Source organism: Streptomyces sp. NPDC093795, assembly GCF_044764665.1.
GTDB lineage: Bacteria > Actinomycetota > Actinomycetes > Streptomycetales > Streptomycetaceae > Streptomyces.
Genome location: NZ_JBIWIO010000013.1, coordinates 64829 through 180171, shown reverse-complemented (window position 1 = coordinate 180171; position 115343 = coordinate 64829). Strand labels below are relative to the sequence as shown.

Genomic DNA, 115343 nt, shown 5'->3' with positions numbered 1-115343 from the left:
TAGGCGGCTGCCTGTCCGTCGACGGTGGCCCTTCCCCCGCCGTGCCAGGTGACGTCACCGACGTGGCCGGCGTCGGGGTCGTCGGTGTCGTCGTCGTCATCGCGTCCGGTCCCGGGGCTCGGCACGGGGGTGACCCCGGGGACGCCGGTGCCGCTGATCTCCTCCAGGTCCTCGCTCACCGCGAGGACCTGGCCGTCGCGGTTCACGACCTGGACGGGGTGGTCCTCGGCGTCGGGCAGCTCCAGGTTCGCGTACGGAGTGCCCGCCGCGATCTGCGTGGCGACCCGGCGCGCGGCGGTGTCGGCCTCCGCGTCGGCCTGGCCGCCGAGGTTGCTGCGCAGGGCGAACAGCACGGCGACGCCCGCCGCGACGAGCGCGACCGCCACGACCAGCGTGGCGCCGACGGTCGCCCGCGCCCGGACGGAACTGAAGGGTCGGCGGCCGTTCACGGCGCGTCCAGGCGGTAACCGGCGCCGCGTACCGTGTCGATCAGTCCGGCGCCCAGTTTGCGGCGCAGGGAACTGACTTACACCTCCACGATGTTGGGGTCGCCGTCATAGGCGAAGTCCCACACGTGGGCGAGGATCTCACTCTTGGAGACGACCTCGCCGACGCGCAGGACCAGTTGTTCCAGTACGGCGAACTCCTTCGCCGCGAGGGCCACCTCGGCCCCGTCGAGGAACACCTTGCGGGCCGCGATCTCGACGCGTACGGGCCCGAGGTCCACGGCCTGCGAGGCCGCGGGGCCCGTGCTGCGGCGCAGCAGCGCCCGGATCCGGGCGACGAGGACGACGTACGAGAACGGTTTGGTGAGGTAGTCGTCCGCTCCGGTGTCGAGGCCCTCGGCCTCGTCGTACTCGCCGTCCTTGGCGGTGAGCATCAGGATCGGCACGTCGTTGCCCGCGGCGCGCAGGGCGGAGCAGACGCGGTAGCCGTTCATGCCCGGGAGCATGAGGTCGAGCACCACCAGGTCGTACGGCTCCGTGGCCGCCCGGTGCAGCCCTTCCAGGCCGTCGTGGACGACGTCCACGGCGAAGCCCTCGGCCCGTAGGCCCCTGGCGAGTGACACGGCGAGGCGTTTCTCGTCCTCCACGATCAGCAGGCGCATGCCCATAGGTTCGCAAACGGAACCTGAAGTCGCCCTTCAGGTGGCTTCAGCGTCGCTTCAGGTTGTCTCCGGCACTGTGGATCCGTCGCATCGAGCCGTTGGAAGGACTCCCTCATGAAGCGCAAGCTCGTCATCGCCACCGCCACCGCCACCGTGGCCGCCCTGGCGTGTGGTGGCACCGCTGTCGCCCTGTCGGCCGGGAGCAGTACGAGCAGCGGGGCGCGTGATGCGCGGATCACCGCCGTGCAGGCCATCGACGCGGCCGTCAAGGCACGTCCCGGGACCGTGATCTCCGCCGAGCTCGACGACGACCGGGACTCGGACGAGGCCACTGACGCCGAGGCCCCCGACGCCGAGGACCGGGGCTGGGAGGTCGTGGTCGTCAGCGGTTCCCGCTCCTACACCGTCCATGTCGACCAGAACACCGGGCGTGCCCTTGGCACGGACGCCGCCGACGACGACTCGGACGACGTCCGCAGCGAGACGGCCCTCCTGAAGAACGCGAAGGTCAGCGCGCGTCAGGCCGCCACGGCCCTCTCCTCGAAGGGTTTCGTGACCTCGATCGACCTCGGTGACGAGGACGCCGACGACCGCGACCGCGGTTGGGACGCCACCGTCCGGGACGCGCGTGGCGCGGACCACGACTGGGACGTCGATCTGCGGACGGGCGGCATCAGCCAGGACGGGGACGACGACGTTCACGGTGACCTGAAGGACGGGGACGGCGACGACACCGACGCCGACGGTGGTGACGACGACTGAGTCGGGCGGGCTCCGGGGCGTACGTCACCGTCGTGTCCTCGCGGAGCTCGCCGGAGCGGGACACCGCCTCAGGCGGCGGGCGGCGGGTCGGTCGGTTCCGCTGCCCGGCGGTATTCGGCGTTGATGCGCTGGGCTTCTTCGAGCTGGTCTTCGAGGACGATGATGCGGCAGGCGGCTTCGATGGGTGTGCCTTGGTCGACGAGTTCGCGGGCGCGTGCGGCGATGCGCAGTTGGTAGCGGGAGTAGCGTCGGTGGCCGCCGGCCGAGCGGAGCGGGTTGATGAGGCGGGCTTCTCCGATGGCGCGGAGGAAGCCCTGGGTGGTGCCGAGCATCTCGGCGGCCCGCCCCATGGTGTAGGCCGGGTAGTCGTCGTCGTCGAGACGGCCGTACGAGTCGTCAGCTGTCATTTGCACCTCTCCGGGAAACGCGTACAGGGGGCCCTGGTGCCGTACGGCACCAGGGCCCCGAAGGAACTGCTACACCACCTGCCGGGCTTGGTACTGCGCCGGCTTTCTGTTTCCGCTGACCCGACCGAGATGCTGTCGGGGGTACGGGGATCGCGGTTGCTTGACCGGAGACCACCTCACTATCGATGTCCTGCGGTACCCGGGTTCCAGACGTCCGCCCGGGCGATCCTGATGGCGCTCGGCTCCTCCGTTCCTTCCTTGGTGATCAACTGCTTTGCACACGGGGTACTGCGGTACTGCTGGTACTGCATGTACTGCTGCCGGCAGTTCATCTCTGCCAGGCAGGGGTACTGCGGTACTGCTGGTACTGCATGTACTGCTGCCGGCAGTTCATCTCTGCCAGGCCCTGTCTGTCTCTCTGGGCTACGAGAGAAACTGTAGCCAGACCATCGCCTCATGTCTACTCCGGCCGACATAGATTTTCGCGTGTCCGGTGGTGAGGTAATCGGTCGCGCTCGGCATGGTGGGCGGGGGCGGGCGTCGGCATCGGCAGAGCGGGTAGCCGCCGGGTGGAGGTGCGGCGACCGGGTGGCCGTGTACGGGCTGGAGAACGCCGCCGGGACTCCCGTGTACGTGCATGCCAAGGTGTGTGTGATCGACGACGTGTGGGCGTCGGTCGGCTCCGACAACATCAACCTCCGTTCCTGGACCCATGCTTCGGAGTTCAACCGCGTGGTCCTGGACGACGGTGCGGACGGGCGGCCACCGCGCGACCCTGGCGGGCTCGGGGACGACGCCCGCCGTTTCGCGAGGGACCTGCGGCTCGAGCTCTCCTGTGAGCACGTGGGGGGTGGCGGCGGGCCGTACCCGTCCTCCGCGACGGACGACCTGTGCGATCCGGCGCGCGCCTTCGACGCCTGGCACGAGGGCGGCCGGGGCCGGAGGCCGCCCGGTCGGCTGCGCGCCTACCGCCCGCCCGACATGTCCCGCCTGACGCGCAACCTGGCCATGCCTCCGTACCACCTCGTGGTGGACCCGGACGGGCGCCCGGCCCGGCTTCGGCGGCGTAACGCGTACTGAACGCGTACTGAACGCGTACTGACGGAAGCGGCGCGGCGTACGTCGTCCGGGTGCGTGGCCCGGACGTACGGTCATCGGGTGCCGGCCGCCTGAGGAGCGGTGGTCGCGGTGGCTTTGCGTGCGTTGCCGACGACGTGTGACGGAAGCACGCGCTCGGCGCACAGCAGGATCGCGGCGCCGGTCAGGACGAGCAGGGCCAGAACTGTCCACAGGTGCCACTCACCGGCGTCGAGCAGGAATCCGAGCAGCGCGGGCGCGATGGTGCGGCAGACCGACCAGGACAGCTGGTAGACCGACAGATACCGTCCCCTGAGGTGGTCGGGAGCGGCGTGGATCGACAGGCCCTGCGACGGTGCGGAGTGGACGAGTTCCCCGGCGGTGTACAGGATCGCGACCGCCAGGACTGCGACGACGGCGCCGGCGCCGCTGGTCAGTCGGGGCAGGGCCGCGAAGGCGGCGAAGGAGAGCGCGAAGACGGCTGCGCCGAACGCGGCCGTACGGGTGCGCCTGCCGCGCAGGGTCAGGCGGGCGGCCGGGACGCCGAGCGCGGCGACCAGGACGGTGTTGAGCGCGAACACGGCTCCGGCCAGGGCGTCGGGGATGCCGACGTCGCGGGTGAGGAAGATCGGCAGGGCGATGGCCTGGGTGGTGTAGCCGAAGGCGATCAGGAAGTTGGCGGTGGTGATGAGCAGGTAGGGGCGGTCGGCGAGCACCTGCCGGTACCCGCCGCCGGGACGCTCCGGCGACGCCGTTGCCCTGCCCTGGCCGGGCGGGATCCGGGACACCAGCACGGCCGCGACGGCGAACACCGCGGCCAGAGCCACTGCCGCGCCGATGAAGCCGGCGCTGCCGTTCCACGCCAGCATGCCCGCGGCCACCAGGCTGCCGAATCCCATGCCGGCGTTGCGCAGGCTGCGGTCCCAGGCGAGGAGTCGGTCACGTTCGGCGCCTTGGCTGATCTCGCCGATGAGAGCGTGCTGGCTGGGCGACGAGGCCCACATCCCCACCGCCACCACCAGGGCGATCGCCAGGAACGCGGGGTAGGAGTCGGCGAACGGGTAGGCGGCGAAACCGGCCGCTCGCAGCGCGAGGACGCCGATGAGGACCTGTCTGCCGCTGAAACGGTCGATGAGGATGCCGGCGACCGGCATGAACAACAGGGCGCAGAGGCCTGCGACGGTCAGGCCGACGCCGATCGACGTCAGCGACAGGCCGGTGAGCGAATGGACGAACAGCATCGTCAGCGGCACGTATATGCCGTCACCGATCGAGCTCACGAGGCTCGCGGTGATGAGGCGGCGGCGCGTGCGGAGCTCGCACGATATATCTTCCATGGAAGATAATTTATCATCCGTGGAAGATACAGTGAAGGCATGCAGCCCGACGCCATCGCCGCCATCGTCGAACAGTGGAAACGCGAGCGCCCCGATCTGGACGCGGCACCGATGCTCGTCATCGGCAGGCTCTTCCGGCTCACCGGCACGTTGGACCAGGGGCTGCGGCCGCCCTTCCAGGCCGCGGGCCTCGGCAACGGTGACTTCGACGTGCTGGCGGCGCTACGGCGCTCGGGGGAGCCGTACGCGCTGTCAGCGGGCGAGCTCAGCCGCACCGTCCTGGTCACCACCGGCGCGATCAGCAAGCGGGTCGACCGGCTCGAAGCCCGCGGCCTGGTCAGCAGGTCCGTGGCCGAGAGCGATTCGCGCGGACGCCTCATCACCCTCACCGCCGGGGGCGTCGAACTGACCGACGAGCTCATCGCCGTCCACCTGGACAACCAGCGTCGGCTTCTCTCCGGCCTCAGCGAGGACGAGCAGACACAGCTCGCAGGCCTGCTCGAACGACTCGCCTCCACGTTGGACCCGGATGCGTGGTGAGACGCTGCCGCCGGTCAGGTGCGGGCGAGGGTGGCGGCTCCGAAGGAGACGTCGAAGCGGTCGCACCAGATGCTGACGCTCGGGTACTTCGACCAGTCGACGCCCGTGGGCAGGGGGTAGTTCTGGTCGCCCTTGTTGCCCTTGAGCTTGGCGAGGTCGAGGTACGTCCCGTCGTCGAAGACGTACCAGCCCGCCTTGCCCTCCTTGACCGGTGCGTCGCTCAGCCAGACGCGCAGTTCGGGGCCGTTGCTCGTGTCGAGCCCTTCGAGGCGCAGGGTGTGGGTGCCGTCGGCGAGACGGATGACCTTCGCGGTGCCGGTGGTCGCGTGTTCGTGGCTGATGAACGTGCCCTGTGCGACGGTGGCGGGGCCGGCGGGTTCGGCGGGCGCCTGCGGGGACGGCCTCGTACCCGTCGTCGGTGACGCGGAGGGCAGCGCCTCACGGACGGTCTCGTCGACCCACAGGGCCCAGGGCTTGAACCACACCAGCCCTGCCGCCATGGCCACCACGGCGGCAGCGCCGAGGCCTCGCCACAGCTTCTTCTTCCGGCGCCGTTCCACGGCAGCCCCTTTCGCTCGTCGTCGCGATCGCTGTGAGGTCAGACGCGTTCGAGGTGGCGGTGCAGGATGGTCTGGACGCGGGTGCCGGCCTCCGGCGGGAGGCCTCTTCTGGGGAGTACGTCGACGGCCAGGATGTTCGGGTCCCGGCTCAGGAGGACCCAGTGGTCCGGGGTCGCCCGGTAGCCGCGGAACATCGACCAGCGCAGGGTCAGCGCGCAGTGGTCGGTGGTGGCGGAGATGCCGTCGTCGGCCACCGTGGCCCGGTACTCGCCCTGCCATGCGACGAGACGCAGCACGTGGCGGGCCTGGAGGTGGGGGATCGACCAGGTCAGGAGCACGACGAGCCCCTGGAGTACGACCGAGCCGAGTGGCGCTCCCTTGACCACGAGCAGCACCCCGAGCCCTGCGAAGAGGCTGCCCACCACCCCCCGCACCACTGACAGCCCCCTGATCCGGTCGCGTATCCGGATGCCCGCGCGTATGTCGGCGCGGGTCGGCCGGTAGGACCACTCGACCGGTTCCGTGCGCGGTGCTGTGTCCTGCCCTTGATCGACCATGGCCGCACCCTAGCGGCCTGACGGATCGGCGCCGCACCTACCCCGCTCTCACGTTCTCTCCGTTCGTCGGGAGGCCGGCGGCGTGGGGACGGCGGCTCCGTCGGCAGGTTCGGCGGTCCCGGGGAAACCCGTGGCTCCCGCGCATGAAGTGCCCTGGAAGGGGTCAGACGCCGGGGCATGAGAAGGCGTGGCTCGGAGCGGGCTCATGGCCCGGTCGTCGTGGTCACCGGCGCTTCGAGTGGGATCGGGCGCGCGGTGGCCCTCGCGTTCGCGCGGCGCGGTGCCCGGGTCGTGCTCGCCGCGCGCAGTGCCGCCGTCCTCGAGGACGTGGCCGGGCAGTGCGCGGGCGCTCACCGTTCGGCCGAGGCGCTGGCCGTTCCCACCGACGTCGCCGACGCCCGGGCCGTGGAGGCTCTGGCGGCCGCGGCGCTCGCGCGGCACGGCCGGATCGACGTCTGGGTGAGCGCGGCGGGCGTCGGCGTGCTCGGCGGGGCCGACCGGACGCCGCCCGAGGACGTGCGCAGGCTGTTCGACGTGAACGTGATGGGGGTGGTCCACGGGGCCGGGGCCGCCGTTCCCGTCATGCGGCGTCAGGGAAGCGGCGTACTCGTCGATGTCTCCTCCGTCCTCGGCGGGGTCGTCCGGGCGCCGTACATGTCGGCGTACGCCATGTCCAAGGCCGCCCTTGTCACCTTCGACGACGTCCTCCGGCAGGAGCTGGCGCTCGCCGGGGAACGCCGCGTGCACGTCTGCAGCGTCCTGCCGGCGGGGGTGGACACCCCCTTCTTCCGGCACGCCGCCAACCACAGCGGACGCCGGGTGCGGGCCCTGCCCCCGCTCGTACGCCCCGAACGCGTGGCACGGGCCGTCGTCCGCGCGTCACGACACCACCGGAGGAAGACCACCGTCGGGGCGTTCGGCCGCGTCCTCACCTGGGGATACGCCGTGGCCCCCGGCCTCGTCCGCGCCGCCATCGGCCGCCACACCGCGTACCGGTATCTGTCGCCACCCGGCGAGACCCCCGACACGACCGGCATCCTCTACGCCCCGTCCGGCGCCACGGCGGCGCCGCGCGGTGGTCGCGGCGGGTGACCGGGCACCGTCCACGAGCCACCAGGAGGCCTCTCATGGCCGTGCGTCACCAGCTCATCCGCAAGCCCCCGGCCGAGGTCTGGTCGGTCCTGCGCGACGGCGACCTCTACACCCGCTGGGTGATCGGCACCGATGACTCATGGAACCGGGACGGGCGGTGGCCCGCCGAGGGATCGGAGATCGGGTACGCGGTGCGACTCGGTCCGTTCGAGTACCAGGGCCGTACCGTCTCGCGCGTCTTCGAGCCCGGTCAGCGCCTCGAACTCGAGGCCATGAACGGCACGTCGAGCAGCGTCCGCATCGCCATCACGGTCCAGCGCTGGGGAGAGGACACCCTCGTCGTCGTCGACGAACACCCGCTGAGCGGGCTGATGGCACGCTGGCACAACACGTTCCTCGACGCCGCCATCCAACTGCGGCACCGGGCCATGCTGTCCCGGCTCGCCCGGCTCGTGGAGTCGGGGCCCGAGGTGGACGCGGACTCCGACGCGGACACGGAGGCGGGGCCGGGGCAGGGCGGGCCTCGTGTCGACGCCTGACGCGGTGGTCGTCGGCGCCGGTCCCAACGGTCTGGTGGCGGCCAACGTCCTCGCGGACGCCGGGTGGCGGGTCGTCGTCCTGGAGGCCCAGGACGAGCCGGGCGGTGCGGTGCGCAGCGACCGCGGAGTCCATCCCGACTACGTGCACGACCTGTTCAGCGCGTTCTACCCGCTGGCCGCCGCCTCCCCCGTGATCCGGGCCATGCGCCTGGAGGACGACGGGCTGCGCTGGACGCACGCCCCGACCGTCCTCGCCCACCCGCTCCCCGACGGCCGGTGTCCGGTGCTCTCCCGGGACCTGGAGAGCACCATCGCGTCGCTGGCGGGGTTCGCGGCGCCCGACGGGGCCGCCTGGGAGCGTCTCTACCGGATCTGGCGGCGCGTCGGCGACGATCTGATGGGGTGCCTCTTCACCCCCTTCCCGCCGATCCTTTCGGGGCTGCGGCTCGCCGCGCGCACCGGCCCGTACGACGGCCTCCGGCTGGCCCGGACCATGCTGCTGCCGGCCCGACGGTTCGGCGAGGAGTACTTCGCCGGCGAAGGCGGCAGGCTGCTGATCGCGGGCAACGCGCTCCATGCCGACCTGGGGCCCGAGTCCGCTCTCGGCGGCGGCTTCGGCTGGCTCATGTCGATGCTCGGCCAGGCGTACGGGTTCCCGGTGCCGACCGGCGGGGCGGGGAGCCTCACGCGCGCGCTCGTCCGGCGGCTCCAGGCCCGCGGCGGGGTCCTCCACTGCCGTCGGACGGTGACGCGCGTCGTCGTCCGAGGTGGCCGCGCCGTCGCCGTCCGTACCGAGGACGGCGGCGAGATACCCGCGCGCCGGGCCGTCCTCGCCGACGTACCCGCCCCGCTGCTGTACGGGCGCCTTGTGGCGGCGGAGGACGTGCCGACGCGGCTGCGCGCTGATCTGCGCCGCTTCCAGTGGGACTTCTCCACGGTGAAGGTCGACTGGGCCCTCGCGCGGCCGATCCCCTGGACGGCCGAGGGCGCGCACGGCGCCGGGACCGTCCATGTCGCCGACGGCGTCGACGACCTCACCCGCTTCGGCGCCCAGCTCGCCATGGGGCGCGTACCCGACGTGCCGTTCACCGTCCTCGGCCAGATGACCACCGCCGACGCGACCCGCTCCCCCGCCGGCACGGAGTCGGCCTGGGGTTATACGCATGTGCCGCAGGAGATCAGGGGCGATGCCGGGGACGACGGTCTGCGCGGGCAGTGGGACGAGCGGGAGAAGGACGTCGTCGCGGCTCGCGTGGAGGCGGGCATCGAGCGTCTCGCGCCGGGGTTCCGCGCGTCGATCCTCGCTCGGCGGGTCCTGGCGCCGCCCGACCTGGAACGGCTCAACGCCTCCCTTGTCGGAGGCGCCGTCAACCAGGGCACCACCAACCTGCACCAGCAGCTGGTCTTCCGCCCCGTGCCCGGCACCGGCCGCCCCGGGACCCCGATCCGGGGGCTCTACCTCGCGTCGGCCACCGCCCACCCGGGCGGCGGTGTGCACGGCGCACCCGGCGCCAACGCCGCCCGGGCCGCCCTGCGCTCGCACCGCCCAGTCCTGGCGCCCCGTCGGCTCCGGCCTCGCTCGTACCGCTGAGCCGGCCGCGTCGGCCGTACCGCTGAGTCGGCCGTAACGCTGAGTCAGCCGTACCGCCGAGGCGCCGTACCGCTGAGTCGCCCGTATCTGTGCAATCTCGTATGTTCAGGTCATTCGCGACAGGGCAAACGTGGGTGAGCCACACACCCACCGAACAGGAGCGTCTCCATGACAGCGAACCCGAACCCGGACCCGTCGTCCCCCGAGTCCGGCGTCCCCGGGCGGCCCGGAGCCAAGCCCTCGTCCCTCGAGGAGCCCACGCAGCCCCGCGGCCCGCTGCCGCCCAAGCCGGACCAGAGCGGCCCCGAGACCGTCAGCCCCACGGGTCAGGCCACCGGGGAGGACCCCGCCCGTTCGGCCCAGAGCGGCGCGTACCTCACCAACGCGCAAGGAGCCCGGCTTTACGAGACCGACCACTCGCTCAAGGCCGGCAGCCGCGGACCCGTCCTGCTCCAGGACCACCACCTGCGCGAGAAGATCACCCATTTCGACCACGAGCGCATTCCCGAGCGCGTGGTCCACGCTCGCGGAGCGGCGGCCCACGGCGTGTTCCGGAGCTATGGGACGGCGAGTCGGCTGACGAAGGCCGCGTTCCTCGCCGACGACGTCGAGACGCCCGTGTTCGTACGCTTCTCCACGGTCCTCGGCTCGCGCGGCTCGGCCGACACCGTCCGCGACACGCGTGGCTTCGCGACGAAGTTCTACACCGAGGAGGGGACGTTCGACCTCGTCGGGAACAACATCCCGGTCTTCTTCATCCAGGACGCCATCAAGTTCCCGGACATCATCCACGCCGGCAAGCCGCATCCCGACCGGGAGATCCCGCAGGCGCAGAGCGCCCACGACACCTTCTGGGACTTCGTGTCGCTGCACACCGAGGCCACCCACCACACGCTGTGGAACATGTCCGACCGGGGCATCCCCCGCTCCTTCCGGATGATGGAGGGCTTCGGCGTCCACACCTTCCGCCTCGTCGACCACGAAGGCGGGACGACCCTGGTCAAGTTCCACTGGAAGCCCAAGCTCGGCGTGCACTCACTCGTCTGGGAGGAGGCGCAGCTCATCGGGGGCATGGATCCCGACTTCCACCGGCGGGACCTGTTCGACGCGATCGAGGCGGGCGCCTTCCCTCAGTGGGAGCTCGGCGTCCAGACCTTCCCCGACACCCCGGAGCAGACCTTCGAGGGCATCGACCTGCTCGACCCGACGAAGATCGTGCCGGAGGAACTCGCCCCCGTGCAGCCGGTCGGTCTGCTCACCCTCAACGCGAACACGAAGAACTTCTTCGCGGAGACGGAGCAGGTCGCCTTCCACCCGGGCCACCTCGTGCCCGGCGTCGACGTGACCGACGACCCCCTGCTCGCCGGTCGGCTCTTCTCCTACCTGGACACGCAGATCAGCAGGCTCGGCGGACCCAACTTCGCCCAGATCCCCATCAACCGTCCGCACGCCCCGGTCAACGACATGCTGCGCGACGGCATGCACCAGACGGCCGTCCACACCGGCGTCGCGCCCTACCACCCCAACTCCCTGGACGGCGGCTGCCCGTTCCTGGCCGGGGCGGACACCGGCGCGTACATCGAGGCGCCCGTGCCGGTCCCGGAGTCGACGAAGGGGCGTGAGGCGCCGCAGTCGTTCTCCGACCACTTCGGGCAGGCCAGGCTCTTCTGGCTGAGCATGACGCCGACGGAACGCGAGCACATCATCGCGGCCTACACCTTCGAGCTGAGCAAGTGCTTCGAACAGGCCGTGAAGGAGCGGGTCCTGACCGTCCTCGCCAACATCGACCCCGTCCTCTGCGAGGGCGTCGCCACGGGCCTCGGTCTGTCCGTGCCGCCGGCGACGGTGCCGTTCGCCGAGGTCCGGCCGAGCCCCGCGCTGTCCCAGCTCGGCGAGACGTGGCCGGTCGACGGGCGCGTCATCGGCATCGTCGCCGACGAGGCCGACGCCGGGGGCATGGAGGCCGTACGAGCGTTCCGCGAGGCCGCCCTGAGCGCGGGCATGGTGCCGCTGGTGATCGCCGCGACCGGTGGCACCCTCGACGCCGACGGGGAGGCGGTCGCGGTGCAGCGCACGTTCGCCGCGGCGCGGTCCACCGAGTTCGACGCGCTGTACGTCGCCGCCTGCCCCGCTCCGGGCCTTGACGCGCAGGGCGTACGGGACGCGAAGGCCGGTCTCCTCGCGACCGACGCCCCGCTCCTCGACCCGCGTGTGGCGCTGCTGCTCACGGAGGCGTACCGGCACGGCAAGGCCGTCTGCGCGACAGGCGAGGGGGCGACCGCTCTGGAGGCGGCCCGGCTGCCCATGGACGCGCCGGGGGTCGTCGTCGGCGACGCCGCCGGGCAGGTGCTGTCCGAGCTGACGGGGCTGCTCGGCGGTCACCGGGTGTGGCAGCGGTTCCCCGCGTCCGTCTGACGCACAGGGAGGACGAGGGAGGACGTCGGTCCGACTACAGGAGGGTGAGGGCAGGGTATGGATACGCGGCACACAGAGGAGACGGACGCCGGCCGGGAGTCGGGCCCCACGGAGGCGGGCGTCGAAGCGTCCGCCGTGCCCGGTGACCTCACCTTCCGGCCCCGCACCGCCCTGGTCACCGGCGCGGACTCGGGCATCGGGCGAGCCGTCGCCGTCCGGCTGGCCGAGCAGGGCCTGGACGTCGGCATCACCTGGCACAGCGACGCGGAGGGCGCCCACGCCACCGCCGACGAGGTGCGGCGGCACGGCCGTCGAGCCGTGGTGGAGCACCTGGACCTCACCCGGCTCCCCGAGGCGGCGGACGTCGTCGACCGGCTCGCCGACGCGCTCGGCAGGATCGACGTCCTCGTCAACAACGCCGGGACCGGCACCGCCACTCCGGTCCTCGACCTGGACCTGGCGACCGTCCGTCAGGTCCTGGACGTGGACCTGGTCGGACCGCTGCTCTGCTCCCAGCGGGCGGCCCGGCGCATGATCGCCCAGGGCGGCGGTGGCCGGATCGTGAACGTGACGTCCGTCCACGAGCACCAGCCGCGGGTGGGCGCGGGTCCGTACTGCGCGGCCAAGGGCGGGCTCGGGCTCCTGACCCAGGTCATGGCCCTGGAGCTGGCCGAGTACGGCATCACGGTCAACGCCGTGGCCCCCGGTGAGATCGCCACGCCGATGACCGGTCAGGAGGACACCGACGTACGGCGGGAGTCCCGGCCCGGTGTTCCGCTGGGACGACCCGGGGACGCCCGGGAGGTCGCCGCCGTCATCGCCTTCCTGGCCGGCCCCGACGCCTCGTACGTCACGGGCGCGTCCTGGGCCGTGGACGGCGGCATGCTGCGCATGGGCCCGATGGCGGGGTCCCATCTGCGGGAGAACGACTGGCGGCGGCCCTGAGGGGTGGCTGGCCGGGGGCGCGCTCGCGGGAGGGCTGGGGGCGCTCACGGGGAGGGGCGAGGGAGGCGCTCGCGGGGAGCGCCGGGGGTGGCGCAGAATGGGCGGCTCGGATCGGAACGTGCTGGACATGGGGGCCGCGTAGTGCGCGTGTTGTTGTCGACGTATGGGTCGCGCGGGAGCGTCGAACCGATGGTGGGACTCGCGGTGCGGCTGCGGGAGTTCGGCGCGGACGTGCGGGTGTGCGCACCGCCGGACGAGGAGTTCAAGGCGTTGCTGGCGGGGTCCGGGGTGCCGATGGTGCCGGTGGGGCAGCCGGTGCGTCCGTTGGTGGCGTCGGTGAGGCCCGGGTCGGCGGCCGGACTCGCGCGGCGTGCGGCCGATCTGATCGCCGCTCAGTTCGGGACGGTCGCCGCGGCGGCCGAGGGGTGTGACGCGCTCGTGGCGACCGGCCCGTTGCCCGTCACGGCCGGCGCGCGGTCGGTGGCCGAGAAGCTGGGCGTCCGTTACGTGCACGCCAGCCACCAGCCGGTCGTCCTGCCGTCGCCGCACCAGCCGCCGCCGGCGCGGCGGGGCCGGCCGCTTCCCCCGGGGGTGGCCGACAACCGGGCGCTGTGGGACGTGGACGCACAGAACGCGAACGACATGTTCGGTGCGGAGATCAACGCGCACCGGGCGGCGATCGGCCTGGCCCCGGTGGACAACGTCCGCGACTACGCGTTCACCGGTACCCCGTGGCTCGCCACCGACCCGATCCTGAGCCCGTGGCGGCCGACGGAACTCGACGTGGTGCAGACCGGCGCCTGGATCCGGCCGGACGGACGTCCGCTCCCGCCGGACCTCGCGGCGTTCCTGGACGCCGGGGAACCTCCGGTGTACGTGGGGTTCGGGAGCATGCCCCCGGGCGCCCTGCAGGACGTCGCCCGGGTGGCCGTCGAGGCGATCCGGGCACAGGGCCGGCGCGCGATCGTCTCCCGTGGCTGGGCCGGTCTGGCCCTCGTCGACGACGGGGACGACTGCCTCGCCGTCGGCGAGGTGAGCCATCAGGAGCTGTTCGCCCGGGTGGCCGCCGTCGTGCACCACGGCAGCTCGGGCACCACCACGACGGCCGCCGTGGCCGGGGTGCCGCAGGTCGTGGTGGCGCAGGGCGCGGACCAGCCGTACTGGGCCGACAGGGTGGCGGCGTCCGGCATCGGCGTGGCGCACGACGGCCCGATGCCGACGGTGGAGTCCTTGTCGGCCGCGCTCGACACGGCCCTGGCCCCCTCCACGCGGGCGCGTGCGGCGGCCATGGCCGGTACGGTCCGCACCGACGGGGCGGCGGTGGCCGCGCGCCTGCTCCTCGACTCGGCCGGCTGAGGTCGGCCGAGTACGGAGGCGTGCTACTGCTCCGCGCGGCCTGCCCGGCGGGCCCAGAGGATCAGGGGGACCTGGAGGGGAAGTCGTGCGTACGCGAGGGCCCTTGCGGGCGTCGATCGGTTCCGCCAGTCGTAGGCCATCTTGACGTTGGCCGGGAAGACCCCCGCGAAGAACAGGGCCGTGGCGTGGGCGCTCACACGTCGGGTCGCCGGGAGCGCGAGCCCCGCGGCCAGGGCGAGTTCCACCGCGCCGCTGGCAGCGGTCCAGGTGCGCGGGCTGCCCGGCAGAGCGCGCGGCACGGTGGCGTCGAACTGCTTGGGGGCGACGAAGTGGGCGACGCCCGCCGAGGCGAGCAGACCGGCGAGCAGGAAGGCGGAGCGTGCGGGCGAGGGCATCGGATTCCTTCGGACGGGAGGGCCGGGCTCAGGCGGGCGAACGTTAGTTACTGAGGGGTAAGTATGCCGGAGTCGGCGGCGTCCTGTCCTGCCCTCCACGCCTCGGAATCGGAGCCGTCCTCGTCGTGTCGCGTCGGCATACGGGGGCCGTCGGCGGGGCGTTCCAGGTGGTCGAGCAGGCGGCGGAGCGCGGTGTGGGCCTGCGGGGCGGTGTCCGGGCCGGCGATCAGGTGCGTCAGGGCGCGGTGGGCGCGGTGCCGTGCGCGGCCGGTGCGTCCGGCGCTGCGGTCGGCGAAGGCGCGTGCGTAGTGGGCGAGGGCCGTGGCCCAGGTGTCGTCGCGGTTACGGAGCTGGGCGAGGGCGCGGCGGGCGGTCCGGGCGGCGGTCTCGGGCGAGGTGGGGGCCTGGACGACGGCCAGGGCCGCGAGGCTGACGGCGGGCGGGGGGCCGCCGGGGGCCGCCTCCGGGATGGTGTCGGCCGCCAGGCGGTAGTACCGGGCGGCCGCCTCCGTGTCCTGCCGTCGCCAGGCCAGAGTGCCGTGCACGTGGGCGATGCGGCCGACGAGGGCGTCGTCGCCGGCCATGACGGCGGCGGGCCAGGCGAGGTCGAGGAGGCGGTGGGCGCTTCGCGGGTCGTGGTCGGCGATCAGCCAGGCCGCCAGCCATCTGCCGCGTGCCACGAGCGGGCTTGCCGGCGGAAGGTGGGGCAGCAGGCCGAGGAGGAGCCGGGCGCCCTCGCCGGCGCGGTCATGAACCGCCCACCAGAACCAGAGACGCAGCACGATCTCCAGGGCCGTCTCGGTGTGCTCGCCGGGGGGAGAAGGAGGATCGGCAGAGCGGTCGGGCGCGGGGGCGGGGGCGGGCGCCCCCTCGGGTACGCGGTCGGGCGCGGGGTGGGGCGCTCGCTCGGGTACGCCGTCGGGCGCGGGGTCGGTCGCGTGGTCGGGCGCACCCTCGGGCACGCAGGCGGGCGCGGGGTCGGGTGCCCCCTCGGGTACGCGGTCGGGCGCGGGGTGGGGCGCTCGTTCGGGTACGCGGTCGGGCTCGGCGTCCGTCGTGCGGCCGGGCTCGCGCTCGGCGCGGGCCAGCGCCCGGGGGACGAGTGCCATGAGGTCGTCGTACTCGTCCAGGACGATCCGCAGGGCCTGCTGCTGGAGTCCCATGTGCCACAGCGTCTCGGCCACCGCCGCCACACCGCGGTAGTGGATCGCGTGCCGGGCGAGCACGGCGGGGAACTCACCCGCCCCGCGGAGCCGTTCCGTGCCGAAGTCCCGTGCGGCGCGCGCCATGCGGTAGCGGGGCCGGCGTACCGCACCCGGCTCTCCGTGCACCCGAAGTACCCCCGCCGCGCTCAACATGGCGAGGCTGGAGGGGACCTGGTCCGGTTCGACCTCGGCTCCCGAGCACAGGAGGGCGGCCGTCGCCTCGGTGAACGAGCCCTCGAAGACACTCGCGCGGTGCCACACCCTCCGTACGACCGGATCGCACAGCGCGTGGACCGCGCCCATGGACGCGGCCAGGGACCGGTGCCGTCGGAGCCCATGGCCCGGCCCTGTCAGCCAGCACTGGTCCGACTCCAGGCGGGCGCCGAGTTCGCGGAGCGTCCCGTCGCCCAGCTGACCGGCGGCGAGCTCGATCGCGAGGGGTACCCCTTCGAGAAGTCGGCACACCCTCCTGACGTCCGGCAGGTCGGAGTCCTCCACCGGCCGGGCGCCGGGCGTGGGGGACGGCGTGCGGGCCAGGAAGAGCTCGACGGCGGGGGACGGTTCCGGCCCGTCCGCCGGGGAGTCGACCTCCAGGGGTGCGACACGCACCACGCGTTCGTCACCGAGGCCGAGCGCGCGGCGGGCGGTCACGAGGATCCGCAGCCCGGGCACGGCCATCAGGAGGCGCTGGACGAGGCCCGCGCACTCGGTGTGTACGGGGTCGACGTCGTCCAGGACCAGCAGGAGGGGCTCGGCCGGTACGGCGCGCACCGCCGTGACGACGCCCATGTCGTCGTGGGCGGTGGCCGGCGCCCGGCGGACGCTCGCGGTGTCCGGGCCCCGCGGTGGCACGGTGGCGGTGTCCGGGCCCAGTGGTGCCACCGCGGCGTCCTGGCCCCGCGCTGTCACGGTCGCGGCGCCCCGGCCCCGCGTTGGCACGGTCGCAGCATCCGGGCCCTGCGGTGCCACCGTCGCGGCGGTGAGGGCGCGGACGAGCCGTGCCGTGAGGGCGCGCGGCCCCACGGGCACACCGTCGTGCCAGCGCACCCGGACCACGGCCCGCCATGCCCCGTCGCCCGGGGAGTCGGCGACGGTCAGGGCGAGCCGGCTCTTGCCGACCCCGGCCGCCCCCGTCACGGTCACGAGCCGGTTCCGGGCCAGGGCCGCCCGGAGTTCGGCCAGCTCCGCGTCGCGGCCCACGAGGCCGCCCGTGCCCCTCGGCCGGGCGCCGGGCGCCCGCCCGGGGTCGTCGCCACACGTCCACACCTTCGGGTGCTCCACCACCTGGTCGCCTCGCTTCGATCGGGGACGCCGTGCTCCCGCGGCCTCGTTTCGGCACGGAACCCGCAGGCCCCGCGTGCAGAACCGTCACTGCAAACGGCGTCACGGCAACCCCAACGCGGGAGCGGCCGCCGGGTGGCGCCGCCGGGCGCCGGACCACCCTCCATGACGAACGGCCGAACGCGTGACGCAGACGAGCGCTCGCTGCGGTCATGTACTCCCCCGAACCGGGTAGTCGCCCGTGTGCCCAGCCTTTGGGCGTCGTGGGCCTCCGTCGGCGGCGTCCGGCATCGCGGAAGGAAGGACGATCTCCGATGCGGTTCCACGATCATCGACAGGCCGGTAGGGAACTCGCCGCCCGACTCGTCGCGCGGGCGGCCGGCGGAGGTCTCGCGGATCCCGTCGTACTCGCACTCCCACGTGGCGGCGTACCCGTCGCGGCCGAGGTGGCCCGCGCTCTCGGAACCCCGATGGACGTGCTGGTGGCACGCAAGATCGGTATGCCCGACCGGCCCGAGGTCGGCGTCGGCGCCCTCGTGGGTGAGGACGCGCCCGTCTTCGACGAGGCGAGCCTGGCGATGCTCGGAATGAGCGAGGACGAGTTCGCCTCCGAGGTCGCCCGCCAGCGCTCCGAGCTGCACCGCCGCGAGGATCTGTACCGGCAGGGCAGGCCGGCGCCCGCCACGGCCGGCCGGACCGTCGTCCTCGTCGACGACGGGCTCGCCACGGGCGTGACCGCGCGCGCCGCCCTGCGCCATCTGCGCGGCACGCGCCCGGAGCGGCTGATCCTCGCCGTACCGGTGTGCTCGCGGGAGGCCCACGACGCCATGCGCCGCGAGGCGGACGAGGTGATCTGTCTGCACCGGCCGGAGTCCTTCCGGTCGGTCGGCGAGTGGTACGAGGAGTTCCCCCAGGTCACCGACAACGAGGTGATCTCGACCCTGCGCACCCCCAGGCTCACCCCCACGACGATGCTCGGCCCCGGTAGCGACCTCGATCAGGTCTTCGAGCTCGCGCAGCAGCTTCGGGTGGACTCCGTCCGGGCCAGTACGGCCGCGGGGTCCGGGCACCCCACCTCCAGCCTGTCCGCCGCCGACCTCATGGCGGTCCTGCTGACCCGCCACCTGCGGTACGACTGGGAGGCGCCCGGCGACCCGGCGGCCGATCACCTCGTCTTCTCCAAGGGGCACGCCTCGCCGCTGCTCTACGCGATGTTCAAGGCGGCCGGCGCGATCGGCGACGACGAGCTGGTGACGACGTACCGCCGCTTCGGCCACCGGCTGCAGGGCCACCCCACGCCCGTGCTGCCGTGGGTGGACCTGGCCACGGGCTCGCTCGGCCAGGGCGTCGCGTACGGCGTGGGGATGGCGCTCGCGGGCCGTGACCTGGAGAAACGTGACTTCCGCGTGTGGGTGCTGTGCGGCGACAGCGAGATGACCGAGGGTTCGGTGTGGGAGGCCCTCGACAGGGCGGGGCACCACCGGCTGGCCAACTTCACCGCCCTCGTCGACGTGAACCGTCTCGGTCAGTGCGGTCCCACCGAGCTGGAGTGGGACACCGACGCCTACGCCCGCCGCGTGGAGGCGTTCGGGTGCCGGGCGATCGTGATCGACGGCCACGACGTCGAAGCGATCGACCGGGCCCTGACCACCGCCGCCGACGGACAGGCACCCACCGTCGTCGTCGCCAGGACCGTCAAGGGGCGCGGCGTGGCGGAGGTCGCCGACAAGAACGGCTGGCACGGCAAGCCACTGCCGCAGGACATGGCGGACCGGGCCGTCGCCGAACTCGGCGGCGTACGCGACCTGCGGGTGCGCGGCCCCCTGCCGCCTGCCGCACCGTCCACGTCCCCGCCCCGCTCCGCCGTTACGGAGACTCGGGACGTCGAGCTCCCCGCGCTCCCCCGCTTCGACGTCGGCGACGAGGTCGCCACCCGCGTCGCCTTCGGGGCCGCTCTCGCCGCACTCGGCGCCCGTCCCGACGTCGTCGCCCTGGACGCCGAGGTCGGCAACTCCACCCACGCCGAGGACTTCCGCAAGGACCACCCCGAGCGGTACTTCCAGAGCTACATCGCCGAGCAGCAGATGATCGCCGAGGCCGTCGGCATGGCCGTACGCGGGTTCCGTCCGTACGCCACCACCTTCGCCGCCTTCCTCACGCGCGCGCACGACTTCATCCGCATGGCCGCCGTCTCACAGATCAGCATGGCCCTGTGCGGGACGCACTGCGGCGTCGAGATCGGCGCGGACGGCCCCTCGCAGATGGGGCTCGAAGACCTCGCCATGATGCGCGCCGTCCGCGGCTCCACCGTTCTCTACCCGAGCGACGCCACCTCGGCGGCGGCCCTGACCGTGGCCATGGCCGATCTCGACGGCATCTCGTACCTGCGCACCACCCGTGGGGCGTACCCCGTGCTCTACCCCGACGGCGAGACCTTCCCCGTGGGCGGTGCCAAGGTCCTCCGCAGGAGCGCGCACGACCGGGTCACGCTCGTGGGCGCCGGCGTCACCCTCCACGAGTGCCTCGCCGCCGCCGAGCGTCTTGCCGACGACGGCATTCCCGCGCGCGTCGTCGACCTGTACTCCGTCAAGCCGATCGACACCGACGTCCTCACCGCCGCGGCCCGGGAGACCGGTGCACTCGTCGTGGTCGAGGACCATCGTCCGCAGGGCGGGATCGGCGAAGCCGTCCTGTCCGCCCTCGCCCCGACCGGCCACCACCCTGCCTTCGCCCATCTCGCCGTCACCGGCCTTCCGAGCTCGGGCACCACGGATGAGCTTCTTGAGGCGGCCGGGATCTCGCGCGCCCATATCGCCGGGGCCGCGCGCCGGCTCGTCGAGCGGTAGAGGAGCGGTGGACGAGCAGGGCCGGGCGGTGGTGGCTCCGCCCGCGCGCCGCTGCCCGGTTGGAGGGGAAGCGTCCGGGCAGCGGCACCCGGCGGCTGCCCGGACGCGGCGCGCCCATGCGCGATCGGTTCACCGGGAATGCGCGTGTCCGGGGAGTAGTGCCGCTCGTCACGGGTAACCGCCGGACCGGGCTTCGGGCGGGCGTATCGGGGCACTGCGGCCCGGCCCGGGAAGAGACGGGAAGGTGGCAGAGCGATGAAGGCCGTCACATGGCAGGGCCGGCGGCGGGTCTCGGTGGAGACGGTGCCGGACCCGACGATCCAGGAACCCACCGACGTGATCGTACGGATCACCTCGACCGGGCTGTGCGGTTCCGACCTCCATCTGTACGAGGTGCTGGGGCCGTTCCTCGATCCGGGGGACGTACTCGGGCACGAGCCGATGGGTGTCGTGGAGGAGGTGGGCCCCGACGTGCGGCGGCTCCGGCCCGGCAGCCGTGTGGTGGTGCCGTTCAACGTCTCGTGCGGCACCTGCGCGATGTGCGCGCGGGGGTTGCAGTCCCAGTGCGAGACGACGCAGGTGCACGCCTACGGCACGGGCGCGAGCCTGTTCGGGTACACCAAGCTGTACGGGCAGGTGCCGGGCGGGCAGGCCGAGTACCTTCGGGTGCCGTTCGGGGACAGCCTTCCTGTCCCCGTCCCCGAGGGGCCGCCGGACGACCGCTTCGTGTACCTCTCGGACGTCCTGCCCACGGCGTGGCAGGCCGTGCAGTACGCGGAGGTGCCGCCCGACGGCTCGGTCGCGGTGCTCGGCCTCGGTCCGATCGGGGACATGGCCTGCCGGATCGCGCTCCTGCGGGGAGCCGGTGTCGTCGTCGGCATCGACCCGGTGCGGGAGCGGCGCGACCGCGCCGCGGCCCGTGGCGTGCACGTGGTGGATCCGTCCGGGGCCGACGGTGAACTCGTCGACGTGGTGAAGGACCTGACGGAAGGCCGGGGTCCGGACGCCGTCATCGACGCCGTCGGCATGGAGGCCCACGGGGCGCCGCTCGCCCAGGGGCTGCAGACGCTGGTCGCCCATCTGCCCGACGCCCTGGCCGGGCGCCTGATGCGCCGCTATGGCGTCGACCGGCTCTCCGCGCTGCATCTGGCGGTCGAGCTGGTACGCCGCGGGGGCACGGTGTCACTGGCAGGGGTGTACGGGGGCGCGGCCGACCCGATGCCGCTCTTCGCGATGTTCGACAAGCAGCTCCGGCTCCACATGGGCCAGGCGAACGTCCTGCGCTGGGTAGACGACCTGCTGCCGCTGCTCGCCGACGACGATCCGCTGGGTGTGGACGACTTCGCCACCCACCGCCTCCCTCTCTCCGCGGCGCCGGACGCCTACGAGATGTTCCAGACGAAGCGGGACGGAGCGGTGAAGATTCTCTTCACACCGTGAGCAGTCCTGTCCGCTCTGTGACCGGTCCCGCTCCCACCGTGGGTGATCCCTTCGCGCTGTGGGTGAGGGCCGCCCGTCCGGGCGAGTGTCGGCCTCGGCAGCGGGTACCCGCCGCCGCGAGACGTCCGCGCACGGGACGTGCGTACCGAGGAGGTGGTGCGAGATGCCCCCCAGCACCGTACGAAGGGACGTGGGCCGCAGGCGCCGGACGGTGCCGGCCGCCCTGCTGGCCGCGAGCGCGGCAGCCGTGCTCGTCCTGGCCGGATGCTCCGACGACGGCTCCGACGGCGCCGCCGAGGAGCGCGCGGACGCCACCACGGCCGTCTGCGAGGAACTGGCCGGCCTCCAGGACCACAGCAGCGAGATGCGGAACATCGACTCGTCCGAGACCGTCCAGGGCATCCAGGACATCCGGGCCGACATGGTCGACGACATGGGCAGCATCGAAAAGGCCGCCGAGGACGCCGGCGTGAGCATCGACGCGCTCCAGGCCGCCTTCCAGAAGCTGGACGTCGCCATGGACCACCTGGACAGGAACATGAACGCCCCGGCCGCCCTCAGTCAGGTCACCCCGCACCTGGACACGCTGGACAAGGAGATCAAGAACACGGAGGACCTCGCCGGCTGTGTCCGTGCATGAGGCCGATGTGACGAGCGGTGGGCGCTGTCAGCCCTCCACCCCGGTGGCCGTGTGGGCGGCGCCCACCGGTTTGGACTCCGGGGAGCCGCGCTGCGGGCGGGCCTCGGCGTGCAGCCGGCCGCCGTGACCTTCCAGCCGTCGGGGAAGGAGGCGAGATAGACGCTGGCGCGCGCGAACACCACCCGGGCCTGCCCGCCGTAGACGTCGGTGACGACCGGTTCGCCTGCGGCGGCGGTGGCGGGATCGAGTCCGGCCAGGACGGTGGGGCAGGGACCGTCCTGCTCCACCTGTTCGCGGGTACCGGGCGCCAGGGCCGCGCAGGCGCCATCCGGGTCGGACGCGCGCAGAGACGCCCCGAAGTCCAGGGCCGCCCAGCACGCGGCGGAGGCTCTCTGCTCGTCGTCACCGCATCCGGCGAGCCCCAGTGACAGGGCGTGACAGGGCGCTCATCAGGAGAAGGGCGGTGGCCGGACGCATGGGACGAGGATGGTCCGCCGTACGGCGACGGCCCCGATCGGGTGGCCTGACACGCGGAGGGTTGACCCGTGCGGCGTACCGGCCGCCGCAGGGCGTTTGTGGGCACGTGGGGTGGTCAGGGGCGGGGCCGCGGGCGAGGACGGCGGGTCCGGGGGCGCGGCGGTGCCGGGGGCAGGGATGCGTCCGCCGCCGAGGGCGGCGGACGCGGGTGATCAGGGTGCCGCCGCCGGGGCGGGCGGCGGCCCCGGGGTCCAGCGCAGTACGGCGCCGAGACCGCCGGCCGGGCCCCGCATGTCCTCGGGGACCACGAGCACCTCGGAGTCGGCGGCCACGCAGGCGCGTAGCAGGGCGTCGTCGGCGCGGGCCTCTTCGGGTCCGCCGTACCCCCAGCCCCTGGCCTCGGTACGACCGAGGGCGATGTCGTACGCGCCGGAGCCGACCCACACCGGCCGCCCGGCGTCGGAGCCCCCGTGACCGAGCAGCAGGGTGGCGACCTGGTGCTCCCTCACGGCCTCCACCACCGCCGGTACGCCTTCGGCAGCCGACCCGGGACCGGTGTCGAAGGCCGACTCGCGGTGTTCTCCGGGCCGCCCCCGGCCCGCGTGGAAGGCGTCGAGTGTGCGGCGTACCCGTTCGCGGGCGAACCGCGCACGGGCCTCCTCGACCTCACGGCCGAGCTCTTCGGTGGACGCGCCGGACGCCCGGCGGCCGTGCTCCACCTCGACGGCGAGGCTCCGCAACCGCTGCGGGAGCCGGTCCCGAACGGCCTTGCGCTCGCGTGCGTCCCCGGCCAGGACGAGGAGGGTGCTGCCGTCCTGTGGGCAGCGCCGGGCGAGTTCGGTGGCGATGGTGTCGGCGGTCTCCTCCCAGGCGCCCTCGATCTTGTTGCTGTAGTGCCACGCGTACCGGTCCTGGGGCATGCTGCGGTGGCCACGGCCCTGCCACTCCTCCCCCTCGACCTGGCCCACGGCCTCCCTGCCCTCGGTGCCCCACACCTCCAGGTCGGCGCCCATCCGGTCGATCAGGGCCACCTGGCACCGCGGTTCGTCGCCCCGCAGGAACATCAGGGGCGTGATGTGCGGAAGGCCCGTCCAGGTCACTTCCGCCGCGGGCGGGGCCGCCCCGAGGGGCAGGTCGAGCACGACCTCACCGGCCGTCGCGAAGAGGGCCCGGCCCGGCGGAGCGCCGGAGGTCGGCTCGGCCGCGAGCCGTCCGGCGATCGCTCTGAGAGTGGCCGGATCGGCGCCGTCGTCGACGAGCTGTCCGAGCACGGCACGGTCACGCAGTTTCTGGATCTTCGCCCCGCCCTCGGTCGCCCGGCTCGTCTCGATGAAGACGGAGGCCCAGGGGCCGGGGTGCTCCAGGAGAGGCTTCAGGAAGTCGAGGTCCATGGTGTCTCCAGGTGCTTCGGAACGGACAGAAGGGTGTCCCCGGGATGCTTCGGAAGGGGCAGGTTCTCCGGATGCTCCGACAGGTGCAGGTTCTTCGGACGCTCCGGAAAGGCGGGGCGATTCCCGGATGCTCCGGAACAGGCGCCGGCGCCGGAGCCTCGCTCCGGTCGGTGGCGGGCTCGTCTCCTCTCACATGCCGCGGCGCTTCTGCCTCTCCTGCTCCTCGTCCTCCTCCTTCCCCCGCTCGCCCTCCGCCTGGGAGGGGGTGGTCTGCCGCATCACGTCGTCGCCGTCCGACGCGTGCTTGCTCGGCTCGGTCCCGGGGTCGTTCCCGCGGTCCTTCCCGCGCTCGCTCATACGCTTGTCCATGCGCGCGTTCATAGGGTCCTCCGCTTCGTCAGGTGGCTTCCGAGGAGCGTGTGTCCTCGGAGTCGTCCACCGCGGTGTCCACATGCATCGCGGCCTCCTCCGCGGGCGCGGCGCCGTCGTCCAGGCCCACGTCCCGGGCGACCGCGCGGTCGATCCGGCCCGGAGACGCGTCGACCGGCGCCAGGCGTCCGGCGCGGGTGGCGCCCGCCTCCTCGTCGACGGGTTCCCCGTCGCCTTCCGGGAGGTCGCCGATGCCGTCGCCCTCAAGAGGCGGTTCCTCGGGGATCTCCTGGGCGAGCCTGTGGTCGAGCGTGTCGCCCTCCCGCTGTTCCCGTGGCGTGGTGCCGTACCGGTTGACGCCCCGGGGGCGGTCGGGCGGGGAGTAGCCGGGGACGGCCATGTCGTCGATCGGGTCCGTCACCAGCGCGTTGTCGGGGTCGAGAGCGCCGGAGGGGCGGTTGGACGCGTCGGAGTGGGTGGGCTGGTACACGTCGTCGCCGCGGGCCTCGTCCGGGCCGGGCTGGTCGGCATGGGTGTCCGGGTCGGACTCGTTGTGGGTCATGGCCGGTGCCTTTCGTCTCGGTCTCGGTGGGGGCGGGGTGGGGGCCGGTCCGCCGGTCGCAGGTCGGTCGGTGGCCAGGGTCACCGGTCAGTCGGTGGCGAGGATGATCGCGTACACGAGGAAGAACAGGGCGCACACGACGACGAGCACCCACAGGAGCACCAGGGGGCCCTTGCCCCAGCCCCGGCGGAGCGGCCGGTACGGCCCCGTCCCGGTGCTCGTGCCCGATTCCGCCGGCGGGGTCTCGCCCGGCCGGGTGGTTCCGCCGTCGGGGAGGTCCCGGGGGTCGGGGTCGGGGTTGCTCGGTCTGGTCATGACGTTCATCTCCCTGCGTAATGCGAGGTGTGAGGCCGGACGACCGAACAGTCGTACGACCGACCGCGACGACCCGACGAGTCCCCGGGTCCTACATGGCACGGAGCGCGGGCAGGAGCTTCGTCTCCGCCCAGCGGAGGAAGGGCAGCTGGTGTGCGCCGCCGACCTGGACGAGGGCGAGGTCGGTGAACCCGGCCTCGGCGAAGGGGCGGACCGCTTCCACGACGGCGTCGACGTCGTCCCCGCAGGGGATGCTCTCCGCCACGTCCTCCGGGCGGGTGTGCTCGGTCGCCTGGGCGAAGCTCGCCGGCAGGGGAAGCTCGGCGTTGAGGCGCCAGCCGCCGAGCGACCAGCGGAACTGCTCGTGGGCTCGGGCCACCGCCGCCTCCCGGTCGGTGTCGTAGCAGATGGGGAGCTGTCCGATGCGGGGCTTGCCCGCGCCGCCCTGCGCGTCGAAGGCGTCCACCAGTTCACGCTTCGGCTCCGTGGCGATCAGCAGGTCGCCGTGGCGCCCGGCGAGCGCGCAGGAGCGGGGGCCCGAGGCGGCGATGCCGACGGGTGGCGGTGTGTCGGGGACGTCCCACAGTCTGGCGTCGTCGACCTGGTAGTGCCGCCCGTGACGTGTCACGTACTCCCCCTTGAAGAGGGCGTGGATGATCTCGGCGGCCTCGTCGAGCATGTCCAGGCGGACGCGTGCCGAGGGCCAGCCCTCGCCGACGACGTGCTCGTTGAGGTTCTCGCCGGAGCCGAGACCGAGCCGGAACCGGCCTTCGGAGAGCAGTTGCAGGGTCGCCGCCTTCTGCGCGACGACCACGGGGTGGTAGCGGAACGTCGGGCAGGTCACGAAGGTCATCAGCGGAATGCGGGAGGTCGCCTGGGCGGCCGCGCCGAGGACGCTCCAGGCGTACGGAGCGTGTCCCTGCTCCTCCAGCCAGGGGAAGGAGTGATCGGAGATCACGGAGAAGTCGAAGCCGATCTGCTCCGCCTCGACCACGTGCCCGACGAGCTCACGGGGCCCTGCCTGCTCGGTCATCATCGTGTATCCGATACGCATCATGCCCCGCGACTTGCCACGGCGGGCATGCCTGAAACGGGCCATTTGCCGGAGACTCGTCCGGACGGACGGCGTGGCCGGAGAAGGTTCCGGCGTGCCCTGCGCACGGTCCCGGCGACCTCGCGTCCCTCGGGAGGCCCGGGGCCCCCGTACCGCTGGAGTTCTCGGATGGCGTGTCACGGGCGGGCCGGTAGCGTGGACGCCCTGGGGGACGAACCGGGCCGTACCGACACGGCCGGCCGGACAACCGGGAGTCGGCCTTGGCGAAGTACGCGCTCGTGGTCATCGACATGCTCAACACCTACCGGCATCAGGACGCGGACCAGCTCGTCCCGTCGGTGAAGAGCACCCTTCCCGGCATCGTCGATCTGCTGCGGCGCGCCAGGGCGGCGGGGATTCCGGTCGTCTACGCGAACGACAACTTCGGCCGCTGGCGCTCCCACCACGGCCAGATCCTCGACATGGCCCTCTCCGGCCGCCACCCCGAGCTCGTCGAACCGGTCAGGCCCGACGACGACTCCCTGTTCGTCGTCAAGGCCCGCCACTCCGTCTTCTACGAGACGCCTCTCGAGTATCTGCTGCGCAGCCTGGACGTCGACGCGCTCGTCCTCACGGGGCAGGTCACCGAGCAGTGTGTGCTCTACTCCGCCCTGGACGCGCACATCCGGCACTTCGGCGTCACCATCCCCCGGGACGCGGTCGCCCACATCCACGAGGACCTCGCGGACGCGGCGCTGCGGATGGTGGAGCGGAACATGGGCGGTCGCATCGTCGACGCCGCCGACATTCCGTGGTGAACCCGGTGACTGTGGCTGTGCCGGTGGCTGTGGCTTTACGTGCTAGTCGTCGGCGCTGGGTACGTCGAGCGGGTCGCCCGGCGCCTCCTTCCGGGCCGCCTCCATGCGGTCGCCCAGTTCGAGCAGCCGGTTGCGCCCCATGGCCTTGCGGACGTCGGGGAACCACTCCTGCTCCTCCTCCTCGACGTGGTGGCGCACGTTCTCCATGAGGACGGTCATCTTGGCGTCGAACCGTTCGTCCTTCGAGTCGAGCCCGCGGAGCTCCGAGAGCATCCACAGCACGACGTGGTGCTCCTCGACGCTTTCGAGGACGTGATCGGTGGTGTCCGGGGCGGCGTCCCGGGCGGCGGGGTAGAAGACCTTCTCCTCGATCCACGTATGGGTGGTGAGTTCCCGGATCACCTCGTCCGCGATCTCACGCTTCCGCGCGTACGCGTCGTCACCCGCCCGCTCGAACTCCTTGAACAGCTTCTCCACGGTCTTGTGGTCTTCCCGGAGCAGTACGATCCCGTCCATCACGAGCCCCTTCCTTGCTTGAGTGGCCACCCGGCCGGTGATTCGAGGCGGACCGCCCCACTGTCAGGATTCCTCGGAGACCGTCTCGACGAGGTCCCCGACCTGCCGCTCGGGCAGGGCCCGGGCGACGTCGGCCTGGGCGATGATGCCGACGAGGACGTGGCTGTCGATGACGGGAACCCGGCGGATCTTGTGCTCGCTCATGACGCTCAGCACCCGCTCGACGCTGTCGTCCGCCTGGACGGTGACGATCTCGTCCTGGGCGCACTCGCCGGCCGTGCACTTCCCGGGGTCCTTGCCCTTCGCGACGGCCTTCACGACGATGTCGCGGTCGGTGAGCATCCCCTTCAGCTTCTCGTCGGGGCCGCAGATGGGCAGCGCGCCCACGTTCAGCTCGACCATCTTCCGAGCGGCCTCGACGAGGGTCTCGGAGGAGCGGACACAGGTCGCGTCGGGGGTCATGATGTCGCGTGCGGTGGTCATGTCTATCGCCTGCACTCACGGTCGTGGTGGCGGTGTCTCACGGGCACCTGCCCCGTCCCGGGCCCCTCACTCATCGCCCGGTGACCGGCGGTGGGCGACCTGACCGGACCAAGGGCGGGCGTCGCGACCGGCTCACCGGCGGACGTCATGAACCGTCCCACGGGCGCGCGTGGCCGGTCACGAGCCGTCGAGCGCCTCGACGATCGCCGTCGAGAAGGCGTCGAGGTCGTCGGGCTTGCGGGAGGTGATCAGGGGGTGGGTCCCTGAGGTGTCGACGACGACCTCCTGGTCCACCCATTCGCCCCCGGCGTTCTCGAGGTCGGGGCGGAGCGACGGGTAGGACGTCAGCTTGCGGTCCCGGGCCAGCCCGCTGTCCACGAGGAGCCAGGGGCCGTGGCAGATGGCGGCCACCGGCTTGCCGGCCTCGGCGAAGGCCGAGACGATGCGCCGTGCCTCGTCGTCGACGCGCAACTGGTCGGCGTTGAGGGTGCCGCCCGGCACGACGACCGCGTCGAACCCGTCGGCGGTGGCGTTCTTCAGCGTCGTGTCGGGCTGGAGGATGGAGCCCGGCTCGCGGTCCGAGACGAGGGTCTGGACGCCCTCGTCCTTCTGCGCGGCCAGCGTGACGCCGGCGCCGGCCGCGCGCAGGACGTCCATCGGCTTCTTCAGTTCGTCCTGCTCCGTCCCGTAGTTCGTGGTGAGGACGAGGACGTTCTTGCCCTCAAGGACGTTCTTGCCTTGGAGGGCGTTCTTTCCGGCGAGCGACACGGCGTGTTCCTCTCTTGCGATCGAACCCCCCGTCGTCCGTGCGGCTGACCGCGTGGGCTGCCCTCAAACCTGCCGGAGAGGAGAGGAGTTCCGCGGCGCACATGATCTGGTGCAGATGGGGGCAACCGCTCGGGGGACCGAGGGCTTCGCGCCGAGGACCGGCCGGCCCCTGAGGCAATGGAGGTGCCGCCATGGTTCCCCTTCTTCTCGTCCTCCTCGTGATCCTGATCCTCTTCGGCGCGGGCTTCGCGCTCGACGTGCTCTGGTGGATTGCCATCGTCGTGCTCGTGCTGTGGCTGCTGGGCTTCCTCATGCGGAGCGGTGGCGGTCGCTGGTACCGGTGGTGAGGCGGGGATCCCTCGACAACGGAAGACACCGTGCCCCGGACATCGTCCGGGGCACGGGCACGTCCGGGGCACGGGCACGTCCGGGGCACGGCGGAGCCAGGGCGCGGCGGAGCCAGGGCGCGGATGCAGTAGCGGTGCCGACACACCACTACGAATTGCGGCAGAATCGTGTCAAACAGCACCACAACGGGCATCCTTCCTTCAGGACGCTCGACTGACGGGACCCCCGCCGGCCCGCCCCGGGCCGGTGACGCGGGCCCTCCGCCACCGTCGAAGGAGCTTTCATGGCCACCGTCGGAGACCGCTCGGTCACCTCGCACCACGCGCCGGAAGCCGCTGGGTCGCCAGGAGCCGTGACGCGCCGGACAGCGCTCGACGGCCTCCCGGAGCCGACCCGTCCCACCGCCGTCTCCACGGACGACGCCCGGACACTCTCCGTCGCGCTCTTCGAACGGCTGCGGGTCCTGGAAGAGGGGACCCCGGAGCACGCCTACGTCCGCAACACCCTCGTGGAGCTCAACCTCAGCCTGGTCAAGTTCGCCTCCCGCAGGTTCAGGAACCGTGCCGAACCCGTGGAGGACATCATCCAGGTCGGCACGATCGGGCTGATCAAGGCGATCGACCGCTTCGACCCCGAGCGCGCCGTCGACTTCTCCGCCTTCGCGCTGCCCACGATCGTCGGCGAGATGAAACGTTTCTTCCGTGACACCAGCTGGGCGGTACGGGTGCCTCGGCGCCTCCAGGAGATGCGGATCGACCTGGCCAAGGCGGCGGACACCCTGGAACAGGGCCTCGGCCGGCGCCCCAGCCGCGCCGAGCTGGCCGCGCAGCTGCACCTCACGGAGGACGACGTCACCGAGGGCCAGCTCGCGGCGCACGGCTACGCGGCCCGCTCCCTCGACGTCCCCGCGGGCGACGAGGACTCGGCGCCGGGCGCGAGCCCGCGGCACCTGGCCACCTGCGAGCCCTCGTACGAGCTGATCGAGTCCCTCACGTCGCTGCGGCCACTGCTCGACCGGCTGCCCGAGCGTGACCGGACCATCCTCGAACTGCGCTTCGGCGAGGAACTCACCCAGGCGGAGATCGGCCGCCGGATCGGCCTCTCCCAGATGCATGTCTCGCGCCTGCTCACCCGGATCCTCGGGGAGCTCAGGGCGGGTCTCCTCCAGGAGGAGGACTTCACGACGGAGGGGACGGACGGCTGATCTCCAGCCACACCACCTTGCCCGCCACTCCCTGCCCCCGGTCCTCGCTGCCCCAGTCGCCGGCCAGCCGGTCGAGCACCATCAGCCCGTGACCACCGGGCAGCGCGGGCGACCGTGCCCCCTGTACGCGGGGGTGCTCGGGGCTGGCATCGGCCACCTCCACCCGCAGCCCGCTCCGTCCGTGCCGCAGGACCAGCTCCTCCGGGCCGCCGGCGTGCAGGCACGCGTTGGTGACGACCTCCGACACGAGGAGCAGCACGTCCTCGATCCGCTCTTCGGCCTCTTCGGTCTTCGGGGGGATCCAGCCCCAGTCCGTCAGCGCCTCGGCGGTGAAGTCCCGGCAGCGCGAGACCACGCCCCTGGTCCCGTACAGCGCGAGTCGGCGCACCTGCTCGGGGGAACCGTCAACGCTCTGGGACATGTTGCCCGCCGCCTTCGTGGCCGGGCCCGGAGAGTGCCTCGTCCGTGCTCTCGTACACCTGGAAGACACCCCGGGCGCCGGTGATGTCGAACATCCGGTCCACCGGCGGGCGCAGTCCGGCGAGGTCCAGCCTCCCGCCCGCCTCCAGCACCCGCATACGGGCTCTGAGCAGCACGTTGAGCCCGGAGGAGTCGCAGAATCCGAGGCCGGAGCAGTCGACGATGATCCGCCCGCTGCCGTCCCCCTGTTCCAGGGCCTCGCGCAGCGGCTCGACGCCGTCGCGGTCGAGTTCTCCCACCAGCACCAGGACGACGGCGTCCCCGCTCGGCACGGGCCGGACGTCCACGCCGAACCGGCCGGAGAGGTCCTCCTCCTCTTCCCCCGCCCGCTCTTCGTCCACCATGCGCTTCACCAGCCTTCTCGTTACCTTTTGCCCTTTCTACACCTCTTCCACGCCCCCGCCGCGCCCACGTTGCCCGGTGTCGACGGCGGCGCGTGGTGCGGGGTGCCGTGGCACGCAGACGGCGCCCGTACGAGGTGCGGGCGCCGTGGAAGCGGGATGCGCGGGCCAGGGTCAGCCGCGGACGATGTTCTCCGCCTGCGGGCCCTTCTGGCCCTGCGTGATGTCGAACGTCACGGTCTCGCCCTCGTTGAGCTCGCGATAGCCGTTGCCCGAGATGTTGGAGTAGTGAGCGAAGACGTCCGGTCCTCCTCCGTCCTGGGCGATGAAGCCGAAGCCCTTCTCGGAGTTGAACCACTTCACGGTGCCGCTGGCCATGCTCGTCCTTCTGGTCAATCCGGCAGCGGCCCCGGTGTCGGGCCGCTGCGGAGCCCTCTTGCGGGCGTCCACTCCAGTCCTCCCCCGCCCCGCCGGTCCCTACACACACCATTCCGATCTTCTTACAGCGTTCTTGCGCGCCCGCGCGCGAGCGGTCACTCCACCGACTCCCACCACGCCCCGCCCCGGGTGTCCCCGGCCCGTGGCGGCTCGATCACGCCCTCGCGGAGGGCGAGCCGGGAGACGATGCGGTAGCGGTCGCCCCGGTAGAGCGAGCGGACGTACTCGACCGGCCTGCCCGTGGTGTCGGAGGTGGTCCGGTCGAAGAGCAGGGCGGGCGAGAGGACCGGGACGTCGAGGAGGGCCGCCTCCTCCTCGCTCAGTACGGTCGGCTCGATGGACTGGACGGCGTGGGCCGTCCGGATGCCGCGCTTCTCGCGCAGGTGGGCGTAGAAGCCGCCCTCCATGTCGGCGGCGGTGAGTCCGGGCACGAGTTCGGCCGGAAGGTACAGGTGTTCCAGGGCGATCGGGGCGCCGTCGACCTGGCGGAGGCGAGTGACGTGCACCAGCTGCGCCGCCGGGGAGAGCGTCAGCTTCCGGCCGATCCGCGCGCCTGCCCGTACGGTACGGAGTTCGAGGACCGTGCTCGTCCAGGCACCCCTGCCCCGGGGCGCGCCGGCCGTGTGGTGCTCGGCGACGAGTTCCTGGGTGATCTTGGCGGGTGCCACGAACATGCCCCGCCCGTGCTCCCGTACGAGCAGGCCCGTGGCGACGAGTTCGTCGACGGCGGCGCGCAGGGTGGGCCGGGAGACCCCGAGGGTGGCGCAGAGGGTGCGCTCGGAGGGGATGGCGTCGCCGGGGCGGCGGCCGTCGATCACGGTCAGCAGATACTGCCGTACCCGCTCGCGCTTGAGCTCCATCGTGTCCCCTCCCGGTGTGCCGCCGGCCCGGGGGCCTCCTCCCCGGTGCGCCTCCGGCCGGAGGGCCCCCTCCCCGGTGCGCCGTCGGCTGGGGGTCAGTATGCATCTCCCTCGGTGGAGGAGGTCACGAGGCCGTCGCGGGTGAAGTCGAGCCGGGAGACGATGCGGTAGCGGTCGCCGCGGTAGACCGAGTGGACGTACTCGACGGGGCGGCGGGCGGTGTCGAGGGTGAGGCGTTCGATGAGGAGCGCGGGCGAGAGGACGGGGACGTCCAGGAGCGCGGCCTCGTCCTCGCTGACGACGGTGGGCTCGATCGACTGGGTGGCCTCCTGGACGTGGACCCGGTGGTGCTCCCGCAGGTGGTCGTAGAGGTCGCCCGCTTCGAGTTCCTCCGGGGTGAGTGCCGCGCCCACCAGATCCGCCGGGATGTGCAGGTGCTCGATGGCCATGGGCGCGCCGTCGACCAGGCGGAGCCGTGCGACGTAGAGGAGTTCGGCGGCGGGTGAGAGGCGCAGGCGGCGTCCGATGCGGGCGCCGGCCCGGACGGTGGCGGACTCCAGGACGGTGCTCGACCAGCTGCCGGAGGCGCGGGGGACGGTGAAGGCCGCGTCGTCCGGGGCGAGTCGCTGGGTGATCTTGGCGGGTGCGACGAACATGCCGCGGCCGTGCTCCCGTACCAGCGCGCCGGTGGCGACGAGTTCGTCGACGGCGGCGCGCAGGGTGGGGCGGGAGACCCCGAGGGTGGCGCAGAGGGTGCGCTCGGAGGGGATCGGGTCGCCGGGGCCGCCTCCTTCGATCAGGCCCAGCAGGTGCTCCCGAACCCGCTCCCTCTTCAGCACTCCGCTGGAGGAGCCGTCCTTCATGCCACTTCTCCCTGACTGGTCAACTGGTAAGTCCGATAGTAGCGGGCCCGGTTGACCTGACGATGGGTGAACAGCTCATGTTTTTCAAGGGATTGACGGCTCCTTCGGTCCATGCCACCTTCTGGTCACACACCTGACCACTTGACCAATTGGTCAACCATGCATCGAGGTGCCCGTGAAGACTCGTCCCCTCGCCGGCCCCGTCGCCCTGGCGGCGGCCGTCGCGCTCGCCGCCACGGCCTGTGGCGGATCCGGCGACCCGGTGACCTCCGGCGGACCGGAGAAGGTCACCGTTTGGATCATGAAGGACAGCGTCACCGACGCCTTCCTCGCCCGCTTCCGCTCCGGCTTCGAGGCGGAGCACCAGGACATCGACCTCGACATCCAGATCCAGGAGTGGGACGGCATCGGCGAGCGGGTGACGGCCGCCCTGGCCAGCAAGGACGCCCCCGATGTCATCGAGGTCGGCAACACCCAGGTCGCGCAGTACGCGGCGAGCGGCGGCGTGCGCGACCTCAGCGAGAAGACCACCGAGCTGAACGGCGCCGACTGGCTGCCCGGGCTCGCCGAGCCCGGGAAGGTGGACGGCAGGCAGTACGGCATCCCGTGGTACGCGGCCAACCGCGTCGTGATCTACCACAAGGACCTCTTCGCCGAGGCCGGCGTCACCGCGCCGCCGAAGACGCAGGCCGAGTGGCTCGCCGCCACCGCGAAGCTCGACCGGGGCGCCACGCAGGGCATCTACCTGCCCGGCCAGAACTGGTACACCCTGTCCGGCTTCGTCTGGGAGGAGGGCGGCGACCTCGCCGTCCAGGACGGGACGAGGTGGAAGGGGGCGCTGGACACCCCGCAGGCCCTCGCCGGCATGGACTTCTACCGGAAGCTCCAGGCCCTGGGGAAGGGTCCGAAGGACTCCGACGAGGCGAAGCCTCCGCAGGCCGAGGTCTTCGCCAAGGGCGACGTCGCCCAGATCATCGCCGTGCCCGGCGGCGCGAAGATCGTCGAGGAGATCAACCCCGCGCTCAAGGGGAAGCTCGGTTTCTTCCCCGTCCCCGGCAAGTCCGCGGAGAAGCCCGGCGCGGTCTTCACCGGCGGCTCCGACCTCATCGTCCCGGAGGCCTCGACCCACCCCGAGGCCGCCTACGAGGTGGTCAGGGCGCTGGCGGGCGAGAAGTGGCAGACGGACATGGCGAAGACGATGAGCTACGTCCCCAACCGCACCTCCCTCGCTCGTGTCATCCAGGACGACGAGGGCACGGCCGCCATGGCCGCCGGCGCGGCGCAGGGCCGGGCGACGCCGAACTCCCCCCAGTGGGCGGCCGTCGAGGCCACCAACCCGATCAAGCAGTACATGACCGCCGTACTCACCGGCACCGATCCCGCACGGGCGGCCGCGACCGCCTCGCAGAGCATCACCAAGACCCTCGGCTCGTGAGACGGCCGAACGGGCCGGCGCTCTGGCCCTACCTCCTGGTGGCCCCGACCGTCCTCGGCGGCGTGCTCCTCCTCGGATACCCCCTCGTCCGCAATCTGCTGATCTCCTTCCAGGAGTACGGCATGGGCGAACTCATCCGTGGCGGCGCCGGGTTCGTGGGGCTGCGCAACTACCGGACCGTCCTCACCGACCCCGAGTTCTGGGAGGTCGTCCGGCGCACCTTCTGGTGGACCCTGGTCAACGTCACGCTGATCATGGTGATCGGCACCCTGGTCGCCCTGATGACGCAGCGGCTCAGCCGGCGGATGCGCGTCCTGGTGACGACGGGGCTGGTCCTCGCCTGGGCGAGCCCGGTCATCGCCACCACGACCGTCTTCCAGTGGCTCTTCGCCTCCCGCCTCGGGGTGGTCAACTGGGTGCTGGTCCAGCTGGGGTTCGCGTCCTTCGAGGGCTACTCCTGGCTGGCCGACGGCCCGGCCGCGTTCACCGTCCTGGTCCTGCTCGTGGTCTGGCAGTCGGTCCCCTTCGCCGCCATCACGCTGCACTCGGCGCTCCTCACCGTCCCCGCCGAGCTGTACGAGTCGGCCCGGCTCGACGGGGCGGGAGCCTGGCGGATCTTCCGCTCGGTGACGCTGCCGCTCCTGCGGCCGATCTTCGGTCTCGTCCTCTGTCTCGAGGTCATCTGGGTCTTCCGCTGCTTCGCCCAGATCTGGGCCGTGACCAAGGGAGGGCCGGGCGAGGCGACGACCACCCTGCCCGTGTACGCCTACCAGGTGGCCAGGTCCCTGCACCGGTACGACCTCGGGGCGACCGTCTCCACCCTCACCGTCCTGCTCCTCGTGGCCGTGCTCCTCGCCTACTTCCGCCAGATGCTCCGACAGGAGGCCGACCGGTGACACCGCGCGCCCTGCGCCGACTTCCCCTGAACACCGCCGCGGCGCTCGTCTTCGTCCTGGCCGTCTTCCCGGTGTACTGGATGGTCCTCACCGCCTTCCGGCCCACCCGCGACATCCAGTCCGAGACCCCGCGGTTCCTGCCCGGCTCCGTCACCCTGGAGCACTTCCGGAACGCGGTGGCGGCCGACGGCTTCTGGATCTTCTGGCGCAACAGTCTGCTCGTCACCGCCGGATGCGTCCTGCTCGCACTGGTGGTGGCGCTCGCCGCCGCGTTCGCCGTGGCCCGGATGCACTGGCGCGGCCGGCGGGGCTTCATCCTCATGGTCTTCATCGCCCAGGTGGCGCCCTGGGAGGCGCTGTTGATCCCGATGTACGTCATCGCCAGGGACGCCGACCTGCTCGACCGGCTCGCGACCCTCAGCCTGGTCTACTTCATGATCACCCTGCCCTTCACCATCGTCACCCTCCGCTCCTTCCTTGCCGCCGTCCCGGCCGAACTCGAAGAGGCCGCGCAGGTCGACGGCTGCACCCGCGCCGCCGCCTTCCGCCGGGTCACCCTCCCGCTGCTCGCCCCCGGTCTCCTCGCGACCTCGCTCTTCGGGTTCATCACCGCCTGGAACGAGTTCGCCTTCGCCAACATGCTGATCATCAAGAACCAGGACGACCGGACCCTGCCCGTGTGGCTCTCGTCCTTCTCCAACGTCTTCGGCACCGACTGGGGCGCCACCATGGCCGCCTCCACCCTCTTCGCCCTGCCCGTCCTCGTCCTCTTCCTGGTCCTGCAAGGCCGGGTCGCCGCCGGAATGACCGGCGGAGCCGTGAAGGGATAACGCCCCGCGATGCCCCTGCCCCGACTCGTTCCCGAACCCGCCCCCCTGTCGCTCCAGCCCCGTCTGGTCCCCGAGCCCACCCGGCTCTCGGTCCTGCCCGGCTCGTTCACCTTCGACGCCACGACCGCGCTCAAGGTCTCGCCCGGCGCGGAGGCCGCCGCCGACCTGCTCCGTGCCCTCCTCCGCCCGGCCACGGGGCTGCCGCTGCCCGCGCGCTCCGACGGCGCCGTCGTCCTCGCCGTCGACCCGGCGCTCACCGGCCTCGGCGGGGAGGGGTACGGCCTCACCGTCGGCGCCGAGGGGGTGCTGCTGCGGGCCGCCCGACCGCAGGGGCTCCTCGCCGGCGTCCAGACCTTGCGCCAGCTCCTGCCCGTCGAAGCCCTCCACGACGCGGCCGTGCCCGGCGTCGCCTGGTCCGTCCCCTGTGTACAGATCACCGACGTCCCCCGCTTCCCGTGGCGCGGCTCCATGCTCGACGTGGCCCGCCGCTTCCGCCCGGTCTCCTACCTCAGGCGTTACGTCGACCTCCTCGCCCTCCACAAGCTGAACGTGCTCCACCTCCACCTCACCGACGACCAGGGCTGGCGCATGCCGGTCGCCGCCCTCCCCCGGCTCACCGAGGTCGGCGGGGTGCCGCACGGGGGCGCCTACACCCGGGCCGAACTCACCGGCCTCGTCACGTACGCGACGGAGCGCGGGGTCACCGTCGTCCCCGAGATCGAGATGCCCGGCCATGTCCGGGCCGCCCTCGCCGCCTACCCCGACCTCGGCAACCACCCGGGCCGCACCTATGACGTCTGGGACAAGTGGGGCGTCTGCGACACCATTCTCGGCGTCCACGACGAGGCCCTCGACTTCTGCCGGACCGTCCTCGACGAGGTGATGGACGTCTTCCCCTCCTCGTACGTCCACATCGGAGGCGAGGAGTGCCCCACCACCGAGTGGCACACCTCCCCCGCGGCTCTCCGTCGCGCCGCCGAGGAAGGGCTGCCGGGCCCGGACGCCCTGCACGGCTGGTTCATGGAGCGGGTCGGCCGCCACCTCCTGGACGCCGGCCGGGTGCCGCTCTCCTGGACCGAGAACGGCGCCGACCTCCCGCCGTACTTCACGGTCATGCCCTGGCGGGACGCCGACCACGGCCGCACCGCCGTCCGGCGCGGCCACGAGGTCGTCATGGCACCCCACCGCACCACCTACCTCGACTACCCCCAGTCCTCCAGCCCGGCGGAGCCGCCCGGCCAGGCCGGTGAGGTCGTCGACCTGCGCGCCGTCCACGGCAACGACCCGGCGCCCGCCCACTGGACGCCCGAGGAGTCCGCCCGGGTCCTCGGCGCCCAGGCCCAGCTGTGGACCGAGTACGTGCCCACCGACGCCCACGCCGAGTACCTCACGTTCCCCCGGCTCTGCGCCCTGGCCGAGGTCGTCTGGACGGGCCGTCACGACTGGCCCGGTTTCCAGGATCGCCTCGGCCACCACAGGACCCGGCTCGACGCCCTCGGGGTGCCGCGCCGTCTCTCCCCCACGTCCCCGTGACCACCCCCGTACCCCCGCTCCATCCCTTCCAAGGAGAGGAATCCCCATGAGCGACCCGACGAGGACCAGGAAGCTGCGGCTCCGCGCCGCGCTCGCCGTCGCCGCGGTGACCGGGCTCGGCGCCACCGCCCTCACCGCGCTCCCGGCCGCGGCGGCCGGCGAGGCCGTCACCGTCCAGTACCGGCAGAGCGCCACCGGGAGCGACCAGGTCGAACCCTGGCTCAAGGTGGTCAACACCGGTACGTCGAGCGTCCCGCTGAGCCAGGTCAAGGTGCGGTACTACTTCAAGGCCGACGCGGGAGCCTCGTACAGCTACGCCTGCTCCTGGGCCGTGAAGGGCTGCGCGAACCTCACCGGGACCTTCGGCACCCTCGCCCACCCCACCGCGACCGCCGACCGCTATCTGGAGGTCGGCTTCACCGCCGGCGCCGGTTCGCTCGCCCCGGGCGCGGACACCGGCGACATGCAGCTGCGCTTCCACCGCTCCAACTGGCAGCCGCTGAACCAGAACGACGACTACTCCTTCGGGCCGACGCAGACCGCGTACGCCAACTGGTCTAAGGTCACCGCGACCGTGGGCGGCGTCCCGGTCTGGGGCACCGCCCCCGCGGGCAACGAACCCACCCCGACGCCGACGAACCCGACCACACCGCCGCCCACGGGAGGAGCGGCGCTCTTCGACGACTTCGACTACACCGGCCACACGGACCCGGCGATCAACGCCCACGGCTGGAGCGTGCGCGCCAACTCCGGCGGCCCCGGCGTGCCCGGCGCCACCTGGGCCCCCGAGAACGTGACCTTCGCCAAGGAGGGCACGAACTCGATCATGAACCTGCGGTCCTCGACCGCCGGGACCGGCGAGTCCACCCGGCACACCGAGATCCTCACCCGGGCGACCAAGTTCAAGAACGGGACGTACGCGGCGCGGGTCCGCTTCTCCGACGCGCCACTGTCCGGCCCGGACGGCGACCGCGTCGTCCAGACCTTCTTCACCATCAACGACCTCAAGGCCCCCATGGCCGACGACTACGCCGAGTACGACTTCGAGTACCTCCCCAACGGCGGCTGGGGCGAGCCCGCCAACATCCTCTACACCACGTCGTGGGAGACGTACCGGCCCGACCCGTGGGAGGCCGTCAACGCGCACTCCGAGGTACGGGCGAGCTACGCCGGCTGGCACGACCTCGTCCTGACCGTCGACGACCACGCGATCGTCTACTACGTCGACGGCCAGGAGTTCGGCCGGCACGACGCCCGCTACCTGCCCGAGCGCCCGATGTCGATCAACTTCAACCAGTGGCTGATCGACCTGGCCGGCCAGACGTCGACGACCCCGCGCGCCTACGACCAGAAGGTCGACTACGTCCTGCACGTGAAGGACCAGGTCCTGACGCCGGCCCAGGTCGCCGCGAAGCTCGGCGCGTACCGCTCGGCGGGCACCACCTTCGAGGACACGGTGCCGGCCGCGCAGTAGCGGGACCGGTTACACACGCAGGGGGCCGGGCCACGGGACGACCGTGGTCCGGCCCCTCCCGCGCGTACGGGCACGAGGCCGGGGCATCCGTACGTCCGAGCGAAACGATCACTCGTTGGTGAGTTGGGCCGCCGTCCCACCCGCGGCACCGCGACGCTGGCGCAGGGGGCGCTCGACCGGCGCCGCCCTGGCGCTGTGGGTGGGGAGATGTCATGACGCGGGAAGCGGGACGCCGTGCGGGTCCGGGCGAGCAGGCGGTGCTCCTGGCCGCGGGGCTCGCGGACGTGGCGGTGAGCACGCTGGGCTCGGCCCTGGGTGCCGTACGGTCCCTGGCGCGACGCTCGGACACGGCGGAGCTGGTCGCGGAGGCCGAGCAGGATCTGACGGCACGGGGACGCCTCGTCCTGGACCGCTACGCGACCGTGCCCCCGGCGCATCTGGAGGTTCTCGCCCAGCACGTCCTGGCCCGGCGGGCGGCCGACGGTGGCTGAGCGATGGGAACAGGCCGCGTTCAAGGCGCGGGTCGACGAGGTGCTCCATCGGTTCGTCGCCGACGAAGCGGATCTCCTGGCGGCCGTCGACCCGGCTCTGGCGCCGGTGGCCGAACAGGTGGAGGCGGCGGTGGCGGTCGGGAAGCGGCTGCGGTCGGCGTTCTGCTACTGGGGCTGGCGCGCGGCCCGGCAGCCCGAGAGCGAGGCGCTGCTGCGGGCGGCTGCGTCCATGGAGCTGGTGCACGCGGCCGCCGTCGTGCACGACGACCTCATCGACGACAGTCCGCTGCGGCACGGTCTGCCGACCGCGCATGTGGCCCTCGGTGGTGCCGTACGGCATCATCCGCGCGCGGCGGACGCCGCTCGGTCCCTGGCGATGCTCGTCGGGGACCTGCTCATGTCCCTCGCCGGGCAGTTGTTCGCGACCAGCGGCCTGCCCGCCGCCTATCTCGGCCGGGCCCGCCCGCTGTGGGCGGCGCTGGCCCGGGAGCTGATCGCGGGTGAGTGCCTGGAGATCCTCCACACCGGGGCCGCTCCGGACACGGCGGCGTCGCTGAAGGTGATCCGCTACAAGACCGCCAAGTACACCGTCGAGCAGCCCCTGTTGATCGGCGGCGCTCTGGCGGGGGCCGGTACGGGGTTGCGGGACGGGTACAGCGCGTACGGGCTGCCGCTGGGCGAGGCGTTCCAGCTGCGGGACGATCTGCTGGGCCTGTTCGGGGATCCGCGGCGCACCGGGAAGGCCGAATCCGACGACGTACGCGGTCATCGGCCGACCGCGCTCCTCGCGGAGACGTGGCGCGTCGCGGGGGCCGAGGAGCGCGAGCGGTTGCGAGGCCTGCTGGGCCGGCCCGACCTGGACGAGGAGGGCCTGGAGGCCGTACGCGAGGTGATGCGTCGCCTCGGGACACCCGACCGTGTCGAGAACATGATCGCCGCCCGGGTCGAGGAGGCGCTCGGCGCCCTCCACGAGCTGGACGTGCCCGCCCCCGCCACCGCCGCCCTGACCGCCCTGGCGCACTCGGCGGCGATCCGCCTGTCCTGACCCGTATCGCGACGGGCCGGACCGGCTCGACCCGGTCGGGACCACCTCGGGATCACATCGCGGTCCCATCGGACCACACCGGGACCACACCGGGACCACACACGAGGAGCTTTCCCATGTCCTACACCGACACATCGATGGACGCCCTCAGGCAGTCCGGTGACGAACTCGCCGACGCCACCGTCGCCGCCCTCTTCGAGCGCGGCGAGATGGGCTCGTTCAACACCCTGATGCGCTTCTTCTCCACCGCCGGCGCCCCGGTGCCGGAGGGCCTGCCCGATGTCGCCAGGGAGTACCTGCGGGCCACGAGCGCCCCGCCGGCCTGGGTGGACTGGGAGGAGATGGAGAGGGCCCGGCTGTTCTTCATCGACAACAACGTGCACATCGCCACCGCCCTTTCGTTCGCCTCCATGCCCGCCTGCTACCTCGTCCCGCACGTGGCGAAGCTGCTCTCGACGACCCACGGTCTGGACTATCCGTCCACGCGGATGGCGGCGACCGGCCAGTTCACCGTCTATCTGATGCGGCCCGACGCGTTCGAGGCCGGCAGCCGGTTCCTGCCCGCCGCGCAGAAGGTCCGCCTGCTCCACGCCTCCATCCGTCATCACCTCAGGCGCGAGGGCCGCTGGGACGTGGAGGCGTCGGGGGTGCCGATCTGTCAGGAGGACATGATCGGCGGGCAGATGTTCTTCTCGATGCTCGTCCTGGACAGCCTGCACCGCCTCGGCATCCACATGTCGCACGAGGGGGCGGAAGCGTACTACTACGCCTGGCGTGTGGTCGGCGCCATGCTCGGCGTCGACCAGGACGCCGTCCCCGAGAACCTCGACGACGCCCGCCGGTTCCTCGACCGGTACATGATCCGGCACATGGGGCCGTCCCCGGAAGGCGTCCAGCTGACCCGGCAGCTCATCGAACTCTACGAGGACGTCGTGCCCGGGACCCTGCTCGATCCGGTCGTCCCCGCTCTCGTCCGCTATCTCGTCGGGGACACCTGCGCCGACTGGCTCGACGTCCCCGGCTCGCCCGCCTGGGACACCGCCGTCAAGGCCGTACCCCATCTCCTGGGCGTCCTGGAGACCATCGAGGACCGCTCCCCGCTCGGCGCCTGGGCCCTGGACCGGCTCGGCCATCTCACCACGATGTTCGAGCTGTCCTCGCTCACCCGTGGGCGGGTCATGCACTACGCCGTACCCGAACACCTCAGGAAGGAGTACGGGGTCCCCGACGCGCCGTCCCGCACCCGCCGCTGGACACCGCCCGCCGCGACGCTCGCGCCGTGAGCCGGGACGGACACGGCCACGGTCACCGGGGCGATGGTTCTCGACCGCGTCAGCGGGTCCATTCCTTCAAGACGGCCGCGACCCCACGGACGTCGATACGGCTCTCGGCGACCCGCTCGACGAGGTCGATGGCCTCCTCCGCCGACACGGCGACCGGGAACCCGGACGCGTGGAGGTAGGCGGCGGCGACGACCACGCCGTACAACTCGTTGGAGTGCTCGAGGGCGGGGACGCGCACGAACTGCTCCAGGAGCGCGGCGGCCCGGTGGTGCGGCTGGTCGTAGACCGGGATGTCCATCACGCGGAAGACATGCCGGGCACGGGCCGCCTCGAACGAGCCCCAGTCGGCGATCTCCGGGTCGCCGGGGATCTCCGACTGGGCGACGTCGAGCAGCCAGGACAGATCTATCCGCAGCAAGGTTCCGGGCCCGGCTCAGGCGGCGTCGGCGCCGGCGCCGGTCTGCGTGGGGCGGCCGAAGCGTTCCGCGAAGGCCTTGCCGTGCTGGTCGACGAAGGAACGCGCCCCCTCGACGAACCGGGTACGCGTCAGGTCTGCGTCCAGCACCCGACCCGCGTAGTCCTCGGCGGGTACGCGCCTCTCGGCCGCGGCCCGCTCCAGCGCCTCGTACGCCTCGTCGCTGATCTCGATCCTGATTTCGCGTGCCATGCGCCCACGGTAGCGGTCCGCCGCCGGGCGCGGCAGGGGGCGGGGCGTGGCAGAGAGCGGGGACGGCAGGGGGCGGGCGACGTGCTGTGATCGGATAGGGCCATGGATTCTCGGACCCTCTACCTGTTCAGCAGCGCGGCCCCGCCGGTCTTCGATGTCGCCCGGGTCATCGAGGAGGCGCAGGCCGACGGCTGGGACGTCTGCCTCGGTCTCACGCCGACGGCGGCCCGCTGGCTCGCCCATTCCCTCGACGGCCTCGCCGTGCTCACCGGCCACCCCGTCCGCTGGGACTACGGATTCCCCGGCGAGCCGGAGATATGGCCGCGGGCGGACGCGATCGTCGTCGCGCCGGCCACGTTCAACACGGTGAACCAGTGGGCGCTCGGGATCACGGACAAGTGGCTCGTCGGGGTGGTCGCGGAGGGCATCGGGAAGGGGATCCCGATGGCGCTGATGCCGTGCGTGAACTCGGCCTACACCGCGCACCCCCAGTTCGAGCGGTCGGTCGAGACGCTCCGGGGCGCCGGGGTGAGGGTCTTGTACGGCGAAGGCGGATTCGTGCCCCACGGGCCGGGCCAGGGGGATCCGACGACGTTTCCGTGGCGCGTCGCACTGGACGCGGTGGTGGACGTCCTCGACGACTCCGCCTGACGGTCGCGGCCCTCCTGTCGGCGCGGGCCACTCCCCCGGCGTTCCCGGGATGAAGATCGGTCATCATTACGGGCGGAACAGACCGGACCGGGGGCGGTCGCTCTCGCGCGGACGGTGGGAGGGCCCGCCGCCCGGTGGATGCACGGGGGCGTTGAGGTTGATGCGGGGAAACGGCGAGACGGTGCTGCTGGACGTGCTGGCCGGTGCGGCCGGGACCGCGCCCGGCCAGGTGATCGTCCATGTGCGCGGGGACGGCGGCGAACTGGCCGTCACATATGACGCGCTGCTCGCCGACGCCCTGTGCGTCGCCGGAGGGTTCCTGGACGCGGGGCTCGCGCCGGGGAGCCATGTGGTGCTGCCGGCCGAACGGAGCGAGGAGTTCCTGCCGCTGTTCTGGGGCGCCGTCGCCGCCGGTCTCGTACCGGTTCCGCTCGCCCCGGACGTACGACGGGTCCTGCCCGTCTGGGAGTTCCTCGGCCGGCCGCCGGTGGCCGTCGGTGAGTCCACCGCGCCTCTGCTCGACGCGCTGCCCGCTCCCGTACGCCCTCTCGTGCTCGACGCGCTGCGGGAGCACGCCGCTCCGCCACGGCTGCCGGAACGCGCACCCGAGGACGTGGCGTTCCTCCAGTTCTCGTCGGGCAGCACGGGAACGCCCAAGGGGGTCGAGCTGACGCACGCGGCCGTCCTCGCCAACCTGGCGCAGATCCGCGCCGCGGCGGGCATCACCTCCGGGGACGTGATCGCCACGTGGATGCCGTACTTCCACGACATGGGGCTCATCGGCACCCATCTCGTCCCGCTGTCGGCGCGGATCAAGCAGGTGCGGCTCGAACCCCTCACGTTCGCCAAGCGGCCCGCGCGGTGGCTCGAGGCTGCGGAACGGCACCGGGCGACGCTGCTGTCGGCCGCCAACTTCGCCCTGGCCCTCGTCGAACGGCGCGTCCCCGAGGACGTACTCGCGCGCCTCGACCTGACACATGTACGGATGATCCTGGTCGGCGCCGAGCCGATCTCGCCGGCCGTGTGGCGGTCCTTCGTGCGGCGGATGCGGGTGACGGGGCTCGCGGCGGGCGCACCGCAGCCCGTGTACGGCCTCGCGGAGGCCACGCTCGCCGTCACCTTTCCGCCGCCCGGGGAGGTGGCACGGCCGCTGGCCCTGGACCGGGCCGCGCTCGGTGCCGGGTGGGCGGTGGACACCGCGCCCGGTCCGGACGCGGTGGAGCTGATGGACGTGGGCAGCCCCGTGCCCGGGTGCGCGGTGCGGATCACCGACGGCGCGGGCGAGCCCGTCGACGACCGCCGGGTCGGCCACATCGAGGTCCGGGGGCCGCAGGTGGCCCGTGGCTACCACCGTGCTCCGGAGGCGACGGCGGGCGCGTTCGTCGACGGATGGCTGCGCACCGGTGATCTCGGTTTCCTGCGCGGGGGACGGCTCTGCGTGACGGGTCGGTCGAAGGACGTCGTCTTCGTCGACGGGCGTACGTTCCACGCGGCCGACCTGGAGGAGGTGGCCGCCGGCACGCCGGGGCTCGGTCGGGGCCCGGTCGCCGTGGTGGGCTCCACCGATCCGGCGGGCGGGGGCGAACGGGTGGTGGTCTTCCTCGCGCCCGCGGCGGTGCCACAGGGGCTCTTGCGGGAGGTCGGGAGCCGGGTCCGCGAGGCGCTCGGTCACGACGACGTACGGGTCCTGGCGCTGCCGGCCCGGGCGTTTCCGCGCACGACGAGCGGAAAGCTGCGGCGGGGGGTGCTGCGCGATCGCTTCGAGCGCGGGGAGTTTCCGCAGATCGGGGGGCGGGGGGCTACCGGGTCGGTGGGTTCGGGGGCGGTGGGTCTGGGGGCGATGGGGCCCGGGGCGGTGGGCCTGGGGGCGGCGCGGGAGGTCGGGGTGGTGCCGGAGACCGAGGCCGGGCCCGCGCCGGGGGCCGGGACGACACCGAGGCCCGGGGCCGAGCCGGAGGCCGGGGCCACGCCGGAGCTTTTTTGCGCCACGCCGGAGCCTGGGACGACCCCGGAGCCCGGGGCCGCGCCGGAGGCCGGTCAGCGGGGCGGGTTGGCCGCGCAGGCCGTGTCCCGGTCTCTGTCCGAGGTCGAAGGCGTCGTCCTCGGCGTGTGGGCCCGGGCCCTGGGGTTGTCGGCCGAAGAGATCGGACCGCACGACGACTTCCGGGCGCTCGGGGGATCGTCGCTCAAGGCCATGGAAGTCCTCGCCGCCCTGGAGGACGAGTTCGGCGTACCGCTGCGCCCGTCCGACATACGCGACCACGCCACGGTGGCTTCGCTCGCTGGAATGCTCTTGACGGTGGGGCCGCCCGGCGGGGTGAGCGACGGCTCGTCCGGCGGTCCGGCCGGGGGCTCGATCGACGGCCCGGCCAGGGACTCGGCCGACGGCTCGTCCGGCGGGTCGTCCGGCGGGTCGTCCGGCGGGTCGTCCGGCGGGTCGTTCTCGGGCGGCTCGCGTCCGTGCCCGGAGTCGGCCGCCGCGGGCGCCGAGACCGTGGTCGCCGTGTCCGCCCTGGCCTGTCGTTTTCCCGGTGCCGACACGCCGGAGGCGTTCTGGGACCGGCTCGCCGAGGGCTACGACGCCGTCACCGCCGTTCCCCCAGGGCGCTGGGCGGGCCCTTCGGACGGCGACGGCCGGTGGGGCGCCTTCCTCGACGACCCGGCCGGATTCGACGCGGAGTTCTTCGGCATCGGGGACGAGGAGGCCCGGACGACCGACCCCCAGGCCCGGATCCTCCTGGAGCTCGCCCACGAGGCCCTGGAGCGGGCCGGGTACGCGGGTCCGCGCCGGCGGGGGCGGCGAGTGGGTGTCTTCGTCGCCGCCGGTGACAGCGGCTACCGACGGGTCCTTGAACAGGCTTACGGTGAGCGGGAATGGCCCGCCTCCGCGCTGACCGGGAACCTCCCCAACATGCTCGCCGCCCGCGTCGCGCACTGTCTCGACCTGACCGGCCCCGCGCTCGCCGTCGACACCGCCTGCTCCTCGGCGCTGGTCGCCCTGCATCTGGCGCGCCGCAGCCTCCAGGCCGGCGAGTGCGACCTCGCGGTCGTCGGCGGCGTCCACCTCAATCTGACGCCCAGCGGGTACGCACTCCTGGAGAAGGCGCAGGCGCTCTCCCCCACCGGGCGGTGTCACGCGTTCGGTGCGGCTGCCGACGGCTTCGTCCCCGGAGAGGGCGGCGCGGCGCTCGTCCTCACGCGTCTCGACGAGGCGGAGGAGGCCGGTGATCCGGTCCTGGCGATCCTCCGCGGCACCGCCGTGAACAACGACGGCCGCTCGCTGAGCCTGATGGCCCCCAACCCCCTGACACAGCGTGAGGTCATCACGCGGGCGTACCGCGAGGCCGGCGTCGACCCCGGCAGCGTCTCCTACGTCGAGGCGCACGGCACCGGTACGCCGGTCGGTGACCCCGTCGAGGTGCGCTCGCTCGCGCACGCCTTCCCTCCGCGCGCCGACGGGCGGCCCCGGTCGCTCGGCTCGGTCAAGGCCAACGTCGGGCACCTGCTCAACGCCGCCGGCATGCCGAGCCTCGTGAAGGTGGTGCTCGCCCTCGGCCGGCGCCGACTGCCGCCGTCCCCGCACCCCGTGGACCCTGCGCCCGCGCTCGACCTCGCGGGTTCCGGTTTCGCGCTGCTGGACGAGGAACGGGCCTGGGAGGAGGCCGGTCCGCTCGTCGCGGGAGTCAACGCGTTCGGCTTCGGCGGCACCAACGCCCATGCCGTACTGGAGGAGGCACCCGCCCGGCCCCCGCGAGGCGCTGTCGCGGCAGCGTCGGGCGGCCCTCGTCTGCTCACCCTGTCGGCGCACGGAGCGGACGCGCTGCGTGCCGCCGCGGCCGGGCTCGCGGAACACCTGCGGGACCACCCGCATCTCGACGAGGGCGATGTCTGCGCCACTGTCGCCGCGGCCCGGGACGAGGGACCGGACCGTCTCGCCGTCGTCGCCGACGACGGCGGCGACCTCGCCGGCCGGATCGATGCCGCCCTTCTCGACGCCGGCCTGCTCGACGCCGGCTGGTCTGACGCCCGGTCGGCCGACACCGACCGGCTCGGCATCGGCCGGTCCGACGGCTCCCCGCCCGACGCCCACCGGCCCGAATCCCGCCCGCCCCGCGCCGAAGGCCGTCCCGGCGGCTCCCGGTCCCTTCTCGTGCCCGTTCGGTCGCGGGCGCGGATGGTGCTGCTTCTTCCCGGGCAGGGGGTGCGGACGCTCGGTCGGGTCCGTGCCCTGTACGCGGATGCCCCCGCGTTCCGGGAGGCGCTCGACGAGGCGTCCGGGCAGGTCGGGCTGATCGGTGGGCGCAGTCTCGCCGCCTGGTGTCTCGACGCCGACGTCCCGTCCGGCGCGCTCGCCGGGACCGAGGTCGCGCAGCCGCTGCTGGTCGCCTACGGCGTCGCGCTCGCCCGCCAGCTCCGGGCCTGGGGTATCACCCCGGACGCGGTCGCCGGGCACAGTGTCGGTGAGATCACCGCCGCGTGCGTCGCAGGGACGCTGCCGCTCGGAGACGCCGCACGGTTCGCCGCCGAGCGCGGCCGTCTGATGGCGGAGCTCTGCGCGCCCGGCGCCATGGCGGCGGTGCGCTGCGGCGAGGACGCGGTCGCCCATCTGGTGGCCGACGCCGGGGGCGCGCTGAGCGTGGCCGCGGTCAACGGTCCCGACCAGGTGGTCCTGGCCGGGACGGAGGCGGCCGTGGACGGCGCTCTCACCGAACTCGCCGCCCGGGGGATCGCCGCACGCCGTCTCGGCGTGTCCCGGGCCTTCCACTCCGCCCTGATGGAACCTGCCCTCGGCCCACTCGCCGTCGCCGCCCGCGCCCTCACGCTCCGGCCGTCGGCGACGCCTCTGCTCAGCACGGTGACAGCCGACTGGCAACCGGCCCTCGACCCGGCGTACCTCCAGGACCACGCACGGCGCCCGGTGCGCTTCGGCGCGGCCGTGGACCGGCTGCTCAGCGAGGGGTACGACACGTTCGTCGAGCTCGGCTCCTCCTCCCTCGGCGGTCCCGTGCGCGCCGTCGCGGCGGCGCATCCGCGCGGGGCTCGGGTGCTCGCGCTCACGGCGGGGAACCGGGACGGCGCGCGGGGCCTGCTCGAGGACGTCGGCCGGCTCTGGCAGCGGGGCGTGCCTCTGGACCGTACGGCGATGGATGCCGGCCGGGCCCGGGTCACCGTACCGACGTATCCCTTCCAGCGGCGGCGCCACTGGCCCGCCACCGCCCCCGCGCCCCGGCCCTTGCTGCACCGGTTCGGGTGGGACGACTCCCCGCTGACGCCGGGCCCCGGGCCACGCACCGTCCTCCTGGCCGGCCCTGACTCACCGTTCGCCCGCGCCTTCGCGGAGCGGCTCGCCGGGCGGGGTGTCATCGTCCGAAGGGCCGTGGACCCCGTGCCCGGCGGTTCGCCGGCGCCCGAGGCCGCCGTGCTGCTCGCAGGTCCGGCCGTGGAGCCGGACTCGGCGGCGGCGCTGGACGCGGCCCACCGTGGCATGGTGACCGCGCTTAAGGACCTGCTGCCGCAGCTCGCGCTCCACCGCCCCCGCGTGCTCGTCGTCACGGAGGACGTCCATGTCACCGGTACCGGCCCTGAGCGCCCCCGCCCCGCGCAGGCGGTGCTGACGGGGCTGACCCTGGCGCTGCCCGAGGAGTTGCCCGGGGTCGAGGCCCACAGTGTCGACCTGTGCTCCCTCGACGACGTCGCCGTACGGCTTGACGCGCTCGACCTCGAACTGTCGGCGCGGGTCGAGCCGCCGGGTGAGGAAGGGGGCGGTGACGGGGGCGTGTTCCGGCCGGCACCCGCTGTCGCCTGGCGGGCGGGGCGCCGGCTGGGGCGCACCACCGAGCCGGTCGCCGCACCGGTCGTCGACGGGTCCGGGGCGCGGGAGGCGCTGCCGGCCGACGGTGTGTACCTGATCACCGGAGGAGCCGGAGGGGTCGGTGGCGCACTCGCCCGCGATCTCGCCCGGCGGGGCCGGCCGATGCTGGTCCTCACCGGACGCTCGGCGGCGGCGCCGGCCGGGCTGCTCTCCGAACTCCGTGCGCTCGGCGCCACCGCGGAGTACCGCGCCGCCGACGTGTCCCGCGAGGCCGACGTCGACGCGCTCCTGGCCGGTCTGCCGCGCCTCGATGCGCTACTCCACGCGGCCGGTACGGTGCGCCCCGGCACGCTGCGGGCCAAGTCGCCCGACGACGTCGCCGAGGTCCTGGCCGCCAAGACGCGGGGCACCGCCCTGCTCGCGCGCGGACTCCTCGCCCATGGGCTGCATCCCACCGTGTGCGTGGCGTTCTCGTCGGTCGCCTCGGTGCTGCCGGGCCTCGCCGGGGCGATCGGTGACTACGCCGCCGCCAACGCGTACCTCGACGCCTTCGCCGCCGCCGAGCGCGCGGCGGGCCGCCCGTGGCTGGCCGTGAACTTCGCCGCCTTCGCAGGGACGGGTCTGCTCGCCGCGAGCGGTGCGTCCGGCCTCGGCGCCGGTGTTGGTGCTGGTGCCGGCCTCGGCGCCGATGTCGGTGCCGGTGCCGGTGCTGGTGCCGGTGCCGGTGCTGGTGCCGGTGCTGGTGCTGGTGCCGGTGCTGGTGCTGGTGCCGGTATCGGGGCCGGTGCCGGAGCCGCGCGAGGGCCCCTGCCGCTGGACACCGGGGCCGCGCTCGACGCCCTGCGGGCCGCCTGTGGCAGCGGCGTCGGCCAGCTGATGGTCGCCGACCTGACGTCGGGCGGCACTCGTCGCCGTACTCCCGCCGCCGTCGCCGTACGCCCGTCCCCGGGAGCGGCAGCCCGGCCCGCCACCGCGCCCGCGCCGCAGGAGGCGGGCCTCGACCATCGCGCGCGCCGCGCCGAAGAGGCGGACAGTGTGCCGGCCATCCTGCGGAAGCTGCTGTCCGAGGCGCTCCACGTGTCCCCGGACGACCTCGGGGACGACGTACCGCTGCTCGGCCTGGGGCTCGACTCGCTCATGGCCGTCGATCTCGTCAAGCGGCTGGAGACGGAGCTGGACCGCTCGCTGCCGATCACGCTGTTCTTCGAGCACCGGACGCTCGGGGAGCTCGCCCGCCAGCTCGGATCGGAGGAAGCCCCCTCCACCACCCCAAGCCCGGCCGCGCAGTCGCCCGGCGCGGCCGACGACGGCGTTTCCTTCCCCCTGACGCCCGTCCAGCTCGCCTTCCACACCCTGGGTGAGTTGTACCCGGACGTCGCCGCCTACGGGTACGTGACGCAGGACGTCCGCGGCCCGCTCGACGCCGATCTGCTCGGCAGGGCGCTCGGCCTGCTCGCGGACCGGCACGCCATGCTCCGTATCCGCATCCGCCCCGGGATCGGGGAGGCCGCGCCCACGCAGGCCGCCGTCCCGTCCGGCCACGAGCCGATGCCCGTCTGGTACGAGGTACGTGACCTGCCCGGAGGGCGCCCGGTCGAGGAGGAGTTCGGACGGCTCGAAGAGGCCCTGCGCAACCGGCCGTTCAATCTCATCGCGGAGGCTCCGATCCGGGCGGTGCTCGTCCGTACCGCGAGCGACGCCAATGCTTCGGCCGCCTCCGCCCGGCTCGTCGTCGTGGTGCATCACGCCGCCGCCGACGGCTTCAGTCTGAACGTCCTCGGCGAGGAGCTGTGGGCCCTCTACACCGCCCTCACGCGTGGCCGGGCGCCTGACCTCCCGCCGCTCGTCGCTCACTTCGCCGCCTACGCCGCGCACGAGCGGGCGGAACGGTCGGAGGCGGCCCTCGCTGAAGACCGGGCGTACTGGCGTGAGGTGCTCGCCCGGAGGGGTGAGCCGCTCGCGCTGCCCTACGACGGGGACCCGCTGGGCATCCCCGCTCCCCCGCTCCTCGCCCACCAGGTGACGCCCGGGCCCGAACTGTCGGACGCGCTGCGCGCGGTGGCCGCGGCACACGGCGTGTCGCTGTTCCACGTGCTGCTCGCGGCGTACGCGCGCTGTCTGGCCCGGTGGAGCGGTGACCGCGAGGACCTGTCCGTCAACGTCGCACGCGCCCGCCGCGAGTCCCGGCTCCCCGGTATCGACCGGCTGGTGGGGCCGCTGGCCGACACTCTGCCGATTCCCGTGCGCGTCCGCCCGGACGACTCGGTGCACGCGCTCGCGGTTCGGCTGCGCGACGCGTGGCCCGAGGGCGAGCGTCACGGCCGCCTCACGAGTCCTGATCTGGCCCGGCTCACGCCCGTGGACGGGGCGGGACCGCGTACGGCCGGGCCCGCGTCGTTCAGCTTCGCGCGGTTCCCGGTCTCCCTCGACCTCGAGTGCCCGGTGGAGGTCCGTCCGGTCTCGGCCGGGACGGCCTCCGCCGCCACCCGGCTGAGTCTGTTGTGCTGGGAGTCCGACGGGGCGCTGTCCTTCTCGTGGAACTTCCCGGCCCGGCTGTTCGAGCGGACCACGATCGCCCGCCTTGCCCGCGAACACCTGGCGGAGCTGACCGAAGCCGCCGGGCTTACCGAGGCCGCCCCGCTCACCCAGACCGCCGGGCTCTCGGCGATCGCCCTCGCGCCCGGCGCCGCGCCTGCCCTTGTGCGGACGCCGTCGGGTGTCCGACCGGACATCGTCACGCGGCTGTGCGCCCAGTTCCGCGCGACGCCGGACGCGGTGGCCGTCGATACGGGCGACAGCGTCACGACCTACGCCGAACTCGAACGGGCGTCCCGTGCGCTCGCCGCGCGCCTGCGCGCCCAGGGTGTCGCCCCCGGTGACCTGGTGGGGCTCCTGACCGGTCCCGGCGCCGACACCGTGGCGGGAGTGGTGGGCATCCTGCGGGCCGGGGCGGGCTGGGTTCCGCTGGACGCGGCCCATCCGCCCGCACGCATGGCCGACCAGCTGGAGCGGACCCGTACCCGTACCCTCGTCTGCCATGCGGAGACCCGCGCGTCGGCGGTGGAGCTGGCCTCGGTCGCGGGCGTCGGGCTCGTCATGGTCGACGCCCCCTCGACCGAATCGGAATCCGGTGCCGCGGAGCTCCCGGACTCCGACCTCGGCCCGGACCGCGACCCCGACTCCCTCGCGTACGTGATCTTCACCTCCGGTTCCACCGGCCGGCCCAAGGCGGTGCCGATCACCCGTCGTTCGATGACCAACTATCTCGACTGGGCGCTGGAGACGTTCGCGTACGGCGCGGGTGACCGTCTCGCGCAGACGGCTTCGGTCTGCTTCGACGCGTCGGTACGCCAACTCCTCGCGCCCCTCCTCGTCGGGGCCACGGTGGTCACCCTGCCCAGGCAGCTGCTCCGTGACCCCGAGGTACTGCTCGACCGCGTCGAGCAGGCCCGGATATCGGTGTGGAGCTCGGTCCCGAGCCTCTGGTCCCGGCTCCTCGAAGCCGCCGAGACCCGGGTGCGGGCCGGTGCGCCGCCGCCGGACCTGTCGGCCCTGCGGTGGATCCATGTCGGCGGCGAGGCGCTTCCGCCCGCTCATGTACGCCGCTGGTACGACCTGTTCGGCCCCGGGCAGCGGATCGCGAACCTGTACGGGCCCACCGAGGCCACCATCAACGCCACGTTCCACATCGTCGACAGCCGTCCCGCCGACGACGTGCGGGTCCTGCCCATCGGCAGGCCCCTCACCGGCACGGAGGTCGACGTGGTGACGGCGGACGGGCGGCGCTGCGCACCGGGTGAGCCCGGCGAGCTGCTGATCGCCGGGGTGGGGCTCACACCCGGCTACCTGGACGAACCGGGGCTGACGGCCGCCGCGTTCGTCGAACGTGACGGGCGCCGCTGGTACCGCAGTGGTGACCGGGTCCGGCGCGACGGGGACGGTGTTCTGGAGTTCCTCGGGCGGCTTGACGATCAGGTGAAGATCCGGGGGCACCGGGTGGAACCGGGCGAGGTCGAGTCGGTGCTGCTCACGCACCCGGCGGTCGCCCGCGCCGCCGTGGTCCACCGGCACGAGCGGCTGAACGCCTTCGTCGAGCGCCGACCCGGCCTGCCGGCGCCGGAAGCGACGGCTCTGCGCGCCCATCTGGCCCGGACGCTGCCGGAGTACATGCTCCCGGGCCGGATCCGCGTCGTCGACGACCTGCCCCTGACGGGGACCGGCAAGATCGACCGCGCCCGGCTCGGGATGTCAGACCCGGGGCCCGTCGCCGGGGCAGAGCCGGGGTCGGTGGCGGTGACGGCCACGGAGGCCGTCGCGGTGTCGGCTGCGGGGGACGTCGCGGTGCCGGCCGCCGTACCCAACGCAGAGCCCGTCGCCCTACCCTCCCCCGGGCCCACTGCCGTGCCCGCCTCCGGGTCCGAAGCGCCCGTCGCCGACGAGGCGTTGTCGACGCCGCCCTCGTCGCCGACCGAAGTCCTGCTCGCCCGCCTCTGGTCCGAGCTTCTCGACAGGGAGGAGGTCCGGCGCGAGGACGACTTCTTCGAGCTCGGCGGTGACTCCCTGCTCGTTCTCCAGGTCTTCGCACGGCTGCGTGAGGAGATACGGTCCCTGCCCCGGCCCACGGTCGTGTACGCCCACCGCACCCTGGCCGCCCTCGCCGCCGCCATCGACGCAACGGACGAGGAGCAGCCCCTCGGCTCCCCGGGCGCTTTCCCCCGTGGCGACGCGCACGGTCCCGCCCCGTTCCCGCTCACTCCCTCCCAGCGCGGTTTCCTCCTCGCGGAGGCGATGGCACCCGGCTCCGACACGGCGTGGCTGTCGTGTCTGCGGATCGACGGGCCGCTGCGGCGCGAGGCGTTCCAACGGGCCGTCGACGCCTGTGTGGTACGGCATCCGATGCTGCGGACCGTGTTCCCCGCCGGTGCTCGTCCGCCGGTCCAGCAGGAGCTTCCGCCCGCCCTGCGGCTGCCGGTCGACTTCGAGACCCTTGCCGAACCCGGCCTCCTGGCGTCGCGGATCGCCGAGGAACGGGCACGCCGCTTCGAGCCCTGGGCGTGGCCGCTGCTGCGCCTGCGGCTGCTCACCCTCGGGCCCGCCGAGCACCTGCTCGTCGTGCACGCGCACCATCTGATCGGCGACGGCTACAGCGTGGCGCTGCTCGGCCGGGAGCTGCTCTCCGTCTACGACCGGGTCGTACGGGGCGAGTCGGCCGAACTCCCGCCGCTGCACGGCACGTTCCGTGACCACGTGGCAGCCCTTCAGGAACGCACGGCGTGCGGCGCATCGGGCAGGGCCCGACTGGAGGAGCCCTATCGGCGCCCGGTGCTCGGGGGCCACGTCGGGGCCGGCGCTCCGGGCCGGGTCGCCACGGCACCGCCGTACCGTTCGACGGGGTTCACCCTCGACGCGGAGCAGGTCGCCGCCCTGCGCCGGGTCGCCACCGGCGCGGGGACTTCACTCTTCGCGCCGGTCCTCACGGCGTACTACCGGACGCTGGCCGCCACGACCGGGCAGGACGACCTGATCCTCGGTCTGGCCGTCTCCGGCCGCGACGACGCGCGGCACGACGCCCACCGGGTGTTCGGCCCGTACGCCGCCGCCGTACCGCTGCGGCCGGGCCCGCCGCCCGGTGCGAGAGGGACGGGCCGTACGTTCGCCGAGGACCTGCGGGCGGTCGTGGACGAGGTCGAGGCCGCGCGTACGGAAGGGGCCGGGGTCGCTCGCGGCGACGGCGGGCTGCCGGCCGCCGCTCAGTTCTTCTTCACGTTCCTGGACTTCTCGTCCCTCGGCCCGCTGAGCGGCGACACGCTGAGCCTGCGGTGGGACGACGGCGACGCCGTCCTCGCGCCCCCTCCGGTGGGCACGGACACGTTCCTCGCGGTGCGGCCGGTCGGTGCGGGAGAACTGAGGGTGACGCTTCGCGCGTCCACCGCCGCCTTCCCCGAGGAGACGGGGTTCGCCGCGTTCGCCGGCGCCCTGCGGAGCGGGATGACGGTGGATGCGCGGGCCGAGACGGATCCGGCGTCGACATCGACATCGACCGCGGCAGCGGCTGCGGCGTCGACTGCCGGTCTGTCGCCCGCTCTCGGCGCGTCGCTGGACGCCGCTCTCGTGGGCTATCTTCCCCCGCCGGGTCAGCTCGCCGCGCTCGGCGGGCCGGGGGTCGGGGCGGCGTCGCGTGAACAGCTGCGCGGGCTGCTCTTCCCCGGTGGGCGTCCCCGGCTCATGGAGGAGATCAGCACCCCGCTCGGGCGGTCAGGATTCGTCTGCCTGCCGCTGTTCGCCGACGAGCTCGCGTCGACGCCCGACCTGGCCGGGCGCACGGCCCGAGCCGTCGAGTACGCGGCGACGCTCGGGGCTCGCTGTGTCTCCCTCGCGGGCATGATCCCGTCCCTCACGGCGTACGGCTTCGGCGTGCTGCGCGAGACGGACGCGCCGACCGCCGTCACCACCGGGCACGCGGCGACGGTGGTGTCCGTGGTCAGGACCGTCCACGCCGCGCTCGCGCGGACGGGCCGTGAACTCGGCGAGCTCGTCGTCGCGGTGGCAGGTCTCGGCTCCGTCGGCGGCTCGTCCCTCGAACTGCTCCTCGCGCGGGCCGCCGAGCCGCCCGCACGGCTGCTCCTGTGCGACATCGCGGGCAGTGCGCCACGGCTGCGACGCCTGGCCGATGACCTGATCGCCCGGGGTCTGGCCCGGAACGTGGAGGTCCACGAGTCCGGTCCGGCGGCGCTGCCGGCCGCCGTGTACGAGGCGGACCTGCTGGTCACGGCCGTCAGCGGGGGCGGCGCGGTGCTCGACGTGGCGCGGCTCCGGCCGGGTTCGATCGTCGTCGACGACTCGTTCCCGCACTGTTTCGACGCCACGAGGGCCCTGGCGAGGATGAGGGAGCGGCGGGACGTCCTGATCGTCGGCGGGGGCCTGCTGTCCGTCGGGTCGGTGGAGCGCCGGACGGCACCGGGGCTTCCGCCCGCTGTCGCGGCGGGGTACGCGGCGAGGTCATGGCTTCCCGGCACGATCGCCTCGTGCCGGCTCGAGTCGCTGCTGCACGCCGCGAACCCGGAACTCCCCGTGGTGCACGGGCTGGTGGACGGCCGGCTCGCAGGGGCTCATTGGGAGGTCATGGAGGCGGCCGGGGTCGCAGCGGGCCCGTTGCATCTGCTCGGGCAGACCGTGGGCGCGGAGGACGGGGACCCGGCCTTCGGGTAGGCAGACACCCCACCAGAAGGCCCGTTCGGCGTGGGGCAGGCTCTCTCGGCGGCCTGCCCCGGTCGTCGTGTCCGCTACTGACCCACCCGGCCGTCGACGCACTCGCGCAGCAGGTCCGCGTGTCCGCAGTGGCGGGCGTACTCCTCGATCCGGTGGACCCACAACTCGCGGACGGCGGTGCCGTCCTGGATCACCCGGGCGTCCAGGTCCGTGCATGCCAGCAGGGCCGCGTCGGTCGCCGCCTGTTCGCGCTCGAGGTCGGCGAAGGCGCTGTCGACGAGCGTCTGCTCCGCGAGGGCTCCTTCGAAGTCGCCGTCGGCGTCTCCGTACAGCGTCGGTTCCGGGTCTCCCGGCAGGATCCAACCGCGCCAGTCCCGCTCCACCTCGGCGAGGTGGCGGACGAGTCCGAGCAGGGACATGGTCGACGGCGGCACCGACCGGCGGGCCAACTGCTCCGGGTCGAGGCCCTCGCACTTCATCCGCAGGGTCAGTCGGTAGCCGCCCAGGAAGTCCTGGTACGTCGCCAACTCGCCGTCCGGGCTGGGGCCTTCGCTGTGCCGGGGATCCTTGTCGGGGTCCGCCCACATGTCGGGGTAGACGCCGGCCTGACTCCACCGCTCGGGCACGTCGCTCGCTGTGTTCACGGTGCCGAGGATGCTGCCGGGCGGCCCGACGCACAAACGATTATTCGTGACCGTTTCACGCAGGAGTCCGCCAGATCGCGTGTGGACCGTGGAGGCGATGCGGAGAGATCATTAAGAAACCTTGTTGAATAAGCCCGTACCCCGGGTTCGCTCTTGATTTGCTCCTGCCAACCCGCACAGGGTTCTCTCGAACGTTTGACGCCCCACACGTCAACACGAGGAGAGATCCCCTTTCATGGCAACTCACAAGCGATCCCACGGTCTTCGCAACGCGGCCATAGCCACAGGTGTGGCGGGCGCCGCCACCGCGGCACTGTTCGCGGGCAACCTCGCGGGGGCAGCCGCCCCGGCCGAGGGGACCGTGCACGGGCTCGGCGCACCGGGCGCCGTGGCCGGCAGCTTCGTCGTCATCCTCGACGCATCCGCGAACAAGGCGGATCTCGCGAAGAAGTACGGCGGCACCCTCGAACGCTCCTACGGCTCCGAGGTCAACGGCTTCTCCGCGTCCGGCCTCAGCGTCGACGAGGCCAAGCGGCTGGCGGCCGACCCCGCCGTCGGGACGGTCGTACAGAACAAGCGCTTCAGCATCAACGAGACGCAGGAGAAGCCCCCGTCCTGGGGCCTGGACCGGATCGACCAGGCCGACACGGCCGGTGACCAGAAGTACGCCTACCCCGACAACGGCGGTGAGGGCGTCACCGCGTACGTCATCGACACCGGCGTGCGGATCTCCCACCAGGACTTCGGCGGCCGGGCGAGCCACGGCTTCGACGCCGTGGACAAGGACAACACGGCCGACGACGGCAACGGCCACGGGACCCACGTGGCGGGCACGATCGCCGGCACCTCCCACGGCGTCGCCAAGAAGTCCAAGGTCGTGGCCGTCCGTGTCCTCGACGACAACGGCTCCGGCACCACCGAGCAGGTCGTGGCTGGCATCGACTGGGTGACGCAGAACCACTCCGGGCCGTCGGTGGCGAACATGAGCCTCGGCGGCGGCGCCGACGAGGCCCTCGACGCGGCGGTCAAGCGGGCCATCGCCTCCGGCGTGACCTTCGCGGTCGCGGCGGGCAACGAGTCCTCCGACGCCGGGCAGGGCTCGCCGTCCCGGGTGCCGGAGGCGCTGACCGTGGCGTCCAGCACCAAGGACGACCAGCAGTCGGAGTTCTCGAACTTCGGTGCCGTGGTCGACCTGTACGCCCCGGGCTCGGAGATCACCTCGGCCTGGAACGACAGCGACACCGGTACGAAGACGATCTCCGGTACGTCGATGGCCGCGCCGCACGTGGCGGGCGCCGCCGTCCTCCACCTGGCGGCCAACCCGTCGGCGACGCCCGCCGACATCGCCACCGCGCTCAGCGGGGGCGCCACGGCGGACGCGATCAAGAACCCCTCGGCCGGCACCGCGAACAAGCTCCTGAAGATCGCCCCGTAGCCACACCGCACCACGGCTCGCACCAGGCGGCCCTCCGTATACGGAGGGCCGCCTTCTTCGATGCGGGTGTACGTGTCTGCCGCATAATGCTGCGATGCCGCAGACGCCGCCCGCCGTGCAGCCGGAACCGATATCGGCCGACCCGCCGCACCGCACGGACCGCACCCTGCTCACCCAGTCCTGGCTCGACCTCGCGTTCCTGCACTGGGCCGTGGACCCCGCCGACGTGGCGCCGCTGCTGCCCGCCGGCACCGTGCCCGACACCCTCGACGGGGTCACCTATGTCGGCCTCGTCGCCTTCCGGATGCACCGGGTCGGCTGGTTCCGCCTTCCCGGGCTCCCCTATCTCGGCACCTTCCCCGAGACCAACGTCCGGCTCTACTCGGTGGACGAGCACGGGCGTCGCGGCGTCGTCTTCCGCTCCCTCGACGCGTCCCGGCTGCTCCCCGTGGCCGTCGGCCGGTGGGCGTTCCGGATCCCGTACGTCTGGTCGAGGATGAGCGTCCGGAGCGACGGCTCGACCGTGACGTACAGCAGCAGCCGACGCTGGCCCGGGCCCCGGGGGGCGCGCAGCGCGATCAGCGTCGCCGTCGGCGAGCGGGTGGAGGAACCCACCGCGCTCGAACACTTCCTCACCGCCCGCTGGGGCATGCACAGCTCCTACTTCGGACGGCCGCTCTACCTCCCGAACACCCACCCCCGCTGGCCGCTGCACCGCGCCCGGCTCCTCGACTGCGACGAGACGCTCCTCGCCGCGGCCGGTCTGGTGCGGCCCCTCGGCGCACCCGTGAGCGTGCTGTACTCGCCGGGCGTCCCCGTCCGCTTCGGCGGCCCACCGCGACGACCGCCCGTCGCCCCGGTCCCCCGGCCCCGAGCGGGTCAGTAGCCCGTCGGGCGGGCGTCCCAGCGGCCGACCACGCCGGGGAGTTCGACCCGGGACCGGATGCCCAGCCTGGCGAAGACGCTCCGGAGGTGGTGGTCGACGGTCCGGGGGCTGAGGGTGAGACGGTCGGCGACCTCCCGGTTGGTGGCGCCCCCGGCGACGAGGCGTGCGATCCGCTGCTGCTGAGGCGTCAGCAGTCCCAGCGCCGCCGGGTCCGTGACCCCGCCCGTGGTGCCGCCGGTGGCGCGCAGTTCGCACCGGGCGTGCTCGGCCCAGCCGTCGGCCGCGGCCCGCTCGAAGGTGACCAGGGCGTCGCTCAGCGGACCGCGCGCGTCACCGGGCCGCCGGCGGCGCCGCAGCCAGGTGCCGTACGCGAGGAGGGTGCGGGCGCGCTCGAAGTCGTTGCCGCAGCTGTCGTGGCGACGGACGGCCTCACCGAACCAGTACGCCGGTTCCTCGCCCGGCGCGAGCAGCGCCCGGCAGCGGGCCAGTTGGGCCGGTGCCGTGCCGTCGATGCCCTGGGCGGCCCAGACCGCGTACTCCTCGGCGGCCTCCCGCGCCTCCGCGCGCCGTCCGGACGCGACGGCCGCCTCCACGAAGCAGGGGATCACCAGCATCCGCAGCGCGAAATGGCCGCCCCGCGGGCCCTGCCGGACGAGCGGGAGCAGCCGCGCGGTCGCCTGGGCGGCGAGGCCGCGCCCGGACTCGGCCCGGGCCAGCGCCCATTCGGCGAGGGTCGCGGCCTGGACGAGGCCGTGCGGGCGCGCGGTGTCGAGGGCCCGCCCCGCGTGTTCCGTCACGGTGCGGCCGTCGCCCGCCACCGAGGCCACGAGGGCCAGGACGGCGTGCTGGTGGGCGGCGACGTTGTGCTGGCCGGTCTGTTCGGCCGCCCGCAGGCCCTCGCGCGCGGTGCGCGCGGCCCTGCTGTACCGGCCGGCCCGGAGTTCGGCGTAGGCGAGGTGTTCCAGGGCCCGGGGCACCAGTGCGGTCCGGTGCTCGGCGCGGGCGCGGGCGAGCGCACGGGCGTGGATCCTGGCCGCCGCCGCGGTGTCGCCCAGCACGAGCGCGGCCGAACCGGCCCGGAGGAGGAGTCGGGGGTCGGCCTCGGCGCCGTCCCGCGCGACCACCCGCGCCAGGGCGGAACGGGCCTGGTCGAGGCGTACGTCGAGGGCGGCGCGCAGCCCCTCGACGAAGTCGCGCTCCGTGCCCCGGGCCGCCTTCCCCGGGTCGAGGGCGGCCAGACACGCGGCGACGTCACCCCCGGCCCAGGCGGCCTCCATCGCGAGGAACCGGGCGTCGGCCGCCTCGGCCGGCTCCCGTTCCCCGAGCAACTCCGCCGCCTGGAGCAGCACCTCGTACGCGTCCATGACCGGGCCGCCCGCGAGCGCCGCGAGACCCCGGACGAACTGGGAGCGACCACGAACCTCGGGAGCGAGAGCGCGCACGGCGGGCGACGGCCCGAGCCGGTCGGCGCGGTGTCCCTCGCCACGGACGAGGGTGGGGTCCGCCGGGGCGGTGGGAGGGACGGGAGGCGCCGGGGCGAGCTCGGCGGGGGTGGAGGCGAGCGCGGCGGGGGCGGAGGCGGGCCCGAGGGGCGCGGAGGCGGGCCCCGGGGAGGCGGAGGCGGGCCCGGCCTGCCCCGAGGTGGACCCGGCGGAGGCGGAGGCGGGCCCGGCAGGCGCCGGAGCTGACCCGGTGGGCGCCGCGGCTGTCCCCGTCGGGGCCGAGGCGAGTGCCGCGTGGCCCAGGAACGGGTCCTCGAAGCGGAGCGCGTCGTCGCTGCGGCTCAGCAGCCCGCCCGCGATCAGGCCGTCCAGTGGTTCGACGGAGGTGCGGGTCGCCCGCGCGGTGGCGAGGACCGCGCCGAGAGCGACCTCGTACGCCCGGGGCGGCTCCGGCTTCCACCGCCCAGGGGGTGCCGGCGGCGGGTCGTCGGCTCCGGTGCGGCCGGTCAGGGCGACCACCGCGAGCAGGCGTCGGGAGTCCGCCGGGAGGCTCTCCACGAGACCGCCGTACACCTCGGCGAGGACGGTTCCGTCGACCAGGGGCGCGGTGCCGGTCGCGGGGGCGGTCGTGAGGCGCCGTACCGCCGCGGCGAGGACACCGGGGTGTCCGGCCGTCTCGTCGAGCAGCCGCTCCCCGATTTCGGGCGGTGGGGGCACGGCGCACAGGTCGCCCAGGAGGGCACGTGCGCCGTCCCGGGTGAGCCGTCCCAGCCGTACGGTCTCCGCCTCCGGCACCTCGGGGAGGCGGTGGTGGCGGGCTGCCGACACGAGCCAGACCGTGCCGCCCGACCGGCTCCCCGGCTCCCGCCAGGCCGTGGTGAGCGCGGCGCGCGAGTGGGCGTCCCACAGGTGCAGATCGTCCAGGCAGATCAGGACGGGACGGCCGGCGGTCAGGCCGTCGACGGCCGAGGCGAGGCCGTTCTCACCCCGCGCGTGCCGCAGCGCGCGGCGCCCGGCCGACGGGTGGGGCGCGAGGGCGGCGCACAGGACCCGGACCCCGCTCCACGCTCCCCGGTGCGGGGGCGCGGCGACCCGGTGGGCGGTGCCGGGGAAGTCGTCGGCCGCCCGGGCGAGCAGCGCGGTGCGCCCCTCGCCGGGGTCGCCGGTGACGAAGAGGACACCGCCCGCCCCGGTGGCGGCGCGGGCCGAGAGCCGGGCCACCGCGGCGAGTTCGGCCGTACGGTCGTACAGCCGCTGGCCCGGGGCGGCGGCTTGGGTCACTCCGCTCACGGCGATCACGTTACCGACCCGTAGGTAACGGGGGAAGGCTCCCGGGCCTGGGCGTGGGCAGGGGCCCAGGCCCGGGAGCCGTGTCCTGTGACGGAGCACAGAGCGGCCGGACGGACGGCGGCAGTCAGTCGTCGGCCGTCGGTCGCCGGCCGTCGATCGCCGTTCGTCGCTCGTCGTTCGTCGCTCGTCGTTCGTCGCTCGTCAGTTGCCGAGCGGGCAGCTGCCCCGGTACTCCTCGATCGTCAGACTGGGCCGCGGCAGCGGGCAGAGGAACTGCTCGTAGCGGGTGTCGTCGTCGATGAAGCGCTTGAGCCAGGAGATGCTGTACTTCGCGATCGTCGTGTTCGACGTGTTCGGGGTGAAGTGCGTGGCGCCGTTCAGCTCCAGGTACGCCTTGTCGAGGGAGCCGGGCAGGCTCTCGTAGAAGGGCTCCGAGTGGCTGGCCACGGGGGCGACCGTGTCGCCGTCCGCGCCGATGACCAGGGTGGGTGTGCGGAGCTCGGGCCAGGTCTTGTCCGTGTTCCACCCGGTCAGGGGGATCGCGGCCTTCAACGAGGGCCGGCTCTTGGCGGCTTCGAGGGAGCCCCCGCCGCCCATGGAGTGGCCCATCACGCCGAGTCGGGACGTGTCGATCCTGCCGCGCACGGAACTGCGCTGGGTCAGGTGGTCGAGCGCGGCCAGGAGCTGACGCCCCCGGCTGTCGGGCTGGTCGAGAGTGGTGAGGGTGTCGATGGTGAACACCACGAAGCCCTGCGAGGCCAGGCGCGGTCCCAGCCAGGCGATGGAGGACTGGTAGGCGGTGAACCCCGGCGAGATCACCACCGCGCCGAACGTCCCGTCGCTCGTGGACGTCGGGTAGTAGATGGTGCCGCCGCCGAAGCCGGTGGCGGCGAGGGAGGAGACGCTGGTCTCGGAGACGGCGTACGGGCCGCGCAGGGCCTCGATGCTCGACTGGGTGGGTGCGGGGCCCCGCTCGTAGGGGTTGGCAGCGGCGGCGCCGGCGGCGCTGACGCCCGGGGTGACGAGCAGGGTGAGGCAGGCGGCGGTGGCGGTGGCGGCCGCGGCGAGGTGTCGTTTCACGACGGAGTCGTCCTCTCGTGTCGTGTGGCGGCCGCCCCCGGCGGAACCGGGGGCGGCGCGTCCTGGACTGGCCCGGTCACTGTCGACGCGGCGTGGCGCGGCGGGCATCGGCAGAACCACCGGTCTCGCCATCGGGGGAGGGTGTCCGGGGGATGTCGGAGGCGAGTCGGAGGAGTGTCGGAGGACGGACTGTCAGGGGCAGCTGATGCGGGTGTCGCCGGGGTCGGTCGTGCAGGTGTCGGTGCCGGGGCCGCCGTTGGCGGTGTCGTTACCGGTGGTGCCGTCGGTGGTGGTGAGGCGGTCGTTGCCGTAGGTGCCGGTCAGGGTGTCGTTGCCCGGGCCGCCGTTCAGGGTGTCGTCGCCGAAGCCGCCGTCGATGTTGTCGTTGCCGAAGCCGCCGTGGGCCGTGTCGTGGCCGTAGCCGGCGCGGATGATGTCGTTGCCGCCGAGGCCGCAGATCACGTCGTTGCCGGATCCGCCGTTGAGGGTGTCCGCGCCGCCGGTGCCGATGATCGTGCAGCCGCGGGCGTTGTTCACCGAGGTGGTGGCGGTGGCCCTGTTGTTCGAGGGCGTCGGGTCCTGCGGGGTGCCGCTGACGTCGGCCGTGTTCGTGAGCGTGCCGGTGGCCCGGGGTTCCGCCGTCACCGTGACCGTCGCGCTCGCACCGGGGGCAAGGGAGCCGAGGGCGCAGGTGGCGCTCGTCGGGGTGGTCGTGCAGCCGCCCTGGGAGGGGACGGCGGAGACGAGGTTGGCGCCGGCCCCGGTGAGCGTGTCCGACAGGGTGACGCCGGTCGCGGTGGCGGTGGACGTGGCGGCGTTGGTGACCGTCACCGTGTAGGTGGCACGGTCGCCGATGCTCACGGTGGTCGTGCCGGTCTTCGTCACCCTCAGGTCCGCCGCGCTCGGCGGAGGCGGGGTCGTACCGTCACCGCCCTCGTAACGGGCGAGGGCGAAGGCGAAGCCCGCCCCGTAGCCGGCGGCGACGATCCTGCCGTCCGGCTGTACGTCCACGCCGCGGATCTCGTCGAAGTCGTTGAAGCCGGTCACCACGAAGCCGTCGCCGCCGAAGCCGGTGTCCACCGTGCCGTTGGGGTGGAGGCGGAGCAGGCCGAAGTCGTTGGCCTCGGAGCTGTTCGGGTCGTCCGCCCGCCCCGCGAGCACGATCTTCCCGTTCTGCTGGAGCGCCATGTCGTACGCGGCTCCGCCGCCGCCCGGGGCGCTGACCGCGGCCCGGCCGCCCGTGCCGAAGCCGGCGTCGGGGCTGCCGTCGGCGTGGTAGCGGAGGGCGATGAAGCCGACGTCGCCGGAACCCGCGGCGACGATCTTTCCGTCGGGCTGTACGGCCACGGCGTTGCCGAACTCGGTGCCGCCGAAGTCCGTGGTGACCGTGCCGTCACCGCTGAAGCCGGTGTCGAGGCTGCCGTCGCTGTGGTAGCGGGCCACCCCGATGTTGAAGGCGGTGTTTCCCACGTAGCCGATCGAGACGATCTTGCCGTCCGGCTGGAGGGCCATCGCGCGGGCGATGCCACCACCGTCCTGCGGTGAGGTGGGCGTGAAGCCCGCGACCACGGCTCCGTCGCCGCCGAGGCTGGGGTCGAGGCTTCCGTCGGTGAGGAGGCGGACCAGCGCGAACCCGCTGCCACCGCCCTTGCCCACGGCGACGATCCGGCCGTCGGGCTGCACCGCCACGTCCGCGCCGTCCGCGGACCCGCCGAACTCGTCGACGCGCACCAGGCCCCCGTCGCCGAAGCTCGTGTCGAGGCTGCCGTCGCTGTGGTACCGGGCCACGGAGAAGAAACAGCAGCCGCCGCCCTCCTCCGCGAACACCTCGGTGGTGCCCACCACGACGATCTTTCCGTCCGACGGCTGGATCGCGACCGCGTTGGCCGAGTGCGAGCCGCCGCCGAAGTCGCTGGTGACCGTGCCGTCCCCGCCGAAGCCCGGGTCGAGGCTGCCGTCGGTGAGGTACCGGGCGAGCGTGAAGCCGGCCTCGCTCACCCCCACCACGACCAGCTTGCCGTCGGACTGCCGGGCGAGGTCGTGGCCTTCCGCGTAGCCGGTGATCCGGGTCGTCACCCGCCCGTCGGATCCGAACGTCGGGTCCAGGTCACCCGGGGCGGCCAGCGCGGTGCCGGGCAGCGCGAGTACGAGCGCCGTGCCGAGCGCGACCGGTACCCCGGCCCTCCCGCCGGGCCTGCGTCGTCGTCGTGCCGGTCTCAGCTGTACGTGGGTCATGGATGAACGAGCCTCCGTCTTCGGGGGTGTACGGGGAGCAGCGCACAGCTTCGTCGCGGAATCGGGCCCCGCCGACGCGGGCCGTGCCGCACTACGCCCACCGGACCCCGCGAACCACCCCCGTGGGGGAGCGCGCGGGGCGCGATCCACAGGCCGGTTTGCTCCGGCCGGGGTCGCGGTGGTGTGCACCGCCCGGCGGCGGGGCCGGCTTGGACACCGCGTACCCTCACCTCGGAACAGCGGCGTCGGACGCGGGGCGAGCGGGGAAACGGAAGATGACTGAGGTGCGCGGGCAGGGGGCCGGGCCCGGTGGGGACGAGCGGGACCGGGCGGCGACCGTCCGCCTCTTCATCGCCCTCGCCCCGCCGGACGAGGCGAAGGACGAGCTGGCGCGGGAGCTGCGCAGCGCGTACGACGCGTATCCGCACATGCGGTGGAACCGTATCGAGGACTGGCACATCACCCTGGCGTTCCTCGGCGAGCTCCCCGTCGCGACCGTTCCGCTCCTGCGCCCGCCGCTCGCGGACCTCGCGGCGTCGCGCCGGCCCGTCGAACTGGGGCTGCGCGGCGGCGGGCACTTCGACGAGCGGGTGCTGTGGAGCGGGATCGACGGGGACCTGGAAGGGCTGCACCGGCTCGCCGCCGACGTCCGTGCCGTGGTCAGGGAGTGCGGTGTCCCCTTCGAGGACCGGCCGCTCCGCCCCCATCTGACCCTTGCCCGCGCGCGCCGCGACGACCTGTCGAGTGTGGTGGACGTCGCCGACGGGCTCGCCGGCTTCACCGGCTGTCGCTGGCGGGCCGACCGTCTCCACCTGGTGGGCAGCAACTTCGGCCGCGGGCCGGGGCCGATCCGGTACCGCGACATCGAGGCGTGGTCGTTCGACGGGCGCTGAGCCGGGGGTGCGGGGGACCGAGGGGAAGCGGGGCGCCGAGGGGGCGTGGGCGCTGCGGGGTGCGCGGGCGCTGAGCCGAGGGCGCGCGGGACCGAGAGATGCGCGGGCGCAGAGGGGTGCCTGGGCGCTGCGGGTCGCAACCGATCCGGGTCCCTGGCACGTGTTTCCCTGTGCAGTGATCGCCACGGAAAGGGAGTTACGTGTCCGTCTCAGGTCTCACCCCGTCCCGTCGCACCGCACTCGCCCTCGGCGCCGGTGCCGCGCTCGCGACCGCCTTACCTCTCGGCGGGTCCGCGTACGCCTCCTCCCCCGCCGGGCGGGACCTCGGTGGGAAGGATCCCGGCGGGCAGCGCCTCGTCGCGCGGCTGCGGGAGCTGGAGCGGCGGCACTCCGCCCGGCTCGGCGTGTTCGCCCACGACGTGCGGACGGGGCGCTCGGTGGCGTACCGCGCCGACGAACGCTTCCCGATGTGTTCGGTCTTCAAGACCCTCGCCGTCGCGGCCGTGCTTCGCGACCTCGATCGCGACGGAACGTTCCTGGCGCGGCGCATCCGCTACACCGAGGCGTACGTCAAGCGGTCGGGCTGGTCGCCCAGGACCGAGCTGCCCGAGAACCTCGCCCACGGGATGACCGTCGCCGAGCTCTGCGACGCCACCCTGCGCTACAGCGACAACACCGCCGCGAACCTGCTCCTTCGCGAGCTGGGCGGTCCGACCGCGGTCACGCGGTTCGCCCGGTCGGTCGGCGACCGCACGACGCGGCTCGACCGCTGGGAGCCCGAGCTGAACTCGGCGGAGCCCTGGCGGGAGACCGACACCACGACGCCCCACGCCATCGGCCGGACGTACGGGCGGCTCCTGCTCGGCGACGCACTCCCCCGCGAGGACCGGGAACGGCTCACGCGCTGGATGCTCGCCAACACCACCAGCGGCGAGCGGTTCCGTAAGGGGCTGCCGGCGGACTGGCTACTCGCCGACAAGACCGGCGGCGGCCGGTACGGCGGCAACAACGACGCGGGCGTCACCTGGCCGCCGGACGGCGGTCCGATCCTGCTCGTCGTGATGACGACACGGTTCGAGGAGGACGCGCCGCCCGTCGATCCGCTGGTGGCCGACGCGGCGGCCCTCGTGGCGGCGGAACTCCGCTGACGCGAGCCGGGGACGAGAGCCGCGACGAGAGCCGGGACGAGAGCCGGGAAATCGGCTCGATTAAATGGGTTGAGCGTCGTCTCCGGCTTTCCTAGGCTGTGGGTACACGCTGAAAGGAGGTGATCCGAGAACATGGTTTCTTTTCGGATTCGTGAGGTGACTGCGGGCTAACGGCCTGCCGTCGCACTCTGTGCACCTCGGCAGGTCATCTGCCGAAAACCACGCAGTCACCCGACCCGTGGGCCGCCGGTAATCCGGCCGGCTCCCGTCCGAACTCGAGCGGACGGGACCAAGGCCCACGGGTCGTCCGCGTTCCCGGCCACCCCCACCGGTCCCCCGTACGCGGGGGCGGCTGCCGGCTGCCGCGCCCGCGTACGTCAGGCCAGGCTCAGGGCGCCCGTCCGTCTGGCCCGTGCCTCGCCCACCCGCAGGATCAGCGAGGCCGCCACGAGGAGCAGGGCGCTCAGCGCTCCCAGGCCGAGCAGCGTGGGGGCGAGTTCGCCCGCCGTCCGGTGTTCGAGCAGCGCCCCGCGGACCGCGAGCAGGCTGCCGGTCAGGGGGAAGACCGCGCCGACGACCTGGACAGCCACGGGCAGGGCGAAGTGCGGGAGGCGGACGCCCGAGACGAACCAGAGCGGCTCGTCGAGGATCGTGTACAGGAAGGCCGAATCCCGGGAGAACACCAGCAGGCTGTTGAGGAACGCGCCCCACGCCACCGCCGGGATCAGCAGGGCCAGAAGGACGACCCCGTACATCCACCAGGCCGCGACGGACAGCGTGCCGAAGCCGGTCAGGGCGGCGACGGTGAAGCAGGTGAGCAGCCAGGCGTTCTGGAGGAGCGCCCCGGCGCCGTTGGCGATCATCAGGGTGAGGCGGCCCGCCGGGGAGAGGAAGAGCAGCTCCAGGGTGCCGGTGGTCCGCTCGAAGGAGAGGTGCCAGGCGCTCTGGACGAGGGAGAAGAAGAAGGCGTACGCGAGGGTGCCGGTGGCCAGGAACGCGAGGAGGCGCTCGGGGTCGGCGGCGAGCGGCCAGTTCTCCGCGGCCCGGGAGGCCGTGGCGACGGGCCGCAGGGTGTAGTAGGTGGTGGCCAGTTGGAGGATCGGCCAGACGAGCATCGAGAAGACGACGAGCGGCTGGCCGAAGAGCCGGCGGTGCTGCTTGAGCGTTTCCGCGGCGAAGACCCGCAGGGCGTGCCGGAGCTGGTTCACCGGGCGGCGCCCTGGCCCGCTGCCGTCGTCACGAGGGCCGCCTCGCCGGTCTCGGCGAGTGTCAGGATCGCGTCCTCCAGGCTGGCCTCGGCGATCTCCAGGCCGCCGATGGAGCCGCCGGCCCCGACCACGGCCGCCGCGAGCGGGCCGGCCATGTCGTCGGGGTGGCGCAGGGTGAGCAGTTCGCCGCCGTCGGGGAGGGGTTCGCGGGTCGCTCCGAAGGTGTCCGCGACGGCCCGGGTGCGGTCGGTGGGGTCGGTGACGGTGAGGCGGACCGTACGGTGGCTGCCGGTCGCGGTCTTCAGTTCGGCCGGGCTGCCCTGGGCGAGGTGGCGGCCGGCGGAGATCACGTACACATGGCCGCAGAGTTCCTCCACCTCGGCCAGGTAGTGCGACGTCAGCAGGACTCCGGTGCCGTCGTGGGCGGCCAGGTCGGCGACGACGCGCCGCAGGTCGCGGGCGATCGGGGCGTCGAGGCCGAGGGTCGGTTCGTCGAGGAGGAGGTAGTCGGGGCGGTTGATCAGGCCGCGGGCGATGGCGAGGCGCTGGGTCATGCCGCGCGAGTACCGCTCGACCATGGTGTCGGCGGCCTCGGTCAGGCCGACGAGGTCGAGGAGCTCGTCGGTCCTGCGGCGCAGTTCGGCCTTGGGGACGTCGTAGAGCTGCCCGAAGTACCAGAGGTTCTCACGGCCGGTCATGCGGGTGTAGACCATGCGCTCGCCGCCGGCGATGAGGTTGATGCGGCGGCGGACGGCGCGGGCGTCGGTGACGGCGTCGAGGCCGTCGACGCGGACGGTACCGGCGCTGGGGCGCAGGAGGGTGGCGAGGATCTTGATCGTGGTGGTCTTGCCGGCGCCGTTGAGGCCGAGGAGGCCGGTGACGCGGCCGCGCGGGATGTCGAGGTCGAGGCCGTCGACGGCGCGCTTGCGGGTGCGGGGGCCGAAGATGCCCTTGTCCCGTACGGAGAATTCCTTGTGCAGGCCGCGGACTTCGATCGCGGTGGTCATCAGTACGCCCTTTCGACGGCTCGGGCCTCGGCCCGCGGCAGGCAGGCCAGCCCCAGGAGGAGGTAGGCGACGGTGAGGGCGGCGCTGACGGCCAGCCTCGGGAGGAGTTCGGGGAGGGTGTGGCCGCCGGTGAAGCTGCCGTGCAGGACGTCCATCGCCGAGGTGGTGGGGAGGATTTCGGCGAACCACCGCACGGGCTCCGGGAGGTAGTCGCGCGGGAAGGTGAAGCCTCCGACCAGGCCGAGCACGATGAAGACGGTGTTCTGCGAGATGTGGGCCTCGCCCGCCGCGATCATCAGTCCGCCGAGGCCGACGGAGAGCGCGAAGACGGCCCCGATCAGCGCGAGGCCGCCGAGCAGCGCGCCCGGCACGGAGGAGACCGGCACGGTGATGCCGAGGACCGCGACGACGAGCCCGAGGGACAGGAACTCGAGGACGCTGCTGACCACCGCGAAGGCGGTGAAGCCGAGGAGGTACGGGAGGCGGCCGGCGGGGGCGATGAGCAGCGCGCCGAGGGTGCCCTGGCGCTGTTCGGTGATGAGGGCCTTGGCGGACCAGAGGATCAGCCGGACGGCGAAGTGGAAGGCGGTCGTGCCGACCACGATGTAGGCGAGGTAGGCGGTGGTGCCGCTGCCGGCGGCGAAGTCGTCGCCGACGGCGCCGCCGCCGATCGCGTGGAAGCCGAGGTAGGCCAGCGCGATGGTGAGTGCGGCGGGCAGGACGGTGCCGACGGCGTACGTCCACGGATAGGCTCGGCGGGTCATCTGCCAGGTGCGCCAGGCGGTTGCCCAGGCTATGGGCATGAAACGGATCCTCCCCCGGGTACGGGAACACTGCGAGTGAGTTCCCCTTAGGAACTTACAGTGAGTTTCTATCGGGAACTCACTCGATGGCGCAAGATGGACCGGTCACCGAACGAGGAGGACACGTCATGGCACGAGCCGTGCCCGAACGCGACGCCACCTGCGCCATCGCCCAGGCCGCGGCCGTCGTCGGCGACTGGTGGAGCCTGCTCCTCGTCCGCGAGACGGCACGGGGGCGGTACCGCTTCGACGAACTCCAGCGCGAGCTGGACATCTCCCGCAAGGTCCTCACCGAGCGGCTGAACCATCTCGTCGACAGCGGCGTCCTCGACAAGATCCCGTACCAGGAGGGGCCGGTGCGGTACGAGTACCGGCTCAGCGACGCCGGCCGCGCGCTGCTCCCCGTCCTGGTCTCGATGCAGGACTGGGCCGACCGCTGGCTGCTCGGCGACGGCTCGCTCACCGCCTCCGCCGACGAGCGGAGCGCCGAGGCCCACCGCGTCCACGACCTGCCCGGCACCCGGCTGCCCCGGCTCGCGCTGCCCGCGCACACGGGCGCGACGCTCGACCCGGTCGACACGGGGGCCGGTGCCACCGTCCTGTTCTGCTACCCGGCGACCGGCCGGCCCGGCCCCCTGCCGGAGAACTGGCCGGACATCCCCGGCACGACGGGATGCACCCTGGAGAACCGGCTGTTCCGGGAGGCGTACCCGCGGTTCACCGCGGCGGGCGTCGCGGTGCGCGGCATCAGCACGCAACGCCCCGACGAGCAGCGGGCGTTCGCGGAAGCAGAGGAGATCCCCTTCCCGCTCCTCTCCGACATGGACGACGGGTTCTCGGCGGCGCTGCGACTGCCGACGTTCCGCGCGGGCCAGGCTCTTCGGCTGAAGCGGGCGGTCCTGGTCCTGGACCGGGAACGGACCGTACGGCATGTGCAGTTCCCGGTCACCGACATCCCGGCCGCCGTGGAGACGGCGTGGCGCGAGGGGGCCGCGGTCGCCTCGGAGTGACGGCGTCGGCCCCGCCTCCCAAGGGGGCCGCGGTCGCCTCGGAGTGAAGATCTCCTCTTCATCTTCCCTGCGAGCGGCGCAAGTTGGGTGTCGGCACCCATGCCGAAGCGTCCGCTCGACTGGAAGGGTGGGGGCGGTGGGTGCGCCGCCGACCGGTCGGCGGCCCGAGGGGGGATCATGTCCGCCGTACCGCGGCCGGCTCGTCAGGAGGCCGAGGGCCGTGCGCGGCCCGTCGGGGCCGTGCCGCAGGACGGGCACATGGTCGTCTGCGGAGACGACGCCCTCGCGCACCGCATCGCCGGTGAACTGGCGGAGGTGTACCGGCAGGACGTCGTCCTCGTCGCGCCTGGCTGACCACAGGGGACCATCCGCTGCACGCCGCGTACCTCACGCTCCTCGACCTGTTCGCGATCGGCGACCCCGCGATCGGCGAGCCCACCGCACGTCAGGTCCTCCAGCTCCTCGCCGGCCTGCTGGGGCTCGCGCTGCTGCCCCTGCTGATCGCCGGCGCCCTCGAAGCACTCGGCGCCTACCGCGGCGCCGCCGCCCTCCGGCGCCCGCCGCGCGGGCTCGCCGGCCACGTCGTCCTCCTCGGTCTGGGGCGGGTCGGCACCCGTGTCCTGGTCCAGCTCCACGACCTGGGGGTGCCCGTGGTGTGCGTGGAGGACGACCCCGACGCCCGGGGCGTCGCCCACGCCCGCACCCTGCGGGTTCCGGTGGTCCTTGGCGACGTCACCCAGGAGGGGGTCCTGGAGGCGGCCAAGATCCATCGCGCACGCGCCCTGCTCGCCCTGACCAGTGCCGACACCACCAATCTGGAAGCCGTCCTGTACGGGCGCACCCTCAACCCGGACCTGCTCGTGGCCCTCCGCCTGTACGACGACGACTTCGCCTCCACCGTCTACCGGACCCTGCGGGCCGCCCACCCCGACGCGCTGACCCGCAGCCGGAGCGTGTCGACGCTCGCCGCGCCGGCCTTCGCCTCGGCGATGATGGGCCGTCAGATCCTCGGAGCGATCGCGGTCGAGCGCCGGGTCCTGGTCTTCGCCGCGCTCGGCATCGCCGGGCAGCCGCAGTTCGAGGGCCGGACGGTCGCGGAGGCGTTCCGCCCGGGCGCGTGGCGCATCCTCGCCCTCGACACGAGCACAGCGGATGCGACGGACGTACCGGAGGCACGGGACGCACGGGACGCGCCGGGAGCTCCCGCCTTCCCCGAGCCGCCCGGCCTGCTCTGGGACCTTCATCCCGGTTACGTGCTCCGCCCCGAGGACCGGGTGGTGGTCGCGGCCACCCGCGCCGGGCTCGCCGAGCTGCTCTCGTGACGACGGTCGCACCCGTCAAGGTTCGCGGGCCGCGCGGCGGTTCATCGCACGTACACCTCGACTTAGGGCTTCCGGACACCCGGTGGCGCCGTGCCGACACGGAGGGGCAGCACGCTCACGCAGGACCGATCACCCCCCCTGCAGAGGAGAGTTGCGTGACTCGCCCCACCACCGCCCGGTCGCTCGCGCTCGTCATGACCACGGCGCTCGCGGCAGCGGCCCTCGCCGTGCCGGCCCACGCCCATCACCGCTCCTCCGGAAACCCGCTCCCGGTCGTGACGCCCCGCGCGGAGACGCCGGTGCTGCACGACGACGAAGCCGGTGGCAACGCCGACGCGGACGACCCGGCGATCTGGCGCAACGCCGCCGCCCCCGATCGCAGCCTCGTCATCGCGACCGCCAAGGAAGGGGGCCTGCGCGTCTACGACCTGGACGCGCGACCGGTGCAGTCGATAGCCGCACCGCCGGCCGCCGGACCCGACGACGCCCCGGGCCGCTTCAACAACGTCGACCTCGTCCACGGTCTGCGGCTCTCCTCGGGCCGGGCCGACCTGGCCGTCACCAGCGACCGCGGCCATGACCGGCTGCGCTTCTACCGCATCGACCGTGACCGTACCGGCGGCCCCCTGACCGACGTCACCGACCCGGCCGCGCCTCCCGTGTTCTCCCGGGACCAGGCCGAGATCAACGACCAGCGGACCGCGTACGGTCTCGCGACCTGGACGGACCGCGCGACCGGGAAGTCCTTCGCCCTGGTCAGCCGACGTGAGCGCACCAGCATCACGCTGCTCGAACTGCTCCCGGCCGCGGGCGGCAAGGTCACGTACCGCACGGTCCGCACCCTGGACCTGCCCTCCTCCTTCCGGCTGCCCGACGGCACCTCGTGGTCCCCGTGCGGCGAGCCCGGCGAGCTGCCGCAGGTCGAGGGCATGGTCGTCGACCCGGCCAACGGCATGCTCTACGCCGGCCAGGAGGACATCGGCATCTGGCGCCTGCGCGCCGACCTCACCGGCACGCCGAAGCTGGTCGACACGGTCCGCGAGTACGGCGTTCCCGGGGTGTACGACGAGGAGACCGAGGAGTGCGCGCCGGGCGCCGACCCCGGCTTCGGCGGCACCAAGATCTCCGCGGACGTCGAGGGCCTGACCCTGCTCACCGAGTCCGACGGCGACGGATACCTCCTCGCCTCCAGCCAGGGTGACGACACCTTCGCCGCCTACGACCGGGAGGTCGGCGACGACAACGAGTACGAGGGCGGATTCCGGGTCGCCGCCGCGCACAGCGCGCTCGACGGCTCCGAGGAGTGCGACGGGGCCGCCGCCCTGAACGCCCCCCTCGGCTCGAAGTACCCGCGCGGCCTGCTCGTCGTGCAGGACGGGCACGACTCGCCCGCCGACGGCGACCGGGCCGCGACCAACTTCAAGTTCGTCGACCTCGGCACCGTCCTGGACGCCCTCGACGACTGAGCCCTTTCCCGGCGGCTCTCCCGGGGCGGCTGCCGCGCCTTTCGGCCCGGCGGCCGCCCCCGGGTCACGGGGTCACGGGGCCGTGAGGAGCGCCGTCACCGCGTGGGCCGTGGCCGGGTGGCGGGCCGTCAGGGCCGGAGAGCGGGCGTCCGGAGCGGCCGGCGTCCAGGGGTCGCCGCCGCCCAGGAGGTCCGCCAGCGCGTCGCTCGTGGACCGGTGGGTGAACAGCAGCGCCGCACCCGCCGGGCCGGCGGCCTGCCCGTCCGCCGGGGCCCATGGGTCCGTGGAGCCCAGAAGTCCCGCCAGGGCGTCGCACGTCTCCGGGTGCGCCGGGAGCAGCGCCGCACCGCGCGGCACGGCGGCCGGCCGGGCGAGCCGCGGCTCCGGTCGGGCGCGCCACGGCGGGACCCAGGCGTCCAGGGCCGCGAGCCGGGCCGGGAAGATCCGGCCCGCCTCGCGGATGAGCAGCGGGGCCAGCTCCGCGGCGTTCGACCGCAGGGTGGTGATGAGGGTCGGCAGCCACGGCAGCAGTACGTCGTCGGGCAACCGCCCGAAGGCGTTCGACACGGCCTCCACCACCACGTCCGCGAGCCCCGGCACCGGCTCCAGAGCGTGCACGAAGCCGCTGAGGTAGCGCGGGTAGGAGGGCACCACGAGGGGGTTGGCGAGGAGTGCGTCGCAGCGTGCGCGCAGTTCACCGCGGGGCAGGGTGCCGAGCTGGACCTGCGCGGCCCACAGCAGCGCCGTCTTCGCCGGGTCCCCCGGGTGCGACTGCGCCACCGCCAGTTCCAGCTGCGTCCGGTCACAGCCCAGGGACAGGGCCAGGCTCTCCATGCTGAACAGGAAGCCCAGCATCGCCGCGACCTGCCCCACGGTCGCGTCCTCGTCGCGGAACGCCGTCGGGAGCAGCGTGCAGTAGTGGGCGTACCCGGTTCTGACGAAGGACTCGATCCACGGCGGCAGCACCGGTTCGCTGGTGCGGTAGTACGCCAGGAGGCCGCGGACCCGGCGCAGTACCTCGGGTGCCCCGTCCACGGTGCGCTCGCCCGCGAGGACGTGGAGGGCGCGGGTGCCGAGCTCGTCGGCGAGGCGCCTGCCGCCGAGGTACAGGGTGGCGTCCTCGACCGCCGCGAGCACCTCCGCCGTCGTGGCCCGCTCACCGTACGCGGTGCGGCGCAGGCGCTGTTCGAGGACCTGCTCCAGGCTCACACCCTCGTAGCCGAGTTCGATGAGCGCCCGCTGGTGGGTGCCGAGCGACAGGTCCCACGACTCCTGGATCGACCGCTCGCCGAGCCGCCGCTCCCCCATCACCGGGCGTGCGGCGCCGGGTGGGAGCAGGCGGCGCAGCATCCACAGGACGTCCGAGCATGGCCGCAGCTCGGGCCGGGACGCCATGTCGAGGAGGGCTCGCCGTACGCCGCGCTGCTGGAGGTCCAGTGCGAGCGGTGCCAGCCGGTCGTGCACGTCGCGGGCGAGCGGCGGCAGGGCGTCGTAGCCGACCTGACCGATCCGGTCGCCGCCCATCATGATCTCGACGAGCCTGCGGACGTCCCGGCGGCCGGGGACGGTGTCCTTCTCGATGCAGGTGACCGCCGCGTCCTGGAAGTCGTACGGCGTGGGCTTGGCCCGGTCCCGCATGGCGGCGAGCAGGATCGATGTCTCGAAGACGGCGATCGCGTCGGCGGTGGAGGCGAGATAGCCGCTGCGGCGGGCGGCGCGGACGATGTCCACCGACCAGCCGAGCAGTTCGGCCTCGTCGAGCGTGTGCAGGGTGGGGGGCTGCTGGAGGAAGCCCGAGAGCCGGTCCTCCGTGGGTACGGGCGGGGGCGGCGGCGCGGCGGCCTTCGCGGCCTTCTTCGCCGGGCGCGACTTCTTCGTACCGGCCTGCCCCGCGAGGCGGTACGGCTCGACCCCGGTGCGCTTGAGGTTCTTCGCCCATTCCGTCGCGGCGATGGACACGGAGCCCGGGGCGAGGCCGAACTGTGCCTCGATCGCCGTGTGGCTGGAGGGGATCAGGCCGTACTGCCAGGTCGTGGCGGTCCGTGGGGAGACGGCGAAGTCGCCGGTGCCGTGCACGCCGAACTCCTCGACGCGGCTGGCCGCGTGGAAGGCGCCGCACACGTAGAGGCAGTCCGCCGGGTCGGTGCCGGTCGCGGCCAGGTGCTCGCGCATCCGGGTCCACATGTAGCGCTCGCGGTCCTCGTCGACGCGCACCCGGTCGCCCCGGCCGGGGGCGAGTCGCCGGAACAGGCTGCCGATCAGGAACATGACCTGGCGGTAGGTGTCGTGGTCGCTGCCGGCGAGCGGGACCTCGACGTACTGGTGCCACCACTCCGACCAGTGCCGCACCTTGCCGTGGCGCAGCAGGTGCTCCTCCAGTTCCGCGAAGCGGGGCCGCAGGTCACCGATCTCGACGCCGACGGCCTCACCGTGCAGGGCGTCCTCGTCGCCGGCGGTCCGCTCACCCGGTTCGGCCTGGTCGGCCTGGTCGGCCTGGTCGGTCTGGTCGGCCTGGTCGTGCCGGGCGTCCCACTGGAAGACGTGGTCGGAGGAGCGGTCGACGAGGACCAGTTCCACGCCCGGTGTGTCGAGGGCGTAGGCGATGGCCTGGTACTCGGCGGAGGCCTCGGTGACGGGTGCGACGACGGACAGCGGGGCCCAGTCGGGCGGGAAGCCGTCGATCTCGCCGGCGAAGGCCTGTACGGCGACGGGCAGCCGGCAGTTGCGCAGCTCGGTGAGGAGCGGCGTCATGTCCTCGCACAGTTCCAGGTAGACGACCTTGGGCTGCTTCTCGCGCAGTCGGCGGGCCATGGCGAGGGCGGAGGCGGGCGAGTGGTGGCAGACGGGGAAGATCTCCAGGGGTTCGCCGACGGCGCGGTCGACGTCGTCGACCATGCCGAGGAGGATGCCTTCAAGGGCGTCCTGGCCCCCTGCGAACTCCTCTGCGGCCTGGTGGAGTTGGCCTCGTAGCGCGGTGAACGTGGCTCCCGGTCCGGTGGTCTCGATAGTCCCGGTCATGACAGCTTGGCGATCGCGTCGCGGCCGCCCTCCAGGAACTCGGGCCAGGAGCCGCCCTCCTCCTTGCCGCGCGGCTCGACGACACCGTGCAGGTACTTGTTGAGAATGGCCAGGTCCTCGGGCTCGCGGCGGGCGAGTGTGCCGACCAGCGAGGCGGCGAGGGCGCGGGCGGTCAGGGTGCGCTCGCCGAAGAAGTCGCTGTGCAGGACCGCGTCCTCCAGGACGCCGATCTGCTCGGCGGTGGAGAGTGCGGACTCCAGCTTCTCGTCGTCGCTGCCGGCCGCGGCGGCGGAGGCCCTCAGGTCGGCGAAGCTCTGGAGGAGGACGTCGAGGAGGGTGGGGGGTACGTCCAGCTCGATCTCGTGCCGACGCAGCAGTTCCTCCGTGCGGAAGCGGACGATCTCCGCTTCGCTCTTCTTGTTCGTGACGACGGGGATGCGGACGAAGTTGAACCGGCGCTTGAGCGCGGAGGACAGGTCGTTGACGCCCCGGTCGCGGCTGTTGGCGGTGGCGATGACCGAGAAGCCGGGCTGGGCGAAGACGATGTTCTCGCCGCCGGCGCTGTCGAGTTCGGGGACCGAGATGTACTTCTCGGAGAGGATCGAGATGAGCGCGTCCTGGACGTCGCTGGTGGAGCGGGTGAGCTCCTCGAAGCGGCCGATGGTGCCGGTCTCCATGGCGGTCATGATCGGCGAGGGGATCATCGACTCGCGGGACTGGCCCTTGGCGATGACCATGGACACGTTCCAGGAGTACTTGATGTGGTCCTCGGTGGTGCCGGCGGTGCCCTGGACCACCTGGGTGGAGTTGCGGCTGATCGCGGCCGAGAGGAGCTCGGCGAGCCAGCTCTTGCCGGTGCCGGGGTCACCGATGAGGAGCAGACCGCGGTCGGAGGCGAGGGTGACGATGGAGCGCTCGACGAAGCTGCGGTCGCCGAACCACTTCTGCGGCACCTCCCGGTCCAGGCCGTCGGCGCGCTCGGAGCCGAGGACGAACAGGCGGACCATCTTCGGGGAAAGGCGCCAGGAGAACGGCTTGGGGTTGTCGTCGATCGACTCCAGCCAGTCGAGTTCTTCGGCGTACTTGATCTCGGCGGGAGCGCGGAGCAGGTCGGACATGCGAGGGCCTTTCTGGGCGTCTCAGATCGGGGCGTCTCAGGTGAGGAAGGTCTTGAGTTCGTGCACGAGCTTGTCGATGTGGCCGGAGACCACCGGGGTGCCGAGCGCCTTGAACCGCTCCCGGAACCAGGGGTTGACCTCCTGCCGTCCGGAGCTGGTCACCGAGCCGACGGGGATGAACTTCACGCCGGACCGGTGGACCGCTTCGATGCCTTCGAACAGGGGCTGTGACCGGTCGAACTCGTAGAAGTCGGAGATCCACACCATCACGGTGTTCTTGGGTTCGGCGATCTTCGGCCGGGCCATCGCCATCGCGATCGGTCCGTCGTTGCCGCCGCCGAGGTTGGTGCGCAGGAGCACGTCGAACGGATCGTGCACCCAGGGGGTGAGGTCGATGGCACGGGTGTCGTACGCGATGAGGTGGACGTCGACCTTCGGCAGCCCGGCGAAGATCGAGGCGAGGATGGTGCAGTTGACCATCGAGTCGACCATGGAGCCCGACTGGTCCACGACGACGATGAGCCGCTGGGGTGTGGTCCGGCGGACGGTGTGCCGGTAGTAGAGGCGGTCGACGTAGAGCCGCTCCTCTTCCGGGCTCCAGTTGGTGAGGTTCTTCCAGATGGTGCGGTCGAGGTCGAGGTTGCGGAAGACGCGCTTGGGCGGGACCGAGCGGTCGAGCTCCCCGACGGTGGCCTTCTCCACCTGCGTGCGGAGCACCTGGGCGACCTCGTCGACGTAACGCCGGATGAGGGACTTGGCGTTGGTGAGGGCGATGCCGGACAGGTTGCCCTTGTCGCGCAGCAGTTGCTCGATCAGGGACATGCTGGGGGTGAGCCGGGCGGCCAGGGCGGGGTCTGCGAGGACCTCGCGCAGGTGCATGCGGCGGACGAGTTCGGCCTCGACCGTGCCGAGTTCGGACCCCAGGCCGCCGGCCGGGCCAACCACTCCGGCTCCTTGCCCGCCGCACAGACCCCCGGGCGGGCAGCCGAGCGCCCGCTCCAGCCACCCCGCGTCCGACTGCCAGCGGGCCAGTTGGCCCGCGGAGACCGTTCCCGATCCGGTGGCGAACACGTTGAGCAGCAGCTTCGAGGCGAGCGCGGCGCGCCGTACCTCCGCCGCCCGGTCGCGCGCGCCGTCCGGGTCGGGCTCCGGCGTCATCAGGCCGTCGAACTCGTCGGCCAGCTCCGGATGCCGTTGTACGACGGAGTCGACGGACGCGCCCGGGTCGAGCAGTGCCGACGGGAGACCGATGTCCTCGACGACGGCGAGGCTCGCCGATTCGAGAGCGGCCTGCTCCTGGGGGTCGAAGAGCCGGGCGAGAAGGCGCCAGTAGAGGACCTGGCGACGGTTGTCGTCGGCGTCGGGGCCGCCGGGGGCCGGGGTGACGGCCGCTTCGGGGCCGTCCGGGGCCGGCGTGACGGCCGCGTCGGGGCCGTCCGGGGCCGGGGTGACGGCCGCGTCGGAGCCGTCGGGGGCCGGGGTGACGGCCGCGTCGGAGCCTGGTGTGGTCGGCCGGGTCCGGTCGGGCGGGGACGTGGTGTCGGTCATGCGCGCAGCAGCTTTCCTGCTCGCTCGCGCAGGACGGTGACGGAGTCCGTGGCCGCCTTCTCCGCCCGTACGCCGAGCTTGTCGGTGGTGCCTCCGGCCCACGCGCCCGCGTGGACGGCGACGGTCTTCTTCCGGACGGTCGTCTCGACGGCGAGCGGCTGGAGGACGAACTCCCCCGCGTCCCACCGGAGCAGCCCGAGGCACGCGCCGGAGGCGGCGACGGTCTCCGGAGTGAGCGGGCCCGCGGCGGGGACGCGGTCGGTGTCGACGACCAGCCGGTGCCCTGCGACGGTGAACACGGTCGCCCCGTCATCCCCACACTCCGCCGCGTACCCCTCCAGGAGTACGGGGACGGCGATCCGGGCGGGGTGGCGGTCCAGCGGGGCGGTCACCGGGTCGGTGGCGGCGGCCAGGATCACCCGGGCGGTGGCGAAGGGGTCGGCCGGCTCCCCGGCGCGCGCCCGTTCGTCGTCCCACACGAGGTCGCCCTCGGTCGTGACGGGCATGGCGTCGAGTTCCATGGCGCGCCCCTCCCCCGCCGCGCCGAGCAGGGACATCCGCGGCCGGAGGAGCTGCCACAGACCGGCGCCGACGACGGTGTCGGGCTTGGGTGCGGACACCGCCGCCCTGACGAGGCGCGGCGCCGTCCCGTCGGAGGGTTCGAGCACCGCGTGGACCTGGGCCTGCACGGCGGTCGCGTGCTCCTGTACGTCCACGCCCAGGGGCAGCAGACGGCCGGTCACGGTGGACAGGGCGGGGGCGGGGGCGGCACCCGGCAGGGTCAGGAGCAAGGCGCGCGTCCACAGGTCGGCCCAGCGGCGGACCGGGACGCGCTCCAGGGTGGCGCCGGGGCAGGAGGCGGCGAGTTCGGCCGCGAAGCCGTCGAGCAGGGTCGCCAGGCGGCGCAGCCGGGTGTCCGGCAGCATCGCGGAGACCACGGGGGCGGCTCCGGCGACGAGTTCGTGGTCGATGCCCTGCCAGCCGGCGCGGGCGAGGTCGCAGAGCCAGGCGCGGGCGGCGGCGAGCACGTTGGCACCGGTGCCGTCGGCGGCCGTGGCGTCCCTGTCGGTGGCGCCGGGGTCCGGGGCGCTCCGCTCGGCGCGCGGCCGGCCGGTGACGTCGGCGACGCGGTCCGTCAGGGCGTCGTGCGCGGCGCCCATGAGGGCGGTGCGGGCGGCGGCGAGCGCGACGAGGTGGTCCTCGCCGGCGGCGCCGGCCGCGGCCTTGTCGGCCGCCTCGGCGACCAGCGAGGCGAGGGGTGTCCCGGCGACGGCGTCCGCGAGCGCCGCGAGTCCGGCGGCCTGGGCGGGCTGCGGTCGGAGCAGTCCGGCGACGAGTGCCTGGTCGAAGGCGTCGACGGCGTCGAACGCTTCGTCGAGCCCGTCGACGGGGTCGGTGAGCAGGTCCGTACGCATCAGGCGACCGTCCTCGTCGGCGGGAACCACTGCATCTCGGGCAGCGGCGCGGTGGTCGGCTCCAGTTCGAGGTAGGCGAGGTGCCGGAGGAACCGGCTGAACACGGGGGCGGCCGCCGAGGTGTCGCCCTGCGCGGGACGCGCGGCGGTCATCACCGAGACGAGCTTCTGCGCGTCGGGTTCGCCGTCCGGGGTGTCGGCCTTCAGGTACCGGGCGACGCGCTCGGCCCCGTACTGCAGGACGGCCTCCCCGACGAGGGCGCGGATGTGGTTGCAGAAGGTGCCGCGCGCTCCGCCGCAGGGGCGGTTGTTGTTGGTGCTGCACGCGAACGCGTACGTCGTGGTCGCGATCGAGGACACGTACACGCGTCCTGCGTCGGACCCGCTGGACACGACGCCCTGCAGTCGTCCGTCGGCCAGTTCGACGAACGGCACCTTGGCGAGTTTCCGCGGTCGCGCGGGCGGCACCACCCGCGCCGTACTCGACCTCTCCCAGACCGGCAACGTACCTCTCCCATGCACGTCGAAGGGATGCTCTCGCCGTCGTGGCGGAACGAGATCGAACCTATCCCCGCCCACTGACAACGCCTCGAAAACGCACATGCGAACGGAGCCAGGCCCCAGAAACGTGCTGGGGAAGGAGGCTGGGCGGGGTGAGGGGAAGGAGGCTCGGCGGGATGAGTCGGGAGGCGCCGAGTGGCCGGTCGTCGGCGCGGCGACGAACCCTACGCGCCGCCCCAGGTGTCCCCGGAGTCGCCGCCTCCGCCGTACGGCCACGGCTCGTCCGTCCCGAATCGGACCCACAACCAGAAGGCACCCGCGCCGAGCGCCAGCAGACCGACGGGGATAAGGACGGCCAGAAGTATCGCCACCACCATGTCCATCTTCTCAACCAATCGTCAGGCGGCTCGCCGCACGGGATGTGTCACGGAGGCCCGCCAGGCTAGCCTTCCGGAAGGCTTCCCCTGCCTGCTCGGAGTCTCCCGTCAACATGACGGCTTGAAAAGGAGGTTGACACGTGTGCCTCTCGTCCGACGACCGCGCCGGGACCGCTCGGGGCGCTCTCCCGAGGCGCGGGTCATGAGGGTGTGCCCCGGCGAGCACCGGGGGCGGCGTTGACCTTGCTGACGAATCTCCTCTTCCTCGGCGGCGGATTCGTAGCGCTCTTGCTCATATCCCTCCTCCCGATGCTCATCATCGGGGCGCCCAAGGAGTGGTGCCGCACCTGCAAACACCAGAGCTACGACCACGAGGACGGCACCGGACGGTGCACGGGCGACGACTTCCCCACCGGTGAGTTCGCACCGAGCGGCACCTGCGACTGCTGGGGGTACGTGCCGAACAGAAAGCCCCGATAAGGGGCGGCCGGAGAGGCGACGGCAGGCGGCTCTCGCGGAATCGTGGCACGACAGGGTGAGTGGACGCCTCAGGAAGGGGCGGACCAGATGTCTATCGGGACGGTGCTCGTACTGCGGCCGGCCGGGTCGAGGATGCGGCCCATGCGCTTGACGAAGCTCAGCGAGACGGCTTGGTCGAGCACCTTCAGGTGCGGCAGGGCGCTGGTGAGCCGGGCTTCGAGGCCGCGGATGTCGGGGAGGGAACGGAGCCAGACACTGATGAGCAGGTTCGCCGTGCCGCCGGCGAGGCCGATGCACGCCCTGATCTCGGGGACGGCTGCCAGGAGTCTGTTCAGGGCGTCGCGGTCCTCGATCTCGGCCTTGGCCCAGATCTGGGTGGAGATCGGCCAGCCACACAGGGGCTGAGCGACCTCACAGCGCAACTCCAGGTCCTCGTTGGCGGTGAGGAGCCGGAGCCGCTTGCGTACGGTGGTGATCCCGACGCCCAGTTCCTGGGCGAGGTCCGTGAGCGTGGTGCGCCCGTCGGCCCCCAGGCGCACGATGAGGAGCCGGTCCCTCTCGGTCAGCGTCTGGGGCGTCGACGGCGAGCGCGTCGGCCGCTCGGCGGTGATGCGGGCCCGCTGCCGGGGATCGAGGGAGCGCAGTCGCCAGTCGGCGGCGTGCGTGAAGACGTGGGTGCCGAGCTGGGTGCGGGTCGCGCGGATGCCGGGAAGTACTCCCAGGCGTTCGAGCAGATACCCGGAGAGCGTGGAGATCGTGGGCGTCGAGACGGTGAGCAGCAGGTCCCGGCCGCCGCTCGTGTGTTCCACCGTCAGGACGTGGGGCCATCGCGCGAGGGTGTTGGCCACATCGAGCGTGTGGCCGGCCTGACAGTCCACTTCGACGAAGGCGAGGCAGCTCTGGGAGACCTGTGCGCGCCCGGGCTGTGCCGTGACCCACGCGACGCCCGCCTCGGTCAGCCGGGACCAGCGCCGCGCCACGGTGACGGGGTCGAGGTCGAGGGCGCGCCCGATGCGGGACCAGGGGGCTCGGGGGTCGATCTGCAGCGTGTGGACCAGGCTCAGGTCGAGTTCGTCCAGGGGTGCAGATTCCTGCAAACGATCAGCCATTGAAGCAAAATCCTGCGTTTTCCGGGCGCATGGATCTTGAGTATCCATCATCACAGGCATCCGGGCGAGGGCGCGGGTACGTCAGTGGAGGGGGTAGCGGTGTCGGTGCGGGAGGACGCACGGAGCGTGCGGGGCGATCTGGTCCGCCTGCGGCGGGGGCTGCATGCCGATCCGGAGCACCCCGACCGGCCACCGGCTGGGGGGACTTGCTCCCGAGTGCCGGCCGAAGTACCCGGCGCGTTCGTGGTCCTGGGCGCCTGTCCACCGGACCGGGATGTCCAGCGGGCCCCGTACGACCACTCGCCCCTGGTCGTCTTCGACGACGGGGTGCTGAGCGACGGAGCCGCGCTTTACGCCGAACTCGCCCTGCCCCGCAGCCCGGAGAAGGCGAAGCCCGCCCGCGGCTCCTGACCACTCCGCCCCCGCCCTCACCCGCCGCGTCTGCGTGCGCGCCGGGCCCGGTGCGCGGGAGCACCGCGCAGGCGGGCAGGCCGCCGCAGAACGTGAAGCCCCTCCCACAGCCCCGCAGCACGTCAAGCCCCGCCCACAGCCCCGCAGCACGTCAAGTCCCATCCGCAGTCCCGCCGTACGCGGCCCATCCGCGCTGTGCCTCGTCCCCCAGGAGAAACCCGTGCCCGATCAGATATCCCCGGCCACCAGATCCACCGTCCCCCACGCCACGACCAAGAGCACCACGGCCGTACGCGCCCCTGCCCCGTCCCGGCGACGCACCGTCATCGGCACCGGCGTGGGCAACGCCCTGGAGTGGTACGACTGGAACATCTACGCGATCTTCACCCCGTTCTTCGCCTCGCAGTTCTTCCCCTCCGCCGACCCGACCTCGGCCCTGCTGAGCACTCTGGCGATCTTCGCCGTGGGCTTCCTGATGCGCCCCCTGGGCGGGCTCCTCTTCGGCCGGCTCAGCGACCGCAGGGGGCGGCGTGCGGCGATGGTCGCCTCCATCGCGCTGGCCGCCGCGGGAAGCCTGCTGATCGGGCTCGCGCCGACCTACGCCACGCTGGGCGTCGGCGCCTCCGTCCTCCTGGTGCTCGCGCGGCTCGTCCAGGGCCTGGCGCACGGCGGGGAGCTTCCCGCGGCGCAGACCTATGTGGCGGAGATGGCCCCCCGCGAACGGCGAGGCCTCTGGTCGAGCCTGATCTTTGCCTCCGGCACCTGCGGCATCATGGTCGCCACCGTGCTCGGGGCGGTCCTCGCCTCCTTCCTCAGCGAGAACCAACTGCACGCGTGGGGTTGGCGGGTGCCCTTCGTGATCGGTGGTCTGCTCGGTCTGTACGCACTCGTGATGCGGCTCCGGCTGGAGGAGACCGCAGCCTTCGAGAAGCAGGCCGACGCCTCGGGTCACGAGCCGCGTACCTCCCTGTGGGCCGGCTTCCGGGAGAACCGGTCGGCGTGCCTTCGCGTGCTCGGCCTCACCATGGGCGGAACGGTCGTCTACTACACCTGGGCCGTCTCCGCCCCCGCCCAGGCCATCTCCCTCAAGGGCATCGACGCCTCCTCCGCGCTGTGGGCGGGAGTCCTCGCCAACCTGGTCTTCCTCGTGGCGCTGCCCCTGTTCGGCGCCCTCTCCGACCGTGTCGGCCGTAAGCCCGTCCTGTACGGCTCCTACATCGGCGGAGCCGTCCTGGCCTTCCCCCTCAACTGGCTCATCCAGGACCAGGTGTGGCAGCTGGCCGTCTCGATGACGACGGCCATGCTCTTCATCTCCGCAGGCGTGGCGATCACTCCCGCGGTCTTCGCGGAGATGTTCCCCACCGGGCTGCGTACAACAGGCGTGGGCTTCCCCTACGCGATCGCCGTGGCCGTCTGCGGCGGCACCGCCCCGTATCTTCAGACGTGGCTGTCCAGCAACGGGAAGGGTGATCTCTTCCTCGGGTACACGGTGGCCCTGCTCATCCTCGCCCTGGCCGTGATCCGCCGGATGCCGGAGACGAAGAACACCGACCTGACGTGACCGCACCAGGGACGACTGCGTCCGCAGCCACCACCACCTGGCGAGACGATTCTGCGGAGTGCGGATCTGATCCGAGAAGTGCCCCTGGACGGGGCGACAGTGCCCGTACTCCCCCGGCAGCTGTACCCAGCGACAGCCAGTGCGAGCCTTGTGCAGCACCCCGCCTGGCGGGACGACAGGGCGGTCGCTCCGGGCGGTGGTTCCGGAGCGACCGCCAGGCGGGAGGCGTCAGTTGCCGCCGGTCGGCAGGCCGTGGCCGCCGCGTCCCGCGTACACGGCGTCGTAGACGGGCCGTTCGACCCCGTCCGCGTCCGAGAGGACGTTCTTCACCTGCCCGTCGACGACGAACGTGGTGGATCCGCCGCCGTCCAGGTTGAGCGCGTCGACGGCGCCGAGGTCCTCCATGATCTTCGCGAGGTCGTAGATCGGGACACCGCGGCGCAGGCCCTTGTCCCTGGCGGTGACGGTGACCAGGAGGGTGCGTCCGTAGCCGTCCGCGCCGATGGCGGTGCGCGGGTCGTTGGCGATGTTGTCGGCCGGTTCGGCAACGACCCTGCCGTGCCGCATCAGATCGTGGGTGCCGTTGACGACGTCGATCGACGGGTACGCGGGGTCGAGCGGCAGGTCGACGTCGTCGGTCGGGTCCGCGACGACGCCCAGGTCCGTGGCGCGCTGCGTGTACGTGAGCTTCGCGCCCACCATGGCGTGGTCCCTGAGCCACTGTGCGCCGCCTCCGGTCTGGGCGTCGTCACCGATGCCCTGGAGCACCTTGCCCCCCGGAGGGATGTCCATGCCGCCGCGCGGGGACTTCACCGCTGTGACACGGCCCGACGCGTCGACGGCGACCTCGACACCGTCGGCGTCGTCCGCCGCCACGAAGGGGGTGTGCCGGGGCTCCGGCGTCTTCTGGCCGTAGGCCGAGGTGAAGACGACGATCTCGCTGTAGTCCTGGTAGTAGGGACCGCTCTTGATGACATTGCCGTACTGGTCGAGCCGTTGGACGTCGCCGTTCGCATCGGTCGTGTACGGGAGGGACCTGTCGCCGGCCTCCTGCTGGCAGAACGGGATCCAGCCCGGGTACCGGTTGACGGCGTCGACCACGCGCGTGGCGTCGTCCGCGGTGTCCGCGGTGTTCCGGTCGGACGTGATTCCCAGCTCCGTCGTGATCTTGGTGAGGTGCGGCCGGCCGTGCTGGAGGACGACGGAGTTCTGCCCCTTCAGGCAGGCGGCGCCCTGCACGACGTCCTCCTGGACCGAGGTCACCATCGGGACCGACCGCTCCTCCGCGATGCTCTTGCCGGTCGTGTCGTCCTCGTCCTTGGTGGAGACGGAGTAGCCGCCGTTCACACCGACGTACGGCGCGTCCTTCGCGGTGGTGCCGACGGTGGCCAGCATCGCGGTGGTGGGCTCCTTCACGCTCACCCCGGCGCCCACCGTGCTGTCCAGGGATATCGCCCCCAGGTCCGGGTCGATGACCGCCACACGGACGACGATCTCGGAGGAGTCGCTGGAGTACGTGGTCCGCTCGATGCCGTCCGCCACCGTGAGGTGATGGGCCGTCAGGGTGTCCAGGACCGAATGGATGTCGTTGGTGGCGGGGTCGGCGACCGCCGCGCTCTGGGTCAGGGCCAGTGTCGCCAGGGCGACGGGAACGGCCGCGACGCGGAGCATGCGTGAGCGGTCGGCGGAGTTCGAGGTGGGGTTCATGGTCAGCACTTCCCTTCGGCGTCGGCGAGCTTGTGGGAGCTGACGGACGACTGGTACACGGCGGGCAGGGTCGTCTCCTCGCCGGGCGGGACGACGAACGCCCGGTACGCGACGCCGCCTTCCTGCCAGGTTCCGGAGTATCCGGGATCCCGGAAGAAGCAGGCGACCTTGTGCGACCGGTTCGCGACGGACACCAGCTTGTCGTCCCAGGTCACGCCGTAGTCCCTGTTGCCCAGGACGCCGTCCGGAAGGACCTCGGCCTGGCTCGCCACTCCTCCGGCACCGCGCCCGCTCGGGCCCTGGAAGATGCACACCCGGCCGGCATCGCAGCGCTCGAACCCGGTGCGGCAGAGCGACTTCGACGGGGCGAACTTGTGCGAGGCCACCGTCACCTTCGGCAGCCCGTCGGCACCCTTGGCCAGGTCGCCGCCGGCATGGCCGGGCAACACGGCCTGGATGTCGGTCCCGCCGTACGCCGGGTCGTCGTAGAGGCACGTCCAGGAGGTGGTGTTGTTCCGGAACGACAGGAAGGTCCGGTTCTTCAGGCTCTCGACCGTGCCGTAGTCGAGCACGGGCCCGTCCTGCGGCGCGAGCGAGACCATCTCGCCCTCGCCGCCGGCCTGCGTGTACAGGCAGAACGTCTTCGTCGGACAGTCGGTGTACGCCGCCTGCGCCGGTCCGGCCTGCACCCACACCAGGCAGGCGGCCAGGAGAACGGCGGCCAGCCCGGCGAGCGCCAGGCGGCCGAGTGAACTCTTGATCATGTGCATGGTCGTGAACTCTAAAGAACCCACACACGTCACGACACACCGGATCAGGCGAGTACGTTCACCGCGAGACCATGGCGAGCCGGTCCACCAACATCGACCCCTCGGTGTCGCCCCCTGCCAGGCCCAGGCCCGGCAGACCGTCGTACGTGACGCGCACGCAACTGACCGACGAGGAGCGGGAGTTCATCGGGCCGTACCTGCCGATCGGCAAGTTCGGCCCGTACCCCAAGGCGGTCGTCCATGAGAAAGCCGTCCAGTCGATCGCGCCTGGACGGCCCATCTCACCGTACGGGAGACGCAGATCTAGCAGACGGCAAGGTCCCGCGGTGGACCGAGCCGGACTCGGGGCCCTGACGAGAACGTGCTGGAGTACTCGGGTGCTCGGGGCGCCTCACGCGGCATGCGTGCCGACCGGCTCCGACCGGTTTCCCGGTGCGGAGCCGGACCGGTGTCACGTCGTCAGCGCCGCAGTGTCAGCAGACCCGGCCGGTAGGGCCACTGGCCGTAGTCGCCGCCGGAGTCGGGGGCACGTCCCTGGTAGAGGAACTGCAGGTTGCAGGGGTCGACGGTGAAGGTCTGATCGGCGCTGGTGCGGATCAGTTCGCCGTGGCTGATGTCGTTGGTCCAGGTGGCGCCGCTGTTCGCCTTGCCGGCGAAGGGGTTGCTCTCGGTCGCGGCCTGGGGTGTCCACGAGCCGTTCAGGCTGGTGGCCGTGAACGAGCGGAAGTAGCGCCCGTTCGCGCCCTTCGCCTCGACGATCATGAGGTACTGCTGCCGGCCCTGGACCTTGTAGACCTGGGGGGCCTCGAACAGGTTGGCCTCCGTGTCGCTCATGATCGTCGTGTACGACGAGCCGAAGCTGCCCGGGAAGTTCCCGATGGGCATGCTCGCCCGGTAGATCTTGCCGTTGTCACCGGCGAAGAACAGGTACATGTTCTGGTCGTCGGCGATCAGGGTCTGGTCGATCGGGCCGGTGGGGGAACCGGTGATGCTGCCGGTGAACAGCGGCTGCGGCGCGGACCAGCCGTTGGGGTTGGTGGGGTCGTTCGACGTGCGGTAGATGAAGGGCCACTGGCCCCACTGGTAGGCGAGCACCCAGATGTTCTTCGGCGCGAAGTAGAAGAGCGTGGGCGCGACGACGGAGTTCGACATGGTGTTCTGGCCGGCCGAGGCCATCTCCGACCACTGGGCGAACGGGGTGAAGTTCATCGAACCCCAGCCCGCTCCCGTTCCCGCGGCGCCGTGCGTCGTCGCGTAGACGAGGTGCTTGCCGTTGTACGGGGCGACGGTGAAGTCCTTGAGGGAGGCCCAGCCCGCCTTGGGCTGTGCCAGCGCGCCCGTCGACGACCAGCGGTACGTCGCCGGGAGGGCGCATGTGCCGGGGGTGCCGGCGCCGACCTTGACGAGCTGCCACTGCTGGTTGGTGCCGCCCCAGTCGTCGTACTGGACGATGTTCGCGCCGTCGGCCGTGGAACCGCCCTGTACTTCGAGGGCCTTGCCGCTGTGGCGCGCGATGAGCCGGATGTGGCCGTCGGCGCTGTCGGCGAGCCGCCACTGCTGGTTGGTGCCGTTCAGGTCGGTCCACTGGACGATCGCGCCGCCGTTGGCGGTGGAGCTGTTGTGGACCTCCAGCACCTTGCCGGAGTGGCGGGACTTGATGCGGTAGTAGCCGCCGCCGGAGTCGACGAACTGCCACTGCTGCTGGTTCTGGTCGTTCCTGGACCACTGGGTGATGCGGGCGCCGTCGTTGGTCGCCAGGTTGTAGACGTCGAGGGCCTTGCCGCTGTTGCGGTTGACCAGTACGTAGGAGGCGTTGGTGTCGACGGTCGCCGCGGCGGCGGGCGGGGCACTGAGGAGGGTGGCCCCGAGCAGCAAGGACGACAGGACCGCGAGTACGAGACTCAGGACCAGGGGTGGATGGCGAAACCGCATCAGAAGAGCTCCTTCAGGGGATGGAGGTGAGGTGACGGGTGGTCGGGGACGGTGTAGGTGTGAAGGCGGCCGCACATGCCGAAGGCCTGGTGCTCCGGGCGCTCAAGGCGTGACACCTCGCCGTGGCCGAGGTGCGAGAGGTCTCCGGCCTTCAGCCGTTCCAGCTGACGGCCGGTCGTGACGGCCGCGGCCATCGGGCCGTCACGCCAGCGGATCCGCCAGGCGTCCAGGAGCTCGCTCTTCAGGCGGAGGGCCGCGGTGTGGAACTCCGGGAGCCCGCCTTCGCGCAGGGCGAGGAACCCCTCCAGCGCCAGGTCGCGGCGGCGGCGCGCCGACGTGGAATGGTCGCCGGTCAGGGCGGCCGCCTTCCGGTAGGAGTGGGGGTCGGCGAGGACCGGGGCGGGGAAGGTGAAGACGGCGTCGCCCGCCTCGGGCAGTCCGCTGTTCTGCATGAGCACCACGAGGCGCAGACCACCGGCGTTGACGAGGCGGTGGATCGTGCCCGGGGTGAACCAGACGACGTCACCGGGGTGCAGCGGGGTGTCGGCGAAGCCGGTGCTGGTGAGGGTCTGGACGCTTCCCTCGCCGCCGATGACGACGTACGCCTCCGAGCAGACGAGGTGCATGTGGGGTGTGCCGCCGCACAGTCCGTCGGCGGCCTCCCAGTCGTACACGGTCAGCCCGGAAATCCCCACGCCGCCGGGGAACGGGGTCACCACGGGTGGTCCTCGACGTGGCGGGCCAGGCGCTCGGGCGTCCACGCTCCGTCGGCGACGACGATCCGGTAGCGGCGCGACAGGGTGTCGCCCGGGGCCAGCGGCAGTTCCTTGTCGAACGCCAGGGAGGGGTTGACGGCGGGGATGGGGTCGCTGCGGACGAACCACTGGCAGGGAGCTTCCGGATCGTCCAGGAACAGGAGCGTGGACGAACGGTCGATCTCGTCGTGCGTGCCGACGAAGGCGAGCCAGTCGCCCTGCTCCCCCATCGCGGGGCCGATCACGTCGCCGCCGGTGAAGTCGCGCGGGCCGCGCCAGAAGAGGCCGGAGTATCCGGCGAGCTCTCTGCCCTGTGTGCCCGGGCTGCCGAACCGCAGAGTGGTGTCGTGGACATTGGTCAGCGCGGTGGTGATCTCCAGGGTCCAGGAGTCGGGCTCGACGTCGCGTGCGGTCAGCGTGCGGCGCTCGTCGATCCAGTGCTCCCCCGCCATCGTGTGCCAGGCGAGGTCCTCGGTGATGACAGCGCGGTCGTGGTCCGTTCCGGCGGACACGGCGAGGCTGCGCATCGTGCCGAGGTTCGGCAGGTCGACGTATCCCTGGCCGCGCAGGTAGGTGCCGCCGCCCCAGAAGTTCTGCCCGGACACCCATGACGCCGTGAGCTGGATGCCCTTGTGCCAGCGGTGATCGTGCGGCCGGTAGCCGGTGACCACGTCGCCGGCGAGCGTGCGCACCGGATGCAGATACGGCTTCGGTGCCTCGAAGGGGTCCATGACCGGCCGGTGCACGTAGCGGAAGAGGTCGGTGCCGCGCGCTCGGACGATCAGCGAGTCCTCGTTCTCGACCAGTTCGAACGTCATCGGAACACCCCCGGCAGCCCTCCGTTGAGCGAGCCGTAGAACGGGTCGGCCGCGTCGATCTCCCCGCGCCGGACCGGCAGTCCGGTGATCGCGGCCTTGTACAGGGCGGTGACCAGTTCCATGGTGGATCTCCCGAGGTCGGGCCGGGCCCCCACTTCGTAGCCGTTCAGGAAGGCGTCGAGCTGGGCGGTGTGCGAGCTCGGCAGGTCGTCCGGCGGTTCCCAGGTGACGCCGGGCGACCCGGCGGTGACCGTCCAGTCCGCGTTGGAGTAGCCGTACAGATGGCGCAGCTCGACCGTGGCCTCGCTGAAGTCGAATCGCAGGTAGCTCTCCTCGCGCGGGGAGAGGACGCTGTTGACGACCGTCGCGATGGCTCCGTTCTCGAACCGGACCAGAGCCGTGGACACGTCCTCGGTCTGGACGTCGCGCTCCAGCCGGCCGGCCATCGCGCGCACCTCGGCCCAGTCGCCGAGCACCGCGAGCATCAGGTCCATCTGGTGGATGCCGTGGCCCAGCGTCGGGCCGCCGCCCTCGCTCTCCCAGGTGCCGCGCCAGGGCACGTCGTAGTACGCGTCGTCGCGGTACCACGCCGTGACGCACTGCGCGACCAGCGGGCGGCCAAGGGTTCCGGCCGCGATCCGGTCGCGCAGGTACCGGGCCCCGGAGCCGTACCGGTGCTGGAACACCGCGCCCGCGACGGCGGTCCCCTCGGCGGCACGGATCCGGTCGATCTCGGCGAGGGACAACGCCACCGGCTTCTCGCACCACACCCACGCCCCCGACTCCAGGCAGGCCACGGCCTGGTCGGCGTGGAGGAACGGCGGCGTGCACAGGTGGACGAGGTCCGGCCGCTGCTCGTCGAGCATCGCGAGCAGGTCGGTGTAGACCGCGGGGATGTTGTGCTCCGCCGCGAACGCCTCGGCGCGCGCGGCGTCCACGTCGACGGCTGCCACGATCTCGGCCCGGTGCGCCTGGGCCCGGAGGGCGGGGACGTGGCAGATGCCCGCGATCCCGCCGGTTCCGACGATGGCCGTCCTGATCATCCGCCCAGCACCTCCTTGATCGCGTGGTAGGCGGGCTTGGGCCGCAGGTTCTCGTCGTAGGGCAGCGCCGCGCCCTCGCCGGGGAAGACGGAGGGGATCCACGAGTACTTGTCCGTGTAGTCCCAGATGGTGATGCCGACGCACTTCTCGACCGCCAGGCAGGCCTTGGTGTAGTCGGCGTACCAGGTGGCCTGGGTGGCGAGCTGCTCCGGCGTCGCGGGGAGGTTCATCCGGATGTCGAGCTCGGTGACCGCGACCTCCACCCCGAGGTCGGCGAAGCGCTGCATGTTCTGCTGGACGTCGGCGGGGAAGCCGTACTGGAGTGCCAGGTGGCCCTGGATGCCGAAGCCCTCCACCGGGACGCCGTCGGCCTTCAGCTGCTTGATCAGGGTGTAGTAGGCGTCGCTCTTGGGGCCGATGCCGTCGACGTTGTAGTCGTTGAGGTACAGCTTGGCGTGGCGGTCGGCCTCGTGGGCCCAGCGCAGGGCGTCGGCGATGTAGCCGGGGCCGAGCGTCTTGTAGAAGAGCGACTCGCGGTAGGTGCCGTCCTCGTTGAAGGCCTCGTTGACGACGTCCCAGTGGATCACCTGGCCCTTGTAGTGCCGGACCACCTTCTGGATGTGGTTCTTGAGGATGGCGCGGAGCTCGTCGGCGGTCCAGGTGCCCTCGGTGAGCCAGGCGGGGAGCTGCTGGTGCCAGAGGAGCGTGTGGCCGCGGACCTTCATGTGGTGAGCCTTGGCGAAGGAGACGACCTCGTCGCCGGCGGTGAAGTCGAAGACACCGCGCTCGGGCTCGGTGGCGTACCACTTCATGGCGTTGCCGGGGGTGGTCTGGCCGAACTCGCTGCCGAGGAGCTTCAGGTAGGCGGCGTCGGTGAACTCGGGGTTGTCGGTGGCGGAGCCGAAGTACTTGTGGTGCTTCTTGGCCAGTTCGGCGAGCGTCCTGGGGCGGGGGTCGGCCGCCGCGGGCGCGGTGGCGAGCCCGGCGGCGAGGCAGGCCGCGGCGGTCAGGGTGGCGAGCATCCGGGATGCGGTGACGGTCCGGGAAGTGGACATGGCTGACTCCTCGTGCGGTAGGCGGTTCAGTCGAGGACGATCGTGGTGAGCGCGCGCGGGGCGAGCTCGGCCGTGAGGGTCGTGCCGTGGGTGGAGACGACGTCGGCCGGGGTGATCGAGCGGGTCTCGTCGGTGACGTAGGCGTCGGGGTGCCGGTCGTGGCCGCCGCGCAGGGTGAAGTCGGCGGAGCGTTCGGTGGTCGCGGTGTTGAGGATCTCGATCACGCGGCTGCCGTCGGTGTTCCGGAAGGCCGTGATCCGGAGGGCGGGGTCGGCGTTCGTGACCGGTACGCGGACGGCGCCGGGGCGGATGAAGCGGCTGAAGGCGGCCAGCGCCCAGTACCGCTTGGACACCCGGTAGGAGTCTCCGGGGTTGGCGAGCTGGATGAGTCCCCGGGTGGCGCCGAGGGACGCGCCGGTCCAGTAGACGTAGGCGTTGGCGTTGCCGGTGGTGAAGGTGTTCTGGATGTCGGCCGCGACGGTGAGCCCGTCGTAGCCGCTGCCGTCGTCCCAGTTCTCGTTCCAGGTGGTGCCGTCCGGCGACCATTCCGACATCCACACGTGCTTGTCGGTCGGCTGGGGGACGTCGGTCGGGCCGCTGTAGCGGTGACCTGTGATGGTCCGTACGGCCCTGTCGGCCGCGGGGTCCGCCTCGATGGCCTGGGTGTAGGCGACCTGGCGGTCCCAGCCGGCGGCGTCGCAGCAGACCAGCCGGGTCTTGAGTCCGGATGCGCGGACGGTGGGCCCGAGCACCTTGAGGAAGTCGACGGCCTGCTGCGGGGTGAACCGCATCGAGGCGTAGGTCGCCGTCCAGTCGGGTTCGTTGGTGAACCCGAGGTCGGTGATCCCGACGCCTTCCTGCCGGTAGAACTTGGCGTACTGGACGAGGTAGTTCGCGTACGCCTGACGCCATTCGGGCCGGAGCTCGCCGCCGTCGTTCTCGCTTCCGTTGGTCTTCATGAAGGCCGGGGCGCTCCACGCGTCGGCGAAGAACCGCTTGACGCCGTAGGCCTTGGCCTCCTTGGCGAGCCGGACCTGGCCGCCGTCCCAGCCGTCCCAGACGTAGTTCGGTGTGGCGTCCGGGCCGCCGGGGTCGGCCGGCAGGATCGTCGGCATGTGGTCGTAGACCCTGTCGGTCGACGACCCGATGCCCAGGCGCAGGATCGAAAGCCCCGCGCCCTTCTCCTTGCTGAACAGCAGGTCGAGCACTTCGCGCTGCTTGGCCGGGCCGAGGCCCCGCGCGCCGTACAGCAGGTCGGCGCGCTGGAAGGCCATCGAGAAGCCGAAGCCGTCGATGGGCTGGAGGTCGGTGCGGAAGTCGACGGCGGGGCGTGCGGGATCGGCCGCGGGTGGCGCGGAGTCGGCCGCGCGTGCCACGGGTGGGGCGGGGTCGGCCATCGCGTGCGTTGTTAGCGCTAACAAAATGACGGCCGTCAGCGTGGTCAGGCGTTTCACGAGGTCTCCTCGGGACGGAGGGGAAAGCGGGGCGGGTCAGCCCTTGGTGGCGCCCGCGGTGAGGCCGCCGATCAGCTGGCGTTCGGCGACGGCGTAGAAGGCCAGGGCGGGGACCATGGCGAGCACGATGTAGGCGAGGACGAGCGCGTAGTCGGTCGAGTACTGGCCCTGGAACTGCTGGACGCCGACCGGGATCGTCTGCCATTTCGGGTCGTTGAACACGAGCAGCGGCAGGAAGAAGTTGTTCCAGCTCGCGACGATCGCGAGGACCGAGACCGTACCGAGCGCCGGGCGCGCCATCGGCAGCAGGATCTTCCAGAAGAAGCGGAACTTGCCGCAGCCGTCCATGATGGCCGCCTCCTCGACCTCGGCCGGGATGGTCCGGAAGAAGCCGCGGAGAATGATGATCGTCATGGGGAGCCCGAAGGCGGCCTGCGGGAGGATCACTCCCAGCGGGTTGTCGAGCAGGTCGAAGGTGCGCAGCAGCAGGAACAGCGGCAGGACCGCCACCGCGAACGGGAACATCAGCCCGATCGTGAAGAGCATGTAGAACAGCTCGCGGCCCCGGAAGGCGTAGCGCGCGAGGACGAACGCCGCCATGGCGGAGGCCACCACCGTGCAGACCGTCGTGCCGATCGCGATGCCGGCGCTGTTGGCGATCTGCCGCCAGAACATTCCGTCGCCGAGGATGCCGGCGTAGTTGCCGATCTTCCAGTGCTCCGGAAGCCCGAACGGATTGGTCGTCAGTTCGCCCGTGCTCTTGAACCCGGAGATCACCGCGTAGATCAGCGGTACGACGACGAACGCGCCGATCAGCCAGACCACGGCGTGCAGCGACAGGCCGCGTGCGGCCCTGCGGGCGTTCATCGGCCACCTCCCGTGGTGACGGCCCCGCTCAGGTCACGGCGGAGCACGTACCGCTGGTAGAGGAGGGAGAAGACCAGGCTGATCATGAACAGCACGACGCTGATCGCGCTGGCGTAGCCGACCTGGTAGCGCTTGAACCCGAACTGGAACATCGAGATCGCCATCGTCTCGGAGGAGTGGTTGGGACCGCCCGTGGTCATGACCCAGACGAGGTCGAAGAGCTGGATGGCCCCGATGACCGAAAGGAAGACGCTGATCCGGATCGTCGGGCCGAGCAGCGGCAGCGTCACGTACCGGAAGCGCTGCCAGGCGCCGGCGCCGTCGATGGAGGCGGCGTCGAGGACCTCGCGCGGGATGCTTTGCAGCCCGGCGAGGAAGAGCATCATGTGGAAGCCGAAGTACTTCCAGGTCATGACCACGAACAGGGTCGGCATGACCGTCGAGGGGTCGGCGAGCCACTTGCCCTGGAGTCCCTCCAGGCCGAGGGCGCCGGCGAGATGGTCGGCCATGCCGTCGCCGGGGAGGAAGATCATGGTGAAGAGGACCGCCGTGACCACCTCGGAGAGGATGTACGGCGCGAAGAAGAGCATCCGGTAGACGGCCCGGCCGCGCAGCTTCTGGTTGAGCAGGACCGCGGTGAACAGCGCGAAGGGCAACTGCACCGTGACCGACAGGATGATCAGGTAGAGCCCGCGCCCCATGTCGCCGACGAAGACCTGGTCGGCGAAGAGCCTGACGTAGTTGTCGAGGCCGACGAAGTCCGCCATGGGGCCGACCCCGCCCCACTTGAAGAAGCTGGTGTGGACGGCGACGACGATCGGGGCGAGGACGAAGACGAGGAAGAGGAGCAGAGCCGGGACGAGGAACCAGGCGATCGACGCCCAACTGCCCAGTCCGCGCAGGAGCGACCGGGCCGGGGCGGGCGGGCGTACCGGTACGGCGTGCTCCGCCCGCTCGTCGGCCTGGGCCTCGGCCGGGCCCCTGCCCGGGTGCTCGCCCCGGCCCGCGGCCAGGCCTTCGCCCGGGTCCTTACCCAGGCCTTCGCCCGGGTCCTTGCCCAGGCCCTTGCCCGGGTCCTTGGTCGGGGTAGCCACGGACTCAGGCACCCTTCGCAGCCTCGGTGATCGACTGGGTGACCTGCTCGGGCGTCTTCTTGCCCGCGATGAGGTCGGCGACGCTGTCGTTGACCTCCTGGCCGACCGCCGGCGGATAGGCCTGGTCGAGGAAGAGCTGGAAGCCCGTCGCCTTGGCCAGGCTGCCGGCCACCACCTTCTTGTTGGCGTCGGTGAGCTGGCTCTCCGCGCCCTTGACCACCGGCAGGTAGCCGTTGGAGGCCAGCAGTTTGGACTCGTTCTCCAGGACGAAGAACTTCAGGAAGTCCAGTGCCTCCTTCGGGGCGCCCTTGCGCAGCGCGAAGCCTCCGCCGCCGCCGAACACGTCGCCGGCCTTGCCGACTCCGCCGTCGACGGTCGGGAAGGGGAAGAAGCCGAGGTCCGCTCCGAGGTCGGCGGCGGCGTCCTTCTGCACCGACGGCGCCCACTGCCCCATCAGCTCCATGGCGGCCTTGCCGTTGCCCATGGTCGCGGCCTGACCTCCCGGGGTGGCGTAGCCGGCGCCGAGGAAGGCCTCCTGGAACGGCTGGAGGTCGACCAGCTCCTTGAGGTGGACACCGGCCTGGACGAAGCCGGGGCCTGTGAAGTCCTTGCCGTCCGCGGCCTGTTGCAGGGCGGGGAGGCCGGCGACGCGCATCGCGAGGTAGGCCCAGTAGTAGTGGCCCGGCCACTTCTCCTTGCCCGCGAGGGCGATCGGGGTGACGCCGGCCGCCTTGAGCTTCCTGACGACGTCGAGGAACTCGGCCCAGGTGGCCGGCGGCGCGGTGACCCCGGCCTTGGCGAAGAGCTTCTTGTTGTACCAGAAGCCGACCATGCCGATGTCGTACGGGACTCCGTAGGTCCGGCCGCCGATCTGATACGCCTGCAGCGAGACCGGGGTGAGCTCGGACGACCAGCCGAGCGCGTCGGTGAGGTCCTCGACGAGACCCGCGTCGACCTGCTGCTGCAGCACGCCGCCACCCCAGGTCTGGAAGACGTCGGGGAGCTTGCCGGACGAAGTGGTGGCGGTCAGCTTGGACTTGAACGCCTCGTTCTCCAACGAGGTCGTCTTGATCGTGATGTTCGGGTGAGCGGACATGAACGCCGAGGCGATCTGCGGGAAGAGTGACTTGCCCGGCTCCGTCGTGGCGATGTTCCACCAGTCGAACGCCACCTTGCCGTCGGCCGTCCGCCCGCTGCCGGAACCGCCGCCACCGCAGGCCGCGGTCAGCGAGACGGACAGTGCGGTCAGGCCCGAGAGCGCAAGGAAGCTTCGTCGGCTCGGGGGGATGCTGGCCATGGGACCTCCGGGGGTGGGGAATGCCGATTCGAGCCCGAAAACTTTTCGTAAAACTCTCGAATTCTGTGACGCCACAAACTAGGAACGCGTGGCTCCCCGGTCAAGACTTCTCACCGAACTCTCGCGAAACAGCAGCGTGTTACAGGGTTGACAAGCTCGTCACACGGATCCGAAACTCTTCGAAACGTTTGCGGTATTGGTCGCCGACCGATGGCGTCCGCGCAGAGGAGAGAAGTTGAACGAGCAGCGTCCGACCCTGGCCGTCATCGCCGCGGAGGCAGGCGTCTCCCAGGCCACCGTGTCCAAGGTCATCAACGGCCGCTCCGATGTCGCGCCGTCGACGCGCGAGCGGATCGAGACCCTGCTGCGATCCCACAACTACCTTTCCCCGGGACGCCAGGCCAGGGCCCGCAGGTCGGGTCTTGTCGACCTGATCCTCGGCGGCCTGGACAGCGCCTGGGCGGTGGAGATCCTGCGCGGCGTCGAGGCCGAGTGCGCCCAGCGGAGCGTCGGCACCGTCGTGTCGCTCGTCCCGCCGGGCGAGGCCACACCGTCGAGCTGGGCCGCGCTGCCGGTCCTGCACCACAGCGACGGCGTCATCCTCGTCACCTCCTCGGTCACCCAGGCCCAACGCGCCCAGGTCGAACGGGCCGGAGTGGCGCTGGTCGTCATCGACCCGATCGACCTGCCGGACAACGGCGTCCCGAGCATCGGCGCGACCAACTGGGCCGGCGGCCTCGCCGCCACCGAGCACCTGCTGGAGCTGGGGCACCGCCGGATCGCCGCGATCGGCGGGCGCAAGGAGATGCTCTGCAGCCAGGCCCGCATCGACGGGTACCGGGCAGCGCTTGAGCGCGCCGGGGTCGAGGTCGACCGCGACCTGATCCGGTTCGGCGACTTCCAGCACGAGGGCGGGTTCCGGCGCGCCCAGGAACTGCTCGCCCTCCCCGAGCCGCCGACGGCCGTCTTCGCCGGCAGCGACCAGCAGGCGATGGGCGTCTACGAAGCCGCGCGGCAGGCCGGGTTGAGCGTCCCTGAGGACCTCAGCGTGGTCGGCTTCGACGACCTGCCGATGTGCGACTGGCTGTCGCCGCCGCTGACGACGGTCCGTCAGCCGCTGGAGGAGATGGGCCGACTCGCCGCCCGCACCCTGTTCCAGCTCCTGGAGGACCAGCCCCTGGTCAGCCACCGGATGGAGCTCGCGACCGAGCTCAAGGTCCGGCTCTCCACCGCCCCGCCCCGTTCCTAGGAGAACCCCTTGACCGAGCCCTGGCGTGACCCCCTCCTGCCCGCGCCCGAGCGCGTCGCCGATCTGCTGAAACGGATGACGGTGGAGGAGAAGGCGGGGCAGCTCGCCGGCTTCTGGGCACTGCCCTCGAACCCGGGAGCGCCCGTCGCGCCGATGGAGGACGATTCCGGCGAGTCCGCTCCCGGCTTCGACGACGTCATCGCCCACGGCCTCGGCCAGCTCACCCGGGTGTACGGCACCGGTCCGATCACCGCCGAAGCCGGGATGGAGCGGCTCGCCGCGCTCCAGCGGCAGGTCATGGGAGCCGGCCGGTTCGGGATCCCGGCCGTCGCTCACGAGGAGTGCCTGACCGGGTTCATGACGTTCGGGGCGACGGTCTTCCCCGGGCCGCTCGCCTGGGGTGCGTCCTTCGACCCGGAACTCGTACGCCGGATGGCCGCCACCATCGGCGCGGGCATGAGGCGGGTCGGCATCCACCAGGGACTGGCTCCGGTGCTCGACGTGGTCCGGGACTACCGGTGGGGCAGGACCGAGGAGTGCGTCGGCGAGGATCCCTACCTCGTCGGCGCTATCGGCACCGCCTATGTGCAGGGCCTGGAAGGCGCCGGGATCGTGTCGACGCTCAAGCACTTCGCCGGGTACTCGGCCTCGCGCGGCGGCCGGAACATGGCCCCCGTCCCCTCGGGGCCGCGCGAGTTCGCCGACGTGCTGGTCGAGCCGTTCGTACGGGCGCTGCGCGAGGGCGGCGCCCGGTCGGTGATGAACAGCTACACCGACGTGGACGGTGTCCCGGTGGCCGCCGACGAGCGGCTGCTGACCGAACTGCTCCGCGGCGAGCTCGGTTTCGGCGGTGTGGTCGTCGCCGACTACTACGCCGTCTCCTTCCTGGAGACGCGGCACGGCGTCGCCGGCTCGCGCGGTGGGGCCGGCGCGCTGGCGCTCACCGCGGGGATCGACGTCGAACTGCCCACGGCCCGCTGCTACGGCGAGCCGCTGACCGCACTCGTACGGTCAGGGGCCGTACCGGAAGAGCTGATCGACCGGGCCGCGGAACGGGTGCTGCTGCAGAAGGCCGAACTCGGCCTGCTCGACCCGGACTGGGAGCCCGTCAAGCCCGAGCCGGTCGACCTGGACCCGCCGGAGAACCGGGAGTTGGCCAGGCTCCTGGCCGAGCGGTCCACCGTGCTGCTCGCCAACGACGGCATCCTGCCGCTGCGGCCGTGCCGGGTCGCGATCACCGGGCCGTACGCCGACGACCCCCACTCCTTCCTCGGCTGCTACTCCTTCCCCAACCACGTCGCCCTGCCCGGCGACCCCGGGGTGGAAGTACCGACGCTCGGCGAGGCGCTGACCACCGCCGGGTTCACGGTCACCACGGACGAGCCGGACGTGAACGTGCTGATCCTCGGGGACCGGGCGGGCATGTTCGGCCGGGGCACCTCCGGAGAGGGCTGCGACGCCGAGACCCTCGACCTGCCCGGCGACCAGTCCGCGCTGGCCTCCACCGTCCTGGACTCCGGGGTGCCGACCGTCCTTGTCCTCGTCTCCGGACGGCCGTACGCGCTCGGCGCACTGGCGGAGCGCGCGGCCGCCGTGGTGCAGGCCTTCTTCCCCGGCGAGGAGGGCGGGACGGCGCTCGCCCGGATCATCAGCGGCGCCGCGGAACCGTCCGGGCGGCTGCCCGTCTCCATCCCCCGCCATCCCGGCGGCCAGCCCGGCACCTACCTGCACTCCCGGCTCGGTGGGCGCACCGACTGGAGCTCGGTGGACCCTACCCCGCTGTTCCCCTTCGGACACGGGCTGAGCTGGACCAGCTTCACCTGCTCGGAACTCTCGGTGGACCCCGTCGCCGCGACGGACGGGGCCGTCTCCGTCTCGGTCACGGTACGGAACGCCGGCGAGGTCGCCGGGACGGAGGTGGTGCAGCTGTACCTCTCCGATCCCGAGGCGTCCGTGGTCCGGCCGGAGCGGTGGCTCGCCGGGTTCGGCAGGGTCGAGCTCGAGCCGGGCGAGGCCGCCCGGATCACCTTCTCCGTCCATGCCGACCGGACCTCCTTCACCGGGATCGACCTGCGCAGGCGGGTGGAGCCCGGCGAGATCGGCGTGGCCGTCGGACGGTCCAGCGGCGACCTTCCGCTCCGTGGCTCCTTCACTCTGAGCGGCCCCGTACGTCATCCGGGGGCCGACCGGGTGCTGTCCGTGCCGGTCGAGATCGTCCCCCTGCCGTGACCGGGTGGTTCGGCGATCCCGTACTCCCGGGATTCCGGCCCGACCCGTCCGTCTGCCGTGTGGGGGCGGACTACTACCTGGTGACGTCCAGCTTCGAATGGTTCCCCGGCCTTCCTGTGTTCCACAGCCGCGATCTGGTGAACTGGCGGCGCCTCGGCTCCGCGCTCGACCGGGTGTCCCAGCTCGACCTCGACGGGTGCGGGCCCTCGCGGGGGCTGTTCGCGCCGACGATCCGGCACCATGACGGCGTCTTCCATCTCGTCTGCACGCTGATGGACGGCCCCGGCCATTTCGTCGTCACGGCGACGGATCCGGCGGGGCCGTGGTCGGAGCCGTACTGGCTGGACGGCGAGGGTTTCGATCCGTCGCTGTTCTTCGACGACGGGCCGGACGGCGACGGCCGGGCCTGGTTCACCGCCGCACGGGTACGGGACGAGGCCGCCGGCCGCACCGAGATCTGGATGCGCGAGTACCTGCCCGGCGAACGCCGGCTCACCGGGCCGGAGTACGTCCTGTGGTCGGGGAGCCATCCGGGGGCCCGCTGGCCGGAAGCCCCGCACCTCTACCGCATCGACGGCACCTATCTGCTGCTCACCGCCGAGGGCGGCACCGATGTGGACCACAGTGTGGTGGCCGCGCGCGCCGACCGCGTGACCGGCCCCTACCGCGGCGTCCCCGGCAATCCGGTGCTCGCGCCCTCCAGGGGTCCGGTCACCTGCACCGGGCACGCCGACCTCGTCCGGACCCCGGACGGGGACTGGCGGGCCGTCCTCCTGGGCGTCCGGCCGGGCTCCGCCATCGGTCGCGAGACGTTCCTCGCCCACATCGCCTGGGACGTCGGCCGGCCGGTCTTCACTCCCGTCGCTCACACCGGTCGTGGCAGCCCCCTGTGCGACGACTTCGCCGGCCTCTCCGCAGACTGGAGTACCCTGCGCACGCCCCGCGAGCGGTTCTGGACCACCGGCGACGGGCTCCGTCTCCGGCTCCGCCCCGAACGCCTCGGCGAGCGCACCGCGCCGTCCCTGGTGGCCCGCCCCCAGGAGCAGCCCGACTGCGACGTCTCCACCGAGCTGCGCTTCACCCCTGCGGCCCCCGGCGAGGAGGCGGGCCTCGCCGTGGTCCTCGACGACGATGCCCACCTCCTCTTCCTGCGCACCCCGGAAGGGCTCAGCCTCCGGCGCGGGACCGAGGTCCTGGCCGGCGTACCCGTCCCTGCGGGCCCCGTCCGCCTCGGAATCCGTATCCGCGGCTTCGGCCACACATTCGTCTTCGCGGCACCTGAGGGCGCCTGGCAGGAACTGGCCACCGTCGAAGCGACGTTTCTCGCCCCGCTGTTCACCAGCGTGCATATCGGCCTCTACGCGACATCCAACGGTGACCCATCGGCCAACGAGGCCCATTTCACGGGGTTCGCCCTCGCCTATCCGAATGCGTCCGCGCCGGGCCGGACTTCCTGACCCTGCACCTCGACGCTCGACGATCTCCGCAGATCAACGACGGTCCGCGTCGAAAGAATTTCGACGCGATCGGGCCTTCGAAAGCGATTCGAAACTCTTGACATGTTTCTGTCGAGTTTCCACACTGATTCCCGAGGCGGCGTCTTCCGGTTTCGGTAGCCCTGATGGTGCGAGCGCGTTTTGTCAATCGACAAAGACGTCACCGACGTGAATTCGTTCTACCGCCTTCACTTCCTTCCGCGATTTCCGTCCTGGAGGTTCCTTCATGCGCTCACGCGCAATTCCCCGATCCACCGTCCGCCGGAAAACAGGCGGCCTCTACGCGGCGCTGCTCGTCGGCGCCCTCGGTGCCGCCACCGTGCTGGTGACGCCACCGGCCTCGCACGCCGCCGAGAGCACACTCGGCGCCGCGGCGAAGCAGAGCGGCCGGTACTTCGGCACCGCCATCGCCTCGGGTCGGCTCAACGACTCGACGTACACGACGATCGCGGCCCGCGAGTTCAACTCGGTGACGGCCGAGAACGAGATGAAGATCGACGCCACCGAACCCCAGCAGGGCCGGTTCGACTTCGCCGCCGCCGACCGCGTCTACAACTGGGCGGTGCAGAACGGCAAGCAGGTACGCGGCCACACCCTGGCCTGGCACTCCCAGCAGCCCGGCTGGATGCAGAGCCTCAGCGGCAGCGCGCTGCGCACGGCGATGACCAGCCACATCAACGGCGTCATGGCCCACTACAAGGGCAAGATCGGCCAGTGGGACGTCGTCAACGAGGCGTTCGCGGACGGCAGTTCGGGAGCCCGCCGGGACTCCAACCTCCAGCGCACCGGCAACGACTGGATCGAGGTCGCCTTCCGCACCGCCCGCGCCGCCGACCCGGCCGCCAAGCTCTGCTACAACGACTACAACGTGGAGAACTGGACCTGGGCCAAGACCCAGGCCATGTACGCCATGGTGAAGGACTTCAAGCAGCGCGGCGTGCCGATCGACTGCGTGGGCTTCCAGGCCCACTTCAACAACGACAGTCCCTACAACAGCAACTTCCGCACCACCCTCCAGAGTTTCGCCGCCCTCGGCGTCGACGTGGCCGTCACCGAACTCGACATCCAGGGCGCCTCGCCCACGACCTACGCCAACGTGACCAACGACTGCCTGGCGGTCCCGCGCTGCCTCGGCATCACCGTGTGGGGTGTGCGCGACACCGACTCGTGGCGAGCGGAGCACACGCCGTTGCTGTTCAACGGCGACGGAAGCAAGAAGCCCGCGTACGCCTCCGTACTCAACGCGCTCAACGCCGCCTCCACGACCCCCACTCCGACTCCCACCCCCACGCCGCCCCCCTCCCCCGGCGCCGGGCCGATCAAGGGAGTCGCCTCGGGCCGCTGCGTGGACGTGCCCGGAGCCGGCACGGCCGACGGCACCCAGGTCCAGCTGTGGGACTGCAACAACCGCACCAACCAGCAGTGGACCCACACCGCCGCCGGTGAGCTCAGGGTCTACGGCGACAAGTGTCTGGACGCCGCGGGAACCGGCAACGGCGCGAAGGTCCAGATCTACAGCTGCTGGGGAGGCGACAACCAGAAGTGGCGTCTGAACTCCGACGGATCCATCGTCGGCGTCCAGTCCGGCCTCTGCCTCGACGCCGCCGCCAACGGCACCGCCAACGGCACCCTCGTCCAGCTCTACACCTGCTGGAACGGCACCAACCAGCGCTGGGCCCGTAGCTGACATCGCACCGTCCACGGAGGGGAGCCAGGACGATCCTGGCTCCCCTTCGGCGCGTCAGACGGAGGCGGGGTTGCCGTAGTAGGCGTCCGGGCCGTGCTTGCGGGTGAAGTGACGGTCCAGGAGGTGCTGCGGGGGTTCCACCGTGCCCAGGGCGATGGTGTGGAGCGCCATCTCGGCCACCGCCTCGCAGATGATCGCGTGTTCCAGCGACGTGGTGGCGTCCGCGCCCCAGGTGAACGGGCCGTGGTGGGCGACGAGGGCGCCGGGGACTTCCCTGGCACGGGTGTCGTCGCGGCCCAGCAGGTCCACGATGACCTGGCCGGTGTTGTACTCGTAGTCCGTGGCGCACTGCTCGGGGGTGAGGGCCGCGGTGACGGGGACGGGGCCGTTGAAGGTGTCCGCGTGCGTCGTGCCGAGGACCGGTATCGGGCGCCGGGCCTGGGCGAAGGCGACGGCGTGGGTGGAGTGCGTGTGGGTCACGCCTCCGATGGAGGGGAAGGCCAGGTAGAGACTGCGGTGCGTCTCCGTGTCGGTGGACGGGCGCAGGTGGCCGTCCACGACGCTCCCGTCGGACAGGGAGACGACGACGAGGTCCTCCTCCCTCAGGACGTCGTAGTCCACACCGGACGGCTTGATGACGAAGACGCCGGCCTCTCGGTCCACCCCGCTCACATTGCCCCAGGTGAGGGTGGCGAGCCCCGCTCGGGGGATACGGAGGTTGGCCTCCAGCACCTCTCGGCGCAGTTCCTCGGAAACGGTGGTACTCACGGAGGGCTCCGTCCTGGTGGAGGCGGTGGCGGCGGGGGCTGCGGGGGTGTTCACAGGCTCTGGGCCAGACGGTGGTACGCCTGGTTCCAGCGCAGCTCGCGGGTGAAGCGCCGGACGGTGGTGTCCTCGTCGATGACGGCGAGTTCGGTCCGCAGCATCTCGGCGAGGTCGTCGAGCTCCTCGCCGCCGAGGGCGGTGGTCAGGACGGTGTGGTGCGGTGCTCCGGCCGTCAGCCAGGCCTCGGTGGAGGTACGGAGGTCGGGGCGGGGCCGCCAGACGGCGCGGGCGACGGGGAGCCGGGGAAGCGGCTCGGGCGGGGCGACGACGTCGATGTGGTTGGCGACGAGGCGGAACCGGTCGCCCATGTCGGCGAGACCGACGACGACGGCCGCCCCGGGGTCCGCGTCGAAGACGAGGCGGACCGGGTCCTCGCGTCCGCCGATGCCCAGCGGGTGGATCTCGCAGGTGGGGGTGGCCGTCGTGAGGGAGGGGCACACCTCCAGCATGTGGGCGCCGAGGATGAGCTCCTGGCCGGGCGTCAGGTCGTAGGTGTAGTCCTCCATGAAGGAGGTGCCGCCGGGCAGCCCGTGGCCCATCGCCTTGAGGGTGCGCAGGAGGGTGGAGGTCTTCCAGTCCCCTTCGCCGCCGAAGCCGTAGCCGTCCGCCATCAGGCGCTGCACGGCGAGGCCGGGCAGCTGGCGCAGGCCGCCGAGGTCCTCGAAGTTGGTGGTGAAGGCGCGGAACCCGCCTTCCGTGAGGAAGGTACGCAGGCCGGCTTCGATGCGGGCGGCGTAGCGCAGGGAGTCGTGGCGCTCACCGCCGGACCGCAGCTCGGGCGCGAGGGCGTAGAGGTCCTCGTACTCCTTGACGAGGGCGGTGACGGTGTCGTCGGGGGTGGCGTCGACGGCGGCGACGAGGTCGTTGACGCCGTAGGTGTTGACCGAGACTCCGAACCGCAGCTGTGCCTCGACCTTGTCGCCTTCGGTGACGGCGACGTCGCGCATGTTGTCGCCGAACCGGGCGAGTCTGAGGGTGGTGAGTTCGGCTCGGCCGACGGCGGCGCGGGCCCATCCGGCGATGCGGTCGACGACCTCGGGGGTGGAGACATGGCCGGCCACGGTCTTGCGCGGGACACCGAGACGGGTCTGTACGAAGCCGAACTCGCGGTCGCCGTGGGCGGCCTGGTTCAGGTTCATGAAGTCCATGTCGATGGTGGACCAGGGAAGCCGACGATTGGACTGGGTGTGCAGGTGCAGCAGGGGCTTGCTCAGGGCGTCGAGGCCGGCGATCCACATCTTGGCCGGGGAGAAGGTGTGCATCCAGGCGATCAGGCCGATGCAGCGGTCGTCGGCGTTGGCCTCCAGGCAGATCGCCCGAATGGCGGCCGCGTCGGTGAGGACCGGCTTCCACACGAGGCGGACGGTCATCTGGGGCTGGTCGGCGAGGGTGTCGCGGATGGCGCGGGACTGCTCGGCGACCTGGGCGAGGGTGTCGTCGCCGTAGAGGGCCTGGCTGCCGGTGAGAAACCAGATCTCGCGGTCGGGCTGGGCGAGCGTCATGTCGGGTGTGCTCCTCGGAGGTGCGGGGTCGGAGGGGTCGGGCCCATGGAGGCGGAGGGGAGGCGGAGGGGAGGCGGAGGCCCGGTCAATCGGTGGTGGTGGCGCGTGCGGTGTTGCGGATCCGTCGCAGGCGGTGCAGCAGGAGGTCCGGGCCGGTGCCGAAGTGCTCGTGGAGGGTGCGGTACTCACCGAAGAGCGCGTCGTAGGCGTCCGCCCGCGCGGGGTCGGGCAGGTACGCGTGGCGCTGGACGCTTCCCATGGCGGAGGCGGCGGAGCGGACGTCGGGGTAGGCGCCCGCGGCGACGGCGGCGTGGATGGCCGAGCCGAGCGCCGGCCCCTGTTCGGAGGTGCCGAGGGAGACGGGGCGGCGGAGCACGTCGGCGTAGATCTGCATGAGCAGCGCGTTCTTCTTCAGGCCTCCGGTGACGATGAACTCCTCGACGGGGATGCCGCCGTCCTCGAAGGTCTCGACGATCAACCGGGTGCCGTACGCGGTGGATTCGAGCAGGGCCCGGTAGATGTCCTCGGGCCGGGAGTCGAGGGTGAGGCCCGCGATGACTCCGGAGAGGTGGTGGTCGACCAGGGGGGAACGGTTGCCGTTCATCCAGTCCAGGGCGATCAGACCGTGCGCGCCGACCGGCTGGTCGGCAGCCTTGCGGGTCAGGAGCCGGTGGAGGTCCTCGCCCGATGCCTCGGCCTCGGCGCGGTAGTGGTCCGGGACGCCCTGGCGGAGCCACCAGGCGAAGATGTCGCCGACCGCGCTCTGGCCGGCCTCGTAGCCGTAGGCGCCCTCGACGATGCCCCCGTCGACGACCCCGCAGATGCCGGGGACTTCGGCGAGGGTCGCCGCGTTGAGGACGTGGCAGGTGGAGGTGCCCATGATGGCGAGCATCCGGCCGTTCTCGACGGCGCCCGCCGCGGGCGCGGCCACGTGGGCGTCGACGTTGCCGACGGCGACGGCGGTGCCCTCGGGGAGGCCGGTCCAGCGGGCGGCCCTGCCGCTCAGTCCGCCGGCGCGGGAGCCCAGGGGGGACAGCGGGTGCTCCAGGCGCGTGGCGGGGAAGTCGGCGAAGTCCGGGTGGAGCCGCGCGAGGAAGGCCGGTGAGGGGTAGGCGCCGTCCTGGTGGATGCCCTTGTAGCCGGCGGTGCAGGTGTTGCGGGACTCGGTGCCGGTCAGCTGCCAGACGATCCAGTCGGCCGCCTCGATCCAGCGGGCGCAGGCGGCGTAGACGGCCGGGTCCTCTTCGAGGACCTGGAGGGCCTTGGCGTACTGCCACTCGGAGGAGATCTTGCCGCCGTACCGTGCGATCCACTTCTCGCCGTGGGCGTGGGCGAGGGCGTTGATGCGGTCGGCCTGCTCCTGGGCCGCGTGGTGCTTCCACAGCTTGGGCCAGGCGTGCGGGCGGTCGGCCCATTCGGGCGTCAGGGCGAGCGGGGTGCCGTCCGGGGTGGTCGGCAGGACCGTACAGGCGGTGAAGTCGGTGGCGATGCCGATGACGCGGGCCGGGTCGACTCCTGCGTCGGCGAGCGCCGCGGGTACGGCGGTACGGAGGACGTCGCGCCAGTCCTCGGGGTGCTGGAGGGCCCAGTCGGGCGCCAGCGGGGCGCCGGTGGAGGGGAGTCGGTCCTCGATGACCGCGTGGCGGTACTCGAGGACCGACGACCCGAGTTCGGCGCCGTCCCGGACCCGGACCACGACGGCGCGCCCGGAGAGGGTGCCGAAGTCGACTCCGATGGTGCATGCCTCGGGGTGGTGACGGGCTGCGGGGTCGGCAGGGGCATGTGTGGTCACGATGCGGTCTCTCTCGTCATGGGCGGGTCGGAGAAGCATCCTGATTGTTAACGCTCACAATTGAGTTGGACAAGGGGTGGTTGCCTTTCCGTCCCACATTCGACGGGAAATGAGGCCTCAGAAGTGAGCGCTCACTTGCAACCGAGACGGCCGCCGGCGCCGCAGCCCACACACCCGGCGTGAGCCCGGCCGCCGAGGGCGAGCCGGTGGCGGTGGTCACGAGGCCGCGGTGGCGGTGGCGGTGGTCACGAGGCCGCGGTGGCGGTGGCGGTGGTCACGAGGTCGCGGTGGCGGCGGCGAGAGCCGCCCGCCCCGTCAGCTCTCGTGCGACGGGCGGGAGCTCGCGCGCATGATGAGCTGTGGTTCCACCAGGAGATGCTCGGCCTTCCGGGCGCGGCCCTCGATGTGGTCCACCAGAAGCCCGATGCTCCGGCGCCCGATGGCCGCGAAGTCCTGGCGGACCGTCGTCAGGGGCGGCGGGAAGTACTCGGCCTCCGGGATGTCGTCGAAGCCGGCGACGGCCACCTGCGCGGGGGTGCGGATCCCGCCCTCGCGCAGCGCCCGCAGGACGCCCAGCGCCATCTGGTCGTTGGCGACGAAGACGGCCGTGACCGGTGTCGCCCCGCGGCGGGCCAGGACGAGTCCCGCGAGCTCCTGTCCCGCCCGGTACCCGGACAGCGGGCTCCAGTCCCCCGTCAGTACGCGGGGAGGCTTGATGCCGTTCTCCTCCAGGACGGCGCGCCAGCCCGCGGTACGGGCCTCGCTCTCCAGCCAGTCCTCGGGTCCCGCCACGTGCCAGACGGTGCTGTGTCCGGCGGCGAGCAGGTGCTCCGTGACCATGCGGGCACCGAGCTCCTGGTCGAGGGAGACGCCGGGCAGGTCGAGTTGATGCCCCCCCTCCACGGTGACCACGGGGAAGGGCGCGTCCAGCTCGGCGAGCGCCTGCACGTGCGAGCGCTGCGGGGTGATGGCGACGACACCCTCCACACCCCAGGCCGCGAGGTGGTCGATGGCGTCCCTGAGCCCCTGCCCCCCGCCCGAGCGCAGGTTGACGGTCGAGACGAGGTAGCCCTCCTCCCGGGCCGCCTCCTCCAGGCCGGTGAGGGTGCTGGCGGGGCCGTACAGGGCGGTGTTGACGGCGATCACGCCCAGCGTCCTCGAGCGGCGCGTCACCAGGGCGCGTGCGGCGGAGTTGCGGCGGTAGCCAAGCCGCTCGATGGCCAGGGTGACCTGTTCCCGGGTGGCCGCGCGCACGTTGGGGTGAGCACTCAGCACCCGGGAGACAGTCTGGTGGGAGACCCCCGCCTCGCGTGCGACGTCGGCCATGGTCGGCGGGCGGACGTCTTCCGCGGGTTGCGCCACGTTCGCCTCCCTTCTCCCTGCTTGCGGCTGCGTACTCGATACGAGAAAAACCTTAGCGCCTCTTGTATCACGCTGTTGTGAGCGCTAACAATCTACCTCGACCGGGGTGCCGACGCCCTGGCCACCCAGCCGGAACGGTGCCGTCCCGGTGGTGCGAGGACACGCGCTGCCGTCAAGCCCGTCCCCCGGCCGGAGCCGCCCTCGACGACGGGATTGCCAGGTAACGCCCATGAAGAAGTTCCGATCCGCATCCGCCCTCCTGGCCGTGACCACCGGCTGCGCCCTGCTCCTGACCGCGTGTGGGCAGAACAGCGAGGGGGGCAGCCAGGAGTCGAAGGACAAGAAGGACCTCACCATCGGCATCGCCATGCCCACCAAGTCCTCCGAGAGGTGGATCGCCGACGGCCGGAACATGACCGAGAGCCTGAAGAAGGCCGGCTTCTCCACGACCCTGCAGTACGGCGAGGACGACCCCGACCAGCAGGTCGCCCAGATCGAGAACATGATCACCCAGGGCGTCGACGCCCTGGTCGTGGCCGCCATCAACGGCGAGGCCCTGTCCAACGTCCTCCAGGAGGCGGCGGACGCCCACATCCCGGTCATCTCCTACGACCGGCTCATCCTGGGCTCCCCGCACATCGACTACTACGCCTCCTTCGACAACGAGAAGGTCGGCGAGCTCCAGGCCACGTACATCGTCGAGAAGCTGGGGCTGAAGACCGGCTCGAAGAAGGGCCCCTTCAACGTCGAGCTGTTCGCCGGGTCGAACGACGACAACAACACCAAGTACTTCTTCAACGGCGCCATGAAGGTGCTGAAGCCCTACCTCGACAAGAAGCAGCTTGTCGTGCGCTCCCAGCAGACCCAGCTCAACCAGGTCACGACACTGCGCTGGGACGGAGGGACGGCGCAGAAGCGGATGGACGACCTGCTGACCTCCTCGTACTCCACGGCCCGGGTCGACGCCGTGCTCTCCCCGTACGACGGCATCTCCATCGGCATCCTGTCCGCCCTGAAGTCCGACGACTACGGCAGCGCCACGAAGCCCCTGCCGGTCGTCACCGGCCAGGACGCGGAGGTCGCCTCCGTGAAGTCGATCATCGCGGGCCAGCAGACCCAGACCGTCTACAAGGACACCCGCGCACTCGCGCAGGTCGCCGCCGACATGGTGACAGCCGTCCTCGCCGGCAAGAAGCCCGAGATCAACGACGACTCCACGTACGACAACGGCAAGAAGGTGGTCCCCGCCTTCCTGCTCGACCCGGTCAGCGTCGACAAGTCGAACTACCGGAAGGTCCTGGTCGACTCCGGCTACATCGACGCCAAGGAACTGCGGTGACCCCCGGCCCCGTCCTGGAGATGCGGTCCATCGGCAAGACCTTCCCCGGGGTCAGGGCACTGTCCGACGTGACTCTGTCCGTCGAGCGCGGCGAGGTGCACGCCCTGTGCGGGGAGAACGGCGCCGGCAAGTCGACGCTCATGAAGGTCCTCTCCGGCGTCCACCCGCACGGCACCTACGAGGGCGAGATCCTCTTCGAGGGCGAGCCGTGCCGGTTCAAGGACATCAGGGCCAGCGAGCGGCGCGGCATCGTCATCATCCACCAGGAGCTCGCCCTCGTCCCCTACCTGTCGATCGCCGAGAACATCTTCCTCGGCAACGAGCCGGGCAGGCGCGGGATCGTCGACTGGCGCGAGGCGCTGCGCCGCGCCTCCGAACTGCTCCGGCGCGTCGGGCTCGACGAGCACCCCGAGACCCGGGTCGCGGACATCGGTGTCGGCAAGCAGCAGCTCGTGGAGATCGCCAAGGCACTGGCGAAGGACGTCCGCCTGCTGATCCTCGACGAGCCCACCGCGGCGCTCAACGACGAGGACAGCGCGAAGCTGCTGCGGCTGATGCGGGAGCTGAAGAGCCAGGGCATCACGTCGATCATCATCTCGCACAAGCTGAACGAGATCGCCCGGATCGCCGACTCCGTCACCATCCTGCGCGACGGGCGGTCCATCGAGACCCTGGACGTCAGGGACCCGGCCACCACCGAGGAGCGCATCATCCGCGGCATGGTGGGGCGGGACCTCGACAGCCGCTTCCCCGACCGCACGCCCTACGAGGGCCCGGCCGGAGCCGCCCCCGTATTGGAGATCCGGGACTGGACCGTGCGTCACCCGCTCGACCGCGGCCGCAAGGTCGTCGACGGGGTCTCGCTGCAGGTCCGCCGCGGGGAGATCGTCGGCGTCGCGGGGCTCATGGGCGCCGGCCGGACCGAGCTCGCCATGAGCGTCTTCGGCCGTTCCTACGGCCACTACGAGCGGGGCGTCGTGTTCAGGGACGGCCGCGAGGTGCGGACACGTACGGTTCCGGAGGCGGTCGCCCATGGCATCGCGTACGCCACCGAGGACCGCAAGCACTACGGTCTCGACCTCGGGGACTCCGTGAGCCGGAACATCTCGCTCGCGTCCCTGGGCGCCCTCGCCCGCCGGGGCGTCGTCGACGGGCACGAGGAGCGCAGGGTCGCCGAACGGTTCCGGCGGACCATGAACATCAAGACGCCGACCGTCCTCGAACCGGTCGGCCGCCTCTCCGGCGGCAACCAGCAGAAGGTCGTCCTCAGCAAGTGGATCCTCGCCGGTCCGGACGTCCTCATCCTCGACGAGCCCACGCGCGGAGTCGACGTGGGAGCCAAGTACGAGATCTACACCGTGATCGACCGGCTCGCCGCCGAGGGCAAGGCGATCCTCCTCATCTCCTCCGAGCTGCCCGAACTGCTCGGCATGTGCGACCGCGTCTACACCATGGCCGCCGGGCGGCTGACCGGCGAGGTCGTCCGCGCGGAGGCCACCCAGGAAGTGCTGATGCGGCACATGACACAGGACTCCCCCGCACCACCGGCGGCAAGCACGAACGCCGCCTCCAGCGAAGGACATCAGGAATGAGCACCGACGTCAGCACGGAACCGGCCACCCCGGCCCCCGCCGGCCGCGGCGCCCCGCCCGGCGGGACGCCCCTCACCCGACTGGTCGTGGACGGCGTCCGGCGGAACATGCGCCAGTACGGAATGCTCTTCGCGCTCGGCCTGATCGTCCTCCTGTTCCAGATCTGGACGGGCGGCGACCTCCTGCTGCCACGGAACGTCTCCAACCTGGTGCTGCAGAACAGCTACATCCTCATCCTGGCGATCGGGATGATGATCGTCATCATCTCCGGGCACATCGACCTGTCGGTGGGCTCCCTGATGGCGCTGGTCGGCGGGATCGGCGCGGTGCTCATGGTCGAGCACCATGTCTCCTGGCCGGTCGCGGTGCTCCTCACCCTTCTGCTCGGAGCGGCCGCCGGCGCGCTCCAGGGATTCTTCATCGCGTACGTCGGCATACCGTCGTTCATCGTGACCCTCGCGGGCATGCTGCTCTTCCGCGGGCTCACGGAGATCTTCCTCAAGGGGCAGACGCTCGGCCCCTTCCCTGACGGACTGCAGAAGGTCGCCAACGGCTTCCTGCCTGAGGTGGGCCCCCGGACCAACTACCACAACCTGACCCTGCTCCTCGGCCTGGGACTGATCGCGTACGTGGTCTTCCAGGAGGTACGGGACCGGCGCCGGCAGCGGGAGTTCACCCTTGAGGCGCTCCCCACGGGCCTGTTCGCGCTCAAGGTGACGGCTCTGGTGGCCGCGGTCCTGGTCACCACCCTGTTGCTCGCCAGCTACAAGGGCGCCCCCGTGGTCCTGCTGATCCTGGCGGCGCTTCTGGTCGGCTTCGGCTACGTGATGCGCAACGCGGTCATCGGCCGCCACGTGTACGCGATCGGGGGGAACCTGCCCGCCGCGAAGCTGTCCGGGGTCAAGGACAGGAAGGTGACGTTCGCGGTCTTCCTCAACATGGGAATGCTCGCGGCGCTCGCCGGGCTCGTCTTCGCGGCACGCTTCAACGCGGCCTCGCCGAAGGCCGGAGTCAACTTCGAACTGGAGGCCATCGCCGCCGCGTTCATCGGCGGGGCCTCGATGAGCGGCGGCGTCGGGACCGTCCTGGGAGCCATCATCGGCGGCCTGGTCCTCGGCGTGCTCAACAACGGCATGAACCTCGTCGGGGTGGGCACCGACTGGCAGCAGGTCATCAAGGGCCTCGTGCTGCTCGCGGCGGTCGGCTTCGACGTGTGGAACAAGCGCAGGGCGGGTGCCTGAGCCCGCTCCGGACATGGCCGTGGCCGCCCGGGGTCCACCCGCGGGGCCCGCCCGGTGGGGCGGTTTGGGCGGGGGGCGGGGAGCGGGCCCCACCCCCCGACGGGGCTCCGCCCGGTCACGCCCCCCGGGGGCAGGCCCCGGGGCGG

At 72.4% G+C, this 115343-nt stretch carries 93 protein-coding genes and 3 pseudogenes (1 of these 96 cut by a window edge); 43 read left to right on the top strand and 53 right to left on the bottom strand.

The genetic code is table 11. The annotated features are described in order from the left end of the window. Positions 1-449, bottom strand: partial view of a sensor histidine kinase gene (locus ACIRB7_RS30095; RefSeq protein ID WP_403604778.1) — the 5' end (the start) only. The gene continues 985 nt to the left of window position 1, outside the view; 449 of the gene's 1434 nt are visible here — the first part of the coding sequence; its start codon is at positions 447-449; the stop codon falls past the left edge of the window. Next, positions 446-1108, bottom strand: a pseudogene (locus ACIRB7_RS30090) (response regulator transcription factor). Before ACIRB7_RS30090 ends, ACIRB7_RS30095 begins: the two are co-directional and overlap by 4 nt. A gap of 114 nt (positions 1109-1222) precedes the next feature. Between ACIRB7_RS30090 and ACIRB7_RS30085 the strand changes: the two are divergent. Then, on the top strand, positions 1223-1870 hold the full coding sequence (locus ACIRB7_RS30085) for a PepSY domain-containing protein (protein WP_403604775.1): 648 nt from the start codon (positions 1223-1225) through the stop codon (positions 1868-1870). Positions 1871-1938: 68 nt separating this feature from the next. On the opposite strand, the gene ACIRB7_RS30080 is transcribed toward ACIRB7_RS30085, so the two are convergent. After that, entirely contained in the window at positions 1939-2277 is a 339-nt protein-coding gene (locus ACIRB7_RS30080) for a MerR family transcriptional regulator (RefSeq protein WP_403604772.1), read from the bottom strand. Between the two features lie 588 nt (positions 2278-2865). On the opposite strand from ACIRB7_RS30080, the gene ACIRB7_RS30075 reads away from it, so the two are divergent. Next, the gene (locus ACIRB7_RS30075) at positions 2866-3357 is read left to right on the top strand and encodes a hypothetical protein (RefSeq protein WP_403604769.1); all 492 of its coding nucleotides are present in this window, start codon (positions 2866-2868) and stop codon (positions 3355-3357) included. A 71-nt stretch (positions 3358-3428) separates the two neighbouring features. On the opposite strand, the gene ACIRB7_RS30070 is transcribed toward ACIRB7_RS30075, so the two are convergent. Next, a complete protein-coding gene (locus tag ACIRB7_RS30070) occupies positions 3429-4691 on the bottom strand; it encodes an MFS transporter (RefSeq protein ID WP_403604766.1) in 1263 nt (420 codons plus the stop codon). Positions 4692-4730: 39 nt separating this feature from the next. Between ACIRB7_RS30070 and ACIRB7_RS30065 the strand changes: the two genes are divergently transcribed. After that, on the top strand, positions 4731-5231 hold the full coding sequence (locus ACIRB7_RS30065) for a MarR family winged helix-turn-helix transcriptional regulator (protein ID WP_403604763.1): 501 nt from the start codon (positions 4731-4733) through the stop codon (positions 5229-5231). Positions 5232-5245: 14 nt separating this feature from the next. Here ACIRB7_RS30065 and ACIRB7_RS30060 read toward each other — a convergent pair whose 3' ends face one another. Together ACIRB7_RS30060 and ACIRB7_RS30055 are read right to left on the bottom strand one after the other, a co-directional pair. Next, positions 5246-5731 carry a DM13 domain-containing protein gene (locus ACIRB7_RS30060; protein ID WP_403605063.1) on the bottom strand — a complete coding sequence of 162 codons (486 nt, stop codon included), beginning with the start codon at positions 5729-5731 and terminating at the stop codon, positions 5246-5248. Positions 5732-5829: 98 nt separating this feature from the next. Then, a complete protein-coding gene (locus tag ACIRB7_RS30055; RefSeq protein WP_403604760.1) occupies positions 5830-6348 on the bottom strand; it encodes a YcxB family protein in 519 nt (172 codons plus the stop codon). A gap of 177 nt (positions 6349-6525) precedes the next feature. Between ACIRB7_RS30055 and ACIRB7_RS30050 the strand changes: the two genes are divergently transcribed. The 6 genes from ACIRB7_RS30050 to ACIRB7_RS30025 all read left to right on the top strand — a co-directional run bounded on the left by ACIRB7_RS30050 (position 6526) and on the right by ACIRB7_RS30025 (position 14286). Further along, a complete protein-coding gene (locus tag ACIRB7_RS30050; protein ID WP_403604758.1) occupies positions 6526-7440 on the top strand; it encodes an SDR family NAD(P)-dependent oxidoreductase in 915 nt (304 codons plus the stop codon). A gap of 35 nt (positions 7441-7475) precedes the next feature. After that, entirely contained in the window at positions 7476-7979 is a 504-nt protein-coding gene (locus ACIRB7_RS30045) for an SRPBCC family protein (RefSeq protein ID WP_403604755.1), read from the top strand. Continuing rightward, positions 7966-9570 carry a phytoene desaturase family protein gene (locus ACIRB7_RS30040; protein WP_403604752.1) on the top strand — a complete coding sequence of 535 codons (1605 nt, stop codon included), beginning with the start codon at positions 7966-7968 and terminating at the stop codon, positions 9568-9570. Before ACIRB7_RS30045 ends, ACIRB7_RS30040 begins: the two co-directional genes overlap by 14 nt. Positions 9571-9738: 168 nt before the next feature. Beyond that, positions 9739-11985 (top strand): catalase, encoded by a 2247-nt coding sequence (locus ACIRB7_RS30035; RefSeq protein ID WP_403604749.1) that lies wholly within the window; start codon positions 9739-9741, stop codon positions 11983-11985. A gap of 57 nt (positions 11986-12042) precedes the next feature. Next, positions 12043-12930 carry an SDR family oxidoreductase gene (locus ACIRB7_RS30030; protein WP_403604746.1) on the top strand — a complete coding sequence of 296 codons (888 nt, stop codon included), beginning with the start codon at positions 12043-12045 and terminating at the stop codon, positions 12928-12930. Between the two features lie 147 nt (positions 12931-13077). Beyond that, entirely contained in the window at positions 13078-14286 is a 1209-nt protein-coding gene (locus ACIRB7_RS30025) for a glycosyltransferase (protein WP_403604743.1), read from the top strand. A 23-nt stretch (positions 14287-14309) separates the two neighbouring features. Here the strand turns inward: ACIRB7_RS30025 and ACIRB7_RS30020 are convergent, their stop codons facing one another. Continuing rightward, positions 14310-14681 carry a DoxX family protein gene (locus tag ACIRB7_RS30020; protein ID WP_403604740.1) on the bottom strand — a complete coding sequence of 124 codons (372 nt, stop codon included), beginning with the start codon at positions 14679-14681 and terminating at the stop codon, positions 14310-14312. Between the two features lie 47 nt (positions 14682-14728). Beyond that, positions 14729-17170, bottom strand: a complete 2442-nt coding sequence (locus ACIRB7_RS30015; protein WP_403604737.1) for an ATP-binding protein — start codon at positions 17168-17170, stop codon at positions 14729-14731. A 209-nt stretch (positions 17171-17379) separates the two neighbouring features. Here ACIRB7_RS30015 and ACIRB7_RS30010 point away from each other — a divergent pair. From ACIRB7_RS30010 to ACIRB7_RS29995, 4 genes and pseudogenes are all read left to right on the top strand, one after another. Continuing rightward, positions 17380-18024: pseudogene (locus ACIRB7_RS30010) on the top strand (phosphoribosyltransferase); the annotation flags it as partial. A gap of 114 nt (positions 18025-18138) precedes the next feature. After that, the gene (locus ACIRB7_RS30005) at positions 18139-20013 is read left to right on the top strand and encodes a transketolase (RefSeq protein WP_403605060.1); all 1875 of its coding nucleotides are present in this window, start codon (positions 18139-18141) and stop codon (positions 20011-20013) included. Positions 20014-20268: 255 nt separating this feature from the next. Beyond that, positions 20269-21453: an alcohol dehydrogenase catalytic domain-containing protein gene (locus tag ACIRB7_RS30000; RefSeq protein WP_403604734.1), complete on the top strand. Its 1185-nt coding sequence runs from the start codon at positions 20269-20271 to the stop codon at positions 21451-21453. A gap of 163 nt (positions 21454-21616) precedes the next feature. Beyond that, on the top strand, positions 21617-22093 hold the full coding sequence (locus ACIRB7_RS29995; protein ID WP_403604731.1) for a hypothetical protein: 477 nt from the start codon (positions 21617-21619) through the stop codon (positions 22091-22093). Between the two features lie 689 nt (positions 22094-22782). Here ACIRB7_RS29995 and ACIRB7_RS29990 read toward each other — a convergent pair. From ACIRB7_RS29990 to ACIRB7_RS29970, 5 genes are all read right to left on the bottom strand, one after another. Next, positions 22783-23961 carry a hypothetical protein gene (locus ACIRB7_RS29990; RefSeq protein WP_403604728.1) on the bottom strand — a complete coding sequence of 393 codons (1179 nt, stop codon included), beginning with the start codon at positions 23959-23961 and terminating at the stop codon, positions 22783-22785. A 189-nt stretch (positions 23962-24150) separates the two neighbouring features. Next, positions 24151-24330, bottom strand: a complete 180-nt coding sequence (locus ACIRB7_RS29985; RefSeq protein ID WP_403604725.1) for a hypothetical protein — start codon at positions 24328-24330, stop codon at positions 24151-24153. A 28-nt stretch (positions 24331-24358) separates the two neighbouring features. Continuing rightward, positions 24359-24892: a DUF5709 domain-containing protein gene (locus ACIRB7_RS29980; RefSeq protein ID WP_403604722.1), complete on the bottom strand. Its 534-nt coding sequence runs from the start codon at positions 24890-24892 to the stop codon at positions 24359-24361. 87 nt (positions 24893-24979) lie between these two features. After that, the gene (locus ACIRB7_RS29975; protein WP_403604719.1) at positions 24980-25207 is read right to left on the bottom strand and encodes a DUF6480 family protein; all 228 of its coding nucleotides are present in this window, start codon (positions 25205-25207) and stop codon (positions 24980-24982) included. 91 nt (positions 25208-25298) lie between these two features. Further along, positions 25299-26264, bottom strand: coding sequence for an LLM class F420-dependent oxidoreductase (locus ACIRB7_RS29970; protein ID WP_403604716.1), 966 nt, complete (start codon positions 26262-26264; stop codon positions 25299-25301). A gap of 257 nt (positions 26265-26521) precedes the next feature. Here ACIRB7_RS29970 and ACIRB7_RS29965 point away from each other — a divergent pair, with 257 nt between their 5' ends. After that, a complete protein-coding gene (locus ACIRB7_RS29965) occupies positions 26522-27058 on the top strand; it encodes an isochorismatase family cysteine hydrolase (RefSeq protein WP_403604713.1) in 537 nt (178 codons plus the stop codon). Between the two features lie 42 nt (positions 27059-27100). Here ACIRB7_RS29965 and ACIRB7_RS29960 read toward each other — a convergent pair whose 3' ends face one another. The 3 genes from ACIRB7_RS29960 to ACIRB7_RS29950 form a co-directional block, all read right to left on the bottom strand. Then, a complete protein-coding gene (locus ACIRB7_RS29960; RefSeq protein WP_403604710.1) occupies positions 27101-27574 on the bottom strand; it encodes a hemerythrin domain-containing protein in 474 nt (157 codons plus the stop codon). 63 nt (positions 27575-27637) lie between these two features. Beyond that, a complete protein-coding gene (locus ACIRB7_RS29955) occupies positions 27638-28057 on the bottom strand; it encodes a CBS domain-containing protein (protein WP_403604707.1) in 420 nt (139 codons plus the stop codon). Between the two features lie 177 nt (positions 28058-28234). Next, positions 28235-28825, bottom strand: a complete 591-nt coding sequence (locus tag ACIRB7_RS29950) for a type 1 glutamine amidotransferase domain-containing protein (RefSeq protein WP_403604704.1) — start codon at positions 28823-28825, stop codon at positions 28235-28237. A 191-nt stretch (positions 28826-29016) separates the two neighbouring features. Between ACIRB7_RS29950 and ACIRB7_RS29945 the strand changes: the two genes are divergently transcribed. Further along, entirely contained in the window at positions 29017-29172 is a 156-nt protein-coding gene (locus ACIRB7_RS29945) for a DUF5670 family protein (protein ID WP_351218433.1), read from the top strand. Positions 29173-29456: 284 nt separating this feature from the next. Continuing rightward, complete coding sequence (locus tag ACIRB7_RS29940) at positions 29457-30377, top strand: SigB/SigF/SigG family RNA polymerase sigma factor (protein ID WP_403604701.1); 921 nt, start codon at positions 29457-29459, stop codon at positions 30375-30377. On the opposite strand, the gene ACIRB7_RS29935 is transcribed toward ACIRB7_RS29940, so the two are convergent. The 5 genes from ACIRB7_RS29935 to ACIRB7_RS29915 all read right to left on the bottom strand — a co-directional run bounded on the left by ACIRB7_RS29935 (position 30352) and on the right by ACIRB7_RS29915 (position 33359). Further along, on the bottom strand, positions 30352-30798 hold the full coding sequence (locus tag ACIRB7_RS29935; RefSeq protein ID WP_403604698.1) for an ATP-binding protein: 447 nt from the start codon (positions 30796-30798) through the stop codon (positions 30352-30354). The two genes, ACIRB7_RS29940 and ACIRB7_RS29935, sit on opposite strands and share 26 nt — an antisense overlap. Then, positions 30782-31201: an STAS domain-containing protein gene (locus ACIRB7_RS29930; protein ID WP_403604695.1), complete on the bottom strand. Its 420-nt coding sequence runs from the start codon at positions 31199-31201 to the stop codon at positions 30782-30784. The genes ACIRB7_RS29935 and ACIRB7_RS29930 overlap by 17 nt, the downstream gene beginning before the upstream one ends. A gap of 171 nt (positions 31202-31372) precedes the next feature. Continuing rightward, positions 31373-31576, bottom strand: a complete 204-nt coding sequence (locus tag ACIRB7_RS29925; protein WP_351218426.1) for a cold-shock protein — start codon at positions 31574-31576, stop codon at positions 31373-31375. A 155-nt stretch (positions 31577-31731) separates the two neighbouring features. Then, positions 31732-32496, bottom strand: coding sequence for a GntR family transcriptional regulator (locus tag ACIRB7_RS29920; protein WP_403604692.1), 765 nt, complete (start codon positions 32494-32496; stop codon positions 31732-31734). Between the two features lie 95 nt (positions 32497-32591). Beyond that, positions 32592-33359 (bottom strand): GntR family transcriptional regulator, encoded by a 768-nt coding sequence (locus ACIRB7_RS29915; RefSeq protein WP_351218422.1) that lies wholly within the window; start codon positions 33357-33359, stop codon positions 32592-32594. Between the two features lie 175 nt (positions 33360-33534). Here ACIRB7_RS29915 and ACIRB7_RS29910 point away from each other — a divergent pair, with 175 nt between their 5' ends. The 8 genes from ACIRB7_RS29910 to ACIRB7_RS29875 all read left to right on the top strand — a co-directional run bounded on the left by ACIRB7_RS29910 (position 33535) and on the right by ACIRB7_RS29875 (position 42346). Beyond that, positions 33535-34794: an extracellular solute-binding protein gene (locus ACIRB7_RS29910; protein WP_403604689.1), complete on the top strand. Its 1260-nt coding sequence runs from the start codon at positions 33535-33537 to the stop codon at positions 34792-34794. Next, entirely contained in the window at positions 34791-35690 is a 900-nt protein-coding gene (locus tag ACIRB7_RS29905) for a carbohydrate ABC transporter permease (RefSeq protein ID WP_403604686.1), read from the top strand. Before ACIRB7_RS29910 ends, ACIRB7_RS29905 begins: the two co-directional genes overlap by 4 nt. Further along, positions 35687-36520, top strand: coding sequence for a carbohydrate ABC transporter permease (locus ACIRB7_RS29900; RefSeq protein ID WP_403604683.1), 834 nt, complete (start codon positions 35687-35689; stop codon positions 36518-36520). Before ACIRB7_RS29905 ends, ACIRB7_RS29900 begins: the two co-directional genes overlap by 4 nt. A gap of 9 nt (positions 36521-36529) precedes the next feature. Further along, positions 36530-38053: a beta-N-acetylhexosaminidase gene (locus ACIRB7_RS29895; RefSeq protein WP_403604680.1), complete on the top strand. Its 1524-nt coding sequence runs from the start codon at positions 36530-36532 to the stop codon at positions 38051-38053. 46 nt (positions 38054-38099) lie between these two features. Next, positions 38100-39527, top strand: a complete 1428-nt coding sequence (locus tag ACIRB7_RS29890; protein WP_403604678.1) for a cellulose binding domain-containing protein — start codon at positions 38100-38102, stop codon at positions 39525-39527. Positions 39528-39739: 212 nt separating this feature from the next. Then, a complete protein-coding gene (locus tag ACIRB7_RS29885) occupies positions 39740-40018 on the top strand; it encodes a polyprenyl synthetase (RefSeq protein ID WP_403604675.1) in 279 nt (92 codons plus the stop codon). Beyond that, entirely contained in the window at positions 40011-41063 is a 1053-nt protein-coding gene (locus ACIRB7_RS29880; RefSeq protein ID WP_403604673.1) for a polyprenyl synthetase family protein, read from the top strand. Before ACIRB7_RS29885 ends, ACIRB7_RS29880 begins: the two co-directional genes overlap by 8 nt. A gap of 116 nt (positions 41064-41179) precedes the next feature. Further along, a complete protein-coding gene (locus ACIRB7_RS29875; protein ID WP_403604670.1) occupies positions 41180-42346 on the top strand; it encodes an oxygenase MpaB family protein in 1167 nt (388 codons plus the stop codon). A 49-nt stretch (positions 42347-42395) separates the two neighbouring features. Here ACIRB7_RS29875 and ACIRB7_RS29870 read toward each other — a convergent pair whose 3' ends face one another. Next, positions 42396-42764, bottom strand: coding sequence for a fic family toxin-antitoxin system, toxin component (locus ACIRB7_RS29870; protein ID WP_403604667.1), 369 nt, complete (start codon positions 42762-42764; stop codon positions 42396-42398). Positions 42765-42779: 15 nt separating this feature from the next. Further along, a complete protein-coding gene (locus tag ACIRB7_RS29865) occupies positions 42780-43013 on the bottom strand; it encodes a hypothetical protein (protein WP_403604665.1) in 234 nt (77 codons plus the stop codon). Positions 43014-43115: 102 nt separating this feature from the next. Here ACIRB7_RS29865 and ACIRB7_RS29860 point away from each other — a divergent pair, with 102 nt between their 5' ends. Together ACIRB7_RS29860 and ACIRB7_RS29855 are read left to right on the top strand one after the other, a co-directional pair. Further along, on the top strand, positions 43116-43664 hold the full coding sequence (locus ACIRB7_RS29860; protein WP_403604662.1) for a flavoprotein: 549 nt from the start codon (positions 43116-43118) through the stop codon (positions 43662-43664). Between the two features lie 160 nt (positions 43665-43824). Next, the gene (locus ACIRB7_RS29855) at positions 43825-56685 is read left to right on the top strand and encodes an amino acid adenylation domain-containing protein (RefSeq protein ID WP_403604660.1); all 12861 of its coding nucleotides are present in this window, start codon (positions 43825-43827) and stop codon (positions 56683-56685) included. 74 nt (positions 56686-56759) lie between these two features. Here ACIRB7_RS29855 and ACIRB7_RS29850 read toward each other — a convergent pair whose 3' ends face one another. Then, positions 56760-57272 (bottom strand): DinB family protein, encoded by a 513-nt coding sequence (locus ACIRB7_RS29850; protein WP_403605057.1) that lies wholly within the window; start codon positions 57270-57272, stop codon positions 56760-56762. A 292-nt stretch (positions 57273-57564) separates the two neighbouring features. Here ACIRB7_RS29850 and ACIRB7_RS29845 point away from each other — a divergent pair, with 292 nt between their 5' ends. Next, a complete protein-coding gene (locus ACIRB7_RS29845; RefSeq protein WP_403604657.1) occupies positions 57565-58764 on the top strand; it encodes a S8 family peptidase in 1200 nt (399 codons plus the stop codon). 94 nt (positions 58765-58858) lie between these two features. After that, positions 58859-59650 carry a YqjF family protein gene (locus ACIRB7_RS29840; protein ID WP_403604655.1) on the top strand — a complete coding sequence of 264 codons (792 nt, stop codon included), beginning with the start codon at positions 58859-58861 and terminating at the stop codon, positions 59648-59650. On the opposite strand, the gene ACIRB7_RS29835 is transcribed toward ACIRB7_RS29840, so the two are convergent. The 3 genes from ACIRB7_RS29835 to ACIRB7_RS29825 form a co-directional block, all read right to left on the bottom strand. After that, a complete protein-coding gene (locus ACIRB7_RS29835) occupies positions 59644-62382 on the bottom strand; it encodes a LuxR C-terminal-related transcriptional regulator (RefSeq protein WP_403604652.1) in 2739 nt (912 codons plus the stop codon). The genes ACIRB7_RS29840 and ACIRB7_RS29835 overlap by 7 nt on opposite strands. Positions 62383-62583: 201 nt before the next feature. After that, positions 62584-63570 (bottom strand): alpha/beta hydrolase family protein, encoded by a 987-nt coding sequence (locus ACIRB7_RS29830; protein ID WP_403605054.1) that lies wholly within the window; start codon positions 63568-63570, stop codon positions 62584-62586. Between the two features lie 84 nt (positions 63571-63654). Then, entirely contained in the window at positions 63655-65697 is a 2043-nt protein-coding gene (locus ACIRB7_RS29825) for a calcium-binding protein (protein ID WP_403604649.1), read from the bottom strand. Positions 65698-65972: 275 nt separating this feature from the next. Between ACIRB7_RS29825 and thpR the strand changes: the two genes are divergently transcribed. Further along, entirely contained in the window at positions 65973-66590 is a 618-nt protein-coding gene (thpR, locus tag ACIRB7_RS29820; protein WP_403604646.1) for an RNA 2',3'-cyclic phosphodiesterase, read from the top strand. A gap of 200 nt (positions 66591-66790) precedes the next feature. After that, positions 66791-67738 (top strand): class A beta-lactamase, encoded by a 948-nt coding sequence (bla, locus tag ACIRB7_RS29815; RefSeq protein ID WP_403604643.1) that lies wholly within the window; start codon positions 66791-66793, stop codon positions 67736-67738. 377 nt (positions 67739-68115) lie between these two features. Here bla and ACIRB7_RS29810 read toward each other — a convergent pair whose 3' ends face one another. The 3 genes from ACIRB7_RS29810 to ACIRB7_RS29800 are packed head-to-tail and all read right to left on the bottom strand — an operon-like array spanning position 68116 to position 70756. Next, positions 68116-68946 carry an ABC transporter permease gene (locus tag ACIRB7_RS29810; protein WP_403604640.1) on the bottom strand — a complete coding sequence of 277 codons (831 nt, stop codon included), beginning with the start codon at positions 68944-68946 and terminating at the stop codon, positions 68116-68118. Then, positions 68943-69953, bottom strand: coding sequence for an ABC transporter ATP-binding protein (locus ACIRB7_RS29805; protein ID WP_403604637.1), 1011 nt, complete (start codon positions 69951-69953; stop codon positions 68943-68945). The genes ACIRB7_RS29810 and ACIRB7_RS29805 overlap by 4 nt, the downstream gene beginning before the upstream one ends. After that, entirely contained in the window at positions 69953-70756 is an 804-nt protein-coding gene (locus tag ACIRB7_RS29800; RefSeq protein WP_403604634.1) for an ABC transporter permease, read from the bottom strand. The genes ACIRB7_RS29805 and ACIRB7_RS29800 overlap by 1 nt, the downstream gene beginning before the upstream one ends. Positions 70757-70884: 128 nt before the next feature. Here ACIRB7_RS29800 and ACIRB7_RS29795 point away from each other — a divergent pair, with 128 nt between their 5' ends. From ACIRB7_RS29795 to ACIRB7_RS29785, 3 genes and pseudogenes are all read left to right on the top strand, one after another. Then, positions 70885-71766: a winged helix-turn-helix transcriptional regulator gene (locus ACIRB7_RS29795; protein WP_403604631.1), complete on the top strand. Its 882-nt coding sequence runs from the start codon at positions 70885-70887 to the stop codon at positions 71764-71766. A 350-nt stretch (positions 71767-72116) separates the two neighbouring features. Next, positions 72117-73088, top strand: a pseudogene (locus tag ACIRB7_RS29790) (potassium channel family protein); the annotation flags it as partial. A 194-nt stretch (positions 73089-73282) separates the two neighbouring features. Continuing rightward, positions 73283-74554 carry a phytase gene (locus ACIRB7_RS29785; protein WP_403605051.1) on the top strand — a complete coding sequence of 424 codons (1272 nt, stop codon included), beginning with the start codon at positions 73283-73285 and terminating at the stop codon, positions 74552-74554. A gap of 72 nt (positions 74555-74626) precedes the next feature. Here ACIRB7_RS29785 and ACIRB7_RS29780 read toward each other — a convergent pair whose 3' ends face one another. The 6 genes from ACIRB7_RS29780 to ACIRB7_RS29755 all read right to left on the bottom strand — a co-directional run bounded on the left by ACIRB7_RS29780 (position 74627) and on the right by ACIRB7_RS29755 (position 82530). Beyond that, a complete protein-coding gene (locus ACIRB7_RS29780) occupies positions 74627-77572 on the bottom strand; it encodes a hypothetical protein (protein WP_403604628.1) in 2946 nt (981 codons plus the stop codon). Further along, complete coding sequence (locus ACIRB7_RS29775; RefSeq protein WP_403604625.1) at positions 77569-78690, bottom strand: AAA family ATPase; 1122 nt, start codon at positions 78688-78690, stop codon at positions 77569-77571. Before ACIRB7_RS29775 ends, ACIRB7_RS29780 begins: the two co-directional genes overlap by 4 nt. A 36-nt stretch (positions 78691-78726) precedes the next feature. After that, complete coding sequence (locus tag ACIRB7_RS29770) at positions 78727-80238, bottom strand: VWA domain-containing protein (protein ID WP_403604623.1); 1512 nt, start codon at positions 80236-80238, stop codon at positions 78727-78729. Then, on the bottom strand, positions 80235-81683 hold the full coding sequence (locus ACIRB7_RS29765; RefSeq protein ID WP_403604620.1) for a hypothetical protein: 1449 nt from the start codon (positions 81681-81683) through the stop codon (positions 80235-80237). The genes ACIRB7_RS29770 and ACIRB7_RS29765 overlap by 4 nt, the downstream gene beginning before the upstream one ends. Further along, complete coding sequence (locus ACIRB7_RS29760; RefSeq protein WP_403604617.1) at positions 81653-82156, bottom strand: hypothetical protein; 504 nt, start codon at positions 82154-82156, stop codon at positions 81653-81655. The genes ACIRB7_RS29765 and ACIRB7_RS29760 overlap by 31 nt, the downstream gene beginning before the upstream one ends. A 221-nt stretch (positions 82157-82377) precedes the next feature. Beyond that, positions 82378-82530, bottom strand: coding sequence for a hypothetical protein (locus ACIRB7_RS29755; RefSeq protein ID WP_403604614.1), 153 nt, complete (start codon positions 82528-82530; stop codon positions 82378-82380). A gap of 243 nt (positions 82531-82773) precedes the next feature. Between ACIRB7_RS29755 and ACIRB7_RS29750 the strand changes: the two genes are divergently transcribed. Beyond that, positions 82774-83010, top strand: a complete 237-nt coding sequence (locus tag ACIRB7_RS29750) for a hypothetical protein (protein WP_403604611.1) — start codon at positions 82774-82776, stop codon at positions 83008-83010. Between the two features lie 68 nt (positions 83011-83078). Here ACIRB7_RS29750 and ACIRB7_RS29745 read toward each other — a convergent pair whose 3' ends face one another. After that, positions 83079-84119 (bottom strand): Lrp/AsnC family transcriptional regulator, encoded by a 1041-nt coding sequence (locus tag ACIRB7_RS29745; protein ID WP_403604608.1) that lies wholly within the window; start codon positions 84117-84119, stop codon positions 83079-83081. Between the two features lie 216 nt (positions 84120-84335). Between ACIRB7_RS29745 and ACIRB7_RS29740 the strand changes: the two genes are divergently transcribed. Continuing rightward, complete coding sequence (locus ACIRB7_RS29740; protein ID WP_403604605.1) at positions 84336-84530, top strand: hypothetical protein; 195 nt, start codon at positions 84336-84338, stop codon at positions 84528-84530. A gap of 220 nt (positions 84531-84750) precedes the next feature. Next, positions 84751-86091 carry an MFS transporter gene (locus ACIRB7_RS29735; RefSeq protein ID WP_403604602.1) on the top strand — a complete coding sequence of 447 codons (1341 nt, stop codon included), beginning with the start codon at positions 84751-84753 and terminating at the stop codon, positions 86089-86091. 228 nt (positions 86092-86319) lie between these two features. On the opposite strand, the gene ACIRB7_RS29730 is transcribed toward ACIRB7_RS29735, so the two are convergent. The 12 genes from ACIRB7_RS29730 to ACIRB7_RS29675 form a co-directional block, all read right to left on the bottom strand. Further along, positions 86320-87798 carry a phosphodiester glycosidase family protein gene (locus tag ACIRB7_RS29730; protein WP_403604600.1) on the bottom strand — a complete coding sequence of 493 codons (1479 nt, stop codon included), beginning with the start codon at positions 87796-87798 and terminating at the stop codon, positions 86320-86322. A gap of 2 nt (positions 87799-87800) precedes the next feature. After that, positions 87801-88568: a peptidase inhibitor family I36 protein gene (locus tag ACIRB7_RS29725; protein WP_403604597.1), complete on the bottom strand. Its 768-nt coding sequence runs from the start codon at positions 88566-88568 to the stop codon at positions 87801-87803. Positions 88569-88626: 58 nt separating this feature from the next. Continuing rightward, positions 88627-88755 carry a hypothetical protein gene (locus ACIRB7_RS29720; protein ID WP_403604594.1) on the bottom strand — a complete coding sequence of 43 codons (129 nt, stop codon included), beginning with the start codon at positions 88753-88755 and terminating at the stop codon, positions 88627-88629. 272 nt (positions 88756-89027) lie between these two features. Further along, complete coding sequence (locus ACIRB7_RS29715; RefSeq protein WP_403604591.1) at positions 89028-90500, bottom strand: non-reducing end alpha-L-arabinofuranosidase family hydrolase; 1473 nt, start codon at positions 90498-90500, stop codon at positions 89028-89030. Beyond that, entirely contained in the window at positions 90500-91216 is a 717-nt protein-coding gene (locus ACIRB7_RS29710) for a cupin domain-containing protein (RefSeq protein ID WP_403605048.1), read from the bottom strand. The genes ACIRB7_RS29715 and ACIRB7_RS29710 overlap by 1 nt, the downstream gene beginning before the upstream one ends. Continuing rightward, positions 91213-92073, bottom strand: coding sequence for a PmoA family protein (locus ACIRB7_RS29705; RefSeq protein WP_403604588.1), 861 nt, complete (start codon positions 92071-92073; stop codon positions 91213-91215). Before ACIRB7_RS29705 ends, ACIRB7_RS29710 begins: the two co-directional genes overlap by 4 nt. Beyond that, positions 92070-93116, bottom strand: a complete 1047-nt coding sequence (locus ACIRB7_RS29700; RefSeq protein WP_403604585.1) for a Gfo/Idh/MocA family protein — start codon at positions 93114-93116, stop codon at positions 92070-92072. Before ACIRB7_RS29700 ends, ACIRB7_RS29705 begins: the two co-directional genes overlap by 4 nt. Then, the gene (locus ACIRB7_RS29695; RefSeq protein WP_403604582.1) at positions 93113-94171 is read right to left on the bottom strand and encodes an endo-1,4-beta-xylanase; all 1059 of its coding nucleotides are present in this window, start codon (positions 94169-94171) and stop codon (positions 93113-93115) included. The genes ACIRB7_RS29700 and ACIRB7_RS29695 overlap by 4 nt, the downstream gene beginning before the upstream one ends. A gap of 26 nt (positions 94172-94197) precedes the next feature. Next, positions 94198-95568 carry a glycoside hydrolase gene (locus tag ACIRB7_RS29690; protein ID WP_403604579.1) on the bottom strand — a complete coding sequence of 457 codons (1371 nt, stop codon included), beginning with the start codon at positions 95566-95568 and terminating at the stop codon, positions 94198-94200. Between the two features lie 93 nt (positions 95569-95661). Then, complete coding sequence (locus ACIRB7_RS29685; protein WP_403604576.1) at positions 95662-96492, bottom strand: carbohydrate ABC transporter permease; 831 nt, start codon at positions 96490-96492, stop codon at positions 95662-95664. Then, a complete protein-coding gene (locus tag ACIRB7_RS29680) occupies positions 96489-97394 on the bottom strand; it encodes a carbohydrate ABC transporter permease (protein WP_403605046.1) in 906 nt (301 codons plus the stop codon). The genes ACIRB7_RS29685 and ACIRB7_RS29680 overlap by 4 nt, the downstream gene beginning before the upstream one ends. A gap of 196 nt (positions 97395-97590) precedes the next feature. Next, positions 97591-98883, bottom strand: coding sequence for an extracellular solute-binding protein (locus ACIRB7_RS29675; protein WP_403604573.1), 1293 nt, complete (start codon positions 98881-98883; stop codon positions 97591-97593). 235 nt (positions 98884-99118) lie between these two features. Here ACIRB7_RS29675 and ACIRB7_RS29670 point away from each other — a divergent pair, with 235 nt between their 5' ends. The 4 genes from ACIRB7_RS29670 to ACIRB7_RS29655 all read left to right on the top strand — a co-directional run bounded on the left by ACIRB7_RS29670 (position 99119) and on the right by ACIRB7_RS29655 (position 105544). Next, complete coding sequence (locus ACIRB7_RS29670; RefSeq protein WP_403604570.1) at positions 99119-100132, top strand: LacI family DNA-binding transcriptional regulator; 1014 nt, start codon at positions 99119-99121, stop codon at positions 100130-100132. Positions 100133-100141: 9 nt separating this feature from the next. Next, complete coding sequence (locus tag ACIRB7_RS29665) at positions 100142-102361, top strand: glycoside hydrolase family 3 N-terminal domain-containing protein (protein WP_403604567.1); 2220 nt, start codon at positions 100142-100144, stop codon at positions 102359-102361. Continuing rightward, entirely contained in the window at positions 102358-103818 is a 1461-nt protein-coding gene (locus ACIRB7_RS29660; RefSeq protein ID WP_403604564.1) for a glycoside hydrolase family 43 protein, read from the top strand. Before ACIRB7_RS29665 ends, ACIRB7_RS29660 begins: the two co-directional genes overlap by 4 nt. Before the next feature lie 265 nt (positions 103819-104083). Beyond that, complete coding sequence (locus ACIRB7_RS29655; RefSeq protein WP_403604562.1) at positions 104084-105544, top strand: endo-1,4-beta-xylanase; 1461 nt, start codon at positions 104084-104086, stop codon at positions 105542-105544. A 54-nt stretch (positions 105545-105598) separates the two neighbouring features. On the opposite strand, the gene araD is transcribed toward ACIRB7_RS29655, so the two are convergent. From araD to ACIRB7_RS29635, 4 genes are all read right to left on the bottom strand, one after another. Continuing rightward, positions 105599-106312, bottom strand: coding sequence for an L-ribulose-5-phosphate 4-epimerase AraD (gene araD / locus ACIRB7_RS29650; protein ID WP_403604559.1), 714 nt, complete (start codon positions 106310-106312; stop codon positions 105599-105601). Positions 106313-106362: 50 nt separating this feature from the next. Beyond that, positions 106363-107871 (bottom strand): L-arabinose isomerase, encoded by a 1509-nt coding sequence (araA, locus tag ACIRB7_RS29645; protein WP_403604556.1) that lies wholly within the window; start codon positions 107869-107871, stop codon positions 106363-106365. Between the two features lie 85 nt (positions 107872-107956). Then, the gene (araB, locus tag ACIRB7_RS29640) at positions 107957-109663 is read right to left on the bottom strand and encodes a ribulokinase (protein ID WP_403604553.1); all 1707 of its coding nucleotides are present in this window, start codon (positions 109661-109663) and stop codon (positions 107957-107959) included. Between the two features lie 315 nt (positions 109664-109978). Next, positions 109979-111025, bottom strand: coding sequence for a LacI family DNA-binding transcriptional regulator (locus tag ACIRB7_RS29635; RefSeq protein ID WP_403604550.1), 1047 nt, complete (start codon positions 111023-111025; stop codon positions 109979-109981). Between the two features lie 229 nt (positions 111026-111254). Between ACIRB7_RS29635 and chvE the strand changes: the two genes are divergently transcribed. Genes chvE through mmsB form a run of 3 tightly spaced genes read left to right on the top strand, consistent with a single transcriptional unit; the run spans position 111255 to position 115197 of the window. Beyond that, entirely contained in the window at positions 111255-112364 is a 1110-nt protein-coding gene (gene chvE / locus ACIRB7_RS29630) for a multiple monosaccharide ABC transporter substrate-binding protein (RefSeq protein ID WP_403604547.1), read from the top strand. Positions 112365-112384: 20 nt separating this feature from the next. Further along, positions 112385-113956 (top strand): multiple monosaccharide ABC transporter ATP-binding protein, encoded by a 1572-nt coding sequence (gene mmsA, locus ACIRB7_RS29625; protein ID WP_403605043.1) that lies wholly within the window; start codon positions 112385-112387, stop codon positions 113954-113956. Next, positions 113953-115197, top strand: coding sequence for a multiple monosaccharide ABC transporter permease (mmsB, locus tag ACIRB7_RS29620; RefSeq protein ID WP_403604544.1), 1245 nt, complete (start codon positions 113953-113955; stop codon positions 115195-115197). Before mmsA ends, mmsB begins: the two co-directional genes overlap by 4 nt. Positions 115198-115343 lie beyond the last annotated feature (146 nt).

Excerpts from the sequence above, each read along its gene's own strand:
- ACIRB7_RS30080 (WP_403604772.1), bottom strand. The coding sequence starts at position 2,277 with ATGACAGCTGACGACTCGTACGGCCGTCTCGACGACGACGACTACCCG.
- ACIRB7_RS29885 (WP_403604675.1), top strand. The coding sequence starts at position 39,740 with ATGACGCGGGAAGCGGGACGCCGTGCGGGTCCGGGCGAGCAGGCGGTG.
- ACIRB7_RS29840 (WP_403604655.1), top strand. The coding sequence starts at position 58,859 with ATGCCGCAGACGCCGCCCGCCGTGCAGCCGGAACCGATATCGGCCGAC.
- ACIRB7_RS29755 (WP_403604614.1), bottom strand. The coding sequence starts at position 82,530 with ATGGTGGTGGCGATACTTCTGGCCGTCCTTATCCCCGTCGGTCTGCTG.
- ACIRB7_RS29915 (WP_351218422.1), bottom strand. The coding sequence starts at position 33,359 with ATGAAGGACGGCTCCTCCAGCGGAGTGCTGAAGAGGGAGCGGGTTCGG.
- ACIRB7_RS29875 (WP_403604670.1), top strand. The coding sequence starts at position 41,180 with ATGTCCTACACCGACACATCGATGGACGCCCTCAGGCAGTCCGGTGAC.
- ACIRB7_RS30035 (WP_403604749.1), top strand. The coding sequence starts at position 9,739 with ATGACAGCGAACCCGAACCCGGACCCGTCGTCCCCCGAGTCCGGCGTC.
- ACIRB7_RS29955 (WP_403604707.1), bottom strand. The coding sequence starts at position 28,057 with ATGACCACCGCACGCGACATCATGACCCCCGACGCGACCTGTGTCCGC.
- ACIRB7_RS29845 (WP_403604657.1), top strand. The coding sequence starts at position 57,565 with ATGGCAACTCACAAGCGATCCCACGGTCTTCGCAACGCGGCCATAGCC.
- ACIRB7_RS29780 (WP_403604628.1), bottom strand. The coding sequence starts at position 77,572 with ATGACCGGGACTATCGAGACCACCGGACCGGGAGCCACGTTCACCGCG.
- ACIRB7_RS29705 (WP_403604588.1), bottom strand. The coding sequence starts at position 92,073 with ATGACGTTCGAACTGGTCGAGAACGAGGACTCGCTGATCGTCCGAGCG.
- ACIRB7_RS30055 (WP_403604760.1), bottom strand. The coding sequence starts at position 6,348 with ATGGTCGATCAAGGGCAGGACACAGCACCGCGCACGGAACCGGTCGAG.
- ACIRB7_RS30030 (WP_403604746.1), top strand. The coding sequence starts at position 12,043 with ATGGATACGCGGCACACAGAGGAGACGGACGCCGGCCGGGAGTCGGGC.
- ACIRB7_RS29770 (WP_403604623.1), bottom strand. The coding sequence starts at position 80,238 with ATGACCGACACCACGTCCCCGCCCGACCGGACCCGGCCGACCACACCA.
- ACIRB7_RS29855 (WP_403604660.1), top strand. The coding sequence starts at position 43,825 with ATGCGGGGAAACGGCGAGACGGTGCTGCTGGACGTGCTGGCCGGTGCG.
- ACIRB7_RS29655 (WP_403604562.1), top strand. The coding sequence starts at position 104,084 with ATGCGCTCACGCGCAATTCCCCGATCCACCGTCCGCCGGAAAACAGGC.
- ACIRB7_RS30050 (WP_403604758.1), top strand. The coding sequence starts at position 6,526 with ATGAGAAGGCGTGGCTCGGAGCGGGCTCATGGCCCGGTCGTCGTGGTC.
- mmsA (WP_403605043.1), top strand. The coding sequence starts at position 112,385 with ATGCGGTCCATCGGCAAGACCTTCCCCGGGGTCAGGGCACTGTCCGAC.
- ACIRB7_RS29850 (WP_403605057.1), bottom strand. The coding sequence starts at position 57,272 with ATGTGGGCGGACCCCGACAAGGATCCCCGGCACAGCGAAGGCCCCAGC.
- mmsB (WP_403604544.1), top strand. The coding sequence starts at position 113,953 with ATGAGCACCGACGTCAGCACGGAACCGGCCACCCCGGCCCCCGCCGGC.
- ACIRB7_RS30070 (WP_403604766.1), bottom strand. The coding sequence starts at position 4,691 with ATGGAAGATATATCGTGCGAGCTCCGCACGCGCCGCCGCCTCATCACC.
- ACIRB7_RS30020 (WP_403604740.1), bottom strand. The coding sequence starts at position 14,681 with ATGCCCTCGCCCGCACGCTCCGCCTTCCTGCTCGCCGGTCTGCTCGCC.
- ACIRB7_RS29985 (WP_403604725.1), bottom strand. The coding sequence starts at position 24,330 with ATGGACAAGCGTATGAGCGAGCGCGGGAAGGACCGCGGGAACGACCCC.
- ACIRB7_RS30000 (WP_403604734.1), top strand. The coding sequence starts at position 20,269 with ATGAAGGCCGTCACATGGCAGGGCCGGCGGCGGGTCTCGGTGGAGACG.
- ACIRB7_RS29730 (WP_403604600.1), bottom strand. The coding sequence starts at position 87,798 with ATGAACCCCACCTCGAACTCCGCCGACCGCTCACGCATGCTCCGCGTC.
- ACIRB7_RS29940 (WP_403604701.1), top strand. The coding sequence starts at position 29,457 with ATGGCCACCGTCGGAGACCGCTCGGTCACCTCGCACCACGCGCCGGAA.
- ACIRB7_RS29945 (WP_351218433.1), top strand. The coding sequence starts at position 29,017 with ATGGTTCCCCTTCTTCTCGTCCTCCTCGTGATCCTGATCCTCTTCGGC.
- ACIRB7_RS29990 (WP_403604728.1), bottom strand. The coding sequence starts at position 23,961 with ATGGACCTCGACTTCCTGAAGCCTCTCCTGGAGCACCCCGGCCCCTGG.
- ACIRB7_RS29860 (WP_403604662.1), top strand. The coding sequence starts at position 43,116 with ATGGATTCTCGGACCCTCTACCTGTTCAGCAGCGCGGCCCCGCCGGTC.
- ACIRB7_RS29930 (WP_403604695.1), bottom strand. The coding sequence starts at position 31,201 with ATGGTGGACGAAGAGCGGGCGGGGGAAGAGGAGGAGGACCTCTCCGGC.
- ACIRB7_RS29995 (WP_403604731.1), top strand. The coding sequence starts at position 21,617 with ATGCCCCCCAGCACCGTACGAAGGGACGTGGGCCGCAGGCGCCGGACG.
- ACIRB7_RS29935 (WP_403604698.1), bottom strand. The coding sequence starts at position 30,798 with ATGTCCCAGAGCGTTGACGGTTCCCCCGAGCAGGTGCGCCGACTCGCG.
- ACIRB7_RS29700 (WP_403604585.1), bottom strand. The coding sequence starts at position 93,116 with ATGATCAGGACGGCCATCGTCGGAACCGGCGGGATCGCGGGCATCTGC.
- ACIRB7_RS30065 (WP_403604763.1), top strand. The coding sequence starts at position 4,731 with ATGCAGCCCGACGCCATCGCCGCCATCGTCGAACAGTGGAAACGCGAG.
- ACIRB7_RS29800 (WP_403604634.1), bottom strand. The coding sequence starts at position 70,756 with ATGCCCATAGCCTGGGCAACCGCCTGGCGCACCTGGCAGATGACCCGC.
- ACIRB7_RS29725 (WP_403604597.1), bottom strand. The coding sequence starts at position 88,568 with ATGCACATGATCAAGAGTTCACTCGGCCGCCTGGCGCTCGCCGGGCTG.
- ACIRB7_RS29825 (WP_403604649.1), bottom strand. The coding sequence starts at position 65,697 with ATGACCCACGTACAGCTGAGACCGGCACGACGACGACGCAGGCCCGGC.
- ACIRB7_RS29795 (WP_403604631.1), top strand. The coding sequence starts at position 70,885 with ATGGCACGAGCCGTGCCCGAACGCGACGCCACCTGCGCCATCGCCCAG.
- ACIRB7_RS29775 (WP_403604625.1), bottom strand. The coding sequence starts at position 78,690 with ATGTCCGACCTGCTCCGCGCTCCCGCCGAGATCAAGTACGCCGAAGAA.
- chvE (WP_403604547.1), top strand. The coding sequence starts at position 111,255 with ATGAAGAAGTTCCGATCCGCATCCGCCCTCCTGGCCGTGACCACCGGC.
- ACIRB7_RS29695 (WP_403604582.1), bottom strand. The coding sequence starts at position 94,171 with ATGTCCACTTCCCGGACCGTCACCGCATCCCGGATGCTCGCCACCCTG.
- araA (WP_403604556.1), bottom strand. The coding sequence starts at position 107,871 with ATGACGCTCGCCCAGCCCGACCGCGAGATCTGGTTTCTCACCGGCAGC.
- ACIRB7_RS29690 (WP_403604579.1), bottom strand. The coding sequence starts at position 95,568 with ATGGCCGACCCCGCCCCACCCGTGGCACGCGCGGCCGACTCCGCGCCA.
- ACIRB7_RS29675 (WP_403604573.1), bottom strand. The coding sequence starts at position 98,883 with ATGGCCAGCATCCCCCCGAGCCGACGAAGCTTCCTTGCGCTCTCGGGC.
- ACIRB7_RS30045 (WP_403604755.1), top strand. The coding sequence starts at position 7,476 with ATGGCCGTGCGTCACCAGCTCATCCGCAAGCCCCCGGCCGAGGTCTGG.
- ACIRB7_RS30085 (WP_403604775.1), top strand. The coding sequence starts at position 1,223 with ATGAAGCGCAAGCTCGTCATCGCCACCGCCACCGCCACCGTGGCCGCC.
- ACIRB7_RS29715 (WP_403604591.1), bottom strand. The coding sequence starts at position 90,500 with ATGCGGTTTCGCCATCCACCCCTGGTCCTGAGTCTCGTACTCGCGGTC.
- ACIRB7_RS29830 (WP_403605054.1), bottom strand. The coding sequence starts at position 63,570 with ATGCCCGCCGCGCCACGCCGCGTCGACAGTGACCGGGCCAGTCCAGGA.
- ACIRB7_RS29975 (WP_403604719.1), bottom strand. The coding sequence starts at position 25,207 with ATGACCAGACCGAGCAACCCCGACCCCGACCCCCGGGACCTCCCCGAC.
- ACIRB7_RS29925 (WP_351218426.1), bottom strand. The coding sequence starts at position 31,576 with ATGGCCAGCGGCACCGTGAAGTGGTTCAACTCCGAGAAGGGCTTCGGC.
- ACIRB7_RS29980 (WP_403604722.1), bottom strand. The coding sequence starts at position 24,892 with ATGACCCACAACGAGTCCGACCCGGACACCCATGCCGACCAGCCCGGC.
- ACIRB7_RS29685 (WP_403604576.1), bottom strand. The coding sequence starts at position 96,492 with ATGAACGCCCGCAGGGCCGCACGCGGCCTGTCGCTGCACGCCGTGGTC.
- ACIRB7_RS30060 (WP_403605063.1), bottom strand. The coding sequence starts at position 5,731 with ATGGCGGCAGGGCTGGTGTGGTTCAAGCCCTGGGCCCTGTGGGTCGAC.
- ACIRB7_RS29960 (WP_403604710.1), bottom strand. The coding sequence starts at position 27,574 with ATGGACGGGATCGTACTGCTCCGGGAAGACCACAAGACCGTGGAGAAG.
- ACIRB7_RS29865 (WP_403604665.1), bottom strand. The coding sequence starts at position 43,013 with ATGGCACGCGAAATCAGGATCGAGATCAGCGACGAGGCGTACGAGGCG.
- thpR (WP_403604646.1), top strand. The coding sequence starts at position 65,973 with ATGACTGAGGTGCGCGGGCAGGGGGCCGGGCCCGGTGGGGACGAGCGG.
- ACIRB7_RS29745 (WP_403604608.1), bottom strand. The coding sequence starts at position 84,119 with ATGGCTGATCGTTTGCAGGAATCTGCACCCCTGGACGAACTCGACCTG.
- ACIRB7_RS29895 (WP_403604680.1), top strand. The coding sequence starts at position 36,530 with ATGCCCCTGCCCCGACTCGTTCCCGAACCCGCCCCCCTGTCGCTCCAG.
- ACIRB7_RS29920 (WP_403604692.1), bottom strand. The coding sequence starts at position 32,496 with ATGGAGCTCAAGCGCGAGCGGGTACGGCAGTATCTGCTGACCGTGATC.
- ACIRB7_RS29785 (WP_403605051.1), top strand. The coding sequence starts at position 73,283 with ATGACCACGGCGCTCGCGGCAGCGGCCCTCGCCGTGCCGGCCCACGCC.
- ACIRB7_RS29720 (WP_403604594.1), bottom strand. The coding sequence starts at position 88,755 with ATGAACTCCCGCTCCTCGTCGGTCAGTTGCGTGCGCGTCACGTACGAC.
- ACIRB7_RS29970 (WP_403604716.1), bottom strand. The coding sequence starts at position 26,264 with ATGATGCGTATCGGATACACGATGATGACCGAGCAGGCAGGGCCCCGT.
- ACIRB7_RS29805 (WP_403604637.1), bottom strand. The coding sequence starts at position 69,953 with ATGACCACCGCGATCGAAGTCCGCGGCCTGCACAAGGAATTCTCCGTA.
- ACIRB7_RS29890 (WP_403604678.1), top strand. The coding sequence starts at position 38,100 with ATGAGCGACCCGACGAGGACCAGGAAGCTGCGGCTCCGCGCCGCGCTC.
- ACIRB7_RS30005 (WP_403605060.1), top strand. The coding sequence starts at position 18,139 with ATGCTCGGCCCCGGTAGCGACCTCGATCAGGTCTTCGAGCTCGCGCAG.